This window comes from Pseudomonas siliginis, assembly GCF_024072275.1.
Classification (GTDB): Bacteria; Pseudomonadota; Gammaproteobacteria; order Pseudomonadales; family Pseudomonadaceae; genus Aquipseudomonas; species Aquipseudomonas siliginis.
Genome location: NZ_CP099598.1, coordinates 5491983 through 5605118, shown reverse-complemented (window position 1 = coordinate 5605118; position 113136 = coordinate 5491983). Strand labels below are relative to the sequence as shown.

At 61.5% G+C, this 113136-nt stretch carries 107 protein-coding genes, 1 pseudogene and 1 riboswitch (1 of these 109 cut by a window edge); of the genes and pseudogenes, 53 read left to right on the top strand and 55 right to left on the bottom strand.

Translation table 11 applies throughout. The annotated features are described in order from the left end of the window. Positions 1-3: 3 nt before the first annotated feature. Positions 4-417, top strand: a complete 414-nt coding sequence (locus NF676_RS25780) for a DUF2269 family protein (RefSeq protein ID WP_252886951.1) — start codon at positions 4-6, stop codon at positions 415-417. A gap of 120 nt (positions 418-537) precedes the next feature. Here the strand turns inward: NF676_RS25780 and NF676_RS25775 are convergent, their stop codons facing one another. Then, entirely contained in the window at positions 538-1194 is a 657-nt protein-coding gene (locus tag NF676_RS25775) for a histidinol-phosphatase (RefSeq protein WP_056786265.1), read from the bottom strand. A gap of 143 nt (positions 1195-1337) precedes the next feature. Between NF676_RS25775 and NF676_RS25770 the strand changes: the two genes are divergently transcribed. Together NF676_RS25770 and ptsP are read left to right on the top strand one after the other, a co-directional pair. Continuing rightward, complete coding sequence (locus tag NF676_RS25770; RefSeq protein WP_003229203.1) at positions 1338-1817, top strand: RNA pyrophosphohydrolase; 480 nt, start codon at positions 1338-1340, stop codon at positions 1815-1817. A gap of 22 nt (positions 1818-1839) precedes the next feature. After that, entirely contained in the window at positions 1840-4119 is a 2280-nt protein-coding gene (gene ptsP / locus NF676_RS25765) for a phosphoenolpyruvate--protein phosphotransferase (RefSeq protein ID WP_041476855.1), read from the top strand. Positions 4120-4241: 122 nt separating this feature from the next. On the opposite strand, the gene NF676_RS25760 is transcribed toward ptsP, so the two are convergent. Next, entirely contained in the window at positions 4242-4988 is a 747-nt protein-coding gene (locus NF676_RS25760) for an NRDE family protein (protein WP_252886950.1), read from the bottom strand. A gap of 130 nt (positions 4989-5118) precedes the next feature. On the opposite strand from NF676_RS25760, the gene NF676_RS25755 reads away from it, so the two are divergent. From NF676_RS25755 to NF676_RS25745, 3 genes are all read left to right on the top strand, one after another. Further along, entirely contained in the window at positions 5119-5901 is a 783-nt protein-coding gene (locus tag NF676_RS25755; protein ID WP_016772682.1) for a sulfite exporter TauE/SafE family protein, read from the top strand. Between the two features lie 79 nt (positions 5902-5980). Then, positions 5981-6796: a prolipoprotein diacylglyceryl transferase gene (gene lgt, locus NF676_RS25750; RefSeq protein ID WP_016772683.1), complete on the top strand. Its 816-nt coding sequence runs from the start codon at positions 5981-5983 to the stop codon at positions 6794-6796. Between the two features lie 50 nt (positions 6797-6846). Further along, positions 6847-7818 carry a thymidylate synthase gene (locus tag NF676_RS25745; protein WP_056786272.1) on the top strand — a complete coding sequence of 324 codons (972 nt, stop codon included), beginning with the start codon at positions 6847-6849 and terminating at the stop codon, positions 7816-7818. Between the two features lie 124 nt (positions 7819-7942). Here the strand turns inward: NF676_RS25745 and cadR are convergent, their stop codons facing one another. After that, entirely contained in the window at positions 7943-8392 is a 450-nt protein-coding gene (gene cadR, locus NF676_RS25740; protein ID WP_252886949.1) for a Cd(II)/Pb(II)-responsive transcriptional regulator, read from the bottom strand. Between the two features lie 84 nt (positions 8393-8476). Between cadR and NF676_RS25735 the strand changes: the two genes are divergently transcribed. The 7 genes from NF676_RS25735 (at position 8477) to NF676_RS25705 (ending at position 17510) form a co-directional block, all read left to right on the top strand. Beyond that, positions 8477-10732 carry a heavy metal translocating P-type ATPase gene (locus tag NF676_RS25735; protein ID WP_252886948.1) on the top strand — a complete coding sequence of 752 codons (2256 nt, stop codon included), beginning with the start codon at positions 8477-8479 and terminating at the stop codon, positions 10730-10732. Positions 10733-10745: 13 nt separating this feature from the next. Then, positions 10746-11609, top strand: a complete 864-nt coding sequence (locus tag NF676_RS25730; RefSeq protein ID WP_024014693.1) for a LysR family transcriptional regulator — start codon at positions 10746-10748, stop codon at positions 11607-11609. A 234-nt stretch (positions 11610-11843) separates the two neighbouring features. Continuing rightward, positions 11844-12920, top strand: coding sequence for a putative 2-aminoethylphosphonate ABC transporter ATP-binding protein (locus NF676_RS25725; RefSeq protein ID WP_252886947.1), 1077 nt, complete (start codon positions 11844-11846; stop codon positions 12918-12920). Further along, positions 12920-14644: a putative 2-aminoethylphosphonate ABC transporter permease subunit gene (locus tag NF676_RS25720; protein ID WP_252886946.1), complete on the top strand. Its 1725-nt coding sequence runs from the start codon at positions 12920-12922 to the stop codon at positions 14642-14644. The genes NF676_RS25725 and NF676_RS25720 overlap by 1 nt, the downstream gene beginning before the upstream one ends. A 37-nt stretch (positions 14645-14681) precedes the next feature. Continuing rightward, the gene (locus NF676_RS25715; protein ID WP_122698613.1) at positions 14682-15707 is read left to right on the top strand and encodes a putative 2-aminoethylphosphonate ABC transporter substrate-binding protein; all 1026 of its coding nucleotides are present in this window, start codon (positions 14682-14684) and stop codon (positions 15705-15707) included. A 118-nt stretch (positions 15708-15825) separates the two neighbouring features. Next, positions 15826-16959: a TIGR03364 family FAD-dependent oxidoreductase gene (locus NF676_RS25710; RefSeq protein ID WP_252886945.1), complete on the top strand. Its 1134-nt coding sequence runs from the start codon at positions 15826-15828 to the stop codon at positions 16957-16959. Continuing rightward, complete coding sequence (locus tag NF676_RS25705; protein WP_076564463.1) at positions 16956-17510, top strand: phosphonate degradation HD-domain oxygenase; 555 nt, start codon at positions 16956-16958, stop codon at positions 17508-17510. Before NF676_RS25710 ends, NF676_RS25705 begins: the two co-directional genes overlap by 4 nt. Before the next feature lie 96 nt (positions 17511-17606). On the opposite strand, the gene NF676_RS25700 is transcribed toward NF676_RS25705, so the two are convergent. Beyond that, entirely contained in the window at positions 17607-18983 is a 1377-nt protein-coding gene (locus tag NF676_RS25700) for a GTPase/DUF3482 domain-containing protein (protein ID WP_076564462.1), read from the bottom strand. Continuing rightward, positions 18976-20349, bottom strand: coding sequence for a DUF2868 domain-containing protein (locus NF676_RS25695; protein ID WP_252886944.1), 1374 nt, complete (start codon positions 20347-20349; stop codon positions 18976-18978). Before NF676_RS25695 ends, NF676_RS25700 begins: the two co-directional genes overlap by 8 nt. A gap of 85 nt (positions 20350-20434) precedes the next feature. Here NF676_RS25695 and NF676_RS25690 point away from each other — a divergent pair, with 85 nt between their 5' ends. Continuing rightward, on the top strand, positions 20435-20947 hold the full coding sequence (locus NF676_RS25690; RefSeq protein ID WP_252886943.1) for a dihydrofolate reductase: 513 nt from the start codon (positions 20435-20437) through the stop codon (positions 20945-20947). Positions 20948-21040: 93 nt separating this feature from the next. Here NF676_RS25690 and NF676_RS25685 read toward each other — a convergent pair whose 3' ends face one another. After that, complete coding sequence (locus tag NF676_RS25685) at positions 21041-22432, bottom strand: L-cystine transporter (protein ID WP_150636952.1); 1392 nt, start codon at positions 22430-22432, stop codon at positions 21041-21043. A 239-nt stretch (positions 22433-22671) separates the two neighbouring features. Between NF676_RS25685 and NF676_RS25680 the strand changes: the two genes are divergently transcribed. Further along, on the top strand, positions 22672-23727 hold the full coding sequence (locus tag NF676_RS25680) for an HAD family hydrolase (RefSeq protein ID WP_252886942.1): 1056 nt from the start codon (positions 22672-22674) through the stop codon (positions 23725-23727). Between the two features lie 200 nt (positions 23728-23927). Here the strand turns inward: NF676_RS25680 and ilvD are convergent, their stop codons facing one another. The 6 genes and pseudogenes from ilvD to NF676_RS25650 form a co-directional block, all read right to left on the bottom strand. Continuing rightward, a complete protein-coding gene (gene ilvD, locus NF676_RS25675; protein WP_024014684.1) occupies positions 23928-25769 on the bottom strand; it encodes a dihydroxy-acid dehydratase in 1842 nt (613 codons plus the stop codon). A gap of 256 nt (positions 25770-26025) precedes the next feature. Beyond that, entirely contained in the window at positions 26026-27258 is a 1233-nt protein-coding gene (locus NF676_RS25670; RefSeq protein WP_252886941.1) for an MFS transporter, read from the bottom strand. After that, positions 27251-28229 (bottom strand): annotated as a pseudogene (locus NF676_RS25665) (diiron oxygenase). The gene NF676_RS25670 and the pseudogene NF676_RS25665 overlap by 8 nt, the downstream one beginning before the upstream one ends. Continuing rightward, a complete protein-coding gene (locus NF676_RS25660) occupies positions 28226-29299 on the bottom strand; it encodes a SagB family peptide dehydrogenase (protein ID WP_056786314.1) in 1074 nt (357 codons plus the stop codon). The pseudogene NF676_RS25665 and the gene NF676_RS25660 overlap by 4 nt, the downstream one beginning before the upstream one ends. A 452-nt stretch (positions 29300-29751) precedes the next feature. Beyond that, a complete protein-coding gene (locus NF676_RS25655; RefSeq protein ID WP_016772700.1) occupies positions 29752-30948 on the bottom strand; it encodes a class I SAM-dependent rRNA methyltransferase in 1197 nt (398 codons plus the stop codon). A gap of 162 nt (positions 30949-31110) precedes the next feature. Next, entirely contained in the window at positions 31111-31650 is a 540-nt protein-coding gene (locus NF676_RS25650) for a type 1 glutamine amidotransferase domain-containing protein (protein ID WP_016772701.1), read from the bottom strand. A gap of 228 nt (positions 31651-31878) precedes the next feature. On the opposite strand from NF676_RS25650, the gene NF676_RS25645 reads away from it, so the two are divergent. Genes NF676_RS25645 through NF676_RS25635 form a run of 3 tightly spaced genes read left to right on the top strand, consistent with a single transcriptional unit; the run spans position 31879 to position 33895 of the window. Then, a complete protein-coding gene (locus tag NF676_RS25645) occupies positions 31879-32691 on the top strand; it encodes an HDOD domain-containing protein (protein WP_164558347.1) in 813 nt (270 codons plus the stop codon). A 12-nt stretch (positions 32692-32703) separates the two neighbouring features. Then, positions 32704-33516, top strand: a complete 813-nt coding sequence (gene mutM, locus NF676_RS25640) for a bifunctional DNA-formamidopyrimidine glycosylase/DNA-(apurinic or apyrimidinic site) lyase (RefSeq protein WP_150743578.1) — start codon at positions 32704-32706, stop codon at positions 33514-33516. A gap of 55 nt (positions 33517-33571) precedes the next feature. After that, entirely contained in the window at positions 33572-33895 is a 324-nt protein-coding gene (locus NF676_RS25635) for a multidrug transporter (RefSeq protein ID WP_252868429.1), read from the top strand. A 125-nt stretch (positions 33896-34020) separates the two neighbouring features. Here the strand turns inward: NF676_RS25635 and NF676_RS25630 are convergent, their stop codons facing one another. The 5 genes from NF676_RS25630 to NF676_RS25610 all read right to left on the bottom strand — a co-directional run bounded on the left by NF676_RS25630 (position 34021) and on the right by NF676_RS25610 (position 38748). Then, positions 34021-34272 (bottom strand): YfhL family 4Fe-4S dicluster ferredoxin, encoded by a 252-nt coding sequence (locus NF676_RS25630; RefSeq protein WP_003195146.1) that lies wholly within the window; start codon positions 34270-34272, stop codon positions 34021-34023. A gap of 148 nt (positions 34273-34420) precedes the next feature. After that, entirely contained in the window at positions 34421-34900 is a 480-nt protein-coding gene (gene coaD / locus NF676_RS25625; protein ID WP_003229157.1) for a pantetheine-phosphate adenylyltransferase, read from the bottom strand. A 115-nt stretch (positions 34901-35015) separates the two neighbouring features. After that, positions 35016-36611: a GMC family oxidoreductase gene (locus tag NF676_RS25620; RefSeq protein ID WP_252886940.1), complete on the bottom strand. Its 1596-nt coding sequence runs from the start codon at positions 36609-36611 to the stop codon at positions 35016-35018. 131 nt (positions 36612-36742) lie between these two features. After that, a complete protein-coding gene (locus NF676_RS25615; protein ID WP_095181324.1) occupies positions 36743-37288 on the bottom strand; it encodes a twin-arginine translocation pathway signal protein in 546 nt (181 codons plus the stop codon). A gap of 29 nt (positions 37289-37317) precedes the next feature. Continuing rightward, on the bottom strand, positions 37318-38748 hold the full coding sequence (locus tag NF676_RS25610; RefSeq protein WP_252886939.1) for a coniferyl aldehyde dehydrogenase: 1431 nt from the start codon (positions 38746-38748) through the stop codon (positions 37318-37320). Positions 38749-38895: 147 nt separating this feature from the next. Here NF676_RS25610 and NF676_RS25605 point away from each other — a divergent pair, with 147 nt between their 5' ends. Together NF676_RS25605 and NF676_RS25600 are read left to right on the top strand one after the other, a co-directional pair. Beyond that, positions 38896-39567: a TetR/AcrR family transcriptional regulator gene (locus NF676_RS25605; protein WP_016772708.1), complete on the top strand. Its 672-nt coding sequence runs from the start codon at positions 38896-38898 to the stop codon at positions 39565-39567. Between the two features lie 31 nt (positions 39568-39598). After that, complete coding sequence (locus tag NF676_RS25600; protein ID WP_252886938.1) at positions 39599-40453, top strand: sulfurtransferase; 855 nt, start codon at positions 39599-39601, stop codon at positions 40451-40453. Between the two features lie 253 nt (positions 40454-40706). Here the strand turns inward: NF676_RS25600 and NF676_RS25595 are convergent, their stop codons facing one another. From NF676_RS25595 to NF676_RS25570, 6 genes are all read right to left on the bottom strand, one after another. Then, positions 40707-41714, bottom strand: coding sequence for a hydrolase (locus tag NF676_RS25595; RefSeq protein WP_252886937.1), 1008 nt, complete (start codon positions 41712-41714; stop codon positions 40707-40709). A 71-nt stretch (positions 41715-41785) separates the two neighbouring features. Then, complete coding sequence (locus NF676_RS25590; protein WP_252886936.1) at positions 41786-43258, bottom strand: M16 family metallopeptidase; 1473 nt, start codon at positions 43256-43258, stop codon at positions 41786-41788. Then, positions 43255-44595, bottom strand: a complete 1341-nt coding sequence (locus NF676_RS25585) for a M16 family metallopeptidase (protein WP_252886935.1) — start codon at positions 44593-44595, stop codon at positions 43255-43257. Before NF676_RS25585 ends, NF676_RS25590 begins: the two co-directional genes overlap by 4 nt. Positions 44596-44703: 108 nt before the next feature. Next, a complete protein-coding gene (gene rsmD / locus NF676_RS25580) occupies positions 44704-45306 on the bottom strand; it encodes a 16S rRNA (guanine(966)-N(2))-methyltransferase RsmD (protein WP_041476826.1) in 603 nt (200 codons plus the stop codon). Then, positions 45306-46796: a M16 family metallopeptidase gene (locus tag NF676_RS25575; protein WP_252886934.1), complete on the bottom strand. Its 1491-nt coding sequence runs from the start codon at positions 46794-46796 to the stop codon at positions 45306-45308. The genes rsmD and NF676_RS25575 overlap by 1 nt, the downstream gene beginning before the upstream one ends. After that, the gene (locus tag NF676_RS25570) at positions 46789-48144 is read right to left on the bottom strand and encodes a M16 family metallopeptidase (RefSeq protein WP_041476824.1); all 1356 of its coding nucleotides are present in this window, start codon (positions 48142-48144) and stop codon (positions 46789-46791) included. The genes NF676_RS25575 and NF676_RS25570 overlap by 8 nt, the downstream gene beginning before the upstream one ends. 608 nt (positions 48145-48752) lie before the next feature. Here NF676_RS25570 and ftsY point away from each other — a divergent pair. The 4 genes from ftsY (at position 48753) to rpoH (ending at position 52891) form a co-directional block, all read left to right on the top strand. Further along, the gene (ftsY, locus tag NF676_RS25565; RefSeq protein ID WP_252886933.1) at positions 48753-50231 is read left to right on the top strand and encodes a signal recognition particle-docking protein FtsY; all 1479 of its coding nucleotides are present in this window, start codon (positions 48753-48755) and stop codon (positions 50229-50231) included. Further along, complete coding sequence (gene ftsE, locus NF676_RS25560) at positions 50228-50899, top strand: cell division ATP-binding protein FtsE (protein WP_016772715.1); 672 nt, start codon at positions 50228-50230, stop codon at positions 50897-50899. The genes ftsY and ftsE overlap by 4 nt, the downstream gene beginning before the upstream one ends. Next, positions 50896-51921 (top strand): permease-like cell division protein FtsX, encoded by a 1026-nt coding sequence (gene ftsX, locus NF676_RS25555; protein WP_016772716.1) that lies wholly within the window; start codon positions 50896-50898, stop codon positions 51919-51921. Before ftsE ends, ftsX begins: the two co-directional genes overlap by 4 nt. Positions 51922-52036: 115 nt before the next feature. After that, complete coding sequence (gene rpoH / locus NF676_RS25550) at positions 52037-52891, top strand: RNA polymerase sigma factor RpoH (RefSeq protein ID WP_016772717.1); 855 nt, start codon at positions 52037-52039, stop codon at positions 52889-52891. 179 nt (positions 52892-53070) lie between these two features. Here the strand turns inward: rpoH and mtgA are convergent, their stop codons facing one another. Next, positions 53071-53793 (bottom strand): monofunctional biosynthetic peptidoglycan transglycosylase, encoded by a 723-nt coding sequence (mtgA, locus tag NF676_RS25545; RefSeq protein ID WP_095181330.1) that lies wholly within the window; start codon positions 53791-53793, stop codon positions 53071-53073. Between the two features lie 74 nt (positions 53794-53867). On the opposite strand from mtgA, the gene NF676_RS25540 reads away from it, so the two are divergent. From NF676_RS25540 to trmB, 4 genes are all read left to right on the top strand, one after another. Then, positions 53868-54248 carry a DUF423 domain-containing protein gene (locus tag NF676_RS25540; RefSeq protein WP_252886932.1) on the top strand — a complete coding sequence of 127 codons (381 nt, stop codon included), beginning with the start codon at positions 53868-53870 and terminating at the stop codon, positions 54246-54248. A 71-nt stretch (positions 54249-54319) separates the two neighbouring features. After that, a complete protein-coding gene (gene thiS, locus NF676_RS25535; protein WP_038861193.1) occupies positions 54320-54520 on the top strand; it encodes a sulfur carrier protein ThiS in 201 nt (66 codons plus the stop codon). A gap of 61 nt (positions 54521-54581) precedes the next feature. Further along, complete coding sequence (locus NF676_RS25530; protein ID WP_041476820.1) at positions 54582-55376, top strand: thiazole synthase; 795 nt, start codon at positions 54582-54584, stop codon at positions 55374-55376. Between the two features lie 9 nt (positions 55377-55385). After that, positions 55386-56111, top strand: a complete 726-nt coding sequence (gene trmB, locus NF676_RS25525) for a tRNA (guanosine(46)-N7)-methyltransferase TrmB (RefSeq protein ID WP_024014663.1) — start codon at positions 55386-55388, stop codon at positions 56109-56111. Between the two features lie 129 nt (positions 56112-56240). Here the strand turns inward: trmB and NF676_RS25520 are convergent, their stop codons facing one another. The 10 genes from NF676_RS25520 to NF676_RS25475 all read right to left on the bottom strand — a co-directional run bounded on the left by NF676_RS25520 (position 56241) and on the right by NF676_RS25475 (position 63634). Continuing rightward, complete coding sequence (locus tag NF676_RS25520) at positions 56241-56789, bottom strand: RNA 2'-phosphotransferase (protein WP_095181331.1); 549 nt, start codon at positions 56787-56789, stop codon at positions 56241-56243. A 139-nt stretch (positions 56790-56928) separates the two neighbouring features. Next, a complete protein-coding gene (locus NF676_RS25515) occupies positions 56929-57252 on the bottom strand; it encodes a DUF3392 domain-containing protein (RefSeq protein WP_252886931.1) in 324 nt (107 codons plus the stop codon). Positions 57253-57274: 22 nt separating this feature from the next. Continuing rightward, the gene (gene hemW, locus NF676_RS25510) at positions 57275-58480 is read right to left on the bottom strand and encodes a radical SAM family heme chaperone HemW (protein WP_252882817.1); all 1206 of its coding nucleotides are present in this window, start codon (positions 58478-58480) and stop codon (positions 57275-57277) included. Further along, on the bottom strand, positions 58477-59073 hold the full coding sequence (gene rdgB, locus NF676_RS25505) for an RdgB/HAM1 family non-canonical purine NTP pyrophosphatase (RefSeq protein WP_024014661.1): 597 nt from the start codon (positions 59071-59073) through the stop codon (positions 58477-58479). The genes hemW and rdgB overlap by 4 nt, the downstream gene beginning before the upstream one ends. Next, positions 59070-59504, bottom strand: a complete 435-nt coding sequence (locus NF676_RS25500; RefSeq protein WP_252886930.1) for a DUF4426 domain-containing protein — start codon at positions 59502-59504, stop codon at positions 59070-59072. Before NF676_RS25500 ends, rdgB begins: the two co-directional genes overlap by 4 nt. Before the next feature lie 26 nt (positions 59505-59530). Then, positions 59531-60151, bottom strand: coding sequence for a methionine biosynthesis protein MetW (gene metW / locus NF676_RS25495; protein ID WP_056786380.1), 621 nt, complete (start codon positions 60149-60151; stop codon positions 59531-59533). 7 nt (positions 60152-60158) lie between these two features. Further along, complete coding sequence (metX, locus tag NF676_RS25490; RefSeq protein WP_083353760.1) at positions 60159-61298, bottom strand: homoserine O-succinyltransferase MetX; 1140 nt, start codon at positions 61296-61298, stop codon at positions 60159-60161. A gap of 205 nt (positions 61299-61503) precedes the next feature. Beyond that, positions 61504-62094: a YggT family protein gene (locus NF676_RS25485; protein ID WP_039757546.1), complete on the bottom strand. Its 591-nt coding sequence runs from the start codon at positions 62092-62094 to the stop codon at positions 61504-61506. Between the two features lie 11 nt (positions 62095-62105). Continuing rightward, entirely contained in the window at positions 62106-62924 is an 819-nt protein-coding gene (proC, locus tag NF676_RS25480; protein WP_041476815.1) for a pyrroline-5-carboxylate reductase, read from the bottom strand. Between the two features lie 23 nt (positions 62925-62947). Next, positions 62948-63634, bottom strand: a complete 687-nt coding sequence (locus NF676_RS25475) for a YggS family pyridoxal phosphate-dependent enzyme (protein ID WP_071172225.1) — start codon at positions 63632-63634, stop codon at positions 62948-62950. Positions 63635-63690: 56 nt separating this feature from the next. Here NF676_RS25475 and NF676_RS25470 point away from each other — a divergent pair, with 56 nt between their 5' ends. Then, on the top strand, positions 63691-64725 hold the full coding sequence (locus NF676_RS25470; RefSeq protein ID WP_016772732.1) for a type IV pilus twitching motility protein PilT: 1035 nt from the start codon (positions 63691-63693) through the stop codon (positions 64723-64725). Positions 64726-64875: 150 nt separating this feature from the next. Here NF676_RS25470 and NF676_RS25465 read toward each other — a convergent pair whose 3' ends face one another. Beyond that, positions 64876-65493, bottom strand: coding sequence for a C40 family peptidase (locus NF676_RS25465; RefSeq protein ID WP_024014657.1), 618 nt, complete (start codon positions 65491-65493; stop codon positions 64876-64878). A 248-nt stretch (positions 65494-65741) separates the two neighbouring features. Between NF676_RS25465 and NF676_RS25460 the strand changes: the two genes are divergently transcribed. After that, positions 65742-66176, top strand: a complete 435-nt coding sequence (locus tag NF676_RS25460; protein WP_016772734.1) for an NINE protein — start codon at positions 65742-65744, stop codon at positions 66174-66176. A 95-nt stretch (positions 66177-66271) separates the two neighbouring features. Here NF676_RS25460 and NF676_RS25455 read toward each other — a convergent pair whose 3' ends face one another. The 7 genes from NF676_RS25455 to gshB all read right to left on the bottom strand — a co-directional run bounded on the left by NF676_RS25455 (position 66272) and on the right by gshB (position 72317). Beyond that, positions 66272-67543, bottom strand: a complete 1272-nt coding sequence (locus NF676_RS25455) for a dihydroorotase (RefSeq protein ID WP_150743563.1) — start codon at positions 67541-67543, stop codon at positions 66272-66274. Beyond that, positions 67540-68544 carry an aspartate carbamoyltransferase catalytic subunit gene (locus NF676_RS25450; protein ID WP_016772736.1) on the bottom strand — a complete coding sequence of 335 codons (1005 nt, stop codon included), beginning with the start codon at positions 68542-68544 and terminating at the stop codon, positions 67540-67542. Before NF676_RS25450 ends, NF676_RS25455 begins: the two co-directional genes overlap by 4 nt. Positions 68545-68571: 27 nt before the next feature. Beyond that, the gene (gene pyrR, locus NF676_RS25445; protein ID WP_016772737.1) at positions 68572-69078 is read right to left on the bottom strand and encodes a bifunctional pyr operon transcriptional regulator/uracil phosphoribosyltransferase PyrR; all 507 of its coding nucleotides are present in this window, start codon (positions 69076-69078) and stop codon (positions 68572-68574) included. An 81-nt stretch (positions 69079-69159) separates the two neighbouring features. Then, complete coding sequence (gene ruvX / locus NF676_RS25440; RefSeq protein WP_252886929.1) at positions 69160-69597, bottom strand: Holliday junction resolvase RuvX; 438 nt, start codon at positions 69595-69597, stop codon at positions 69160-69162. Further along, positions 69597-70169: a YqgE/AlgH family protein gene (locus NF676_RS25435; protein ID WP_016772739.1), complete on the bottom strand. Its 573-nt coding sequence runs from the start codon at positions 70167-70169 to the stop codon at positions 69597-69599. The genes ruvX and NF676_RS25435 overlap by 1 nt, the downstream gene beginning before the upstream one ends. A gap of 135 nt (positions 70170-70304) precedes the next feature. Continuing rightward, entirely contained in the window at positions 70305-71204 is a 900-nt protein-coding gene (locus tag NF676_RS25430) for an energy transducer TonB (RefSeq protein WP_039757551.1), read from the bottom strand. Positions 71205-71345: 141 nt separating this feature from the next. Then, on the bottom strand, positions 71346-72317 hold the full coding sequence (gene gshB, locus NF676_RS25425; RefSeq protein ID WP_252886928.1) for a glutathione synthase: 972 nt from the start codon (positions 72315-72317) through the stop codon (positions 71346-71348). A 225-nt stretch (positions 72318-72542) separates the two neighbouring features. On the opposite strand from gshB, the gene pilG reads away from it, so the two are divergent. From pilG to madM, 15 genes are all read left to right on the top strand, one after another. After that, positions 72543-72947: a twitching motility response regulator PilG gene (pilG, locus tag NF676_RS25420; protein WP_016772743.1), complete on the top strand. Its 405-nt coding sequence runs from the start codon at positions 72543-72545 to the stop codon at positions 72945-72947. 60 nt (positions 72948-73007) lie between these two features. Further along, positions 73008-73373, top strand: a complete 366-nt coding sequence (gene pilH, locus NF676_RS25415) for a twitching motility response regulator PilH (RefSeq protein ID WP_016772744.1) — start codon at positions 73008-73010, stop codon at positions 73371-73373. Between the two features lie 10 nt (positions 73374-73383). After that, positions 73384-73923 carry a chemotaxis protein CheW gene (locus NF676_RS25410; protein ID WP_016772745.1) on the top strand — a complete coding sequence of 180 codons (540 nt, stop codon included), beginning with the start codon at positions 73384-73386 and terminating at the stop codon, positions 73921-73923. A gap of 272 nt (positions 73924-74195) precedes the next feature. Next, on the top strand, positions 74196-76244 hold the full coding sequence (locus NF676_RS25405) for a methyl-accepting chemotaxis protein (RefSeq protein ID WP_016772746.1): 2049 nt from the start codon (positions 74196-74198) through the stop codon (positions 76242-76244). 11 nt (positions 76245-76255) lie between these two features. Beyond that, on the top strand, positions 76256-82165 hold the full coding sequence (locus tag NF676_RS25400) for an Hpt domain-containing protein (RefSeq protein ID WP_252886927.1): 5910 nt from the start codon (positions 76256-76258) through the stop codon (positions 82163-82165). Further along, positions 82158-82628 carry a chemotaxis protein CheW gene (locus NF676_RS25395; protein ID WP_071172230.1) on the top strand — a complete coding sequence of 157 codons (471 nt, stop codon included), beginning with the start codon at positions 82158-82160 and terminating at the stop codon, positions 82626-82628. The genes NF676_RS25400 and NF676_RS25395 overlap by 8 nt, the downstream gene beginning before the upstream one ends. 414 nt (positions 82629-83042) lie before the next feature. Beyond that, complete coding sequence (gene mdcA / locus NF676_RS25390) at positions 83043-84713, top strand: malonate decarboxylase subunit alpha (protein WP_016772750.1); 1671 nt, start codon at positions 83043-83045, stop codon at positions 84711-84713. Further along, positions 84713-85570 (top strand): triphosphoribosyl-dephospho-CoA synthase, encoded by an 858-nt coding sequence (locus NF676_RS25385; RefSeq protein WP_252886926.1) that lies wholly within the window; start codon positions 84713-84715, stop codon positions 85568-85570. Before mdcA ends, NF676_RS25385 begins: the two co-directional genes overlap by 1 nt. After that, positions 85570-85869: a malonate decarboxylase subunit delta gene (locus tag NF676_RS25380; protein WP_056786420.1), complete on the top strand. Its 300-nt coding sequence runs from the start codon at positions 85570-85572 to the stop codon at positions 85867-85869. Before NF676_RS25385 ends, NF676_RS25380 begins: the two co-directional genes overlap by 1 nt. Next, positions 85862-86713 (top strand): biotin-independent malonate decarboxylase subunit beta, encoded by an 852-nt coding sequence (locus NF676_RS25375; protein ID WP_252886925.1) that lies wholly within the window; start codon positions 85862-85864, stop codon positions 86711-86713. Before NF676_RS25380 ends, NF676_RS25375 begins: the two co-directional genes overlap by 8 nt. Then, a complete protein-coding gene (gene mdcE, locus NF676_RS25370; RefSeq protein WP_252886924.1) occupies positions 86710-87495 on the top strand; it encodes a biotin-independent malonate decarboxylase subunit gamma in 786 nt (261 codons plus the stop codon). The genes NF676_RS25375 and mdcE overlap by 4 nt, the downstream gene beginning before the upstream one ends. Beyond that, the gene (locus NF676_RS25365) at positions 87489-88109 is read left to right on the top strand and encodes a malonate decarboxylase holo-ACP synthase (RefSeq protein ID WP_252879031.1); all 621 of its coding nucleotides are present in this window, start codon (positions 87489-87491) and stop codon (positions 88107-88109) included. Before mdcE ends, NF676_RS25365 begins: the two co-directional genes overlap by 7 nt. Continuing rightward, positions 88106-89026, top strand: coding sequence for a malonate decarboxylase subunit epsilon (mdcH, locus tag NF676_RS25360; protein ID WP_056786434.1), 921 nt, complete (start codon positions 88106-88108; stop codon positions 89024-89026). Before NF676_RS25365 ends, mdcH begins: the two co-directional genes overlap by 4 nt. Positions 89027-89093: 67 nt before the next feature. Further along, positions 89094-89486, top strand: coding sequence for a malonate transporter subunit MadL (gene madL, locus NF676_RS25355; RefSeq protein WP_016772756.1), 393 nt, complete (start codon positions 89094-89096; stop codon positions 89484-89486). A gap of 5 nt (positions 89487-89491) precedes the next feature. Next, entirely contained in the window at positions 89492-90256 is a 765-nt protein-coding gene (madM, locus tag NF676_RS25350; protein WP_041476796.1) for a malonate transporter subunit MadM, read from the top strand. A gap of 198 nt (positions 90257-90454) precedes the next feature. On the opposite strand, the gene NF676_RS25345 is transcribed toward madM, so the two are convergent. Beyond that, positions 90455-91375, bottom strand: a complete 921-nt coding sequence (locus tag NF676_RS25345; RefSeq protein ID WP_056786436.1) for a LysR family transcriptional regulator — start codon at positions 91373-91375, stop codon at positions 90455-90457. Positions 91376-91515: 140 nt separating this feature from the next. Here NF676_RS25345 and trhA point away from each other — a divergent pair, with 140 nt between their 5' ends. Beyond that, on the top strand, positions 91516-92133 hold the full coding sequence (gene trhA / locus NF676_RS25340) for a PAQR family membrane homeostasis protein TrhA (RefSeq protein WP_039757573.1): 618 nt from the start codon (positions 91516-91518) through the stop codon (positions 92131-92133). A 175-nt stretch (positions 92134-92308) separates the two neighbouring features. Here trhA and NF676_RS25330 read toward each other — a convergent pair whose 3' ends face one another. Both NF676_RS25330 and NF676_RS25325 read right to left on the bottom strand, forming a co-directional pair. Further along, positions 92309-93028 carry a 16S rRNA (uracil(1498)-N(3))-methyltransferase gene (locus NF676_RS25330; RefSeq protein ID WP_095181344.1) on the bottom strand — a complete coding sequence of 240 codons (720 nt, stop codon included), beginning with the start codon at positions 93026-93028 and terminating at the stop codon, positions 92309-92311. A gap of 144 nt (positions 93029-93172) precedes the next feature. Next, on the bottom strand, positions 93173-94579 hold the full coding sequence (locus tag NF676_RS25325; protein ID WP_056786442.1) for an adenosylmethionine--8-amino-7-oxononanoate transaminase: 1407 nt from the start codon (positions 94577-94579) through the stop codon (positions 93173-93175). A gap of 223 nt (positions 94580-94802) precedes the next feature. Here NF676_RS25325 and NF676_RS25320 point away from each other — a divergent pair, with 223 nt between their 5' ends. Then, positions 94803-96572: a flavin monoamine oxidase family protein gene (locus NF676_RS25320; RefSeq protein WP_056786445.1), complete on the top strand. Its 1770-nt coding sequence runs from the start codon at positions 94803-94805 to the stop codon at positions 96570-96572. Positions 96573-96935: 363 nt separating this feature from the next. On the opposite strand, the gene llpB is transcribed toward NF676_RS25320, so the two are convergent. Further along, positions 96936-97433 carry a lectin-like bacteriocin LlpB gene (llpB, locus tag NF676_RS25315; protein ID WP_252877040.1) on the bottom strand — a complete coding sequence of 166 codons (498 nt, stop codon included), beginning with the start codon at positions 97431-97433 and terminating at the stop codon, positions 96936-96938. Between the two features lie 300 nt (positions 97434-97733). Between llpB and NF676_RS25310 the strand changes: the two genes are divergently transcribed. Beyond that, positions 97734-98285: a cytochrome b gene (locus NF676_RS25310; protein ID WP_041476792.1), complete on the top strand. Its 552-nt coding sequence runs from the start codon at positions 97734-97736 to the stop codon at positions 98283-98285. Between the two features lie 31 nt (positions 98286-98316). Then, positions 98317-98895: a YceI family protein gene (locus NF676_RS25305; protein ID WP_039757580.1), complete on the top strand. Its 579-nt coding sequence runs from the start codon at positions 98317-98319 to the stop codon at positions 98893-98895. 249 nt (positions 98896-99144) lie between these two features. Here the strand turns inward: NF676_RS25305 and rhlE2 are convergent, their stop codons facing one another. From rhlE2 to ahcY, 5 genes are all read right to left on the bottom strand, one after another. Next, complete coding sequence (gene rhlE2, locus NF676_RS25300) at positions 99145-101013, bottom strand: RNA helicase RhlE2 (protein WP_252886923.1); 1869 nt, start codon at positions 101011-101013, stop codon at positions 99145-99147. A gap of 221 nt (positions 101014-101234) precedes the next feature. Next, positions 101235-102047: a substrate-binding periplasmic protein gene (locus NF676_RS25295; RefSeq protein ID WP_150743443.1), complete on the bottom strand. Its 813-nt coding sequence runs from the start codon at positions 102045-102047 to the stop codon at positions 101235-101237. 87 nt (positions 102048-102134) lie between these two features. Then, on the bottom strand, positions 102135-103217 hold the full coding sequence (locus NF676_RS25290) for a hypothetical protein (protein ID WP_252886922.1): 1083 nt from the start codon (positions 103215-103217) through the stop codon (positions 102135-102137). A 73-nt stretch (positions 103218-103290) separates the two neighbouring features. Further along, the gene (gene metF / locus NF676_RS25285; protein WP_056786871.1) at positions 103291-104136 is read right to left on the bottom strand and encodes a methylenetetrahydrofolate reductase [NAD(P)H]; all 846 of its coding nucleotides are present in this window, start codon (positions 104134-104136) and stop codon (positions 103291-103293) included. Between the two features lie 159 nt (positions 104137-104295). Then, positions 104296-105705, bottom strand: a complete 1410-nt coding sequence (ahcY, locus tag NF676_RS25280) for an adenosylhomocysteinase (RefSeq protein WP_016772771.1) — start codon at positions 105703-105705, stop codon at positions 104296-104298. A 23-nt stretch (positions 105706-105728) separates the two neighbouring features. Next, positions 105729-105827, bottom strand: a riboswitch (S-adenosyl-L-homocysteine riboswitch). 198 nt (positions 105828-106025) lie between these two features. On the opposite strand from ahcY, the gene NF676_RS25275 reads away from it, so the two are divergent. Continuing rightward, positions 106026-106433, top strand: coding sequence for an acyl-CoA thioesterase (locus NF676_RS25275; RefSeq protein ID WP_071173389.1), 408 nt, complete (start codon positions 106026-106028; stop codon positions 106431-106433). Positions 106434-106625: 192 nt separating this feature from the next. Beyond that, on the top strand, positions 106626-107513 hold the full coding sequence (locus NF676_RS25270; protein WP_041476959.1) for a formate/nitrite transporter family protein: 888 nt from the start codon (positions 106626-106628) through the stop codon (positions 107511-107513). Here the strand turns inward: NF676_RS25270 and NF676_RS25265 are convergent, their stop codons facing one another. Together NF676_RS25265 and NF676_RS25260 are read right to left on the bottom strand one after the other, a co-directional pair. Further along, positions 107514-108779 (bottom strand): cation:proton antiporter, encoded by a 1266-nt coding sequence (locus NF676_RS25265; RefSeq protein WP_024014630.1) that lies wholly within the window; start codon positions 108777-108779, stop codon positions 107514-107516. A 311-nt stretch (positions 108780-109090) separates the two neighbouring features. Beyond that, positions 109091-110260, bottom strand: a complete 1170-nt coding sequence (locus tag NF676_RS25260) for an MFS transporter (RefSeq protein WP_150743445.1) — start codon at positions 110258-110260, stop codon at positions 109091-109093. A gap of 331 nt (positions 110261-110591) precedes the next feature. Here NF676_RS25260 and NF676_RS25255 point away from each other — a divergent pair, with 331 nt between their 5' ends. Beyond that, positions 110592-110975: an MAPEG family protein gene (locus NF676_RS25255; protein ID WP_024014628.1), complete on the top strand. Its 384-nt coding sequence runs from the start codon at positions 110592-110594 to the stop codon at positions 110973-110975. A gap of 113 nt (positions 110976-111088) precedes the next feature. Here NF676_RS25255 and mltA read toward each other — a convergent pair whose 3' ends face one another. Further along, positions 111089-112273, bottom strand: coding sequence for a murein transglycosylase A (gene mltA / locus NF676_RS25250; RefSeq protein WP_252886921.1), 1185 nt, complete (start codon positions 112271-112273; stop codon positions 111089-111091). Positions 112274-112401: 128 nt separating this feature from the next. Here mltA and NF676_RS25245 point away from each other — a divergent pair, with 128 nt between their 5' ends. Then, on the top strand, positions 112402-112851 hold the full coding sequence (locus NF676_RS25245) for a c-type cytochrome (RefSeq protein WP_095181353.1): 450 nt from the start codon (positions 112402-112404) through the stop codon (positions 112849-112851). Positions 112852-113016: 165 nt separating this feature from the next. Here NF676_RS25245 and NF676_RS25240 read toward each other — a convergent pair whose 3' ends face one another. Beyond that, positions 113017-113136 carry the 3' portion of a DUF1090 domain-containing protein gene (locus NF676_RS25240; protein ID WP_016772779.1) on the bottom strand. The gene runs 276 nt beyond the window's last position, so 120 of the gene's 396 nt are visible here — the last part of the coding sequence; the start codon falls outside the window, past its right edge; the stop codon is at positions 113017-113019.

Below are 113136 nucleotides of genomic sequence, written 5' to 3'. Positions count from 1 at the left end.
GACATGGAAACCCTGACCACCCTGAAAGTCCTTCACGTCGCGGCGACCGTGGTGATCCTCGCGAGCGGGCTGGTGCTCGCCGCCCTGACCTGGCGAAATCGCAGTGAAGGGCCGGCCAGTACGATGCGCCGTCCCTGGCTGTTCATCTGGTGTCTGATGCTGATCGGCATGCTCAGCATGCCCTTCACCGGCTGGTGGTTGGTGCATCTGGTTGGCTGGCCGTTGGGCCAGTTTTGGATTCTGGGTTCCAGCGTGATCTACGCCGTGGCCACGTTCAGTGCGGTCTGGCTGCTGGTCCGGCTGGATCGGCTGTGGACAAGCGGGGTGGGCAATCGCAAGTTCAATCTGGCGCTGGCGATTGTCAGCGGCGTCGGATTTGTCGCCATCGCGGCGTTGATGGGGGCCAAGCCGGTTTAAGGCTTGAGGCCGAGTTGACCCCCATCGCTGGCAAGCCAGCTCCCACAGGGGTATTCAGTGAACACAGATTAAGTGGACACTGACAACCCTGTGGGAGCTGGCTTGCCAGCGATAGCAATCTCAGCCGCGCAACGAAATCACCGGCCAGCCACGCTTCTCGGCCTCGGCCCGCAGATTCGGATCCGGGTCCACCGCCACCGGATTCGCCACCTGCTCCAGCAGCGGCAGATCATTCATCGAATCGCTATAGAAATAGCTGTCCTCGAGCGAATAGCCGGTCTCTTCCAGCCAGCGATTGAGGCGCGTGACCTTGCCTTCGCGGAAGCACGGGATGTCGGTGCTGCGCCCGCTGTAGCGGCCGTCGATCATTTCGCATTCGGTGGCAATCAGGGTTTCCACGCCCAGGCGCACGGCGATCGGTGCCGTCACGAAACGGTTGGTGGCGGTGATGATCACTAGTTTGTCGCCGGCATCGCGGTGCTTCTTCAGCAGCTCCAGTGCCTTGGGCAGCACGATCGGCTCGATGCAGTCGCGCATGTAATCGCTGTGCCATTGCTCAAGCACGGCCATTTCCGTGCGGCCGAGAATTTCCAGGCAGAAGTTCAGGTAGGCGGCGTTGTCCAGCTTGCCGGCCAGGTAATCCTGATAGAACTCGTCGTTACGCGCCTTGTAGGCGATCGGGTCGAGGAAGCCGCGCTCGCACAGATAATCGCCCCAAGCGTGATCGCTGTCGCCGCCCAGAAGGGTGTTGTCCAAATCGAATAAAGCCAGGCGCATTGCAGTTACCCGCTGAAAAGTCAGTAAAAAGGCGACAAGAATACGGTCTTTTCACAAGAGTGCACATAAGGTAGGAACCTTCGTTGCCGCCTGATCAAGCTTTGTGGAACAATGCGGCGACATGCGTTTGCGAGGTTGTTGCCGTGATCGACCCCGATGGTTTCCGCCCCAATGTCGGGATCATTCTGACGAATGACGCCGGCCAGGTGCTATGGGCTCGCCGTATCAATCAGGACGCCTGGCAGTTTCCGCAAGGGGGGATCAACCCCGAGGAGACGCCGGAAGACGCCTTGTACCGCGAGCTGAACGAAGAAGTTGGCCTGGAACGTGAAGATGTTGAAATACTGGCCTGTACCCGAGGCTGGTTGCGCTATCGTTTGCCGCAACGCCTGGTGCGTACCCACAGCCAACCGCTGTGCATCGGCCAGAAACAGAAATGGTTCCTCCTGCGCCTGATCTCCAACGAGCAGCGGGTGCGGATGGATCTGACCGGTAAACCGGAGTTCGATGGCTGGCGCTGGGTCAGCTATTGGTATCCGTTGGGCCAGGTGGTGACATTCAAGCGCGAGGTGTATCGACGCGCTCTCAAAGAGCTTGCCCCGCGCCTTTTAGCGCGCGACTGACGACGGAGTTCGACCCCGAGCCATGCTCAATACGCTGCGCAAGATCGTCCAGGAAGTTAACTCCGCCAAGGATCTCAAGGCGGCGTTGGGGATTATTGTGTTGCGCGTCAAAGAGGCCATGGGCAGCCAGGTCTGCTCGGTCTACCTGCTTGATCCGGAAACCAATCGCTTCGTCCTGATGGCCACCGAGGGCTTGAACAAGCGCTCGATCGGCAAGGTCAGCATGGCCCCCAACGAGGGTCTGGTCGGTCTGGTCGGCACGCGTGAAGAACCCCTGAACCTGGAAAACGCTTCGGTTCACCCGCGCTATCGCTACTTCGCCGAAACCGGTGAAGAGCGTTACGCCTCGTTCCTCGGTGCACCGATCATCCACCACCGCCGCGTCGTCGGCGTGTTGGTCATCCAGCAGAAAGAACGCCGCCAGTTCGACGAAGGTGAAGAAGCCTTCCTCGTGACCATGAGCGCGCAGCTTGCTGGTGTAATCGCCCACGCCGAGGCCACCGGTTCGATCCGTGGTCTGGGCCGGCAGGGCAAGGGCATTCAGGAAGCCAAGTTCGTCGGCGTACCGGGTTCGCCGGGTGCTGCCGTCGGTACCGCCGTGGTGATGCTGCCGCCGGCGGACCTGGACGTGGTGCCGGACAAGACCATCACCGACATCGACGCTGAGCTGGCGCTGTTCAAGACTGCCATCGAAGGCGTGCGCGCCGACATGCGCGCCTTGTCCGCCAAACTCGCGACCCAACTGCGCCCGGAAGAGCGCGCGTTGTTCGACGTCTACCTGATGATGCTCGACGATGCCTCGCTGGGCAGCGAAATCACCACGGTGATCAAAACGGGGCAGTGGGCTCAGGGCGCGCTGCGTCAGGTGGTCACTGAGCACGTCAACCGTTTCGAACTGATGGACGACGCCTACCTGCGCGAGCGTGCTTCGGACGTCAAAGACCTTGGCCGCCGCTTGCTCGCCTATCTGCAGGAAGAGCGCCAGCAGAATCTGGTCTACCCGGAAAAAACCATTCTGGTCAGCGAAGAGCTGACGCCGGCGATGCTCGGCGAGGTGCCGGAAGGCACGCTGGTCGGTCTGGTTTCGGTACTCGGTTCGGGTAACTCTCACGTCGCGATTCTCGCCCGAGCCATGGGCATTCCGACAGTGATGGGCCTGGTCGATCTGCCGTACGCCAAGGTCGACGGCATCGAAATGATCGTCGACGGCACCCGTGGCGAGGTCTACACCAACCCGAGCGAAGTGCTGCGCAAGCAGTTCGCCGAAGTCGTCGAAGAAGAGAAACAACTGGCGCTGGGCCTCGACACCCTGCGCGACCTGCCGTGCGTGACCCTCGATGGTCACCGCATGCCGCTGTGGGTCAACACCGGCCTGCTCGCCGATGTGGCGCGGGCGCAGAAGCGTGGCGCCGAAGGGGTCGGCCTGTACCGCACCGAAGTGCCGTTCATGATCAACCAGCGCTTCCCGAGCGAGAAGGAACAGCTGGCGATCTACCGCGAACAGCTCGCCGCGTTCCACCCGCAACCGGTGACCATGCGCAGCCTCGACATCGGCGGTGACAAATCGCTGTCGTACTTCCCGATCAAGGAAGACAACCCGTTCCTCGGCTGGCGCGGTATCCGCGTCACCCTCGACCACCCGGAAATCTTCCTCGTGCAGACCCGCGCGATGCTCAAGGCCAGCGAAGGCCTGAACAACCTGCGGATTCTGCTGCCGATGATCTCCGGCACTCACGAACTCGAAGAGGCCCTGCACCTGATCCACCGCGCCTGGGGCGAAGTGCGCGACGAAGGCACCGACGTGCCGATGCCGCCGATCGGCGTGATGATCGAGATCCCGGCAGCGGTGTACCAGACCAAGGAACTGGCGCGGATGGTCGATTTCCTTTCGGTCGGCTCCAACGACCTGACCCAGTACCTGCTGGCGGTAGACCGCAACAACCCGCGCGTCGCCGACCTCTACGACTATCTGCACCCGGCGGTGCTGCAAGCCCTGCAAACCGTGGTCACTGACGCCCACGCCGAAGGCAAGCCGGTGAGCATCTGCGGCGAGATGGCCGGGGATCCAGCGGCGGCGGTGCTGTTGATGGCGATGGGTTTCGACAGCCTGTCGATGAACGCCACCAACCTGCCGAAGGTGAAGTGGATGTTGCGTCAGGTGAACCTGAGCAAGGCGCAGGAGATGCTGGCGGAACTGATGAAGATCGATAACCCGCAGGTTATCCACAGCTCGCTGCAACTGGCGCTGAAGAATCTCGGGTTGGCCAAGATGAATTCGCCGGTGGTGACCAAGGCTCTCTAAAAGGCTGATGCCCTCTTCGTCGGAACGCCGCCCGGAGCAGGCTCGCTCCCACAGGGATTCGTATCGATCACGAAACCCAGGTGGGAGCGAGCCTGCTCGCGAAGGCGCCAGTTCAGGCACCGCTAAACCACAATCTCCACCTCGCCCAAATGCCCGCCATACGGCCCAAAGCTGCGCTCCACCATCCGCCGCGTTCCGTCCGCCTGCACAACCAACGCTGTACTCGCCCGCGTCCCATAACTCTGGCTGGCAATAAACACGCTCGACAGCAACGACTCCGTCGCCATGCCCACCCCGGTATCCGGCAACTCCGCCTCGGGGGCGGTCTGTGCATCGCTGAGCAGGGTCAACAAGCGCTCAGGCTGCGGATCATCCAGTACCGCGCTCAACGCCGCCCTGGCCTTGAGCAGTTTCGGCCACGGCGTATCCAGCCCCGCGTTGGATAACCCATAAACTCCAGGCTGCAACATCACCGGCTCTGACGCCCGCGCATTGAAGTGCCACAACTCATGGGCATTGCCCAGCAGCAGATTGAACCCGGCATATTCGGCGGCACGACCCACCACATCGCTCAAATAATCATCAATCGACAGATCGCCCGCAAGAAACCGCGCCACCAGCTCGCCCCGGGATTTGGTCGCGGGCGGCTGTTGCGGATCGCGGATATTGGTCAGCGCGGCGAAGCGTCCGTTGCTGCCGATCCCCAGCCACGTGCCGCCGGCTTCAAGATCGCGCCCGGCATGCACATGCGGCGCCTCGGGCCACGGCGCCAATGGCAGGCTGGGGCGGGCGTAGAATTCGTCGCGGTTGGCCGCGACGATCAGCGGCTGGGCATGGTCCGGGCGCCAAGCGAAAACAATCAGGCACATAAGGTGGTCCTTGTGTGTTTTTTGCCCACTCTACGCATCCGGCGTCCGTGCATCCATCGCCAGTGGAGCAGAAGGCTGCGCATCCGTTAACATGCCGCTCCTGTTTTGCCGATGCGTGCTGGAGACGGTCATGGAATTTCTGCTCTACCTGGCGCTCGGTGCCTGTGCGGGCGTGCTCGCCGGGCTGTTTGGCGTTGGCGGCGGGATCATCATCGTCCCGGTGCTGGTGTTCAGCTTCACTTTGCAGGGCTTCGATCAGTCGATTCTTACGCATTTGGCGGTAGGGACGTCGCTGGCGACGATCATATTCACCTCGGTCAACGCCGTGCGTGAACATCACCGTCGCGGCGCGGTGCGCTGGGCGATTTTTCGCTGGATGACCGTGGGCATTCTGCTCGGCGCCGGTTTCGGGGCGCTGACTGCTGAAGCGATCTCCGGGCCGAACCTGCAAAAGATCATCGGCGTATTTGCTCTGGTGATCGCCGTGCAACTGGCGCTGGACGTCAAACCCAAGGCCAGCCGAACGGTACCGGGCAAACTCGGTCTGACCGCTGCCGGTACGGTGATTGGCTGGGCCTCGGCGATTTTCGGCATTGGTGGCGGCTCGCTGACCGTGCCGTTTCTGACCTGGCGCAGCGTGCCGATGCAGCAGGCCGTGGCGACCTCATCGGCCTGTGGCTTGCCGATCGCTTTGGCCAGTGCAGCAAGTTTCATGATTCTGGGGTGGCACGATCCGTTGTTGCCGGCCCATAGTCTCGGTTTTGTGTATTTGCCGGCATTGTTGGGCATCGCCCTGACCAGCATGGTCTTCGCTCGGCTCGGTGCGCGTTTGGCACACAGGTTGTCGCCGCGCTTGCTGAAAAGGCTGTTCGCCGCTTTGCTGTTCTGCGTGGGTTTGAGCTTTCTGCTCTGACCGCGTGGCAATCCTGGCTTAATCCTGAGGTGGCAGCGTCGCCCGGGAATTTCGCTTTCCACTCTAACAAGGAGTCGCAATGCTGCCTTACCCGCAGATCGACCCGGTGGCCCTGGCCATCGGTCCGCTGAAAATCCACTGGTACGGTCTGATGTACCTGATCGGCATCGGCGGCGCGTGGCTGTTGGCGTCGCGCCGGCTCAACCGCTTCGACCCGACCTGGACCAAGGAGAAACTCTCCGATCTGGTGTTCTGGCTATCGATGGGCGTGATCGTCGGCGGCCGTCTGGGTTACGTGCTGTTCTATGACCTGAGCGCGTACCTGGCCAACCCGACGCTGATTTTCGAAGTGTGGAAGGGCGGCATGTCGTTCCACGGCGGATTCATCGGCGTGATGCTCGCGGCCTTGTGGTTCGGCAAGCGCAATGGCAAGTCGTTCTTCCAGCTCATGGACTTCGTCGCGCCGATGGTGCCGATCGGTCTGGGCGCCGGGCGCATCGGCAATTTCATCAACGCCGAGTTGTGGGGCAAGGCCACCGACGTGCCGTGGGCCATGGTGTTCCCGCCGTTCAGCGATCCGGCGCAGTTGCCGCGCCACCCGTCGCAGCTGTATCAGTTCGCCCTCGAAGGCGTGGCGCTGTTCCTGATCCTGTGGATCTTCTCGCGCAAACCGCGCCCGACCATGGCGGTCTCCGGCATGTTCGCGCTGTTCTACGGCATCTTCCGTTTCATCGTCGAGTTCGTCCGCGTCCCGGATGCTCAGCTCGGCTACTTGGCGTGGAACTGGCTGACCATGGGCCAGGTGCTCTGCGTGCCGATGATTGTCGGCGGGCTGTTGCTGATCTGGCTGGCCTATCGTCGCGCCCCGGCAGCGCCGCTCGCGCCGACGGCTTAAACTACGAACCCCGGCGCGCGACGCCGGGGCTCCAAGGACACAGGTAACTCATGAAGCAATATCTCGAACTGGTCTCGCACGTCATTCAGAACGGCACCAAACAGGCCAACCGCACCGGTATCAACACCATCAGTTTCCCGGGAGCGATGCTGCGTTTCGATCTGCAGGAAGGCTTCCCGGCGATCACCACGCGCAAAATGGCCTTCAAATCGGCCATCGGCGAGATGTGCGGGTTTCTCCGTGGCGTGAACAACGCCGCTGAATTCCGCGCGCTGGGCTGCAAGGTCTGGGACCAGAACGCCAACGAAAACGCGCAGTGGCTGGCCAACCCGTTCCGTCAGGGCGACGACGACCTCGGTGAAATCTACGGCGTGCAATGGCGCAAGTGGCCGGCGTACAAGCAGATCCCGCTGAGCAATACCGCCGCCATCGAACAGACCCTGAGCAACGGCTACAAGCAGATCGCTCAGGGCGAAGAGGACGGCCAGGCCTACGTCGTGCTGTACAAGGCGATCGACCAGGTACGCCAGTGCGTCGACACGATCATCAACGATCCGGGCAGCCGCCGCATTCTGTTCCACGGCTGGAACGTCGCCCAGCTCGATGAAATGGCCCTGCCGCCATGCCACCTGCTGTACCAGTTCCACCCGAACGTCGAGACCAAGGAAATCTCCCTTACTCTCTACATCCGCTCCAACGATCTGGGCCTGGGCACGCCGTTCAACCTCACCGAGGGCGCCGCGCTGCTGAGCCTGATCGGTCGCCTGACCGGCTACACGCCGCGCTGGTTCACCTATTTCATCGGCGATGCGCACGTCTACGAAAACCACCTGGACATGCTCAACGAACAGCTCAAGCGCGAGCCGTTTGCCATGCCGAAACTGAAGATTTCCGACCGCGTGCCGGAGTTTGCCAAGACTGGTGTGTATCAGCCGGAATGGCTGGAGCTGGTCGAGCCGAGCGATTTCTCGCTGGAAGGCTATGAGCACCATCCGCCGATGACCGCGCCGATGGCGGTCTAAACCACACCGCAATATCCCTGTGGGAGCGAGCCTGCTCGCGAAGAGGGCGTGTCAGTCACAGATGTGTCGACTGATATACCGCTTTCGCGAGCAGCTCGCTCCCACATTTGTTTTTGCGGTGTGCTTAGTGGCCGTGGCTACGGCCGACGTGGGAATGCTCAACCTCCGTCGCAACAACCCCGCCACTCACTTCCAGCCGCTGCAAGATCCCGCATTGATCCGCCTCCGGCCCTTCGCCACAGCGTTGGCGCAGGTCGAGCAGTTGTGTCTGCAAGGCCAGCAAGCCATCAATCCGCGCCTTCACGTGCTGAATATGTTCGTCGATCAGCGCATTGACGCTCTCGCACTGATCCTGCGGGCTGTCGCGCAGGGCGAGCAGGCTGCGGATTTCTTCGAGGGTCATGTCGAGGGTGCGGCAGTTGCGGATGAAGGTCAGGCGCTCGGCGTGGGCCTGGGTGTAGACGCGGTAGTTGCCATCGCTGCGCGCCGGTTCCGGCAGGAGTTTTTCGCGCTCGTAGTAGCGGATGGTTTCCACCGCACAGTCGGTGAGTTTCGCCAGTTCGCCGATCTTCATGACGGCCATCTCCAAAAGGGTGCTTGACCCTATAGTGGCTACAGGGTCTTTACTTGGCAACAGGCACCTTCATGGACGCGACCAATGAGTGATTCCCTGCACACCCACAAGCCCGGCGACGGCCACGACCACAGTCATAAATTGCAGCCGGTGCATAAACATTCGCACGGCGGCGATTCCTGCTGCTCGTCAAAAACCGCCGTACCTGCGCGGGTGCAACTGAGCGATAAAACCAGCGCCGACGCGCGCCTGAGCAGCTTCCGCATCGAGGCAATGGACTGCCCGACCGAGCAGACGCTGATCCAGAACAAGCTCGGCAAACTGGCCGGTGTGCAGCAGCTGGAATTCAACCTGATCAACCGCGTGCTTGGCGTGACCCACAATCTTCCGGGAACCGAGCCGATCACCGAGGCGATCAAATCCCTCGGCATGCACGCCGAGCCGCTGCAGGCGGGCGTCGATGCGCCGGCACCGGTTGCGGTGAAAAAACACTGGTGGCCACTGGCGCTGTCCGGCCTGACCGCGCTGGGCGCCGAAGTCATTCATTTCACCAGCGCCGCGCCGGACTGGGTGGTGGCAGTCGTTGCGCTGGTGTCGATCCTCAGCGGCGGCCTCGGCACCTATAAAAAGGGCTGGATCGCCCTGAAGAACCGCAACCTCAACATCAACGCGCTGATGAGCATCGCCGTCACTGGCGCGATCCTCATCGGCCAGTGGCCGGAAGCGGCGATGGTGATGTTCCTCTTCACCGTCGCCGAGTTGATTGAGGCACGCTCGCTGGATCGTGCACGCAACGCGATCAGCGGCTTGATGCAGATGACCCCCGAGCAAGCCACGGTCTTGCAGGCCGACGGCAACTGGCGCGAACAAGAGGTAAAAAGCGTCGAACTGGGCGCCCGCGTGCGGGTGAAACCCGGCGAGCGCATCGCGCTGGACGGCGCGGTGGTCAGCGGCAGCTCGACCATCGACCAGGCGCCGATCACCGGCGAAAGCCTGCCGGTGGAAAAAACCGTCGGTGACAAAGTCTTCGCTGGCACCATCAATCAGGCCGGTTCGCTGGAATATACGGTGACCGCTGCGGCGAACAATTCGACCTTGGCGCGGATCATTCACGCCGTCGAACAGGCCCAGGGCGCGCGGGCGCCGACGCAGCGTTTCGTTGACCAATTCTCGAAAATCTACACCCCGGCGGTATTCGTCTTCGCCTTGGCCGTGGCGATCATCCCGCCGTTGTTCATGGGCGCGGCGTGGTTCGACTGGATCTACCGCGCGCTGGTGTTGCTGGTGGTTGCCTGCCCGTGCGCACTGGTGATTTCCACCCCGGTGACCATCGTCAGCGGCCTCGCGGCGGCGGCGCGCAAGGGCATTCTGGTCAAGGGCGGCGTGTATCTGGAGGGCGGCTTCAAGCTTGATTATCTGGCGCTGGACAAGACCGGCACGATCACCCACGGCAAACCGGTGCAGACCGATTACCTGTCACTCGACCCGACGGCCGATGCCAGCGCACCGGCAATCGCCGCCGCGCTGGCCGGGCGCTCCGATCACCCGGTGTCGCTGGCGATTGCCAACGCCGCTGTGGATAAAAACTTCGCCGCGCTTACTGTGGATAACTTCGCCGCGCTGGGCGGGCGGGGCGTCAAAGGCGACATCAACGGCCAGACTTATCACTTGGGCAACCATCGTCTGGTCGAAGAGCTCGGCCTGTGCTCACCGCAACTGGAAGAGAAGCTGTTCGCGCTGGAAAAGCAGGGCAAATCCGTGGTGCTGCTGCTCGACAGCTCAGGCCCACTGGCACTGTTCGCCGTGGCCGACACGGTCAAGGAAACCAGCCGCGAAGCGATTCGTCAGTTGCATGAACTCGGGGTGAAAACCCTGATGCTGACCGGCGACAACGTCCACACTGCCGAGGCGATTGCGGCCCAGGTCGGCATCGACGAGGCGCGCGGCGATTTGCTGCCGACCGACAAGCTGCAAGCCATTGAAGATCTGTACAAGCAGGGCCACCGGGTCGGCATGGTCGGCGATGGCATCAACGACGCCCCGGCACTAGCCCGCGCCGAGATCGGTTTCGCCATGGCCGCCGCCGGCACCGATACCGCGATCGAAACCGCCGATGTCGCCCTGATGGACGACGATCTGCGCAAGATCCCTGCGTTCATCAGTCTGTCGCGCAACACCGCGAGCATCCTGAAACAGAACATCGCACTGGCGCTGGTGATCAAGGCGATATTTCTTGCGGTAACCTTTGCCGGGCTTGCCACCATGTGGATGGCGGTGTTTGCCGATATGGGTGTGAGCCTGCTGGTGGTGTTCAACGGTTTGCGCCTGCTGCGCAAATAGATGAGGAAAGAGTGTGCTGAGTGCCGAGCTGAAAGCGTTTTACATGGTCGCCCGCTTGGGCAGCATTACGCTGGCGGCGAAAAAACTCGGCCTCAGCCAACCGACCGTGACCACGCAGATCCGCAATCTGGAAAGTCAGTACTCGGTGGAGTTGTTCTACCGAGGCGGCCGCCGTTTAAGCGTCAGTGACGAAGGCGCGCGGCTGCTGCCGATGGTCAAGACCCTGTTGCAGCAAGAGGCGGACATCGAGTTTTTCCTGCGCAACAGCGGGCAGGTCCAGGGCACGCTGCGCATTGCCGCGACGGCGCCGTATTACATCCTCGATCTGGTGAAGACCTTCCGCGAGCGTTTGCCGCAGGTGGAAGTGTCGGTGGAAATCGGCAACTCGCAGCAGGTCCTGGAAGCGCTGGAGGATTACCGCGTGGATGTCGCCGCATCGTCGCAGTTGCTCGACGATGCGCGGTTGATTCGCCGGGTACTCGGCACCGATCCGCTGGTGCTGGCGGTGCATCGCAATCATCCGTTGGCCTCGCTGGAGCATGTGACGTTGAATGCGCTGGCCGGGCATACGTTGTTGATGCGCGAGCCGGGTTCGACCACGCGGCGCTTGACCGAAGAGTTGCTGGCCAGCGCCGGGGTCAGTTTCGGGCCGTTGCTGGAGATCGGCAGCCGCGAGTCGATTCGCGAGGCGGTACTGCGCAATATCGGCATCAGCATCATTGCCCGGCAGGAAGTGCCGCATGATCCGCAATTGCGCGTGCTGACCATCGAGAATGCGCCGCAGATTCCGGAGTATCTGTATTGCCTCAAAGAGCGCAAGGGTGCGCGTCTGCCGGCGGCGTTCCTCGGCTTGGCACAAGAGATGTCTCCGGCATGAGACCTTCAATGTCTGAGAAGGCCTCTTCGCGAGCAGGCTCGCTCCCACATTGGATTTGGGTTGTGAACACGATCCCCTGTGGGAGCGAGCCTGCTCGCGAAGGCGTCAGCCCAGGCAAAACACAATCTGAACCAAAATCCCCGAATACCACTATCAGCCGTTTTTGCCTCGCTGCCACATGACGGACGCATTACAACTCTAGGATTGGCCTCATCCGTTTGATGAGGCCTGTCCATGAATCCTGCCATCGCAACTGCCCTGACCAACCCCGGCGCGCCAATGAAAGTGCGCGGCGTGCACAAGCGTTTCGGTGCGTTCACTGCGCTGGATAACGTCTCCCTTGATGTCGCCGCCGGCGAACTGGTGTGCCTGCTCGGTCCGTCGGGCTGTGGCAAGACCACGTTGCTGCGCTGCATTGCCGGGCTGGAGCAGCAGGACAGTGGCGAGCTGTACCTGGGCGATCGCGATGTCTCGCACCTTGCCCCGCAAGCGCGGGATTACGGGATTCTGTTCCAGTCCTACGCGCTGTTCCCCAACCTGACGGTCGAGGCGAACATTGCCTACGGCCTCGCCGGCAGCGGTCGCGATGAAGTGCGCCGGCGTGTCGGCCAGATGCTGGAACTGGTCGGCCTCACTGGCAGTGAGAAAAAATACCCCGGCCAACTGTCCGGCGGTCAGCAACAGCGGGTGGCGCTGGCTCGCGCATTGGCGCCGGCGCCGTCGCTGCTGTTGCTCGACGAACCGATGTCGGCCCTCGACGCGCGGGTGCGCGAGCACTTGTGCACCGAGCTGCGTCAGCTGCAACGCAACCTCGGCATCACCACGCTGATGGTCACGCACAATCAGGACGAAGCGATGCTGATGGCCGATCGCATCGCGGTCATGAATAACGGCCGCGTCGAGCAGTACGCCACCCCGCAGGAAATCTACAACCGCCCGGCCACGCCGTTCGTGGCCGAGTTTGTCGGCCAGGGCAACTGGCTGCCGTTTCAGCGCAGCAGCGACAGTCACGCCCGGGTCGGTGGGATGAATCTGCGCCTGGCCGAGGGCAGCGTACACGGCGCTTCGGGTCGACTGTTCTGCCGCCCGGAGGCGATCAACGTCAATCCGCTGGTGCACGAAGAGAACCTGTTCCCGGCCAAGGTCCGCGAAATCACTTTCCTCGGCAATCGCTGCCGGATGAGCTTCGAACTTGATCAATTGCCGGGCCACGCACTGCTCGCCGAAATCGCGCCAGAAGCCATGCCGCGCCTCGGCGCCCAGCAGATCATGGTCGCCTTGCCGCCGCGCAGTTTGCAGGTGTTCGCCTGATGAACAGCAACCTCGCGCTGCCGCTACCGCACAAGCAGGTGCGACAGTCCTCGAAAGCCGAGATCGGCGATCGCCTGTTCGTGGTCGGCGGCAAAGTCCTCCTGCTGGTGTTGCTCGGCCTCGCGGTGCTGCTGCCGTTGCTGGCGATCTTCTGGCGCGGCTTCAGCAACGACGCCGGGCAGGGCGGTGGATGGCTCGCGGCGAAGGAGTTGGTGACCAGTGCCAATTTCCATTGGCTGCTCGGCAACAGCCTGAAAGTGTCCCTCAGCGTGGCGGCCATTGTCGTACCGCTGGCCTACCTGTTTGCCTACGCGCTGCAACGCACGCTGATTCCGGGAAAAGGCATCTGGCGCGGGATTTCCCTGCTGCCGCTGATGGCGCCGTCGATGCTGCCGGGGATTGCGCTGGTCTATCTGTTCGGCAACCAGGGCATGCTGCGTGGGCTGCTCTCGGACAATATCTATGGCTTCTGGGGCATTGTGCTGGGTGAGGTGATCTACACCTTTCCCCATGCGTTGATGATTCTGCTTTCGGCGTTATCGCTGGCCGATGCGCGGCTGTTCGATGCCGCATCGAGCATGGGCGCCAGTCCGGCCAAGGCGTTTCGCAGCATTACCTGGCCGGCGACCCGCCAGGCGGTGTTCGCCGCGTTCTGTCTGGTGTTCACCCTGACCATTACCGATTTTGGTGTGCCGGTGGTGGTCGGTGGCGACTATCAAGTGCTGGCGCTGGAGGCCTACAAAGCCGTGGTCGGTCAGCAGCAATTCGGTCGCGGCGCGTTGATCGGCATGGTGCTGTTGCTGCCGGCGCTGTTCAGTTTCGGTGTCGATGCCTGGTTGCGTCGCCGCCATGGTGACTCCATGAGCGGGCGCGCGCAGGTGTTCAAACCGCTACCGTGCAAGCTGCGCGACGGCTGCTATCTGGCCATTGTTTTGCTGATCAGCGCGGCGTTGATGCTGGTGTTCGGCATGGCGGTGTTTTCGTCGCTGGTGAAGTTCTGGCCGTACAACCTGTCGCTGTCGCTCAACCACTATCAGTTCAACGAAACCGCTGGCGGTGGCTGGCTCGCCTACGGCAACAGTCTGAAGATGGCGCTGGGCACGGCGCTGATTGGCAGCGTGCTGATTTTTACCGGCGCCTATCTGATGGAGAAAACCCGCACTCAGCGCGGGCTGAACCTGGCTTTGCGCATGCTCAGCTTCGTGCCGATGGCGGTGCCGGGATTGGTGCTGGGTCTCGGCTATGTCTTCTTCTTCAACCTCAGCGGCAATCCGCTGCACGTGCTCTACGGGACGATGACGCTGCTGATCGTCTGCACCATTGCGCACTACCTGACCACCGCACAAATGACCGCGACCACCGCGCTGCGCCAGCTCGATGCTGAGTTCGAGGCTGCGGCGCTGTCGCTGAAGGCGCCGCTGTACCGGCATTACCTGCGCGTGACCGTGCCGATCTGCCTGCCGGCGCTGCTGGACATCGTGCGCTACCTGTTCGTCTCGGCAATGACCACGGTTTCCGCCGCGATCTTCCTCTACAGCCCCGACACCATCCTCGCGGCGGTGGCGGTGCTGAACATGGACGATGCCGGCAACGTCGGCGGCGCGGCGGCGATGTCGACCCTGATTCTGTTCACTTCGGCCGGCGTGTCCTTGCTGCTGGCGTGGGCTTCGCGCGGTTTGCTGCGCCGTTCCCAGGCCTGGCGGCAAACCGCGCCCGGTCACTGATTGCAACTCCGTTCAACTCATCTACAGGAAAACGCTCATGTTCAAGCCTATGGCCCTGGCCGCTGCTGTGCTCGCGACTTTCAGCCTGAATGCCTTCGCGGCAAAAACCGAGTTGACGGTGTACACCGCACTCGAAGCCGAGCAACTGAAGTCCTACAAGGACGCGTTCGAAAAAGCCAACCCGGACGTCGAGATCAAATGGGTGCGCGATTCCACCGGGATCATCACCGCCAAACTGCTCGCCGAAAAGGCTCGTCCGCAGGCTGACGCGGTGTGGGGCCTGGCCGCGTCGAGCCTGGCGATTCTCGATCAGCAAGGCATGCTGCAAAGCTATGCACCGAAGGATCTGGCCAAGATCGGCGCGAATTACCGCGACGCCGCCAACCCGCCAGCCTGGGTAGGCATGGATGTGTGGGCCGCGACCATTTGCTTCAACACCGTCGAAGCCGAGAAGCAGGGGCTGAGCAAACCGGTCAGTTGGCAGGACCTGACCAAGCCTGAGTACAAGGGCAAGATCGTCATGCCCAATCCGGCGTCGTCCGGCACCGGTTTCCTCGACGTCAGCGCCTGGCTGCAAACCTTCGGCGAGAAACAGGGCTGGGCCTACATGGACGGCTTGCACCAGAACATCGGCCAGTACGTTCACTCCGGTTCCAAGCCGTGCAAACTGGCGGCGGCGGGGGAGTTTCCGATCGGGATTTCCTTTGAATATCCAGCCGTACAGTTGAAACGCCAGGGCGCGCCACTGGACATCATTCTGCCGAAGGAAGGTCTGGGCTGGGAGATCGAAGCGACGGCGGTGATCAAGGGCACGCCGCATGAAGAGGCAGCGAAAAAACTCGCCGACTTCTCCGCCAGCGCCGAGGCGATGGATCTTTACAAGGAGAACTTCGCCGTGCTCGCCCAGCCGGGGATTGCCAAGCCGCAAACCGAATTGCCAGCCGACTATGAGCAGCGTCTGATCAAGAACGACTTTGCCTGGGCCTCAAAGAATCGCGACGAGATCCTGGCTGAATGGCGCAAGCGGTATGACGGCAAGTCCGAGAAAGTTGTCGCCAAGTAAGATCTTTATCGACTGACAAGGCCCCTTCGCGAGCAGGCTCGCTCCCACAGTTGCAATGCTGTCCCCTGTGGGAGCGAGCCTGCTCGCGAAAGCGGTTTCTCATTCAGAGCACCTCTTCATGACACAACCCAAAGACCTGCTCATCATCGGCGCCGGCATCCTCGGTCTGTCCCACGCCTATGCCGCCGCCAAACGCGGCCTCAAAGTCGCGGTATTCGAACGCACCGCCACGCCCCTCGGCGCTTCGGTGCGCAACTTCGGCCAGGCACTGGTCACCGGTCAGCCGCCCGGCACCATGCTCGACCTGGCCAGGGCCAGTCGCGAGATCTGGGGCGACTGGGCGCAACTCGCCGGTGTGCAGATCAAGCGCAACGGCTCATACCTGTTCGCCCGCAGCGAGGCCGAAGAACACCTGCTCGAAGCCTTCTGCGCCGACCGCGCGGTCGAGCATGGCTACAACGTCGAGCTGCTGCGCGGCGCGGCGTTGCGTGATCTCTATGGCGGCCAGTTCAGCCATCACCGCGCCGCGTTGCACGGTATCGATGATCAGCAGTTGTACTCGCGCGAAGCGATTCCGGCGCTGATCGATTATTTGCGCCGAGATCTGGGCGTCGAGTTTCACTTTTCCACACTGGTGCGCGATGTCGAGCCGGGGCATCTGCACAGCACCGCCGGCAGTTTTACCGGCAAGCAGATCATCGTCTGCTCCGGCCACGACTATCAGACCCTACTGGCCGAGCCGATTGCCGCGCTCAATCCGCAGATCTGTCGTTTGCAAATGCTCCGCGCCAGACCGCAGGCCGGTCTCAATCTGCAACACGCAGTGCTCACCGGCCTGAGCTGCGTGCACTACGGCGCCTTCGCCGATTTGCCGCAAGCCGCAGCGGTGCAGGCGCAGATCCTGTGTGAACAACCGCACCTGCACGCCAACGGCATTCACTTGCTGATCAGCCCGACACCGTATGGCGAACTGATCATCGGCGATTCGCATCATTACGGCAGCGATGCGTCACCGTTCAACGCCGAACAGGTCGACAACTGGATGCTCGAACTCGCCGAGCAGACGCTGGGCTGCCAGGTGCAAGTGGTCGAACGCTGGCAGGGCGTCTATGGTGCTCGTGGGCCGGGCCCGTTTTCATTCCTGCGTCCGGCACCGGGCCTGAGCGTGGCGCTGATGCACACCGGCGTCGGCATGAGCGTCGGCCCGGCGCTGGCCGAACGCAATATCGCGCAATTACTGGAGGAGGCATGAATCACGAACAGGTGATCGCCCGGGTGTTCGGCCTGTATGAACGCTTCGGCGCCAGCGATTACATCGGCGAACCGGTGTCGCAGCTCGAGCACATGTCCCAGGCCGCAGAACTGGCTATGGCCGAAGGTTGTGACGATGAAGTGGTGCTGGCGGCGTTCTTTCATGACATCGGCCATTTGTGTGCCGAGGGCGCGGAAAACATGGGCGGTTATGGCGTGGTCAGCCATGAGCGGCTCGGGGCCGATTATCTGCGTGAGGCAGGTTTCAGCGAACGGCTGGCGCGACTGGTGGAATATCACGTTCAGGCCAAGCGCTATCTGACCTTACGCGAGCCGGGCTATTACGCGCGGTTGAGTGAGGCGAGTCGCAGGACGCTGGAATATCAGGGCGGGGTAATGAGCGCGGCTGAGGCGGATGCGTTCGAGGCTGATCCGTTGTGTGCGCTGAGTTTGCGCATGCGGCGCTGGGATGAGTTGGCGAAGGAGGTTGCAGTGCCGCTGGTGGATTTGGCTGGATTGAAAGCGAAAGCGGCGCGACTGCTGGCGGCGTAACCCATATCACCGAGTCGCGCCATTCGCGAGCAGGCTCGCTCCCACAGGGATCCGCATTCCAATGTGGGAGCGAGCCTGCTCGCGAATGGGTCAGCGCTACAAATTTTCAGCCAACGCCTCCACCTGCTCCTGCCTTTCCGCCTGATTCAACTTCGCCTGCGGATTGAGCGACGACCACTGCGGATGCGCACGCGCCTTGTTCAGCGCTTCCGGCAACTTGCCTTCGCGCCAGGTCTTGTCCACAGGCGTGGCCACCTGAATGCTGTCCATCGCCGCATGCCCACGCTGATCCAGGGCCAGCAGCAACTGGCGCTGGCGCAGCGCCAGAAGGCGCAGCACGGCGTCATCCACTGTCAATTCCCGCTGGCCTTTGATTTTGCCGAGCAGGCGACTGCCATAACTGCGCGCGGTTTGCAGCGCACCGCCGGCGATCGCACCGGCCAACGCCGCCGCGCCAAGGGTAATCCCGCCGACCAGCAAATCCACGCCGGCCCCGGCCGCTGCACCGGCAGCAATGCCGCCGCCGACGCGCACGCCGAGTTGCTTCAGGGTTTCCGGGTTGAACAGATCATCGCCCCAGCGCCCGTCGAGCAACGGCAAGTCACTGGCCGCCGCGTCCTGCGGGCGAAACGCGTAGAGCTTGAGCAGCGCCTCAACGCACTTCTGCTCACGCTGACGTACGGCTTTGCGCAGCTCGCTGATCGCCTGTTGTTCCTGCTCGGCTTCGCTGACCACACTGCGTCGGCACGCAGCGCAGTCGATCAGCAATTCGGCAATCAAGCGCGCGGCGCTTTGCTGACGGGCGAGGCGCTGCGCCTGCTGGTCGGCGATCAACCGCTCCAGTTGCGGCCGGGCGTTTTCCAATAGAAGGGCGAGGCTCTCGTACAAGCGCCGCTCGCCATCCTCGGGCGGCGCGACGCTGTCGAAACGTACCAACGCATGCAGCCCCAACCGCGCCAGCGCTTCACGCCAATCGGGTTCGCGATGGTTGGCGCTGCTGACGAAATTCAGCACCGGCAGCAGCGGTTTGCCGCAACTGGCGAGCACTTCCAGCTCGTCGCGGTACTTGGCCAGCACCGGTTCGCGGGCGTCGATCACATACAGACCGGCATCGGAGGCCAGCAGTTGTCGCAGTACCTTGGCTTCCTGTTCGAAACGCTGGCGCGCCTCGCTGCCGTCGAGAAACCGCGCCAGTCGTGCCGGGCCGTCGAGGCGTTCGCCGGGGCGTTCCAGACGCTCGAGAAAATCCAGCAGGGCGATCGCATCTTCCAGCCCCGGCGTGTCGTACAGATCGAGCAACGGCTCGCCATCCACCGACAACCGCGCGCCTTCGACATGCCGGGTGGTGCTCGGCCTGTGCGAGACTTCGCCGAAGCCGACGTCACGGGTCAGCGTGCGCAGCAGCGAGGTCTTGCCGACGTTGGTGTGGCCAACCACTGCCAGTTTCAGCGGTGCCTTGCGTGCATCAGTCATGTCCGCTCTCCAGCCAGTTCATCGGCGCGCAATCGGCGAATGGCAGTTCCAGCTGTTGCAGCGCCGCGTGCCAGTCACCCAGACGTTGCCCGTCCAGCGCTTCGCCAGGCGGCGCTTGCAGCAGCCAGATGCGAGTGGCGCCGGCATTGCGTGCGAGTTCGGCGATCAGCGCGAGGCTGCCGCGATCCGGCGAACGTCGCGGATCACAGGCGATGGCCAGCCGCGCTGGCGGGAAGCGACTGAGTTGCTCGAGCAGTTTGTGCCGCGATTCGCGACTGTCGAGGATGCCCGCGTTGCTGACGTTTTTCGGCAGCGCGGGTGGCCACGGACGCTGTTCGTCCAACTCGATCGCCACCAGCAGCGCGCCTTCGCTGGCGCGTTCGCCGATGTTGCTTTCGACGCGATGCAGTTGCGCCGGCTCCGGGTCGTTGACACCAAGGCGCTCGCTGGTCGGCATCAACCGTTCGCGCAGTTGCGCGTAGCCGGGCAGGTTCAGATCCAGGCGCAGCGCGGCTTTGCCGCTGTTCCAGCGCCACAGGCTCAACAGCGCGAGCAGCAGGCGCGGCAGCACGCCGTAGACCACCAGCACACCGACCAGCCAGGTTGCCCAGGCTTGTCGTGCGCTTTCAATATCCAGTGCGCCGTCGCCGCTGGCGCGGATCATTTCCTCGGTCGGCACATTGAAGCCGAGCAGCGACGGCAGATAGCCAAGGGCCTGGGTGACATGGCTAAAGGTGTCGGCGCCGAGGATCGTGGTTTCCCAGACAAAGCCGTAGCGCCGCGTGGCCATCAGGGTCAGCAACAGAATCAGCGCGCTGAGCATCGCCAGCAGCCACAGGCCATTGACCAACGCGCCGAGCGCCCAGCGGTTGAGTTTCTTGCGTTGCAGCAGCAACAGCAGGGCCGGCGCCAGTTGCGCGGCTTTGGCATCGCGGGCGAATTTTTCGCTGAGCCACAGCCACAAGCGCCCGAGGGTGGCGCCGTGTTCGCCAGCGAAAATCAAGCCCAGCGCCCAGCTCAGCAGCAAAATCATATTGATCCCGAGCAGACTGCCCAGCGCCCAGAACACATTTACCGGCGTCTGCCCAAGTGCGGCGAATGCCAGACCGGCGCCGCTGAGCACGGCGAAAATCATCAACAGCACCAGCGCCAGGCGCGCGCCTTGCAGCCAGTGCTTGAGCGCGGCGGTCAGTCCGTCGCGCTCGGCCAGCCATAGCGCCCGGCGCGCAATGCGGCTCGGCAGATCGCCACCAGCGGCGCGGGCCAGACGATTGGCTTCCAGGTCATCCAGCGGCCCCGCGTGTTCTTCGCGCAGGCGGATGGTTTCGGTGAGCCAGAGGTTTTGCAGTGGAGTCAGTTCAGTCACGCGGCGTCCCGTCGCTAAATCGAGCGCTGAGCATAACCGCTGTGGCGCTTATCGGGGTAAGCGCGGCTCTGGTATCCTCGCCGGCATGACTAAATCACTGCCCCTCAGCCTGATCGCAGCCCTCGGTGAAAACCGCGTGATCGGCGTCGACAACAGCATGCCCTGGCACCTGCCGGGGGACTTCAAATACTTCAAGGAAACCACGCTCGGCAAGCCGATCATCATGGGTCGCAAGACCTGGGATTCGCTCGGTCGGCCATTGCCGGGGCGCTTGAACATCGTGGTCAGCCGCCAGACCGATCTGCAGCTCGAAGGCGCCGAGGTCTATCCGTCGCTGGAAGCCGCCGTGGCGCGCGCCGAGGAATGGGCGAAAGCCCAGGGCGTTGATGAACTGATGCTGATTGGCGGCGCGCAGTTGTATGCGCAAGGGCTGGCGCAGGCCGATCGGCTGTACCTGACCCGCGTAGCGCTGAGCCCGGAAGGGGATGCGTGGTTTCCGGAGTTTGATCTGAGCGAATGGAAGCTGGTGTCGAATGTACCGAATCCGGCAGAGGGCGATAAACCTGCATATAGCTTTGAGGTTTGGGAGAAAGCCTAACAGCTTCGCGAGCAGGCTCGCTCCCACAGGGGAACGCATTTCAGTGTGGGAGCGAGCCTGCTCGCGAAGAGGCCCGCTCAGTCGCTGAGAAGCTTAAGCCTGGGCCAACTCTGCGTGTTCATCGGCATCCAGCAGCGCTTTATCCGTCTGCTGCATGACCTGACTGGTAATCGCCCCAGCGGTAATCGAGCCACTCACGTTCAACGCGGTGCGGCCCATATCGATCAGCGGCTCGACCGAAATCAGCAACGCCACCAGTGACACCGGCAAGCCCATTGCCGGCAGCACGATCAGGGCGGCGAACGTTGCGCCGCCGCCAACTCCGGCGACACCGGCCGAACTCAACGTGACAATCGCTACCAGCGTCGCGATCCACAACGGATCCAGCGGGTTGATGCCGACAGTTGGCGCGACCATTACCGCCAACATCGCCGGGTACAGGCCTGCGCAACCGTTCTGGCCGATGGTCGCACCGAACGAGGCAGCGAAACTGGCGACTGACGACGGAATGCCCAGACGACGGGTCTGCGCTTCGATGCTCAGCGGAATGGTTGCCGCGCTGGAGCGGCTGGTGAAGGCGAAGGTCAGCACCGGCCAGATCTTGCGGAAGAAGCGCAGCGGGTTGATCCCGGCGGCCGACACCAGCACGCCGTGCACCACGAACATCAGGCCCAGGCCGATATACGAGACCACGACGAAACTGCCCAGCTTGATGATGTCCTGCAGGTTGGAACCGGCGACCACTTTGGTCATCAGCGCCAGCACACCGTACGGGGTCAGCTTCATCACCAGACGCACCAGACGCATCACCCAGGCTTGCAGGGTGTCGATGGCGTTGATCACTTTCTGACCTTTCTCGACGTCGTCCTTGAGCAGTTGCAGCGCGGCAACCCCGAGGAACGCGGCGAAGATCACCACGCTGATGATCGAGGTCGGCTTGGCCCGGGCCAGGTCGGCAAACGGGTTCTGCGGAATGAACGACAGCAGCAGTTGCGGCACATTGAGGTCGGCGACCTTGCCGGCGTAGTCGTTCTGAATGGTTTGCAGGCGCGCCATTTCCTGAGTGCCGGCGATCAGACCTTCAGCGCTGAGGCCGAACAGGTTGGTCAGGCCGATGCCGATCAGCGCCGCGATGGCAGTGGTGAACAGCAGCGTGCCGATGGTCAGGAAACTGATCTTGCCCAGCGACGAGGCATTGTGCAGGCGGGCCACGGCGCTGAGGATCGAGGCGAACACCAGCGGGATCACGATCATCTGCAGCAACTGTACGTAACCGTTGCCGACCAGATCGAACCAGCCGATCGAGGCTTTCAGCACCGGGTTGCCGGCACCGTAAATCGTGTGCAGCGCGACGCCGAACGCCACGCCGAGGACCAGTGCGAGCAGGACTTTTTTCGCCAGGCTCCAAGTGGTGTGGCGGGTTTGCGCCAGACCGAAGAGCAGGGCGAGGAACACCAGCAGGTTGAGAATCAGCGGTAGATTCATGAGAACTCCAGTAAAGACTGTGCCAACAGCCATCCGGGGCTGCTGCGAACCGGCAAGCCTAACAGCTTGATTTGCAATGATTTAATACCAAAATGGCTGGGCAACCGTCGTTTTTGGAATAAGCGCGTGTCGCTGTCGGCAATGCATCTGGCGCGCAGGGGACGCAGGCGGTCGCTGACAGGCGAGGGTTGTCACACTGATTTGTTAGCGTCGAACTCTTTGCATCGGGGAGTAGCGCTATGAGAATTGCACGCACGTTGTTGGCTGTAGCACTGGCGGCTGGCCTCGCCGGCCATGTATTCGCCACGGACCTCAAGCATTGGCCGGCGGATCAGGCCAAGGCGCTGGACGCGATGATTGCCGCCAACGCCAACAAGGGTAATTACGCGGTGTTCGACATGGACAACACCAGTTACCGCTACGACCTCGAAGAATCCTTGCTGCCGTTCATGGAAAACAAGGGCCTTATTACCCGCGAAAAGCTCGACCCCTCGCTGAAACTGATGCCCTTCAAGGACACCGCCGAGCACAAGGAAAGCCTGTTCAGTTATTACTACCGGCTCTGCGAAGTCGACGACATGGTCTGCTACCCGTGGGTGGCGCAGGTGTTCTCTGGCTTCACCCTCAAGGAACTCAAGGGCTACGTTGACGAGTTGATGGCTTCGGGCAAACCGGTGCCGGCGACGTATTACGAAGGCGATGTGGTGAAGAAGCTCGACGTCAATCCGCCGAAGATCTTCACTGGCCAGCAGGAGCTGTACAACAAGCTGATGGAGAACGGCATCGAGGTCTACGTAATGACCGCCGCTTCAGAGGAGCTGGTACGCATGGTCGCGGCGGATCCCAAGTACGGTTACAACGTCAAACCGCAGAACGTCATTGGCGTTTCACTGCTGCTCAAGGATCAGAAGACTGGCGAGCTGACCACTGCGCGCAAACAGATCACCGCCGGCAAATATGACGAGAAGGCCAACCTCGGGCTCGAACTGACGCCGTACCTGTGGACCCCGGCAACGTGGATGGCCGGCAAGCACGCAGCGATCCTGACCTATATCGATGAATGGAAAAAACCGGTACTGGTCGGTGGCGACACCCCAACCAGCGACGGTTACATGCTGTTCCATGATGTCGACGTGGCCAAGGGCGGCATTCACTTGTGGATCAACCGCAAGGACAAGTACATGACGCAAATCAACGGCATGATGGCCAGGCACGCGGCGGCGCAGGCCAAGGAAGGCTTGCCGGTGACGGCGGACAAGAACTGGGTGATCGTCAAACCGGAAGACATTCAGTAAGCCACGATCGCATGTAGGAGCTGCCGAAGGCTGCGATCTTTTGATCTTGTTTTGGATCGTTCCCACGCTCTGCGTGGGAATGCAGCCCGTGACGCTCTGCGTCACTGGACGCGGAGCGTCCCTTGAGACATTCCCACGCAGAGCGTGGGAACGATCAGCCGCGCACATGGCGGGGCATTTTTGCATCGGCGATTTGACGGTTACAGCCCGTCGAGCATCGCTTTGTTGCGCACCGCGCCCTTGTCGGCACTGGTCGCCAGCAGGGCGTAGGCCTTGAGCGCGGTGGTCACTTTGCGTGGACGCACCTCGACCGGTTTCCAGCCTTTCTTGTCCTGCTCGGCGCGGCGTGCCGCCAGTTCTTCGTCGCTGACCAACAGGTTGATCGAGCGGTTCGGAATGTCGATCAGCACCTTGTCGCCATCCTGCACCAGACCAATCGCGCCGCCGGCCGCAGCCTCTGGTGAAGCGTGACCGATTGACAGGCCGGAAGTACCGCCGGAGAAACGCCCGTCGGTGAGCAGCGCACAGGCTTTGCCCAGACCTTTGGATTTCAGGTAGGACGTCGGGTAGAGCATTTCCTGCATGCCCGGGCCGCCTTTCGGGCCTTCGTAGCGAATGATGACGATGTCGCCTTCCTTCACTTCGTCAGCGAGGATGCCGCGCACGGCGCTGTCCTGACTTTCGAAAATTTTCGCGTTGCCTTCGAAGACGTGGATCGACTCATCGACCCCGGCGGTTTTCACCACGCAACCGTCCTGCGCGATGTTGCCGTACAGCACGGCGAGGCCGCCTTCTTTCGAATAGGCGTGCTCGAAGCTGCGGATGCAGCCGTTTTCACGGTCGTCGTCGAGGGTTTCCCAGCGGGTCGACTGGCTGAACGCGGTCTGGGTCGGAATGCCCGCAGGACCTGCCTTGAAGAAGTGATGCACGGCTTCGTCGCTGGTCTGGGTAATGTCCCACTTGGCGATGGCTTCTTCCATGCTGCGGCTGTGCACGGTCGGCAGGTCGGTGTGCAGCAGGCCGCCACGGGCCAGCGAACCGAGGATGCTGAAAATGCCGCCGGCGCGGTGCACGTCTTCCATGTGGTACTTCTGGATGTTCGGCGCGACTTTGCACAGCTGCGGCACGCTGCGCGAGAGGCGGTCGATGTCGCGCAGGTCGAAATCGATCTCGGCTTCCTGGGCGGCTGCGAGCAAGTGCAGGATGGTGTTGGTCGAACCGCCCATGGCGATGTCGAGCATCATCGCGTTCTCGAACGCCTTGAAGTTGGCGATGTTGCGCGGCAGCACGGAGTCATCGTTCTCACCGTAGTAACGCTTGCACAGCTCGACGATGGTGCGACCGGCCTGCAGGAACAGCTGCTCGCGGTCGCTGTGAGTGGCCAGAGTGGAACCGTTGCCCGGCAAGGCCAGACCCAGTGCTTCGGTCAGACAGTTCATCGAGTTGGCGGTGAACATGCCGGAGCATGAACCACAGGTCGGACAGGCGCTGCGCTCGTACTCGGCGACTTTCTCGTCAGAAGCGCTGGAGTCGGCGGCGATCACCATGGCGTCGACGAGGTCGAGGCCGTGGGAGGCGAGTTTGGTCTTGCCCGCTTCCATCGGGCCACCGGAAACGAAGATCACCGGGATGTTCAGGCGCAGCGCGGCCATCAGCATGCCCGGGGTGATCTTGTCGCAGTTGGAAATGCACACGATAGCGTCGGCGCAGTGGGCATTGACCATGTACTCGACGGAGTCGGCGATGATCTCGCGACTCGGCAGCGAATACAGCATGCCGTCGTGGCCCATGGCGATGCCGTCATCGACGGCGATGGTGTTGAATTCCTTGGCCACGCCACCGGCGCGTTCGATTTCGCGGGCGACCAGTTGACCCAGGTCCTTCAGGTGCACATGCCCCGGGACGAACTGGGTGAACGAGTTGGCGATGGCAATGATCGGCTTCTTGAAGTCGTCATCTTTCATGCCGGTGGCGCGCCACAGTGCGCGGGCGCCGGCCATGTTGCGGCCGTGGGTGGATGTTTTCGAGCGGTAATCTGGCATGGAGCACTCCGGGCGGCTAATCACGTACTAAAGGGGAGTGAGCTTCTGTTGACCTCTGAAACACCCGAAAAATGGCCGTGTGTCCGGAAGCTGCCGATGACGTTGCGGGATCGCCGCTGGTCTCAGCTTGAGCTCATAAACCCGCCGGGGATGAATGGCGATGAATGAGGCGATTCTACACCGCTGGCGTCGCGAGGGAATGGCGCAAAGCGTTGTTCCCCCGCTGAAGAGGCACGCGGGATGACGACTGGCAGGATCAGTGGTCGCCTCCCGGCATCACCGGATTGCTGCGCAGGTTGCTGACGCGACGGCCAATCACGCTGTTGAGCAACAGCGATACGCCGCTCAACACCACGAAGCCGTAACCCAGCGTCGCTTGCAGGTTGGCCGGGCCGAGGCTGATCAAGGCGCTGACCAGCCCGCCACAGATAAAGATGATGGTGCTGCCGGCAGACGCCGATGCGCCAGCATTTTCGGCAAACAGGCTCATGGCGCGGGAGGTAGCCGGTGGCCGGGAAATGGTCGTGCCCACCGTGCAGATGAGCATTGGAATCAGCACCGTCGCAGCTGACAAATCATGGTTGGCGGCCAGATAGAGCATTACCAGTCCCGAGAGCAGGATCAGACTCAGCCCGGTAAAAATCTGCTGTTGCGCATTGATATGCCGGTTCAGCACGCTGGCGAGCACGCCGCCAAAGACATAGGCGGCGCCGTAGATCAGCAGGATCAAGGCGAAATCGTAAGGTGCCATCTGCAGCTGCTCCATGAAGATCAGCGGGGAAATGACGATGAAGGAAAAGTGGCAAGCGAAAGCGAATGCGGAAATCAGCCAGCAGCCGACAAATTCGAAATTGCCCAGGACGCGCTGATAGGACTGGATGAAGCCAAGGCGGGTGGGATCATGAGGAGGACGGCTGTTATCGAGCAATCGCCAGGTCTTGATCAAAACTGCTGCGGCCAGGGCGATGAAGACCCAGAAGCTGCCGCGCCAGCCGAGCGTGGCTTGCAGAAACGTGCCCGCCAATGGTGATACCGAAATGAAGATGCCCGTTGCGGTGACCATCAGGATCCGCAGGCGATCACGCTCGTTGCCTTCGAACAGATCCTGCACCAGTGCCTGGGACAGCACGAAGCAACCGCATCCCAGCGCCTGCATCACCCGGAAAATCAGGAACAGCGTGTAGTCATTGCTCAGCACGCAGCCAAGTGCGCCGAGCAGCGACACGCTCATGCCGGCAAGCAGCAGACCTTTGCGCCCGATCACATCTGACAGCGGGCCGATCAATAACTGGGCAAATGCGATGCCCACGGCAAACAGACTGATCGACAGCGCGATGTCGTTTGCCGATCGGCCAAAGTGGGCTGCCAATGCCGGAAAGGAAGGCAGCAGCACATCCAGCGGAAACACGCCAAGCAGGATCATCGCCAGCAGCAGGCTGATTGCTCCGCGCTGTTGTCGGCGGGTGGTTGCACGGCTGTGTTTATCCATCGATCAATCCTGCTTTGGCGAAGAGTGTCTGGTTATGGGGCAATGCAAAGAAGCCGGCCTTGTGCAGGGCCTCCACAGTAGGTTTGCAGCCTGCGCGTGCACGAGCGCGGTTGGCCTGCACCGTTGCCGTGCCGCCGACAATCTCCATCACGTCGATCTCGGCAATACCGGCCGAACGCAGGCTTTGTTGCATCCAGCCTTCATCTGCTTCGAAGAAGATGGAAATGATCTCCACGAGGGTCTTGCTGGCGAACAGGCGTTGACGACTGTTCATCGCAATCCAGAAGTAATGGAAGGCTTCGGCGAAATAGCGGCTGTGCCGGGCTTCGTCGGCAAGGTGATCACGCAACATGTCACTCACACTGGATACCAGCGTGTCGCGGCAGACCTCCAGCAACTCGCGGGCAATGATGGTTTCCGAGACAAATCCCAGCAGGAACCAGGCCAATGCACGGTTTTTCTCCGGCGTGCGCGCGATCAAAGCGTTCATGCGGCTGATCCGCTTCGGAATGACCGGTCGCCGGGTGATGCCGTAGAGCGCAGCGATCTGCTCGGCAATCTGGTTGGAAAACAGCGCGTGGTAGCCCTCGTCGGTATACAGCTGCAGTGCCGCATGTTTCATCGGTAGCGGTATATAAATGGGCAGTTCGCGGTGCACGATGACTTCCACCGCGCGGTTGACGATGCGGTGTTCGAGCAGGGTGGTGTAGTCGAGGAAATACACCAGATGATTGGCGGTAAGGCGGTGCAGGGTTTCGCGACCTTTGGCCTGGATGGCCGGATGCGCCAGATAGGGCACAAAGGCCGGGGGGTAACCAGTAGCGGGTTTGCAATTGCTGCTCGACATCGCCCGGTAATCGATAGTCGTGGACACTGCTGCGTACCGATGCACGGTTCTCCCAGCCTGGAAGCGTGAATTTGAGCGACCATGACACCGGGGCTTCGCTTTCGTCCATAGCCGTGGGAATCATGACTGTGCTCCGCTGAGCAGATCACGCATTTCCTGGCACATGGCCTGGCCATCGCTTTGTCCGCAGCCGACGAAGAACAACGGTTGCTCGGCGCTGTCCGCGATGCCGAGCAGGGTTTCAATCTGTGCGTCGGCAAATGCGCCGGTCAACCAGGTGTTCAACCCCAGCGTCGTCGCTACCAGTTGAAAGGTTTGCGAGAGATGACCGGCTTCGATGAAGGCCATGCGATAGGCACGCGAGTGCTCGTACTTCCACCAGAGACGATCAAACCTTGCAGTGATGAACACGCCCAGTGGCAGGTTGTTGATGAAATGCTGGCCGCCGAGCAATTGACCCAGCTCCGGATCCGGCAGCGCATTGATCCGACTCAGGGCGTGTTCGGCAGGGTGATAGGCGTAGATGCCGGGTTCCAGTCCGCTGACATTTTGCGCCAGGACAAATCCCTCACAGGCGTTCAGTCCGCCGCCGGACGGGCAGCTTCGGCGTGCCTCGAGACCCGGTGCGACCGGATCGTCGTGGGCATTGTCGCGTGGGGGAAGATAGCCGAGGGTCAAATACAGCAGCGTGCCAACCTCATCCAGTGTCACCGCTGCACCGGTGTAGGAACGACAGGTTTTGCGCCTCATCAGGGCCTGAGTCAGGCTGTCATCATCAATGGCGCCCGGTACGGGCAGGGTAATCAGGGGCTGCACTGATCGCCGCGCCCGGGTGTCTGCAGGTTCTGGCTTCGCCAGCACTTCGCTGCAGTGCGCCAGATATTGCCTGGACCACTCGTGGATATTCCGAGGCGTATGTGCGCTAGGTATGTTTTGTGTGCCGATGTGATAGATCTTCGACAATTCATCCCAGCCCCAATTCGGGCTGTCTATTTTGGAAGTTGTCAGAATTCCTGCGTCCAGAAGTTGTGTGTCTATTATGTTGTTCGGATCAAATAATTCAGGGTTGTGTATAAGTCTGGCGAGGCGATGGGAGTAATCAAGATCAAGTTCGTGTTGAGTGTGGTTCTTGTAGTTCCAGACAACTTGTCCAGGCGGGCGCGGCAATATAAAAAGAAAAGGATTGATATACATGGGCTCAGGTCACTCGGGAAAAAGTCTGATGGACGCCAGAGTGCCGGCACTCTCCGGCGTCCAGGCTTACTTAGCGGCCGGTGGCTGCAACCAGAAAGGCCAGGTTGGCGAGTTTGTCTGTTTCGAGATAAATGGTTTTCATGATGTGAACTCCTTGTTCGTTGGTAGTTGAGTCGCTTCGTTGCGACAACTTCATATTAGTTTGTAATCGAATATTGGCAAGCGGATATTAAGTAGGAATATTCCAGTAATTTTGTCGGAGTGATCTTTTGCAGGAGGCTTACTGTGTAGGTTTAATTTCCATGATTGACAGGCATGACGAAACTTCCTGCAAGGCAGCGAGAAAGAAGTTGTAGGAAGAGGGCAGTACACTCATGTCGAGTGTGAAAAAACGGGGGGAGGGCGCGCAAAAAAAACGGGGAGCTCATTGGCTCCCCGGTGTTCAAGCGCAATCAGCTGTTGGGCAGCAGACGGCAGGTGATGCTTTTGATGTAACGGGTTTCAGCGATGGCCGGATGCACCGGATGATCCGGACCCTGACCGCCACGCTCGAGCATCTGGATATTGCGGTCCAGGTGACGGGCGCTGGTCAGCAGGATGTTCTGCAGATCATCTTCCGGCAGGTGCATGGAGCACGAAGCACTGACCAGAATGCCGTCCTTGGTCAGCAGGCGCATGGCTTGCTCGTTCAGACGACGGTAGGCGCCTTCGCCGTTCTTCATGTCTTTCTTGCGTTTGATGAAGGCCGGCGGATCGGCAACGATCACGTCGAAACGCTCTTCGCTGGCTTTCAGTTCCTTCAGCGCTTCAAAGACATCGCCTTCGATGCAGGTCATCTTGTCAGCGAAACCGTTCAGCGCGGCATTGCGCTCGACGCCGTCGAGGGCGAATGCAGAGGCGTCGACGCAGAACACTTCGCTGGCGCCGAACGCAGCGGCCTGCACGCCCCAGCCACCGATGTAGCTATAGAGATCAAGTACGCGTTTGCCCTTTGCGTAAGGTGCCAGGCGCGCGCGGTTCATGCGGTGATCGTAAAACCAGCCGGTTTTCTGCCCTTGAATGACCGGCGCTTCGAACTTGACGCCGTTCTCTTCCAGCGCGACCCACTCCGGCACCAGACCGAACACGGTTTCGACATAACGGTTGAGGCCTTCGGCGTCGCGGGCTGCGGAGTCGTTCTTGAACAGGATGCCGCTTGGCTTGAGCACCTGGGTCAACGCGGCGATCACGTCGTCCTTGTGCGCTTCCATGGTCGCCGAGGCGATCTGCACCACAAGAATGTCGCCGAACCGATCGACCACCAGACCTGGCAGCAGGTCGGAGTCGCCGTAGACCAGACGATAGAACGGCTTGTCGAACAGACGCTCGCGCAACGACAGTGCGACATTCAGGCGATGCACCAGTAGCGACTTGTCGAGTGCCAGTTTGATGTCGCGTGACAGCAGACGCGCGCAGATCAGGTTGTTCGGGCTCATGGCGACGATGCCCAACGGCTTGCCGCCAGCGGCTTCGAGCACCGCCTGATCGCCGGCCTTGAAGCCGTGCAGAGGCGTGGCGGCCACGTCGATTTCGTTGCTGTAGACCCACAAGTGGCCGTTGCGCAGGCGACGGTCGGCGTTGGCTTTGAGGCGCAGGCTAGGCAGGGACATGACGTCGCTCCGGAAAAAAGAGCGGGAGTATAGCGTGTTGACGCGTGCTCCGGTCTGGCCTGCGATGAAAAGCGGATGGCCCCTTCGCGAGCAGGCTCGCTCCCACACTTGGAATGCATTCACCTGTGGGAGCGAGCCTGCTCGCGAAAGCGATTTCAGCTCTTATGCAGCCAGTGCGTCAATCAGGGCCTGACTGAACGCCGGCACATCATCCGGTTGGCGGCTGCTGATCAGGTTGCCGTCCTTGACCACTTCCTGGTCGACCCAGTTGACCCCGGCATTGACCAGATCGTCCTTGACCGTTTTGTAGCTGGTCATGGTCTTGCCATTGACCAGTCCTGCCGAGATCAGCAACCAGCTGCCGTGGCAGATCACGGCAATCGGCTTGCCCGCCGAAGCGGCAGTCTTGACCAGATGCTGGGCATCCTGATCGATACGGATGGTGTCGGAATTCTGCACACCGCCCGGCAGCAGCACGGCATCGTATTGATCGACGCTCACAGCCTGGAAAGTGTTGCTGACGGGGAAGTCGTCGGCCGGTTTGTCATGGTTCCAGCCTTTCACCGTGCCAGCCTCGGCGGAAAGGATATCGACCTGCACGCCGGCCTGCTCCAGAGCATCCTTGGGGCCTGTCATTTCGACCTGTTCGAAACCATCGGTAACCAAAATAGCGACGCGTTTGCCATTGAGGGAAGTTGCCATCGGTAAGCTCCTGAGTCTGTGGAGATTTTGCCTTCGCAGCGGACCGTTGAGGTCCGATGCGCCCTACAGATTCCGAAGCCTGGGCACAGATGAAAGTTCCGACGATGTGCCCATCGGTGTGTCGCCCTGCCGTTTCAGCGGTTAGAATCGCCGCCTGCCCCGGAGTGTGTACTTATGTCCCAAGAGCTGACCACCGAACAGATTCAACAATCGCTGCAAGGCATCAGTGTGCCGGCGCAACCGCAGATCATGGTGGATCTGCAAATGGAGCAGTACATGCCCGACCCGGACCTGGAGGTGATCGCCAAGCTGATCTCCCAGGATCCCGGCCTGTCCGGCGCGCTGCTGAAAATCGTCAACTCGCCGTATTACGGCCTGAGCAACAAGATCACCTCGATCCAGCGTGCGGTGAACCTGTTGGGCAGCCGCTCGATCATCAACCTGATCAACGCGCAGTCGATCAAGGGCGAGATGAACGACGACACCATCGTCACCCTCAACCGTTTCTGGGACACCGCGCAGGACGTGGCGATGACCTGCCTGACCCTGGCCAAGCGCATCGGCACCCAGGCCGGTGACGAAGCCTATGCGTTAGGGCTGTTCCACGATTGCGGCGTACCGTTGATGCTGCAGCGTTTCCCCAACTACATGACCGTACTGGAAGAGGCCTATGCCAGCGCCAGCCCGGAATGCCGTGTGGTCGATACGGAAAACCGTGTGTTCAACACCAATCACGCCGTGGTCGGTTACTACACTGCCAAGTCCTGGCGCCTGCCGGAGCATGTCAGCGCCGCCATCGCCAACCACCACAACGCGCTGGCGATTTTCAGCGACGAATCGTCGAAGAACAGCCAGCTGAAAAATTTGCTGGCGATTCTGAAAATGGCCGAGCACATCTGCGCCTCGTATCGGGTGCTGGGCAACCAGACCGAAGATTTCGAGTGGAACGCGGTCGGCCCGTTGGTGCTCGATTACGTCGGTCTGTCGGACTACGACTTCGAAACACTCAAACAAACGATTCGCGACCTCGGCGCGCATTGATCCGAGGACACCATGCCTGAACTGCCGGAAGTCGAAACCACCCGTCGCGGGATCGCCCCGCACCTGGAAGGCCAGCGTGTCAGCCGCGTCATCGTCCGCGACCGGCGCCTGCGCTGGCCGATCCCCGAAGACCTCGATGTGCGCCTGTCCGGGCAGCGCATCGTGCTGGTGGAGCGGCGCGCCAAGTACCTGTTGATCAACGCCGAGATCGGCACACTGATCAGCCATCTGGGCATGTCGGGCAATCTGCGTCTGGTCGAGGCCGGGTTGCCGGCGTTGAAGCACGAGCACGTCGACATCGAACTGGAATCGGGTCTGGCCCTGCGCTACACCGACCCGCGACGGTTCGGCGCGATGCTGTGGAGCAACGACCCGCTCAATCACGAACTGCTGATTCGCCTCGGACCGGAGCCGCTGACCGATCTGTTCGATGGCGAAAGATTGTTCAAGCTGTCACGCGGGCGCTCGATGGCGGTCAAGCCGTTCATCATGGACAACGCGGTGGTGGTCGGGGTGGGCAATATCTATGCGACCGAAGCGCTGTTCGCCGCCGGCATCGACCCGCGCCGCGAAGCCGGAAGCATTTCCCGCGGGCGTTACTTGAAACTGGCGATCGAGATCAAACGCATCCTCGCCGCCGCCATCGAGCGTGGCGGCACGACATTGCGCGATTTCATTGGCGGCGACGGTCAGCCCGGCTATTTCCAGCAGGAACTGTTTGTCTACGGCCGGGGAGGGCAGCACTGCAAGGTCTGCGGCACCGGATTGCGCGAAGTTAAGCTCGGCCAGCGCGCCAGCGTGTTTTGTCCGCGCTGCCAGACCTGAAAAATCCTTGGGTCTATAGTGAGAAGTCTCACTGCTCAGCCCGAAGGATCGTGCCATGAAACTCCTGCAAGTCTTCTTCGTCACGCTGCTGCTGTGTTCCAGTCTGGCTGCTCAGGCCTCGGAAAACGGCAGCGGTGACCCGCGATACACCATCCAGAATCCCCCGGCCTACGCCATGCTCGGCGACCTGCTGATTGCCCGACCTTTGCTGGTGGTGGCAACGGTGATCGGTGCGGGAGCGTTTGTGGTGTCGTTGCCGTTTACCGCGCTCGGCGGCGGTGTTGGCGATGCCGGTCAGGCGCTGGTGGTAGACCCGGCGAAAGCAGCGTTTGTGCGGTGTCTGGGGTGTACGGGGGAGGGGTTCGAGCAGCGCGAGTGAGCTGATCGGGTTTCAGGGGTGTGGCTGATGGCCCATTCGCGAGCAGGCTCGCTCCCACAGGAGAATGCATTGCAAATGTGGGAGCGAGCCTGCTCGCGAAGAGGGCCGGACGGGCACTGAAGAGATCAGGCCTTGCCGGTAATCTTGCGGTACTTCTCCATCAACTGTTCTTCAGTCTCCGGATGGGCTTCGTCCAGTGGAATGCAATCCACCGGGCAGACCTGCTGGCACTGCGGCTCGTCGTAGTGGCCGACGCACTGGGTGCACAGGTTCGGGTCGATCACGTAGATCTCTTCGCCTTGGGAAATGGCGGCGTTCGGGCACTCGGGTTCGCAGACGTCGCAGTTGATGCAATCGTCGGTGATGATCAGGGACATGCTAACTCCAGCCGGGGCGGCAGGCCCGGGCGCTATAAATCAATGCGCGCAATTGTGCCGCATTGGCGCTTGCAGTGCACGCGGGGGCGATCAAGGGCACTCTTTGGCTGCGATCCAAAAACGAAAGGATCGCAGCCTGCGGCAGTTCCTACTTCTTGAAGCGCAGGGTCAGCGCGTCGGCCACGGCCGGGTGGACGAACTTGCTGATATCGCCGCCCAGCGCGGCAATCTCCCGCACCAGCGTCGAGGAAATGAACGAATAACGCTCCGACGGCGTGAGAAACAGGCTCTCCACATCCGGCGCCAGTTGGCGGTTCATGTTGGCCAGCTGGAATTCGTATTCGAAGTCCGACACCGCACGCAGACCACGCAGGAACACATTGGCGTTCTGCTCTTTGGCGAAATGCGCGAGCAGCGTCGAGAAACCGACCACTTCCACGTTAGGCAGGTGTTTGGTGACCTCGCGAGCCAGTTCCACCCGTTGTTCCAGCGGGAACAGCGGGTTCTTTTTCGGGCTGGCGGCGACCGCAATGATCACGTGATCGAACAGGCGCGAGGCGCGTTCGACCAGATCGCCATGGCCCTTGGTAATAGGGTCGAAGGTACCTGGGTACAACACTCGGTTCATCGCGTCGTCCTGGCGGGAGTCCGTTGGGGAGTCGGATGGTATCGCAGCCTTCCCGGTCGGCCAAGTCGCCTGTTGGGTAAGAAAGCACTATAGACGATAGGAATATTCCGCTTTTTCATGGATTTTTCAGTCGGTCAGCCAAGGCTGTCGCCAGTTGCGCGGTCAGGCCATACACCGACAACTGCGGGTTGGCGCCGATGCTGGTGGGGAACAGCGAGCCATCGTGAATCGACAGATTGCTCAGTTGATGATGGCGGCCGAGGCTGTCAGCGACCGCGCTTTTCGGATCTTCACCCATCGCACAACCACCCATCACGTGGGCACTGCCCAGTCGCGTGCGGTACAGCTCCAGGCTCAGTCCATCGATCATTGAGCGCGCCTCGGCCAGTGTCTTCACATAGCGGCCGTCGGCGTGCATCGGCATCACCGATTGCGCGCCGCCGGCGAACTGAATTTCGGCCATCACGTGAAAGGCCCGGCGCAAACCGTCCCAGGCGTATTGCGAAACCTGATAGTCGAGCACCGGCGAGCCATCACCGCGCAGCTCCACCGAGCCACCGCTGCTGTCCGGATGGAAGCCATCGCGCAGCAGCGCCAGCATCGCGTGGGTGTGCGGCAGATCAGCCATGTGTTGCGCGTTCTCTTGACCAAAACCGCCGAGCAGTGTGGCGGCCAGCGCCGGGTGCAGCGGCGGCACTTCGAGTTTGAAAGCCATCGGCCCGGTGGTGCCGTCCTTCCACTGAAAATGGTCGGAGTAGATCGACTGCGGCGCGCCGTAGAACGGATTGACCACCTCGGCGAAACGCGCGGCGGACATGTTCACCGGGTGCAGAAAGGTGCGCTTGCCTATGCGCTCATGCGGATCCGGCGCGTCGGAGCGCAGCAACAGCGCCGGGCTGTTGATGCCGCCGCCGGCCAGCACATAATGCCGCGCCTTGACGGTGATGCTGCGCCCGGTCGGCTCGACGCAGCGTTCGTCCATCGCCACGCAATGCAGCCCGGTAACCTTGTCGCCGCTGATCAGCAGCTTCTCCACCCGCGCCAGATACAGCAGCTCGCCGCCCTTTTCCAGCGTCGCCGGGATGGTCGTGACCATCATCGATTGCTTGGCGTTGCTCGGGCAGCCCATGCCGCAATAGCCCAGATTCCAACAACCGCGAACGTTGCGCGGGATCACGTGCCAGCTGTAGCCGAGGTGCTCGCAGCCTTTGCGGATCACGTCGTTATTGGCGTTGGGTGGCACCATCCACGGCGCGACGCCCAGGCGCTGCTCCATTTTTTCGAACCACGGCGCCATCTCTGCCGGGCTATGGCCTGTGACGTTGTGCTCGCTGGCCCAGTGTTCGAGGGTCGGCTCGGGTGTGCGGAAGCTCGAGGTCCAGTTGATCAGCGTCGTGCCGCCGACCGCGCGGCCCTGCAGGATCGTGATCGCGCCGTCCTTGCTCATGCGCCCGATGCCTTCCTGATAGAGGCTGCTGTAGGCCTCGTCTTCGAGCAGCTTGAAATCCGAACTGGTCTTCAGCGGGCCTTCTTCGATCAGCAGGACTTTGTAGCCGGCCGCGCTGAGGATCTCTGCCGTGGTGCCGCCGCCGGCGCCACTGCCGATGATCGCCACGTCGGCTTCGAGGGTGAGGTCGTCGCTCAGTTGCGCGCCGTTGTAGGTTTTCCAGCCTCGGGCGAGGCCTTCGCGGAAGGGATCGGGTACGGGCATCGGTCAGGTTCTCTTTATTATTCTGGATGCTGAGGTGATGCAGCAGGCCCCTTCGCGAGCAGGCTCGCTCCCATAGGGGGATGCATTTCAAATGTGGGAGCGAGCCTGCTCGCGAAGGCCGCGCCCTGGTTTCAGACCTTCGGCGGACCGGGATAACCGCAGTGAGCCCAGGACTCGGCGCGGGTGTACCAGGCCATCATCACCATCTGCTGCAACGAGCTATGGCCCATGCGCAGCAAGCTCAGTGAACTGTTCTCCCAGCGTTCAAGGAAATGCCGCATCGCTTCAGGGCTGGCGTTTTCCCAACTGCCCCAGATACCGGTGAGCGGGCCACGGGTCACGGCCATGCCGAGCACATCGAAGAGTTGCCGAGTGAGCTTGAGCATTTCCAGCGACAGGTGATCGAGGCTGTAGTCCAGCGACTTCAGCGTGCCGTCTAGCGCTGCGGGCATTTCCCCGGCGGCGACGGCGCCGTCGAGCATCACCGGGATCAGCGCGCGCAGGAACAGCAGATCGCCGTCGCGCAAACTGACGAAACCGTTGGCGCTGACGCTCGACGAGCAGCCAGTGAGGCTGGCGCCAAGGCCGGCGGTGGCGAGAAACGCGCTGGCGCCGAGGCTGAATTTCAGCAGGCCACGGCGCGACAGGGCAGGTGTTTCGGTCAGGCTTGGGTGCATTGTTTTTATTACCCGGCGTCGACGAACGTTTAGCGAATGAACAGCTTCTGAATCAGTTTCTGAATCGATGTGCCGTAGGGCGGGTAGATCAGCCGGGCCGCGTTGAAGCGTTGTTTGATCAGCACGCCCTTGGCCTTGCTGAAGGTCAGGAAACCTTCGTGGCCGTGGTAATGGCCCATGCCCGAGGGGCCGATGCCACCGAAGGGCATATCGTCCTGAGCGACATGCAACAAGGTGTCGTTCAGGCATACGCCGCCGGAATGGGTCTCGTGCAGTACGCGATGCTGTTCGCGTTTGTCGTAGCCAAAGTAGTAAAGAGCCAGAGGACGAGGCCGCTGATTGATGTAAGCGAATGCCTGCTCCAGATCGCGATAAGGCACGATCGGCAGCAACGGGCCGAAAATCTCGTCCTGCATCACCGTCATCTCATCGCTGACATTGAGCAGCACGCTGTGCGGCATGCGTCGGCCCTGGCCTTGTTCGAACAACGGGATCAGCAGCGCGCCCTTGCTGGTCGCGTCGCTGACGTAACCGTTCAGTCGGGCCATCTGGCGTTCGTTGATGATCGCGGTGTAGTCGGCGTTGTCGGCCAGGGTCGGGTAGAAGCCTTTCACAGCCTGACGGTAGGCCTCGACGAAGGCGCCGACGCGGTCTTCCGGCACCAGCACATAGTCGGGCGCGACGCAGGTCTGCCCGGCGTTGAGGGTTTTGCCGAAGGCGATGCGTTCGGCGGCGTCCTTGAGCGGTACGTCTGTGGAGACGATGGCCGGCGACTTGCCGCCCAGTTCCAGGGTGACCGGCGTGAGGTTTTCCGCTGCAGCGCGCATGACGTGTTTGCCGACGCTGGTGGAACCGGTGAACAGCAAGTGATCGAACGGCAGACGCGAGAACGCCACGCCGATATCTGCCTCACCCAGCACCACGCAAACCAGGTCTTCGGGAAAGATCCGCGCGAGCAGCTCTTTGAGCAACAGGCCGGTGGCCGGGGTCGATTCGCTGAGCTTGAGCATCACCCGATTGCCCGCCGCCAGGGCGCCGACCATCGGCCCTACGGCCAGATACAGCGGGTAGTTCCACGGCACGATCACACCGACCACGCCCAGCGGCTGGTAAACCACCTTTGCCGAAGCAGGCTGGAAGGCCATGCCGACCTTGCGCCGCGACGGCTTCATCCATTTTTTCAGGTGACAGCTGGCGTAGTGAATGCCGTGCAGGCTCGGCATCAGTTCGGCGAGCAGGGTTTCGTCGGCGCTGCGGTGACTGAAATCGGCGCTGATCGCCTCGATCAATGCCTGCCGCTCAGCGCTGAGCAAATCGCGCAAAGCCTTGAGCCATTGTTGCCGCTGTGCGGCCGGCGGCATCGGGTTGGCGGCGTACGCGGCCCGTTGTGCCTGGAACTGCCGATCGAGGGTTTCAAGAGGCTGTTGCAGGGTTTGCAGGTAGGCAATGTCGGCAGTCATCGCGGGCTCCGGATTTTATTGTAATGGGCACTTTTTAGAGTCTAAGCTCTAGAAAGTCAAACGACTTCCGTGCACGGCAAGGTTTTATCCATTTCCGGTTAGGTCGTAAGATGCGCCGTCTACGCACTCTGAATTAAAGCTCAAGCCATGGCCCCACGAATAAAAACCAGCGAGCGCATCGTTCAGAACAGCCTGGAGCTGTTCAATCAGCAGGGCGAGCGCAGCGTCAGCACCAACCACATCGCCGCGCACATGGAGATTTCTCCGGGCAACCTGTACTACCACTTCCCCAACAAGCAGGCGATCATCGCCGTGTTGTTCAGTGAGTACGAAGCCCTGGTGGACAGCTTTTTGCGTCCGCCTCAGGGCCGCCCGGCGACCGTCGAAGACAAGCGTTTCTATCTCAAGGAACTGCTCTCGGCCATGTGGCGCTACCGTTTTCTGCATCGCGACCTCGAGCATCTGCTCGACAGCGATGCGGAACTGGCCGCGCGCTATCGGCGCTTTTCCCAGCGCTGCGTGATCCAGGGCGCAGCGATCTACGAAGGCTTCGTCGCCGCCGGCATCCTGAAAATGGACCGTGTGCAGATTGAATCCCTGACCCTCAATGCGTGGATCATCCTGACCTCGTGGGTGCGTTTTCTGTGCACCACCCGGGAAAACTCCAACCACCTCAGTGAACAGGCCGTGAAGCGTGGCGTGTATCAGGTGCTGGTGCTGGAAGCAGGGTTTGTTACCGATCAGGCGCGGGATGAAGTCAACGCACTGTTCGACGAGTTCTATGTGCCGCTGGCGCAGGCCCTTGAAGACGTGAAATAAACCGTTCAGCCGAATTCCACAGGAGCCCGTTATGTCGATTGCGCAGTTGATCAGCCCACAAGTTTTGGACGCTCGCAAAGAGCAGCCGGGGCTGGTGATTCTCGATTGTCGTTTCGCCCTCGAGGATCCGGATTACGGCCAGCGCAGCTACGCCGAAGGGCACATTGCCGGAGCGAGTTTCGCCGATCTGGAACGGGATCTAAGCGGCAAAGTCGAGAAGGGTGTGACCGGGCGTCATCCGTTGCCCGAGCCGGCGGCGCTGATCGAACGCCTGCAAGCCTGGGGCATCAGCAACGACAGCGATGTGGTTTTGTATGATGACGGCCCGGGTGCATACGCGGCGCGGGCGTGGTGGTTGCTGGCATGGCTGGGCAAGCGCGACGGCGTATTCATTCTCGATGGCGGGCTCAAAGCCTGGCACGCGGCCGGCCTGCCGCTGAGCCTGGATCCGCCGAGCGTGACGCCGGGTAACTTCAGTGGCCAGCCGGACATGAGCCTGCTGCTCAGCGCCGAGCAATTGCAGCAGCGCCTCGGCCAGCCAACCCTGACCCTGCTCGACGCCCGCGCCTTGCCGCGCTTCAAGGGCGAAGTGGAACCGATCGATCCGGTGGCTGGACATATTCCCGGCGCGCAGTGTGCGGCGTTCACCGACAACCTCGGCAGTGATGGACGTTTTCTGCCGGCGGAGCAGCTCAAGCAGCGCTTTGCCGCGAAACTGGGTGATCGCTCACCGTCGGAACTGGTCGCCTACTGCGGCTCCGGGGTGACGGCGTGCCATAACCTGTTCGCACTGTGCCTGGCTGGCTATCCGCTGGGTGCGCTGTATGCCGGATCGTGGAGCGAGTGGATCAACGAACCGTCGCGCGGCATTGCCACGGGCGAATAAACCCAGCGATCTCTCTGTAGGAGTGAGCCTGCTCGCGATGGCGGTGTGTCTGTGAGTTAAATGCCAACTGACTCACCGCTTTCGCGAGCAGGCTCGCTCCCACATTGAACCAGGTTGTGCCATGCATTTTCATGCCGACACAAATCCCTGTGGGAGCGAGCCTGCTCGCGAAGGCGTCCTGTCAGGCATTGAATTTCCAGACTGACCCACCGCCATCGCGAGCAGGCTCACTCCTGCAAGGGCCATGCGGCGTTTATTGACCGAGTGCGGCCAGCCATTGCGGAACACGCCGCTCCAGGTAATACCCGGGCCGGCGAAACGAGCCGTCGACGAAGCCGACATGACCGCCACGCGCCTGCAATTCGAACTGGGTGCAGGCTGACAACTCATCGGCTTGCGGCAGGCTGTGGGGAAATACGAACGGATCATCCGCTGCCTGAATAATCAGCGTCGGCGTGCGGATCTCGCCGAGGTAGTAGCGGCTCGAGGCGCGGCGGTAGTAATCCTCGGCATCGGTGAAACCATGCAGCGGCGCGGTGACCCGGCCGTCGAAATCCCAGAACGTACGCATGTTTTCCAGCGAGCCGAGCGCGGCCAGTTTCGCCAGGCCGTCTTCGCGTCCGTCATGCTGGAACTGGCGCTGCTTGTTCTTGATGTAGGCGACCATTTCGCGCATGAAATGCGCCTGATAAACCCGCGAAAATCCCTGGCCAATCCGGTCTGCGCACTGGTCGAGCCTGAACGGTACCGACACCGCCACCGCGCCGAGCACACCGCTGTTGCTGCCGGTTTCACCGAGATGCTTGAGCAGCACATTACCGCCCAGCGAATAACCGACCGCGTACAACGGCGCCAACGGTCGTTTCGCGCGCAGGTGCTGGATGGCTTCGGCAAGGTCTTCGCTGGCGCCGGAGTGGTAGCTGCGCGGCAACAGATTCGGCTCGCCGGAACAACCGCGCCAGTTCAGCGCGACGCTGGCCCAGCCCTGATCGGCCAAGGCCTTTTGGATGCCCGCCACATAGGGCGAATTGGAAGAACCGGTCAAACCGTGCAGCACCAGTACCAACGGCGCCTCGGCACTGTGCGGGCCGTGCCAGTCGAGGTCGAGGAAGTCGCCGTCCTCGAGCCACAGGCGTTCGCGTTCGCGCTCGATGTGCACGGTCTTGCGCCACAGCGGACCCCACAGGGTTTGCAGATGCGGATTGCCGAGGCCGAAGGCCGGAACGAAACGCGAGGCGGGAAGCGGGGACGGTGATTGCACGGCAAATCTCGACAGGTCTTGCGTAAAGCGACCGGCGCACAGGGCGGGCTGTCGCTTCTCAAAGAAAGCGCCTAACTTGCCACAAAGCCCGGGTCGGCGCGACACATGTCCTCTTCAGCCTGACCGATCGGCGCAACCTCCGGTCCAGGCAGTGGCTGTTGCTCGACACTGGGGCCGACCGTAACCGACACCCAGCGATCAACAGACAAGTGACGGTTCATAGCGAGTTTGATGTCGTCCACCGTCAGCCTCTGCACTTGTTGCATTGTGTAATCCAGATCGAGCGGCAAGTCGTAGCGGTTGATCTCCACGAGTCTGGCCAGAATGTGCCGGTTGCTGGCGCTGGTGAGCACATTTCTGTTGGCCAGCCTGCGCTTGAGGTGCTCGAGTTCCGGGGCGGTCGGCCCTTGCCGAAGAAAATCATTGAGCATCGAGCGCACCAAAGCGACGGTGCTGTCGCTCATGGAGCTACCGGTCTGCAAGGTGACGGTCAGCAACCCGGCGCCACCAGCCCAATTGACGCTGGCGCCATACACGTCATAAACCTGTCCGCGCTTGTGCCGCAGTTCATTCATCAACCGACTGTTGCTGCCTCCGGCGAGAATCTGACTGGCGGCGTACAAGGCGGTGTGATCGGCATGTCGTCGCGGCACGCTGATTTGGGCAAAGGCAATGTGGGTCTGCAGTTGATTCAGTTCCAGGTGACTGGACTGGACGTTTCCGGGCGTTGCCATTGCTGAAGACACCAGCGCGTCAGGAGGCTTGGGCAGGGCATTGCTGATCTGCAGGCTGATCGCTTGTGCCTGGTCCAGAGTGAGGTCGCCGACCAGGGTGATTTGTGCATGTCGGGCAGCGTAATAGCGGCGATGGAAATCCTCCACGGCGGCCCGGGTCACGGCATTGAGGCCCCATTGCGTGCCATACACCGGAAGGCTGTAGGGGCTGTCCGGCGCAAGCAGTGCCTTGATGCTCTGCGAGGCCAGACCCGCGGCATCGCCTTGCTCTGCGATGAGCGCGGCGCGCAGTTCGTCTTTCACTGGCGGCAGGCGCTGGGCGCTGAGCGATGGCTCGCTGAATATTCGCGTCAACAGATCCATCGCCGGTAGGCGCTTGGCCGGATCGCTGAGGCTGCGCAGGGAGAACACGGCGCGGTCGTGATCGATATCCATTTCCCATTGCGCGCCGAGCCCGTCGAAGGTTTCGACGATGGCGGACAAATCCTTGCCGGGGATACCCTCATTGAGCATGGAAAAGGTCGTGGCAGCCAGGCCCGGCAGGCTACCGTCGCGGGCGCTGCCTGCGGCGAAGCTGACGTGAATATCGAACATCGGCAGATCGCTCGTGCGCACGAACAGCACCTTGGTGCCGGTCAGGGTTTTCCAGCCCCTGATCTGCAATGCGCGCGGCTTGATTTCCAGCGCCTGGACTTCGCTGAGCGATTGCAGGCGCGATGTCCGCGCTTGTTCAGGCTGACCATCAGCGCAAGCCGCCGCAGCCGACAGCCACATCAGGACCAACCCCGTGCGCCTTGAGGACCTGCTCATCGGACGTCCACCTTGCGCACTTGGGCAACGCTGAGACGCTCGGGTATCAGCCACGTGGCGGCCACTTCGCGGATCTGTTGCGGCGTCACTTTCGCCAATGCAGCGGCATCTTCATCGAGTATTCGCCAAGGCAAGCCGATGGCCTGGAACCTGGCCAGCTGACGCGCCTGTTCCTGAATCGAATCGCGGGCATACACCTGCTGCGCGATCAGTTGCGTGCGTGCCCGCTCGAGCTCTTCCGGCGACGGTGGTGTGGTGCGCAACGTTTCGATCTGCTCCCACACCCGCGCTTGCGCACCTTCAAGATCGGTCAGCGGCGGATCGGCCAGCTCGGCAGTCAACAGCAGCAGGCTGTCGCCGCGCGTGCGTTCGTCGTAGTGAGTGTCGACACGATTGAGCACGCGGTCGGTGAAAATCAGTTTCTTTTGCAGGCGCGCGCCATGTGCGCCGCCGAGTATCGCGTTGATCAGGCGCAGGGCGTGCACGGTGTGCAGGTCTTTGGCCGTGGCCAGTCCGGGCAGATTGAAAGCCATCAGCAACCGCTCTGCTGGGACATTGCGCTGCAAGGTCAGTTTGCGCTCGCCCGGCACTTTCAGCTCCACGGGCCGTAACAGGCGCGGCACGGGACGATTTGCGAGCGCGCCAAAATAGCGCTCGGCCAGCGGCTGCACGTGTGCGAGCGTGACATCGCCGACGATCACCAGTACGGCGTTGCCCGGCGCGTAACGGCTTTGATACCAATGGCGAAGTTCCTCGGCGTCCACGTGCTGCAGGTCGTGCATCCAGCCGATGACTGGCGTGCGATAGCTGTTGGCGACATGCGCCTGGCTGGTGAAGTGTTCCAGCACAGCGGCGTCGACATCGTCGTCGATGCGCAGCTGGCGCTCTTCGCGAATGACTGCCAGTTCGGTTTTCAGGTCGTCGACGTGCAAATCAGCAGTCGTCATCAGGTCGGCCATCAGCTCGAAAACCACGCCCAGATAGCGCGGCGACAAGGTCTGGTAGTAGCCGGTGACGTCCTCGGCGGTGAAGGCATTTTCTTCGGCACCCAGGGATTCCAAAAGACGCGAAGCCTCACCGGCGCAGGTCTTGCGGCTGCCTTTGTAGAGCATGTGTTCAAGAACGTGCGATAGCCCGGCTTGCCCCGGCGCCTCGTCTGCCGAGCCGACCTTGAACCACAAATGCGAAGTGACCAGCGGCGCACGGTGATCCTCGCGCACCAGTACCTGCAAACCGTTTTCCAGGGTGAATTGATGAGTCGGCGGGGGCGTGGCGGCCAGCGTCATGAACGGCGCGAGGCCAAGAAAAAGCAGCATCCGGCTGCAGAGCGTATCCATACGCGAAATCCTCAGTGGTTAACGCAGATTGCGGCAACCACTGTGGCGGACTGCGAGGCACTGGGTGCGGTAACTATCTACCGCACGCTAAAGCGCAGTGCGGATGGTTCAAGCGCTGCGCTGCCACAACGCGTAATACACACGACCGGATTTCTGTTCACGATGCAGGCGCCAGTTGCCCGGCAGGCCCAGCGTCGATGGCGCTGTTTCGCTTTCCGTGTAGATCCACGAATCGGCCGCCAGCCATTGGCGCTCTTCCAGCAAAGTACAAACCGCTGGTAACAGGTTCTGGTTGAACGGCGGGTCGAGGAACACCAGATCGAACGGCGTCGCGGCCTGGGTTTCCAGGTAGCGCAGCGCGTCGGCGGTTTGCACCTGGCCGTTGCTGCAACGCAAGGTGCCGAGGTGCTCTTTCAGGCTGGAAACTGCAACGTTGCTGGCGTCCAGCGCCTGGGCCGTGGCCGCGCCTCGGGACAGCGCTTCGAGAAACAGCGCGCCGCTGCCGGCGAACGGGTCGAGCACTTTCGCCCCTTCGACATAGGGCGCGAGCCAGTTGAACAGGGTTTCACGCACGCGATCCGGGGTCGGGCGCAGGCCCGGTGCGTCGGGGAAGCTCAGCTTGCGGCTGCGCCACTGGCCGCCAATGATGCGCAGCTGGTTCACGCCGTTGTGCACGTTTTGCACAGGTTTTTTCGGTGCTCGAGTGGCCATTAATGCTCCGGAACCCCGAGCGGTTGCTCGGCAGGTTTATCAGATGGGGCCGGTAACGGCTTTTGCGGCACGGTCGGGCCAGCGGTGACGATGACCATTTTCTCCGTGCTCAGGTGTTTGTTCAGCGCATCGCGGACCTGCTCTACGGTCAGGCTCTGCGACTGCCGCATGAAATCGTCGAGATAGCTCAGTGGCAGATTATAGAAGCCCATCGCGCCGAGCTGGCCAACGATGTCGGCGTTGCTCGCGGTGGACAGCGGGAAGCTGCCGGCCAGTTCGCGCTTGGCATCGTCGAGTTCTTTCTGTGTCGGCCCGGTTTTCAGGTAGTCGGCGAGCACGTCCTGCACCAGCTTCAGGGTGCCTTCGCTCATCTCGGCGCGGGTCTGCAGGTTGATCATGAACGGGCCACGGGCCTGCATCGGGCTGAACGCCGAATACACGCCGTAGGTGAGGCCACGCTTCTCGCGCACTTCGCTCATCAGGCGCGTTCCGAAACCACCGCCGCCGAGGATCTGGTTGCCCAGCGACAGCGCGGCGTAATCCGGATCGTCGCGATCGATGCCCAGTTGCGCGAGCATCAGGTTGGTCTGTTTCGACGGAAACTCGATGTGGTTGACACTGGCCTTCGGTTCCTGAGGTGCGGCGATTTTCGCCAGTGCCGGGCCTTTCGGCAGGGCCGAGGAGACCTGATTGGCGATCGCCTCGGCTTCGGCTCGCGACAAATCACCAACCAGCGCAATCACCGCATTGCCGGCGGCGTAGGCCTTGGCATGAAACTCGCGCAATTGCGCCAGGGTGATCTTCGGCACGCTTTGGGCATTGCCATCGCTGGAATGCGCGTACGGGTGATCGCCGTACAGACGCTTCATCAGCTCCAGGCTGGCGAGTTTGCCGGGGTTCTGTTTCTGGTATTCGAAACCGGCGAGCAGCTGGTTCTTGATGCGCGCGAAGGAATCGGCGGGGAAGGTCGGTTTGCCGACCACATCGGCGAACAGCTTCAACGCCGGTTCACGCTGCTCAGGTGCGCTCAGGCTGCGCAACGAGGCCAGCGCCATGTCCTTGAACGCACCGTTGCCGAAGTCGGCCCCAAGGCCTTCAAAACCCTGGGCGATAGCGCCGACGTCTTTGCCGGCGATGCCTTCGTTGAGCATGGCGTTGGTAAGCACCGCGAGGCCGGGCGCGTTGCCGTCCTGGCTGCTGCCAGCGGCGAAGATCAGGCGCATGTCGAACATCGGCAGCTCATGCGCTTCGACGAACAGCACTTTGGCGCCTTCAGCGGTGTTCCAGGTCTGTACATCGAGCTTGCGGCTGGCCGGGGCCTTGCCGTCGAGTTCGGCCAGCGATTGCAGTTTCTGGCTGGTTTTGGCGTTATCCAGGGCTTCGCTGGCGTGGCTGTCAGCGCCGGGCGACAGATACACAGCCGCCGAGCCGATCACCGCGACAGCAATCAGGCCAAGCAGCATCAGGCGTGGGGTTTTGCGCTCACTCATGAGTCGTCTCCAAAGGCAGGACGTGGGCGACGCTGAGACGTTCGCGGGTGAAATACTTTTTCGCGGCGTTCTGGATGTCTTGCGGGGTCACGCTTTCCAGATCGGCCAGTTCGGTGTCCATCAGCTTCCACGACAGACCGACCGTTTCCAGTTGACCGATCGCGGTGGCCTGGCTGGTGATCGAGTCACGCTCGTAGACCAGGCCGGCGATGACTTGAGCGCGGACGCGTTCCAGCTCTTCGGCAGACGGCGCGGTGGTTTTCAGTTGCTCAAGCAGTTTCCACAAGCCGGCTTCGGCCTGGGCGATGGTCTTTTTCTTCTGCGTATTTGGCGTGGCCGACAGGGTGAACAGGCTGTCACCACGGGTGTAGGCGTCATAGTCCGACGAGCCGCCGGAGACCAGCTCTTCGCCACGCTCCAGTTGGGTCGGGATGCGCCCGCTGTAGCCGCCGTCGAGCAGCGCGGAGATCAGGCGCAAGGCGTTGACCGAGCGTTTGTCTTCAGCGGTTGCAATGCTCGGCACGTTGAAGCCAAGCATCAGGCTCGGCAGTTGGGTCTGCACGCGCAGGGTGATCTGGCGTTCGCCGGGCTCGGCCAGTTCCAGCGGTTTTTTCGCCGGTGGCACGTCGCGTTTGGCGACCGGGCCGAAGTAGCGCTGGGCGAGGGTTTTCACTTCGTCCGGAGTGACGTCACCGACCACCACCAGCGTGGCGTTGTTCGGCGCGTACCAGGATTGGTACCAGTGGCGCAGTTCCTCGACTTTCATACGGTCGAGGTCAGCCATCCAGCCGATGGTCGGCGTGTGATAACCGCTGGCCGGGTAGGCCATGGCCTTGTAGCGCTCGTAGGCCTTGGACATCGGCTTGTCATCGGTGCGCAGGCGGCGCTCTTCCTTGATGACTTCGATTTCCTTGGCGAACTCGTCGGCCGGCAGGCGCAGATTGGCCATGCGGTCGGCTTCCAGCTCAAAGGCCACGCCGAGGCGATCGCGGGCCAGCACCTGGTAATAAGCAGTGAAGTCGTCGCTGGTGAACGCGTTCTCTTCGGCGCCGAGGTCGCGCAGGATCAGCGAAGCTTCGCCGGGACCGACTTTTTCGCTGCCCTTGAACATCATGTGCTCGAGCGCGTGGGACAGACCGGTCTGCCCCGGAGTCTCGTAGCTGGAGCCGACCTTGTACCAGATCTGCGAAACGACCACCGGCGCACGATGGTCTTCGCGCACGACGACCTTGAGGCCGTTGTCGAGGGTGAATTCATGGGTCGGTTGCGGGTCGGCCGCCAAGGCCGAAAGGGGCAGGCAGACTGCGCTGAGCAGCAGGCCAGCAGCGCGGCGGGCTAGAGCATTCATTCGTTTTTCAACCTGTTGGGCTGCCCGCTTGGTCTTAGCGTCGGCGGGCGAGAGGTAGGGCGTGTCATTGATCATTACCAGTACCGCGCCGGCGCCTGATAGTGTGCAGGGCAAGGCGCGAGGAGTGTGGTTTGGTTGTTCCAAATAAACTCCGAGCAACGCAGCCCTGCACACTATCAGGCCCGGCCCTCCGGGTGGCGCCTGAAAACGGGCCATACTGCGTTGCAGTCCTTGGCAAGGAAAGCACATTCCCTGCGGCCTGCGCCTTGTCTGGCCCGTTTTCAGGCGGCCACGCGGTACTGGTAATGATCAATGACACGCCCTAGGATACTGATCCGTTTTACTGGCGGCCACGCCTATCAGGCTTCAGGGTTTGATAAGGCTGTATAGGTTCGCGGCGAAAAGCTGTGTTTTTCCCACTAAACTCCGCGTTTTCGCCGATCTTTGCCGGTTTAGATCAACGTTAATACGATCCTTGAGGTGCCTTCGGTGCCTCGACAAAATGTTGCGCGTGAACAAGCTGGGTGAAACACAGTCTGTTCTGCATCGAATATTTATTTGCCGGGGCGCCCTGTTGGCGCGTCGCTACCGTGAGATAGCCGTCCTCCATGTTTGGTTCCAACGACGACAAGAAGAGCCCAGCTGCGGCTGGCGAGAAGAAAAGCCTGTTCGGATGGCTGCGGAAGAAACCGCAGGAACCCGTCGTCGAACAGCCGCCCGCGATTCCTGAGCCGGCCCCTGCGCCTGCACCTGTAATAGAAGAAGAGCCGGCGCCGATTGTGCTGCCGATCGCCGAGCCGGTGCTGCAACCGGAGGTTGAGGCCGAGCCCGAAACGCCGGCCGCTGCCGAGTTGCCGCTGACGCCCGCCGCCGAGCCGTGGCTGACCTTGCCGGTGGCAGAAGAGCCGGTCGCGCTGGTTGAAGAAGCAGCGCCGCATGTGACGCCAGTGATTCCTGCGCCGGTTGCCGAGGTTGCGGCGCAGCCTGTGCCTGAACCGGTTGTCGAGCCTGCGCCGGTCATTTCTGAACCCGCCGCCCCGGTTGTCCCGCCGTCGGAGCCTGCACCGATTGCCGCTGCGCCGGTTGTCGCTCCGGTCGTGCCGGTCGAAGTCCCTGTAGAAGCGCCAGTCGAAACCCCGCGCACCGAAGAAACCAAAGCCGGTTTCTTCGCCCGCCTCAAGCAAGGCCTGTCGAAGACCAGCGCCAGCATCGGCGAGGGCATGGCCAGCCTGTTCCTCGGGCGCAAGACCATCGACGATGACCTGCTCGACGACCTCGAAACCCGTCTGCTCACCGCCGACGTCGGTGTCGAGGCTACGACGCAGATCATCCAGCGCCTGACCCAGAAGGTTGCACGCAAGGAACTGGCAGACGCCGACGCCCTGTACAAATCCCTGCAGGCCGAACTGGCCGCAATGCTCAAACCGGTCGAACAACCGCTGAAAATCGCCTCGCAGAACAAGCCGTTCGTGATTCTGGTGGTCGGCGTCAACGGCGCCGGCAAAACCACCACCATCGGCAAACTGGCGAAGAAGCTGCAACTGGAAGGCAAGAAAGTCATGCTCGCCGCTGGTGACACCTTCCGTGCTGCGGCGGTAGAGCAATTGCAGGTCTGGGGCGAGCGCAACAAGATTCCGGTGATCGCTCAGCACACCGGCGCCGATTCCGCTTCGGTGATCTTCGACGCCGTGCAAGCGGCCAAGGCGCGTGGCATCGATGTGCTGATCGCTGACACCGCCGGTCGCCTGCACACCAAAGACAACCTGATGGAAGAGCTGAAAAAGGTTCGCCGGGTGATCGGCAAGCTCGATGCCGACGCGCCGCATGAAGTGCTGTTGGTGCTCGACGCCGGCACTGGCCAGAACGCGATCAACCAGGCCAAGCAGTTCAACCAGACCGTCGAACTGACCGGCCTGGCGCTGACCAAGCTCGACGGCACCGCCAAGGGCGGGGTGATTTTCGCCCTGGCCAAGCAGTTCGGCCTGCCGATCCGCTACATCGGCGTCGGTGAAGGCATCGACGATTTGCGTACCTTTGAAGCCGAACCCTTTGTCCAGGCACTGTTTGCCGAGCGGGAGCGTTCATGATTCGTTTCGAACAGGTCGGTAAACGCTACCCGAACGGTCACGTCGGCTTGCATGAGCTGAGCTTTCGAGTCCGTCGTGGCGAGTTCTTGTTTGTCACCGGCCACTCCGGTGCCGGTAAATCCACGCTGTTGCGCCTGTTGCTGGCAATGGAACGGCCGACCAGCGGCAAATTGCTGCTCGCCGGGCAAGACCTGAGCACTATCAGCAATGCGCAGATTCCATTTCTGCGTCGGCAGATCGGCGTGGTGTTCCAGAATCACCAGTTGCTGTTCGATCGCACGGTGTTCAACAACGTCGCCTTGCCGTTGCAGATCCTCGGCCTGTCCAAGGTCGAGATCGCCAAGCGCGTCGATTCGGCGCTGGAGCGCGTGGCGCTGTCGGACAAATCCGATCTGTACCCGGGCGATCTGTCCACCGGTCAGCAACAGCGCGTCGGCATTGCCCGCGCCATCGTCCATCGCCCGGCCTTGCTGCTGGCGGACGAACCGACCGGTAACCTCGACCCGCGTCTGGCCGCCGAAATCATGGGCGTGTTCGAAGACATCAACCGTCTGGGCACCAGCGTGCTGATCGCCAGTCACGACCTGGCACTGATCGCGCGCATGCGGCATCGCATGCTGACCCTGCAACGCGGCCGCCTGATCGGCGACGGGGAGGCCGGGGTATGAGTGCGACACGCAGTCCTAAGGTTTCCGAGCGCGTGGCCCCGAAGGCCGCCGATCCGCAACCGCAGAAAAAGAAAAAGCACGACGATGATGACGGCCCGGACTTCGCCACGCTGTTTCGCGCCTGGATCGAAAGCCATCGCGCCAGCCTGCTCGACAGCCTGCGCCGTCTCGGCAAACAGCCGATCGGCAGCTTCTTCACCTGCATGGTGATGGCCGTGGCGTTGAGTCTGCCGATGGGGCTTTCGCTGTTGCTCAATAACGTCGAACGTCTCGGCGGTTCCTGGCAGCGCGCGGCGCAGATTTCCCTGTACCTGCAACTCGACGCCAGCCCGGAGCAAGGCGAAGCGCTGCGTGAGCAGATCAAAGGCATGCCGGGCGTCGCTGATGCCGAATATGTCGGCCGCGATCAGGCGCTGGAAGAGTTCCAGCAGCAATCCGGCCTGGGCGAAGCCCTGCGTGAGCTGCCTGACAACCCTTTGCCGGGTGTGGTGCTGGTGACACCGAACGAAGTCGACAAGCCGACACTCGAAGCATTAAGACAAAAACTTTCCGAGCTGCCGAAGGTACAACAGGCGCAACTTGATCTAGTCTGGGTCGAGCGTCTGGCCGCCATCCTCAAGCTTGGCGACCGCTTTGTCTTCGGTCTGACGGTGCTTTTGGTGTCTGCATTACTTTTGGTGATAGGCAATACCATTCGTCTTCATATTGAAAACCGCCGCACCGAGATAGAAGTGATTAAACTCGTCGGCGGCACTGACAGTTATGTGCGCCGCCCTTTCCTGTATATGGGCGCGTTGTATGGCTTCGGTGCAGGGCTGTTGTCCTGGGGCGTATTGGCGTTCGGCCTGAACTGGCTTAACGATGCGGTGGTCGGACTGGCCGGCTTGTACGGCAGTGATTTCGCCCTGGCCGGTGTGCCAGTGGCCGACGGTCTGTCGCTCTTGCTTGGCGCGGTGCTGTTGGGTTATATCGGTGCATGGATTGCAGTCGCACGTCATCTCAGGGAGCTGGCGCCGAAGTAGAATCTTTTTTGCGCGTGATTGACCTTGCGGTTTTTATGGGAACTTGTACCTGAGTTCCCGGTCAATTTTTCGCAGTGCCGAGAGGCACGAGTATGTGAGTGGGAGGTTTTTTCGTATGACCAATTCTTTGCAACCTGCGTATGCGCTGGTTCCGGGTGCGAACCTGGAAGCCTATGTGCACACCGTCAACAGCATTCCATTGCTGACGCCGGAGCAGGAGCGTGAACTGGCCGAGAGTCTCTACTATGAGCAGGATTTGGGGGCGGCTCGGCAGATGGTGCTCGCCCACCTGCGTTTTGTCGTACACATTGCCCGTAGCTATTCCGGCTACGGTCTGGCTCAGGCTGACCTGATCCAGGAAGGTAACGTCGGCCTGATGAAGGCCGTCAAGCGCTTCAACCCGGAAATGGGCGTGCGTCTGGTGTCGTTCGCCGTGCACTGGATCAAGGCGGAAATTCACGAGTTCATCCTGCGCAACTGGCGCATTGTGAAAGTCGCGACCACCAAGGCCCAGCGCAAGCTGTTCTTCAACCTGCGCAGCCAGAAGAAGCGCCTGGCGTGGCTGAATAACGAGGAAGTCCACCGTGTGGCGGAAAGCCTTGGCGTCGAACCACGTGAAGTGCGCGAGATGGAAAGTCGTCTGACCGGTCACGACATGGCCTTCGACCCGGCTGCCGAAGCCGACGACGACAGTGCTTTCCAGTCTCCGGCCAACTACCTGGAAGACCACCGGTACGACCCGGCGCGTCAACTGGAAGATGCCGACTGGAGCGACAACTCCAACACCAACCTGCACGAAGCACTGGAAGTGCTGGACGAGCGCAGCCGTGACATCCTCTACCAGCGCTGGCTGGCGGAAGAGAAAGCCACGCTGCACGATCTGGCGCAGAAGTACAACGTGTCGGCCGAGCGAATCCGTCAGCTCGAAAAGAGCGCGATGAACAAGCTCAAGTTGTCGATCGCCGCTTAACTGGCGAATCCGCAATAAAAAACGCCCCGATCAGCGATGATCGGGGCGTTTTCATTTCTGTTTCAACACAAATCCCTGTGGGAGCGAGCCCGCTCGCGAAAGCGGTTTATCAGTGCCATCAATGCAAGCTGACACACCGCTTTCGCGAGCAGGCTCGCTCCCACATTGGAATTTCGGTGTTATTCAGCCCAAGGCGCCCGCCGCGAATCGTTCAGCCCGAGCAAGTAACTGTCCCCGCCCAACTGACTCATCTGCTGCCGAATCCACCCAGCCCGGCGCGATACATAACCAGTCGGATGGCTGGCGCTCCACACCCGTGGATTGGGCAGTACGGCAGCCAGATAACTCGCCTGCTGGCGCGACAACGACTTCGCGCTCACACCAAAGTGATGGCGAGCCGCCGCTTCAGCGCCAAACACGCCGTCATCCCACTCGACGCTGTTCAGGTACACCTCGAGAATTCGCTGCTTGGGCCAGAACACCTCGATCAGCGCGGTAAACCACGCTTCCAGGCCTTTGCGCAGATAACTGCGGCCCGACCACAGAAAGAGGTTTTTCGACACCTGTTGGCTCAAGGTGCTGGCACCGCGAATCGAACCGCCCAGTTCGTTGTGGGCCAGAGCAGCCTGAATCGCGCGCAGATCGAAGCCCCAGTGCTCGGGGAATTTCTGGTCTTCGCCAGCAATTACCGCCACTTTCAGGTCATCGGAGATCTCGTTCCACGGTTTCCAGGTGCGCTGCAGGTCAATCGGCTCGCCGTCGACCCAGGATTCGACCTTGCGCTCGACCATCAGCGCCGTGCCCGGCGGTGGCACGAAGCGAAACACCAGCACCAGCAAGACACTGCCGCCGGCGAACCAGAGCAGAGCCTTCGTGAGACGACGGAAAATTGAACGCAGCATAGAGATGGCTTGGCCGAACCCGTGGAGCGGGCCATTATACAGACCCTGCCGATGGCGTCTGACTGGAGTTCCCCATGCTGCGTGGCTTTTTGATGCTGGCTGCTTTTTTCGGATTCACCGGTGTTGCGCTGGGCGCGTTTGCCGCCCACGGCCTGAAAAACCGTCTGACGCCGGAATACCTGACGATCTTCCACACTGGCGTCACCTACCAACTGGTGCACACGCTCGCACTGTTCGGCGTTGCGCTGCTGGCCACGCAGATTCCAGGGCGGCTGGTCACTTGGGCCGGCGTGTCCTTCACCGTCGGCATTGTGTTGTTCTCCGGCAGCCTGTATCTGCTGACCACCACCGGCATCAGCAAGCTCGGTATCATCACGCCGTTCGGAGGCCTGGCGTTTCTCATAGGTTGGTTATGTCTGGGGCTAGCCGCTTGGCGCTTGCAGCTAACCGCTTGACGCTTGGTACTGACCTTTAGGTCATGATCGGGCTAGAATGCCAGCCCCTAAAAATGATGGCGGCGTTGTGCATGCGCATTCAGTTGAACGGTGAGTCCTTTGAACTGCCCGACGGTGAAACCGTTGCGGGCCTGATCACCCGTCTGGATCTGGCCGGACGTCGGGTGGCGGTCGAGCTCAATCTGGACATCGTCCCGCGCAGCCAGCATGCCGACACCACGTTGAACGACGGCGACAACGTCGAAGTGGTCCACGCCATCGGCGGCGGCTGATTGTCCCGGCCCGCAAGGGCACAGAATTCTGCAAGACCCTCACCCTTAAAGAGGATTCCCCATGAGCATCGTTCGTAGCGACAAGCCTTTTGTGCTGGCCGGTCGTACTTACCAGTCGCGTTTGCTGGTCGGTACCGGCAAGTACCGTGACATGGAAGAAACCCGCCAGGCCATCGAAGCCTCGGGTGCCGAAATCGTCACCTTCGCCGTGCGCCGCACCAACCTGGGCCAGATCGAAGGCGAGCCGAACCTGCTCGAAGTGCTGTCGCCGGATCGCTACACCTTCCTGCCGAACACCGCCGGTTGCTACGACGCCATCGAAGCCGTGCGCACCTGCCGCCTGGCGCGTGAACTGCTCGACGGCCACAATCTGGTGAAGCTGGAAGTGCTGGCCGACCAGAAAACCCTGTTCCCCAACGTGATCGAAACCCTCAAGGCCGCCGAAACCCTGGTCAAGGAAGGCTTCGACGTGATGGTCTACACCAGCGATGACCCGATTATCGCTCGCCAGTTGGCGGAAATCGGCTGCATCGCGGTGATGCCGCTGGCCGGTCTGATCGGCTCCGGTCTGGGTATCTGCAATCCGTACAACCTGCAGATCATCCTCGAAGAAGCCAGGATCCCGGTGCTGGTGGATGCTGGCGTCGGTACCGCTTCCGACGCGACCATCGCCATGGAACTGGGTTGCGACGCTGTACTGATGAACTCGGCCATCGCCCACGCCCAGCAACCGGTCATGATGGCGCAAGCCATGCAGCACGCCATCGTCGCCGGTCGCCTGGCGTACCTCGCCGGCCGCATGCCGAAAAAACTCTATGCCAGCGCCTCTTCGCCGCTGGATGGTCTGATCAAGTAAGAGCCATTGATGACTGAATCGAACGACACGCCTGTCCAGCCGGACGAAGGCGACGAGCGCCAACACCGCCGCATCAAGAGCTTCGTGATGCGCGCCGGGCGCATGACCGAAGGCCAGCAACGCGGCCTGGACCAGGGCGCGCCGCTGTACGTGCTGCCGCTGGCCGATGCGCCGGTCGATTACGACCAGGTGTTCGGCCGCTCGGCGCCGCGCTCGCTGGAAATCGGTTTCGGCATGGGCCACTCGCTGCTGGAAATGGCCGCTGCTGCTCCAGAGCAGGATTTCATCGGTGTTGAAGTACACCGTCCGGGTGTCGGCGCGCTGCTCAATGGCGTGCTGACCCAAGGGCTGACCAACCTGCGGGTCTACGATTGCGACGCGATCGAAGTGCTCAACCGCTGCATCGCCGACAACAGTCTCGATCGCCTGATGCTGTTTTTCCCGGATCCGTGGCACAAGAGCCGCCACCACAAGCGCCGCATCGTCCAGGCCTCGTTCGCCGAACTGGTGCGCAGCAAGTTGAAGGTTGGCGGCATTCTGCACATGGCCACCGACTGGGAGCCGTACGCTGAGTACATGCTGGAAGTGATGAACGTCGCCCCGGGCTACCGCAACCTTGCCGAAGACGGCAAATGCGTCCCACGCCCGGCCGAACGCCCGATCACCAAGTTCGAACGCCGTGGCGAACGACTTGGCCATGGCGTGTGGGATCTGAAGTTCGAAAAGATCGCTTAAGCATCACGCAATAAAAACTGTGGGAGCGAGCCTGCTCGCGAAAGCGGTCTGACAATCAACGATGATGTTGGATGTCAAGACGCCTTCGCGAGCAGGCTCGCTCCCACAATTGTTTTGTGTATGAGGAGATTACAGGGGGGCAAGAAATCGAGCGGGCACCTGCTCTGTCAACCAGACGCCATTTTCGGCCTGATAGAACTTGAAGCCCTGTTCTTCCATCTGCTTCGCGGCAACCTTCAGAACGACTGGCGTTCCGTAGCGTTGACCCACGGCCGACGCGGTGGCGATCTCGTCGGACAGATGCACCTGATGGCGTTGTCCTGGAATCAAGCCTTGTTCGTGGATCGAGTCGAGAAAACGCGTCGCTGTTCCGTGGTAAAGCGTTTGCGGTGGCTGTTTCTGTTCGAATTGCAGATCAACGCTTTTCGTCGAGTGGCCTTGAACAGCGCGTATACAGTGGCCATCAGCGGAAATCGTAAAACGCTTCTTGTCACTGCTGGTCACGACGTTTTCAATCAGCTCACGACTTAAATGCCTGCCATCACGCGCCGCGCCGCTGATCAGTGCTTCGATATTTGCCCAGCCTTCCGAATTCAGATTCAGTCCGATCGCCTGAGGCTCGTGACGCAACACGAAGCTAAGAAATTTGCTCGTCTCATCCAGTAGTTTTTTACTCATGAACTTCCCTTTCATTGCGATCAACTGTGGGAGCGAGCCTGCTCGCGAAAGCGGTCTGACGATCAACGATGATGTTGGATGTCAAGACGCCTTCGCGAGCAGGCTCGCTCCCACATTTTGTTTTGGGGTGTTTGCGGGGTCAGCGGCGGTCGGCGACGACGCCGATCAACACCAGTACCACCAGCAGCACCGGCGCCAGGCTGTAGTTGTTGAACTGGCTCAGGCCTTTGATCACCCACGGCGTGGCGTAGATCAGCGCGGCGCCGCTGCCGATCAGGCAGAGCAGGGCTATCAGGGGCACGCGCAGGGCGCCGGCGATGCTGCCCAGGCGTTGCTCGACCCAGCCTTTGAAGTCAGCGCCAAACAGCACCAGCAGGCAACCGACCAGCGCCAAAGCGATTTCCGAGAGATTGCTGCGGCTCCAGCGGGAGACGGTGGCCAGCAGGTCGAGTATCAAATCCATGCGTTTTCCCTTTGAGCTGAAGTCAGTTCAGAAATTGTTGCAGCAAATCGTTGAGGAACAGTTGGCCGCGTTCGGTCGCCGCCAGGCGTGACGGTTCGACCTGCAACAGGCCGCTTTGTTCGGCTTCGCGCCGGCCTTCGGCGAGGGTGTCCAGCGACAGGCCGGTGCGCTCCGGATACAGGCGCGATTCGACCCCGGCAGTCAGGCGCAGGGCGTTCATCAGGAACTCGAACGGCATCTCGTCATTGCTCAGCGATTTCTCGCCGGCCTGAAAGCTTTTCGCCGGGTTCAGATAATCCTTCGGCAGGCGGGTTTTCCATGTGCGCACGATGCGCCCGTCCGGGTGGCTCAACTTGCCATGGGCACCGGCGCCGATGCCGATGAAGTCGCCGAAGCTCCAGTAATTAAGGTTATGCCGCGCCGGTCGACCGGCCTGGGCATACGCCGACACTTCGTATTGCGCGTAACCGTGCTCGGCCAGCAGCGCCTGACCGGCTTCCTGAATGTCCCACAGCGTGTCGTCTTCCGGCAGCACTGGCGGCTGATTCCAGAACACCGTGTTCGGCTCTAGCGTCAGCTGATACCAGGAAATGTGCGTCGGCTGCAGCGCAATGGCCTGACGCAGATCGCTCAAGGCATCGTCCAGCGACTGATCGGGCAAACCGTGCATCAAGTCCAGGTTGAAGTTATCGAACCCGGCCTGCCGCGCCATGCCCGCCGCACGCACGGCTTCGTCACCGTTGTGGATGCGGCCGAGGGCCTCAAGCTTTTCCTGCTGAAAGCTCTGGATACCGATCGACAGCCGATTGATCCCCAGCTTGCGATAGGCGACAAACTTCTCTTGCTCGAAGGTGCCCGGATTGGCCTCAAGGGTGATTTCGATGTCGGCAGCGAACGGGATGCGTTGTTCGACGCCCTTCAACAAACGCCCGAGGGCTTCGGCGCTGAACAGGCTGGGCGTCCCGCCACCGAAGAAAATCGAAGTCAGCTCACGGCCATACACCGCATGCAGATCCTGATCGAGATCGGCCAGCAGCGCGTCGACGTATTCCTGCTCCGGCAGCACCGGGCTGGCGGTGTGCGAGTTGAAATCGCAATACGGGCATTTGCGCACACACCACGGAATGTGGATGTACAGCGCCAGGGGCGGCAGAGTTGGCAGCGGCGCCCGAGGCGAGGACGCGGCGCCGCCGATAATCAGCGACGACGCGGAAGAATCAGTGGTCATTTCAAGCCCAGACGCTGGCGCAGCAGATCCATTGCACGGGCGCGGTGGCTGATCTGGTTCTTGTCGGCCGGGCTCAGTTCGGCGCTGGAGCAGTCGCGCTCCGGCACCCAGAACAGTGGGTCATAACCGAAGCCGTGTTCGCCGCTGGCAGCGGTCAGAATGCGCCCGTGCCACAGGCCTTCGCAGAGAATCGGCAGCGGATCATCGGCGTGGCGCACCAGTGCCAATACGCAGACGAACTGCGCGCCGCGCTCGGCTTGCGGTACGTCCTTCAGCGCATCGAGCAGTTTGGCGTTGTTTGCCGCATCGCCCTGACCGTCGGCATAACGCGCCGAGTAGATGCCCGGTGCGCCGCCGAGGAAGTCCACTGCCAGCCCGGAATCGTCGGCCAGCGCCGGCAGCCCGGAAATACGCGCGGCGTTGCGGGCCTTGAGGATCGCGTTCTCGACGAACGACAGGCCGGTTTCTTCCGGCTCGACCTTGCTCCACTCGCCAATCGAGCGCAGTTGCACCGAGTCGCCGAGCATGGCCTGAAGTTCTTTGAGTTTGCCGGCGTTATGGCTGGCCAGTACGAGCTGCTTGATGTTCATCATTCGCCGGGAAAGAGTTCTTGGTTGAAGTTGATGGTGTTGATCTTGTCGCCGTTCTGCACCTTGATTTCAAAGGTGCGGGTTTCCTGCTGCGGCACCGGGTACTGGGCGATGTAGTAGATCGCGCCCTGTTCGGTGACCTGGCGAAAGTTCAGCGGCACGCTGTTGCTGGTCAGGTCCTTGACCGTGCCGGTGACGCTGGCGATCACCGGTTTGCCGTCCTTGACCACCGAAACATTGATCACGCCCTGGTTCTTGCTGCGGATCAGCTCGGCGGCCTTGGCGATGTCCGGTTGCAGGAACGTCGAGTTGAAGGTGTTGTAGTGCACCGTAATGTCGCCGAAGGTTTCCTTGCGCTCACCTTTGATGACGTCCGCCGCCATGGTGCTGGCGCTCAGGCAGGCGGTGAATAACAGCAACGCTAGACGGCTCATGTTCGTGCTCCTTCAAATGCCCTGGCTCAGACCGCGACTCGGGCGTCCGCCAACTGCGGACTGCTGACGCGGTAGATACCGATTTCACCTAACAGATTAGGCCATAGCTTACTGGCCCACCCGTGGCGGTGCTGTTGATCCACGGCAAGCCGATCAATGACCTTGGCGTCACGTTCGCGGCACAACTCTTCGAAGTCCTCGAAGGTGCAGAAGTGAATGTTCGGCGTGTTGTACCAGGTGTAAGGCAGAAATTCCGAGACCGGCATGCGGCCCTTGCTCGCCAGATACCAGCGGCAGCGCCAGTGGCCGAAGTTGGGGAAGGTAATGATGCACTGGCGACCGACCCGGAGCATTTCGTCGAGGATCTTGTCCGGGTAATGCACCGCTTGCAGGGCCTGGGTCATGACGACGATGTCGAAACTGTTGCTGGCAAAATTGCCCAGGCCTTTGTCCAGATCCTGCTCGATGACGTTGATGCCCTTGGCCACGCACTCGGCGATGTTGTCGGCGTCGTTTTCCAGGCCATAACCGGTGACGTTCTTGTTGTCGCGCAGCCAGGTCAGCAGCTCGCCGTCACCGCAACCCAGGTCGAGGACGCGGCTTCCGGCGGGGATCCATTCCTGGATGATTTCCAGATCAGCTCTCATGGCTTTCTCACAACGAAATGCGGTTCATGTAATTGCCGAACGCCTGCAAATAACGCGGGATCGGAATCAGGAAGGCGTCGTGGCCCTGGGGCGCGTCGATTTCCAGATAACTGACGTCCTTGCGCGCGGCCATCAACGCATCCACGAGCTCGCGCGAGCGTGCAGGGGAGAAGCGCCAGTCGGTGGTGAATGACATCACGCAGAACTTGGCCGTTGCGTTTTCGAAGGTTTTCGCCAGATCATCGTCGAAGTTCGCCGCCGGATCGAAGTAATCCAGCGCTTTGGTCATCAACAGATAGGTGTTGGCATCAAAGCGCCCGGAGAATTCTTCGCCCTGGTAACGCAGGTAGCTTTCGACCTGGAACTCGACGCTGTGGAAGTCGTAGTTGAGCTTTTCGCTCTTCAGGCCACGGCCGAATTTCTCGCCCATGGAGTCGTCGGACAGATAGGTAATGTGGCCGACCATGCGCGCGAGCATCAGCCCGCGCTTGGGGATCACGCCGGCTTCCTGGAACGAGCCGCCGTGGAATTCCGGATCGGTGAGGATCGCCTGGCGCGCGACTTCGTTGAAGGCGATGTTCTGCGCCGACAGTTTTGGTGCCGAGGCGATGGCCAGGCAGTGCCGCACGCGATCGGGGTAGGTGATGGTCCACTGCAACGCCTGCATGCCGCCGAGGCTGCCGCCGATCACCGCCGCCCACTGGCCGATGCCGAGCAGGTCAGCAAGGCGCGCCTGGCTGTGCACCCAGTCTTCCACGGTGAGCACCGGGAAGTCGGCGCCGAACGGCTTGCCGGTCTCCGGGTTGATACTGCTCGGGCCGGTGGAGCCGTTGCAGCCGCCGAGGTTGTTCAGGCTGACCACAAAGAACTTGTTGGTGTCGATCGGCTTGCCGGGGCCGATGCAGCTGTCCCACCAACCGGGCTTGCGGTCGTCGACGCTGTGATAACCAGCGGCGTGATGATGACCGGACAGCGCGTGGCAGATCAGCACGGCGTTGCTCGCCTGGGCGTTCAGCGTGCCGTAGGTTTCATAAATCAGGTCATAAGCGGCCAGCGAACGGCCACAAGCCAGCGCCAGCGGTTCGCTGAAATGCGCGGTTTGCGGCGTTACCAGACCAACAGAATCGGCGGGAAAGGCAGTTGGCATCGACCCTGCTCTCGTTGAAATGAGGCGTAAGTCTAAAGACCGTGGGGGTTAGCGGCAAGCAACGATCAGGTCCGGCGTTTTCGCTTCGGATCGAGGTGCAGCCATTCGCGAGCAGGCTCGCTCCCACAGTTGAAATGCATTCCAATGTGGGAGCGAGCCTGCTCGCGAAAAAGGCGACTCGGTCAGTCAGACCGAACGCACTGGCTTACATCAGCAAACGCAGAATCTCCGGCATCATCGTCATCGCCGCCAGATTGTTGATCACCAGCATGTCGATCAATTTCAGCGCAAGGAAAGCGAAGATCGGCGACAGGTCCAGGCCACCAAGGTTCGGCAAGAAGCGGCGGAACGGTGCCAGCGCCGGCTCGCAGATCTGGTTGACCAGTTCAGCACCCGGATTGTGGCTGCCCGGTGCGACCCACGACAGAATCACGCTGATGATCAGAGCGAAGAAGAAGATCTTCAGGAACAGTGCAGTGACGCCGATCAGCGACCAGATCAACAGTTGCAGCGGATTGCCAGTGGTGCCGTAGGTCAGCAGCAGGGTCAGCGCCATCAGCAGCAGTTGCACCAGAATCGCCAGCACCAGCGACGACATGTCGAGGCCGAACAGGCTCGGGATGATCCGGCGCAAAGGCTTGAGCAGCGGCTGAGTGGCCTTGACCACGAACTGGCACAGCGGGTTGTAGAAGTTCGCCCGCACCAGTTGCAGGACGAAGCGCAGCAGCACGATCAGCAGGTACAGGCTGCCGAGGGTTTGCAGCACGTAAACCGCTGCGGTGTTCAATCCGATCATGTAAGGCTCCTTTATTTGCCCAGTTGTTCGGCCATTTCGGCCGAGCGGTGCGCGGCGGCGCCGAGTGCGGTTTCAACCAGCGCTTCGAAGCCGCCAGCCTGGAATGATTTGATCGCAGCTTCCGTGGTGCCATTCGGCGAGGTCACGCGGCGACGCAGTTCGGCGGCGTCGACATCGCTGGATACCGCCATGTGCGCGGCGCCCAGAGCAGTCTGCACGGTCAGTTGCTCAGCGATCTCTTTTGGCAGGCCAAGTTTGACGCCGGCGGCGGTCATCGCTTCGATCAGCAGGAAGAAGTACGCCGGGCCGGAGCCGGACACTGCGGTGACTGCGTCCAGTTGCTGTTCTTCTTCCAGCCACAGGGCGATGCCGACGGCGGACAGCAGCTCTTCGGCTTGCTGACGCTGCTCGGCGGTTACTTCGCTGGTCGCGTACAAACCGCTGACACCCTGACGCAGCAGCGCCGGGGTGTTCGGCATGCAGCGCACGATCGGCTGTTCGCCGAGCCACGCGGTCATGCTCGCGCAGGTAATGCCGGCGGCGATCGACACCACCAGTTGATTCGGTTTCAGGCTTGGGCGAATCGCCTCGCACACGGCTTTCATCGCCTGTGGCTTGACCGCCAGCACGATGACATCGACGCCGTCGATGGCCTGGGCGTTGTCAGCGAAGGTTTCGATGCCGTGTTCGGCGCTGACCTTGGCACGGGTGTCTTCGCCCGGATCGCTGGCGCGGATCTGCGCCGCTTCCAGACCTTTGGCGCGCAAGCCGCCAATCAGACTGGCCGCCATGTTGCCCGCACCGATAAACGCAATACGTGTGTTGCTCATGTGTGGTCCTTATCTGGAAACGTTCAAGACTGGGAGTAATCTCTGGCGCCAAACAGCGCGGTACCGATCCGCACCCAAGTGGCGCCTTGGGCAATGGCCGACTCGAGGTCGTGGCTCATGCCCATGGACAATGTGTCGAGCGGCAGAGCGAGGCTCGCCTGCAATGTCTGCACGGCGGCGAAGGCAGCGTCCTGTTCAGCGCGCTCTTCGGTCGGCTCGGGAATCGCCATCAGTCCGCGCAATTTCAGCCGGGGCAGGGCGCTGATGGCCTCGGCCAGCGCCGGCAGATCGGCCGGGGTGCAACCGGATTTGCTCGCCTCGCCGCTGACATTGACCTGAATGCAGATGTTCAGGGGCGGCAGTTCGGCCGGGCGCTGCTCGGACAGGCGTTGGGCAATTTTCAGACGATCCACGGAGTGCACCCAGTCGAAATGCTCGGCAATCGCGCGAGTCTTGTTCGATTGAATGGGGCCTATGAAGTGCCAGATCAAGGGCAGGTCGGCCAGCTCCAGCTGTTTGCCCAAGGCTTCCTGCAAGTAGTTCTCGCCGAAGTCGCGCAGGCCGGCGGCATAGGCTTCACGCAGGGCCTGGGCGGGTTTGGTCTTGCTCACGGCGAGCAAATGGATACTGTTTTCGTCGCGGTGCGCAGCTTTCGCCGCTGCCTGGATGCGCGAACTAACCTGAAGGATGTTGTCTGCTATCGTGGACATCAAGAGGCGCCGGCGGTCTGTAGGTTCGCGGCATTCTACTGGAATTGAGGGACGCTATGGATATCACTGAACTGCTGGCCTTCAGCGCCAAACAGGGCGCTTCCGACCTGCACCTGTCGGCCGGCCTGCCGCCGATGATCCGTGTCGATGGCGACGTGCGACGGATCAATCTGCCGGCGCTGGATCACAAGCAAGTGCACGATCTGATCTACGACATCATGAACGACACCCAGCGCATCGAATTCGAGAAAAATCTGGAAACGGATTTTTCCTTCGATGTACCCGGCGTGGCGCGCTTTCGGGTCAACGCATTCAACCAGAACCGTGGCGCCGGCGCCGTGTTCCGCACTATTCCGTCGAAAGTGCTGAGCATGGAAGACCTCGCCATGGGCGATGTTTTCCGCAAGATCACGGACGCGCCGCGCGGGCTGGTGCTGGTCACCGGGCCGACCGGCTCCGGCAAATCGACCACGCTGGCGGCGATGATCGATTACCTCAACACCCATCGCCATCACCACATCCTCACCATTGAGGACCCCATCGAGTTCGTCCATGAATCGCGCAAATGCCTGATCAATCAGCGCGAAGTCCATCGCGATACGCGCAGCTTCGCCACCGCACTGCGTTCGGCCTTGCGTGAAGACCCGGACGTGATTCTGGTCGGCGAAATGCGTGATCTGGAAACCATTCGCCTGGCGCTGACCGCCGCCGAGACCGGGCATCTGGTGTTCGGCACCCTGCACACGACCTCGGCGGCGAAGACCATCGACCGCGTGGTCGACGTGTTCCCCGGCGACGAGAAGTCGATGGTCCGTTCGATGCTGTCGGAGTCGTTGCTGGCGGTGGTGTCGCAGACTTTGATCAAGAAGATCGGCGGCGGGCGGGTGGCGGCGCATGAAATCATGCTCGGGACATCGGCGATTCGTAACCTGATCCGCGAGGACAAGGTGGCGCAGATGTATTCGGCGATTCAGACCGGTGGGTCGTTGGGGATGCAGACACTCGATATGTGCCTGAAGGATCTGGTGACCAAGGGCCTGATCAGCCGCGAGCATGCGCGGGAGAAGGCGCGTACGCCTGATAATTTCTGAGGGTCGCTGGTGCGGCTGCCGGCCCCTTCGCGAGCAGGCTCGCTCCCACATCAAACCGCATTCCTTCAGCTGGAATGCATTCTTCTGTGGGAGCGAGCCTGCTCGCGAAAAGGCTGGTACTGCTGAAGCTGATTCAGGAGATCAAACAGCTCAGCGCTGGACTACGCGCAGTTGCTGTTGTTCTTTCGGCAACACGCGCTTGGCGACGACGTAATGCTTTTCCCAGTACGGCTTGTTCAGCGTGTCGATGCTCACCGCTTTGCCACGGCGCGGGGCGTGGATGAAGCGGTCGTTGCCCAGGTAAATGGCAACGTGGTTGACCCGACGGCTCTTGATGTTGAAGAAAATCAGATCGCCCGGCTTCAGATCCTTGCGCTCGACTTTCTCGCCGTGACCGCTGGCCATGGCATTGGAGGTGCGTGGCAGGTCGAAAGTAGCGTCGTTGAACGCGTATTTCACCAGACCGCTGCAATCGAAGCCTTTACTTGGGCTGCTGCCGCCCCAACGATAAGGTGTACCGAGGACGTTTACCGCACGGCTCAGCACATTGCTGCTTTCCTTGCTCGCCATCGGTGGCACCAGCTTGCTGCGGCTCTTGCTGCTCAGCGTGGTGGTCTTGCTCTTGCTGCTTTTGCTCGATGGAGCCGAAGCATGGGATTTAGGGGTGAAGCCGTTGACGTTGGGAAGACGTTGCTCACGATTGGTGGCGTGGGCGGCCAGTGGCATTAATAGGCAAATAGTCAGCCATGTCTTGAAAAATGGTCGCATTAGGCGTGGCTCATAAGTGATAGCGCGCAACTTTATAACAGCTTTTTTTGCCGTTCCGAGGCCGTTCATCGATTCATTCGGCTGGCTACGGAACCAAAAACGCTCAAAAAGTACGCAATTGTCCGACAGAAGTCAGGTTCTACAAGGGTTTCGCGCTAGCAACGGTAACATTTGCCATACGTCGGCCACCTGTAAAAAAGTCACAAAGAAATGAAGAATATTTATCTATCGAGTGCAATGAGGTCTTAATGAACAGCTATCAGCTACCCCGCGTGAAAGAAAAAGACACTCACAGCAAAGTCATCGGCTACCTGCTGTGGATTTTCGGATTCACGGGAGCGCACCGCTTTTATTACGGCAAACCGGTGACCGGGACGATCTGGTTTTTCACCTTCGGTTTGCTGGGGATTGGCTGGCTGATCGACCTGTTTCTGATCCCGGCGATGGATCGCGAAGCGGATTTGCGCTTTGCTGCCGGGCCGATCGAGTACAACGTCGCGTGGATCCTGCTGACCTTCCTCGGTGTGTTCGGCGTGCACCGGATGTATCAGGGCAAATGGATCAGCGGCTTGCTGTATCTGCTGACCGGCGGGTTGTTCTTTATTGGCGTGCTGTATGACTTCTGGACGCTGAACGATCAGGTGTCGGTGCGCAACGCGCAGAATCGCGGCGCCTTCCAGTAAGTTTTTGCCAGATCAAAAGATCGCAGCCTGCGGCAGCTCCTACAGGGAAATGCATTCCAAAGTAGGAGCTGCCGCAGGCTGCGATCTTTTGCTTTTTAGGCCTGGTGAGTAATCCGCCCATCCACCAGCGTATAGCGAACGACCCCCGGCAGACTGTGCCCGATGAACGGGCAGTTCTCGCCCTTCGACAGCCAGTGTTCACCGGCCACCGTCGATGACTTCGGATCGAACAGCACGATATCCGCCGCACCGCCCACCGCCAGTTTGCCCGCCGGCAGGCGCAGGGCTTCGGCCGGGCCTGCGCTCAACCGAGCCAATAGCGTCGGCAAGTCGAGCAAACCATCCTCAACCAGCGTCATCGCCAGCGGCAGCAGCAACTCAACACTGCTGATGCCCGGCTCGGTGGCGCCGAACGGGGCCAGTTTGGCGTCGCGCTCGTGGGGCTGGTGATGGCTGGAAATGGCCGAGACCACCCCGGACTTCACTGCCTCACGCAGGCCATCGCGATCGGCGCGGGTGCGCAGCGGCGGTTGCACGTGGTAGAGGCTGTTGAAGTCGATCAGCGCTTCGTCAGTCAGGATCAGCTGATACAGCGCAACATCCGCCGTTACCTTCAAGCCACGGGCCTGGGCCTGGGCAATCAGCGCCACACCGCGCGCACTGGTCAACTGGCTGAAATGCGCACGCACGCCGGTCTGCTCGACCAGCAGCAGATCGCGAGCCAGCGCCACGGTTTCGGCGGTTTCCGGGATGCCCGGCAGGCCAAGGAAACTGGCGACCGCGCCTTCGTGGGCCAGACCGCCCTCGGCCAGATCGTGATCCTGCGAGTTGAAGATCACCGTCAGGTCGAAAGTCGCCGCATATTCCAGCGCCCGGCACAGGGTGCGGCTGTTGCGAAAGCTTTCCAGACCGTTGCCGAACGCCACGCAACCGGCGTCGCGCAGGGCGACCAGTTCGGCCAATTGCTCGCCGTCGAGGCCTTTGCTCAGGGCGCCGATCGGAAACACCTTGGTGTTGCCGGCCTCGCGGGCGCGGTCGAGGATCAGTTCGGCGACGGCCGAGGTGTCGAGCACCGGTCTGGTCTTCGGTGGGCAGCACAGGCTGGTCACGCCACCGGCAGCGGCGGCGCGGGTTTCGCTGACGATCGAGCCTTTGCGGCTGTAGCCCGGCTCGCGCAGGGCGACATTGAGGTCGACCAGGCCAGGCGCGGCGACCAGTCCTTGGGCATCGATGGTTTCTACTGCGCTGAAACCGGCCGGTGCGGCGCCGAGGGCGACGATCTTGCAGGCTTCAACGTGGATGTCGGTGATTTGATCCAGGCCGCTGCTGGGATCGATGACGCGTGCGCCGAGGATGCTGAGCTTCACTGGGCGTTCTCCTGCTCGAATTGACGTTGCGCAGTCTGCCCGCTCATGGCCATGGACAGCACAGCCATACGAATCGCGATGCCGTAGGTCACTTGATTGAGGATCACCGAGTGCGGGCCGTCGGCCACCGCCGACTCGATCTCCACGCCACGGTTGATCGGCCCCGGGTGCATGACGATGCAATCGGGTTTGGCCCCGGCCAGACGTGCGGTGGTCAGGCCGAACAGGCGGTAGAATTCGCCTTCGCTGGGCAGCAGGCCGCCGGTCATGCGCTCACGTTGCAGGCGCAGCATGATCACCACGTCGACGTCCTTGAGGCCTTCAGCCATGTCGGTGTAGACCTTGACGCCGTATTGCTCGATGCCGATCGGCAGCAGGGTTTTCGGCGCGATCACGCGGATGTCCGGGCAGCCAAGGGTTTTCAGCGCGAGCATGTTCGAGCGCGCCACCCGCGAATGCAGGATGTCGCCGACGATCGCCACCGAGAGGTTTTCGAAACCGCCCTTGTGCCGACGGATGGTGAGCATGTCGAGCATGCCTTGGGTCGGGTGCGCATGCCGGCCGTCGCCGCCGTTGATGATCGCCACTTGTGGGCAGACATGCTCGGCGATGAAGTGCGCTGCACCGGAGTCGCCGTGGCGCACGACAAACATGTCGGCGGCCATGGCCTCAAGGTTGCGCAGGGTATCGAGTAACGTTTCGCCCTTGCTCGCCGACGATGTCGACACGTTCAGGGTGATCACGTCCGCCGACAGTCGTTGGGCCGCCAGTTCGAAAGTAGTGCGGGTGCGCGTGGAGTTCTCGAAGAACACATTGCACACGGTCTTGCCGCGCAGCAACGGGACTTTCTTCACCGCCCGGGCACCGACTTCAAGGAACGAGTCGGCAGTGTCGAGGATTTCCGTCAGCAACTCGCGGCGCAGGCCGTCGAGCGAGAGGAAGTGGCGCAGCTGGCCCTGATCATTGAGCTGCAGCGGGCGCTTGGTATCTAGAGGCGTCATCGCGAGGGGGACTCTCAATAGGGCGGATTAAAGGGTGACGTCTTGCAGTTCGAGCGTCAGCGGCTCGGGGCCGGACAACTTGACCCGCTGGTTGCCGGCCAGGGTCAGGGTGGCGCCGACCACGTTCGGGCGGATCGGCAGCTCGCCGGCGTCCAGGTCCAGCAGGCAGACCAGGGTGACGCTGGCCGGGCGGCCGTAATCGAACAATTCATTCATGGCGGCGCGGATAGTCCGACCGCTCATCAGCACGTCGTCGATCAGCACCAGATGCTGGCCTTCGATCTCGAAGGGCAGGGCGGACGGGCGCACTTGCGGGTGCAGGCCATTCTGGCTGAAGTCATCGCGATAGAAGGACACATCCAGCGTGCCCAGTGGCGCATCGCTGTTCAGTTCCTTGAGCAGCGCCTGCGCGACCCAGATGCCGCCGGTGCGGATACCGATGTAACGCGGTTCGCTGATGTCACGCTGGGCAAGGTGCGCCTTGAGGCGGGTCGCCATCTGGCTGATCAGATCGGCGGGATTGGGCAGGCTCATGGTTGCTCCTTCGTGATTCCGCGCTGCGTCCTGCTGGACGAAGCTCGGTTTATAACCAAAAGAAAAGCGCCGAAGCGCTTGTCAGGATTCAAACAATGCAGTGTTTTCATCGAGCCAGCCCTGCAGCAGCAGGGCAGCGGCGATGGCGTCCACCGGGTTGTCGCGGTAACTGCCTTTCTGCCCGCCACGCACCAGTCGCTCGCCCTTGGCTTCGAAAGTGGTCAGGCGTTCGTCGTGGGTATAGAAGGGCAGGTTGTAGCGGCCGTTGAGGCGGCGGGCGAATTTCTCGGCGCGTACGCACATGTCGCTCGGCGTGCCGTCCATGTTCAGCGGCAGGCCGACCACCACGGCGTCGGGTTTCCATTCTTTTATCAGCGCTTCGACCTGATCCCAGTTCGGCACGCCATTCTGTGCTTTGAGGGTGCACAGCTCGCGGGCTTGGCCGGTGACGACCTGGCCGACCGCGACGCCGATCTGTTTGGTGCCGTAGTCGAAGCCGAGAATCAGGCGCAGGGCCATCAGGCGTGACCTGCCTGGCTGGTGAGCAGATTGAGATCGATGCCCAGATGCCGCGCTGCCGCTTCCAGGCGCAATTCGCTGCGAGTGTTGAACAGGATGTCGGCGTTGAACGGGCAGGTCAGCCAGGCGTTGTCGGCCAGTTCGGCTTCCAGTTGCCCGGCTTCCCAGCCGGCGTAACCCAAGGTAATCAGGCTCTGCGCGGGGCCGACGCCGTCAGCGATGGCGAACAGCACGTCCTGCGAAGTCGACAGGGCCAGGTCGCCATCCAGTTGCGCCGTGGCCTGGAACGTTTGGCCCGCCGGGTGCAGGACAAAACCGCGATCGGTCTGCACCGGCCCGCCGATGAAGATCGGCACATCCTGGCAGCGTGCCGGCGGCTCGATGTCCGGGCGCAGCTGTTCGAGGATGTCGGCCAGGTTCAAGTCTTGCGGCCTGTTGACCACCAGCCCCATCGCGCCATTGGCCGTGTGCTCGACGATGTAGGTCAAGGTGTGGGCAAAGTTCGGGTCGGCCATGTGTGGCATGGCGATCAGGAAGTGATGCTTGAGGTAGCTGGGGCTGACGTTTTTCATGAGCGCTAGTGTGGCGTCGAAGGGGCAAACTGACAAGCTGAGGCTTTAAAAGATCGCAGCCTTCGGCAGCTCCTGCAGGGTGTACGCAGGCCCACTGTAGGAGCTGCCGAAGGCTGCGATCTTTTGATTTTGCTCTTAATTGCTTGAGAGCTTGTCGCCCCGGGCAAATTTCCAGGTGCGGATGATTTCCAGGCGGTCGATGTCCGACAGATCGCCGGTAAACGGTGCAAAAGGCGCGGCCAGGCGGACGATGCGCTGCGCGGCCTGATCGAGCAGCGGCTGGCCGGAGGATTCGAGCACCAGCACCTCATACAGCGAACCGTCGCGGTTGATCGAGACCATCAGGCGCAAATTGCCGTAGATCTGCTTGCGCCGTGCTTCTTCGGGGTAGTTGAGGTTGCCGATGCGCTCGACCTTCTTGCGCCAGTCGTCCTTGTACCAGGCGCCCTTGTCGCGCATGGTCGAGGCGGCGCTCAAGCGGTGGATGCGCGGGCGCTTCGCGTACAGCTGTTGTTCCTTGGCCAGCTCTGCTTCAAGGCTGGCGATGTCGCTGGACAACTGCGAGCTGTCGAACACCGGCGCGTCGACGGTCGGTTTGACTTCGGTTTTGCTTTCTTCTTTCTTGGTCGGCGCCTTTTTCGGTTTCGGCGCAACGGTGGTCACCGCTGCCTTCGGGGCGGCTTCCTGCACCACTGGCTTGGCGGCGGGCGGCGGGGTGACCTTTTTGACCTGATTGTCCTGGAAAGGCGCGACTTCAGTGGTCTTGGGCAGGGCCTTCTTATCGAGCGTGCCGCTGCCTTCCTGGTTTTCCTGGGCGAGAAAATCTGCCTTTTCCGGCTTCTTCTCGGCCTTGAAGGTGGCCAGGGTGATTTCCAGGGTTTTGCTGATCTGCTGCGGCTCGACCATGGTGAAGCCGACGCCGAGCAGCAGCGCCAGGTGAATCAGCGCCGCGAGAAACAGGGTAAAACCGAGGCGATCGGCCGGGCGCACGCCACGATGGGCGAGTTCAGCGGGCAGATCGGACGGCAGAGTCATCGTAGAAAAACCAACATCGCGTTTTTTTGGGCTCGGCATGATAACGCAATGTTGGTTTTTAGCTGCAAGCGACGAGCTTCAAGCGACAAGCTGCATAGGGTCAGCTTCAAGCTTCAAGCTTCAAGCTGGCGCGGGCCGGCTTCAAGCTTGTGGCTTGCGGCTCGAAGCTTGCAGCTTCTTCTCAATAGCATCCATCAGCATGCCGCCAATGTCAGTACCGAACGCATTGTCGATTTCGCGGATGCAGGTCGGGCTGGTGACGTTGATTTCGGTCAGGTGCTCGCCGATCACGTCGAGGCCGACAAACAGCAGGCCTTTCTCGCGCAAGGTCGGGCCGACCTGGGCGGCGATCCAGCGATCCTTCTCGGTCAGCGGACGCGCTTCGCCACGGCCACCGGCGGCGAGGTTGCCACGGGTTTCGCCCAGCGCCGGAATCCGCGCCAGGCAGTAATCCACCGGCTCGCCATCGATCATCAGGATGCGCTTGTCGCCATCGACGATCGCCGGCAGGTAACCCTGAATCATGATCTGCTGCTTGCCGTGCAGGGTCAGGGTTTCGAGGATCACCGAGAGGTTCGGGTGGCCGGCGGTGTGGCGGAAGATCGACGAACCGCCCATGCCGTCCAGCGGCTTGAGGATCACGTCACCGTGATGGTCGGCGAACTCACGCAATACGTCCGGGCGGCGGCTGACGATGGTCGGCGGCGTGCACTGCGGAAACAGCGTGGCGAACAGCTTTTCATTGCAGTCGCGCAGGCTCTGCGGCTTGTTCACCACCAGCACGCCGGCGGCTTCGGCCTGTTCCAGCAAGTAAGTGGAGTAGACGAACTCCATGTCGAACGGCGGATCCTTGCGCATCAGGATCACGTCCAGGTCGCTCAGCAGCTTGTCCTGTTCGGCGTCCAGCTCGAACCATTTGTCCGGGTTGGCGAAGACTTTCAGCGGGCTCATCCGCGCCCGCGCCTGGCCTTCGGCCTGATAAAGGTCTTTCTGTTCCATGTAGAACAGTTCCCAGCCACGCTTCTGCGCGGCCAGCAGCATGGCCAGCGAGCTATCCTTTTTATAGGAAATGCTGGCGATAGGGTCCATGACAATCCCGACGCGAACGCTCATTGGGTTTTCCTCGAAATTTGGCTACCGGATCGGTATTGAAAAAGTGCCGCCAGAGTGGCGCCGGGCGGGTTTCGGGTCAAGGAAAAACCCGTCGATAGATTGCATCTGGAGACTGTGCTAAAAAGGCTGGCAGATCGCGCCGCCCCATGGGTTTCAAGGGTTTCAGGCCATTATTCACAGCAAAACGGACAATTTGATTCGCAAAGGCGACGGTAGAACCCTCTTATGGAACAGCAGTCCAGCGCCTTGAAGGTCATGGTGATCGACGACTCGAAAACGATTCGCCGCACCGCCGAAACATTGTTGAAGAATGTCGGTTGCGAAGTGATCACCGCCATCGACGGTTTCGATGCGCTGGCGAAGATTGCCGACCACCATCCCGGGATCATCTTTGTCGACATCATGATGCCGCGTCTGGACGGTTATCAGACCTGCGCCCTGATCAAGAACAACAGCGCCTTCAAGGCGACGCCGGTGATCATGCTGTCGTCCAGGGATGGTCTGTTCGACAAGGCCAAGGGGCGGATTGTCGGTTCTGATCAATTTCTGACCAAGCCGTTCAGCAAAGAAGAACTGCTCAACGCGATCCAGGCCCATGTTCCGGGCTTCGCCGCCGTTTTGCCGCAGTAAGACACGCACAGTGACGCTCGGCCAGCGGGCCGGCAGTCGACCAGAAAAATGGGGAAGACCATGGCACGTATCCTGATCGTCGATGATTCGCCGACTGAAATGTACAAACTCACCGGCATGCTCGAAAAGCACGGCCATGAAGTGCTCAAGGCCGAGAACGGCGCCGACGGCGTGGCCCTGGCCCGTCAGGAAAAACCCGACGCGGTGCTGATGGACATCGTCATGCCGGGCCTCAACGGTTTTCAGGCGACCCGGCAGTTGACCAAGGATGCCGACACGGCGCACATCCCGGTGATCATCATCACCACCAAGGATCAGGAAACCGACAAGGTCTGGGGCACCCGCCAGGGCGCCAAGGATTACCTGACCAAACCGGTCGACGAAGACACCCTGATCAAGACCCTGAACAACGTCCTCAACGGCTGATCGCGCGATCATGAACGAATCGCTGACCGCGTTCGAACTGCTCTGGCAGATCGACCAGCGCTGCCGCCTGCTGGCAGCCGACCTGCCGTCGCAAGCGGCGCGCCCGGATCGCTGGAGCGGCATCGGCTTTCGCCTCGGCGAGCATTGGTATGTGGCGCCGATGGGCGAAGTCAGCGAAGTCCTGCATGAACCGCGCTTCACCCAGTTGCCCGGGGTCAAGCCGTGGGTCAAGGGTGTCGCCAATCTGCGCGGGCGGCTGCTGCCGATCATGGACCTGTGCGGCTTCTTCGGCCATGAGCTGTCGCCGCTGCGCAAACAACGGCGGGTATTGGTGGTGGAACATGAAGACGTGTTCGCCGGGGTAATGGTCGACGAAGTCATCGGCTTGCAGCATTTCGAACAGGGCAGTTTCGAGCCGCTGTCGATCAGCAAGCGCCAGGGCTCCAAGGCTGAATTCGTCAAAGGCTATTTCCGCCGTGAACAGAACTGGCGGGTGTTCAGCCTGTTTGCACTGGCCAGGTCTCCGGTGTTCATGGGTGTGGCTCTATAGCAGGAACAACACAGAACCCATTGGACGGAATGGGCCATGTGATCAGGAAAATTGTGGGTCAGACAGACCTGTGGCGAGGGGATTTATCCCCGATGGTTGGCGAAGCCGACCCAAGACCTGTATTTGAGATGTAGCCGATACGACTCAGGTTTTTGGGGCCGCTGCGCGACCCATCGGGGATAAATCCCCTCGCCACAAAATTTCTTCATCATGAGGTTGCCTCCCACAGGGATTGCAGCAGGCCTCAAAGGTGCGGGTTAAGGCGAGGACCGATGACAAAAGCAAAAACAGGCAAGTCGGCAGAAGCATCGCGCAGTCGCGCACAGATCATCGTGCTGTTTATCGCACTGATCGTGTTCATCATGCTGCTGTTCGCCAACTTCGCGTACCTCAACACCCAGGCGAACTACGACAAGCAGTACATCGGCCATGCCGGCGAACTGCGTGTGCTCTCGCAACGCATTGCCAAGAACGCCACCGAAGCGGCGGCGGGCAAGGCTGCGGCGTTCAAGCTGCTCAGTGATGCGCGCAACGATTTTGCCCAGCGCTGGGGCTACCTGAAGAAGGGTGACCCGAACACCGGCCTGCCGCCGGCACCCGTCGCGGTGCGCCCGGAAATGCGCGCGGTGCAGATGGACTGGGAGCGTTTGTTGAAAAACACCGATGCGATCCTCACCAGCGAACAGACCGTGCTGTCGCTGCATCAGGTCGCCGCAACGCTGGCCGAAACCGTACCGCAGTTGCAGATCGAATACGAAAAAGTCGTGGAAATCCTGCTCCAGCGCGGCGCCCCGGCGGCGCAGGTGGCAATGGCGCAACGGCAATCGTTGCTTGCCGAACGCATCCTCGGTGCCGTCAACACGGTGCTTGCCGGTGACGAAAACTCGCAGCAGGCCGCCGACGCCTTTGGCCGCGATGCCGCGCGTTTCGGTCTGGTGCTCAACGGCATGTTGCAGGGCAACCCGGCGCTGAAAATCAGCCAGGTCGAAGACCGCGACGCCCGTGCGCGTTTGAGCGAAATCTCCGAACTGTTCCAGTTCGTTTCCGGCTCCGTGGATGAAATCCTCGAAACCTCGCCAGAGCTGTTCAAGGTGCGCGAATCGGCGAGCAACATCTTCACCCTGTCGCAAACCCTGCTCGACGAAGCCTCGCACTTGGCCACCGGGTTCGAGCATCTGGCCGGCGGGCGCAACACCGACACCATTGGCGGCTATGTGCTGGGCTTGCTGGCGCTGGCCTCGATCATCCTCATCGGTCTGGTGATGGTCCGCGAAACCAATCGCCAATTGCGTGAAACCGCCGAGAAGAACGAGCGCAACCAGAACGCGATCATGCGCCTGCTCGACGAAATCGAAGACCTCGCCGATGGCGACCTGACCGTGACCGCTTCGGTGACCGAAGACTTCACCGGCACCATCGCCGACTCGATCAACTATTCCGTCGACCAATTGCGTGATCTGGTCGCCACCATCAACCTCACCGCCGGCCAGGTTGCCGCCGCTGTGCAGGAAACCCAGGCCACCGCCATGCATCTGGCCCAAGCGTCTGAGCAACAGGCCCAGCAGATTTCCGAAGCTTCGACGGCGATCAGCGACATGGCCGAGTCCATCGATCAGGTCTCGGCCAATGCTGCCGAATCGTCGGCGGTGGCCGAGCGTTCTGTGGAAATCGCCAACAAGGGCAACGAGGTGGTGCACAACACCATCCACGGCATGGACAACATCCGCGAACAGATTCAGGACACCGCCAAGCGCATCAAACGCCTCGGCGAGTCGTCCCAAGAAATCGGCGACATCGTCAGCCTGATCGATGACATCGCCGACCAGACCAACATCCTCGCCCTCAACGCGGCGATCCAGGCGTCGATGGCCGGTGATGCCGGGCGCGGTTTTGCCGTGGTTGCCGACGAAGTGCAACGGCTGGCCGAACGTTCGTCCGCCGCGACCCGGCAGATCGAAACCCTGGTGCGGGCGATTCAGGCCGACACCAACGAAGCGGTGATTTCCATGGAACAGACCACCACCGAAGTGGTGCGCGGCGCGCGACTGGCGCAGGATGCCGGTGTGGCCCTGGAAGAAATCGAAGGCGTATCCAAGACCCTCGCGGCGCTGATCCAGAGCATTTCCAACGCGGCGCAGCAGCAGACCTCCTCGGCCGGGCAGATCTCGCTGACGATGAACGTGATCCAGCAGATCACCTCGCAGACTTCGTCGGGGTCCACGGCCACCGCCGAGAGCATCGGCAACCTGGCGAAAATGGCCAGTCAGTTGCGCCGTTCGGTGTCCGGTTTCACCTTGCCGGCGGCGACAGATAAAGCGTGAGTGGAGTGGTTATGGGTGATCGGCACGACTACGTGGCCCTGGAATGGGTCAAGGGCGAAATTGCCGAAACGCTGAAGCTGGCGCATCAGGCGATCGAGGCCGTGCTCGACGATCCGCAGGCCTTCCCCGGGCTGGACGAATGTCTGGCGTACATTCATCAGGTCCACGGCAGTCTGCAAATGGTCGAGTTCTACGGCGCAGCGTTACTGGCCGAAGAAATGGAGCACTTGGTCGAAGCCCTGCAACATGATCGTGTACCGCACCGCGACGAAGCCCTGCACCTGCTGCTGCAAGCTCTGGGGCAACTGCCGCTTTACCTTGACCGCGTGCAGAGCGCCCGCCGCGACCTGCCGCTGGTGGTGTTGCCGCTGATCAACGATCTGCGCAGCGCTCGCGGTGAAAGCCTGCTGGCGGAAACCAGCCTGTTCAGCCCGCCACTGCCCGAGCTGGCGCCGCTCGGCGACGAGGCACTCGCCGCGCTGGAACCGCCCGATCTGCCGAACGTGCTGCGCAAACTGCGGCAGATGCTGCAAATGGCTCTGGTCGGTCTGCTGCGCGAACAGGACGACCAGACGCACCTTGGCTATCTGGCCAAAGTCTTCAGCCGTCTCGAAGCGCTGAGCGGCGACGCGCCGTTGAGCCCTTTGTGGCAAATCGCCTCGGCATTGGTCGAGGGCATGCGCGAGGGCGTCATCGCCAACAGTCCGGCGCTGCGCAGCCTGTTCAAGGACGCCGACCAAGAGCTCAAGCGCCTGCTCGAGCAGGGCATCGTCGGGCTCAATCAGCCGGCGCCGGCCGAGCTGCTGAAAAGCCTGTTGTTCTATATTGCCAAAGCCGAACATCCCACCGGGCAGATGCTGACCATGAAAGATCACTACTCCCTGGACGACGCGTTGCCCGACAGCGCGATGGTCGATGAAGAACGCGCACGCCTCGCCGGCCCCGACCGCGATGCCATGCGCTCGGTGCTGGCGGCGCTGTGCGAAGAGCTGGTGCGGGTCAAGGAGCGCCTCGATCTGTTCGTGCGCAGCGACCGCCAGCACGCCTCGGATCTGGACAGCCTGCTCGCGCCGCTGCGGCAGATTGCCGACACCCTCGCGGTGCTTGGTTTCGGCCAGCCGCGCAAAGTCATCATCGACCAACTGGCAGTGGTGCTCAGCCTCGCCCAAGGCCAGCGCGAACCGAACGACGCGATCCTCATGGACGTCGCCGGGGCCTTGCTCTACGTCGAAGCGACGCTGGCCGGCATGGTCGGCACGGTGGAGACGCAAAGCGCCGAAGACGCGCGCCTGCCGACCACCGACCTGACGCAGATCCATCAGATCGTGATCAAGGAAGCGCGCATCTGCCTGCAACAGGCCAAGGACATGATCGTCGACTACATCGACGCCGATTGGGACCGCCAGCATCTGCAACCGCTGCCCGAACTGCTGACGCAGGTGCGCGGAGCGCTGGCGATGATTCCGCTGGCCCGCGCGGCGAGTCTGGTCGAGGCCTGCAACGGTTTCATTCGCGAGCATTTGATGCTCGATGCCCACGAACCGGGCTGGGAACAACTCGATCATCTGGCCGATGTGATCAGCAGCCTCGAGTATTACCTCGAACGCCTGAGCGACGACCCGCAGGCGCCCGCCGAGCATCTGCTCGATGTCGCGCAAAACAGCCTTGCCAGCCTCGGCTTCTTTGCCAACGAGCAGCCCGGCGAAGCGCAAGTGCCGGTGCTCGATGAGGTGCTCAGCCCCAGCGAAGCGCAGCTCATGCAGGATCTGCAAACCCTTGACGACCCTGACGTCGTGCAGTCGCTCGCCGAGGTGCTGGCCAGCCCGGTGTCGGCGCTCAACCCGCCGGCGCGCAACACCCCTGACAGCCTGATGCCGCCGCCGACCGATGAAGAACCGGTCGACGATGAACTGCGCGAAGTATTCCTCGAAGAGACCGACGAAGTCCTCGCGGTCCTCCACGAATACCTGCCGCGCTGGAGCGCCAATCCCCAGGACCGCGCCGCCCTGATTGAGCTGCGTCGGGCCTTCCATACCTTGAAGGGCAGCGGGCGCATGGTCCGTGCCTTGGTCCTTGGCGAACTGGCCTGGGCGGTGGAAAACCTGCTCAACCGCGTGCTCGAACAAAGCGTCGAGCCCGGCGCAGTGCTGCGCCAATTGCTCGGCGACACGCTGTTGCTGCTGCCCGAGCTGATCAACGAATTCGCCACCCAGCGTCAGCGCCAGCGCAACGATGTCGACCAACTCGCCGCCCGCGCCCACGCGTTGGCCAAAGGCGATGAGCCGCTGGCAGCCGAAGATACCGATGATGTCGCCGCGCTTGATCCGCTGCTGCTGGAGATCTTCCGCAAGGAAGCTGAAACCCACCTCGCCAGCCTCAACCGTTTCCTCGATCAGGCCGCCGAACAGGTGCCGTTACCGGCCAGCGACGAGCTGCAACGGGCGCTGCACACGCTCAAGGGCAGTGCCTCGATGGCCGGCGTATTGCCGATGGCCGAACTGGCGGCTTCACTGGATCAACTGGCCCGCGAGTTCAAGGCGCATCAGTTGCCGCTGGATCTGGACGAGGTCGAATTGCTGCTCGAAGCCGAGGGCTTGTTCCGCGTCGGCCTGCGTCAGCTCAAACACGATCCGCTGGCGCCGATTGTCGGTGCGCAGTCGCTGATCAAACGCACCGAGGCGCTGCTCGCCGAGCGCCTGCAAGCCAGCTCCGATGGCGCTGACAGCGGCCTGCGCCTCAAGCGCGATCCGCAACTGATCAACAACTTCCTCGCCCAGGGCATGGACATCCTCCTCGACGCCGAAAACCTCTTGCAGCGCTGGCAGCAACACCCCGGCGAGCGCCAGGAACTCAGCGCCCTGCTCGATGAACTGACCACCCTCGGCGAAGGCGCGCACCTTGCCGATCTGCTGGCGGTCGATGGCCTCTGCGAAGCCTTGCTCGACCTGTATGGCGCGGTGGAAGAAAGCAGCCTGGCGGTCAGCGAGCGGTTTTTCCACGAAGCGCAACTGGCCCACGAAGCGCTGATCAACATGCTCGACGAGCTCGCTGCCGGCCAGGAAATCACCGCGCAACCGGAGCGGATTCGTGCCTTGCAGGAACTGCTCGACGAAGGCCTCGACCCGGCGGCGATGGGCCTGATCCGCAGCGACGGCAGTCGCACCCTGGATATTCGCGAACTGGGCAGCGCCACCGCGCAATTGCAGCAATCGGTTGCCGCCCTCGAGCCTGACGACGAGATCGTCGAAATCTTCCTCGAAGAGGCGGTGGACATTCTCGACAGCGCCGGGCAAGCCTTGCAGCGCTGGCGCAAGGATCCGGACAACGCCGCGCCGCTGTCGTCATTGCAGCGCGACTTGCACACGCTGAAGGGCGGCGCGCGCATGGCCGAGGTCGAGGTCATCGGCGACCTCGCCCAGGAACTGGAAAACCTCTACGAAGGGCTGGTCGATCGACGCTACAACCACAGCACCGCGCTCGAAGGTCTGTTGCAGCACAGTCATGAGCGTTTGGCGCTGATGCTGGAGCAACTGCAAGCGCATCAAGCGCTGACCCCGGCGCAAGATCTGATCGACGCGATCCGTCAGTTGCGTCAGGGCCAGGCCGCCAGCGAATCTGCCCACGCAGCGGTCGAACATGACAACGCCGGGCATGATCCAGAGTTGCTGGAGATCTTCCTCGAAGAAGGTTTCGACATCATCGAAAGCTCCGGCGCCGCGCTGTTGCGCTGGCAGGCCGAGCCGGGCAACCGTCAGGAGATTGAAACCCTGCTGCGCGATCTGCACACCCTCAAGGGTGGTGCGCGGATGGTCGAAATCGGCCCGATCGGCGACCTCGCCCATGAGCTGGAATTTCTCTACGAAAGTCTCTCTAGCGGTGTGCTGCAACCGTCCGCCGAACTGTTCGCGCTGGTGCAGCGCGGCCATGACCGACTGGCGCAAATGCTCGATGGTGTGCGCGCCGGGCAGCCGTGCCCACCGGCCGATCGGCTGATCAATGCGATCCAGAATTTCAGTCACCCGGTGCAGGTTGAAGCGCCGCCAGCGCCGGCTCCAGTCATCAAGCCCGAGGCCGCGCCGCCGAGCGCCGATGCTGGCGCGGACATGGTCAAGGTCTCGTCCGAACTGCTCGATGAGCTGGTCAATCTGGCCGGGGAAACCTCGATCTTTCGTGGACGGATCGAGCAGCAGGTCAACGATGCGCAGATTGCCCTCAACGAGATGGAAACCACCATCGAGCGTATGCGCGATCAGTTGCGCCGCCTCGACACCGAAACCCAGGGGCGCATTCTCAGCCGCCAGCAAGTCGATGGCGAACGCCTCGGTTATGAAGACTTCGATCCGCTGGAAATGGATCGCCATTCGCAGTTGCAGCAATTGTCGCGGGCGCTGTTCGAATCCGCCTCGGACCTGCTCGACCTCAAGGAAACCCTCGACCGCCGCAATCACGATGCGGAGAACCTGTTGCAGCAACAGGGGCGGATCAACACCGAATTGCAGGAAGGCCTGATGCGCACGCGCATGGTGCCGTTCGAACGCATGGTGCCGCGTCTGAAACGCATCGTTCGTCAGGTCGCCGAAGAGCTGGGCAAGGATGTCGCTTTTGTCGTCGGCAATGCCGATGGCGAGATGGATCGCAATGTGCTGGAACGCATGGCCGCGCCGCTGGAACACATGCTGCGCAACGCCGTCGACCATGGCCTCGAACCCGCCGATGTGCGGCTGGCGGCAGGCAAACCGGCGCAAGGGCAGATCACCCTTGATCTGTCCCGCGAAGGCGGTGACATGGTTTTCGACATCCGCGACGACGGCGCCGGGGTGCCGCTGGAAGCCGTGCGGCGCAAGGCGATCAAACGCGGCTTGCTGGCGCCCGACGCCGAGATCAGCGACCGCGACGTGTTGCAGTTCATCCTCCAGCCGGGTTTCTCCACGGCGGAAAAGATCACCCAGATTTCCGGGCGTGGCGTCGGCATGGACGTAGTCCACGAAGAGGTGCGTCAGCTCGGCGGCAGCATGAGTATCGATTCGGTGCCGGGGCAGGGCGTGCATTTCCGCATTCGCCTGCCGTTCACCGTGTCGGTCAACCGCGCGCTGATGGTGCAGTGCGGCGAGGATCAGTACGCGATTCCGCTGAACACCATCGAAGGCATCGTGCGTGTGTTGCCGAATGATCTGGAAGGGCATTTCCGTCACGATCCACCGAGTTATCAATACGGCGGCCAGCGGTATGAGCTGTGCTATCTCGGCGAGCTGTTGAAGACTGCGCCACGGCCAAAACTGCTCGGGCAGAACCTGCCGTTGCCGGTGCTGCTGGTGCATTGCAACGACCGCCACATTGCCGTGCTGGTCGACGCCATGGCCGGCACTCGCGAGATCGTGGTCAAGAGCCTCGGCCCGCAGTTCGCGGCGGTGCAGGGCGTGTCGGGGGCGACGATTCTCGGCGATGGCCGGGTGGTGCTGATTCTGGATCTGCTCGCACCGATCCGCGCGATGCAGGCGCGCCTGGCGCAAGAGCCGGCGCGCACGGAGATCGACAGCGAACCGCACAAGCCGTTGCTGATCATGGTCGTCGATGACTCGGTGACGGTGCGCAAGGTCACCAGCCGTTTGCTCGAGCGCCACGGCATGAACGTGCTGACCGCCAAGGACGGCGTCGATGCGATGCTGCTCCTCGAAGAACACACGCCCGACCTGATGCTGCTCGACATCGAAATGCCGCGCATGGACGGCTTCGAAGTCGCCACCCAGGTACGCGCCGACGAACGCCTGTGCCACTTGCCGATCATCATGATCACCTCGCGCACCGGGCAGAAACACCGCGACCGCGCCATGGCCATCGGCGTCAACGACTACCTCGGCAAGCCGTATCAGGAATCGGTGTTGCTGGAGAGCATCGCCCAGTGGAGCAAGAAACATGCATGAACACCGGCACAACCCGCGCACCAGCCAGCTCACCGGGCTGTTGCTGCCGCTGGCCGATCGCAACCTGATCCTGCCCAATGTCGCCATCGCCGAGCTGATCGACTACCAGGCCAGCGCCTTCGATCTCGACACGCCGCCGTGGTACCTGGGCCGGGTAACGTGGCGCGAGCGGCAGATTCCGCTGATCAGTTTCGAATCGGCCTGCGGGCAGAAAATCGTCATCGGCGAACGGGCGCGTATCGTGATTCTGAATGCGCTGGGCGGCTTGCCCGAGCTGAGATTCATCGCCCTGTTGGTGCAGGGGATTCCTCGGTCGTACAAGCTCGACAGTCAGTTGAGTTACGTGGATGTGCCGTTGTGTGCGCTGGAGCAGGCGGCGGTGCAGGTCGGCGAGCAGGTGGCGAAGGTGCCGGATTTGTTGGGGCTGGAGCAGTTACTGGTGGATGCGGGATTGGCCCGCTGATCCAAGGCCTTCGCTTGATCGTTCCCACGCTCCGCGTGGAAATGCAGCCCGGGACGCTCCGCGTCCCATCAAGAGCCGAACGCGGAGCGTCCGTAGAGGCATTCCCACGCAGAGCGTGGGAACGATCAACGCCAATCCGTATCGGTGTTTAAAGACAGAGGGAGCCGACCGAGGTGTCTCGCGTCCTACGTCGACCTGAATGACCGAGTCGATTATGGATTCACTACAACGGGTTCAGGTCAGCGTCATTCCCAAGCATCCCTCAATCAGTCCCCTCTCCCTCCGGGAGAGGGCTAGGGTGAGGGTAGCTTTTGAACGTTACGCTCAGCGTAATGATTCACCACCCAGCTTGATTGATGCCCTCACCACACACGCCTAACTTGGCTCCACGACAGCGAACCCCGTGGAGTGAGCATGACAACAACAATTTCCCCCGACTCGCGCTGGACGCGGCGGCGTGACGAGAAGCAGCGCCGGCTCGACAAGGTGCGCGGGCTCGCCGATGGCGCGGTGTTGCCTAGCGACAAGATCGTCGCCGCGCTCGAAGCGCTGATCCATCCCGGCGACCGCGTGGTGCTGGAGGGCAACAACCAGAAGCAGGCGGATTTCCTCTCGCGTTCGCTGGCCAAGGCCGACCCGGCCAAGCTCCACGATCTGCACATGATCATGCCCAGCGTCGGCCGCTCCGAACACCTTGATCTGTTCGAACGTGGCATTGCCCGCAAGCTCGATTTCTCCTTCGCCGGCACCCAGAGCCTGCGCATCAGCCAGTTGCTCGAAGATGGCTTGCTCGAAGTCGGCGCCATTCACACGTACATCGAACTCTACGCCCGCCTCGTCGTGGACCTGATCCCCAACGTTGTGCTCTCGGCCGGTTTCATGGCCGACCGCGCCGGCAACATCTACACCGGCCCGAGCACTGAAGACACCCCGGCGCTGATCGAACCGGCGGCGTTCAGCGACGGTATCGTTATCGTTCAGGTCAACCAATTGGTCGATGACGTCAGCGAACTGCCCCGCGTAGACATTCCCGCTTCATGGGTCGATTTCGTTGTGGTTGCCGACAAGCCGTTCTACATCGAACCGCTGTTCACCCGCGACCCACGGCACATCAAGCCTGTGCACGTGCTGATGGCGATGATGGCGATTCGCGGGATCTACGAAAAACACAACGTGCAGTCGCTCAACCACGGCATCGGTTTCAACACCGCCGCCATCGAACTGATCCTGCCGACCTACGGCGAATCCCTCGGTTTGAAAGGCAAGATCTGCCGCAACTGGACGCTCAACCCGCACCCGACGCTGATCCCGGCGATTGAAAGCGGCTGGGTCGAGAGCGTGCATTGCTTCGGCACCGAACTGGGCATGGAAAACTACATTGCCGCTCGGCCGGATGTGTTCTTCACTGGCCGCGACGGCTCGCTGCGCTCCAACCGTATGGTCTGCCAACTGGCCGGGCAATACGCGGTGGATCTGTTTATCGGCGCGACGTTGCAAGTCGATGGCGACGGCCATTCCTCGACGGTGACTCGGGGCCGTCTCGCCGGTTTCGGTGGTGCGCCAAACATGGGTCACGACCCGCGCGGCCGCCGTCACGGCACCCCGGCGTGGCTGGACATGCGCCACGCCGATGGGCCGCAACCGATGCTCGAACGCGGCAAGAAACTCGTGGTGCAAATGGTCGAGACCTTCCAGGAGGGCGGCAAACCGACCTTCGTCGAAACCCTCGACGCGGTGGAAGTGGCGAAGAAAAGCGGCATGCCGCTGGCGCCGATCATGATCTACGGCGACGACGTCACCCACCTGCTCACCGAAGAAGGCATCGCCTACCTGTACAAGGCGCGCTCGCTGGAAGAGCGCCAGGCGATGATCGCAGCGGTTGCCGGGGTTACCGCCATCGGCCTGCGGCACAACCCGAAAGACACCGAACGCATGCGCCGCGAAGGCCTGATCGCCTTGCCCGAAGACCTCGGCATCCGCCGCACCGACGCCACGCGCGAATTGCTCGCGGCGAAAAGCGTCGCCGATCTGGTCGAGTGGTCCGGCGGCCTGTACAACCCGCCCGCCAAATTCAGGAGCTGGTAATGCACGCATTCAACCTGCAAGCGAAACCGCTTTCTCTGGCTGACCGCTTGGCCGATCTGGCGGTGGACGCACTGATCGACGAAGCCGATCTGTCGCCGAAACCGGCGCTGGTCGATCGTCGCGGCAATGGCGCACACACCGATCTGCACCTGGGCCTGATGCACGCGTCGGCGCTGGCATTGTGGCCGGCATTCATGGAAATGGCCGAGGCCGCGCTGGAGATCGGTGAAGTCGGTGTGCCGTTGCGCGAAGCGATTGGCCGCATCGGCCGCGAGGGCGAACAAGCGATGCTCGTGACCACCAACGGCGTCAACACCCATCGCGGTGCGATCTGGGCATTGGGACTGTTGGTGACGGCCGCCGCGCTGCAACCGAAATCCATCGCCCTGTGCGCCGCCCGCCTGGCACTGCTCGACGACCGCTACGCACCGACGCCGCTCAGCCATGGCGCACAGGTCGCCCAGCGTTACGGCGCACGCGGTGCTCGCGAAGAAGCGCAACTGGGCTTCCCGTCCGTGCTGCAACGCGGCCTGCCGCAACTGCATAAAAGCCGCGCCAACGGCCACGGCGAACAGAACGCCCGGCTCGATGCATTGCTGGCGATCATGACCGAGCTGGCCGACACCTGCGTGCTCTACCGCGCTGGCGAACCGGGCTTGCACGCCATGCAGGCCGGCGCGCAAGCGGTGCTCGATGCCGGCGGCAGCGCCAGCCTCAGCGGTCGTCGTCGCCTGCACGAACTCGATCAACAACTCATCGCATTGAATGCCTCGCCCGGTGGCGCCGCTGACTTGCTCGCGGCCACGCTGCTGCTCGATCGCATCGAGCGCGACGGCATTGTTCAGGGAGCGTTTTGATGGAAAGCCTATCGTTTGAATTCCCCGCCGGGCAGCCGCCACGCGGGCGGGCGCTGGTCGGTTGTGTCGGCTCGGGTGATCTGGAAGTGCTGATCGAACCGGGTCTGGCCGGCAAGCTGACGATCAACGTGCAGACCTCGGTCAACGGCGCGCAGCAGCGCTGGCAGCACCTGTTTGCGCGGATGTTCGACGGCACCACGCCACCGGCGATGGCCATCGATATCCACGATTTCGGCGCGACGCCGGGGGTGGTGCGCTTGCGTCTGGAACAGGGTTTCGAGGAGATCGGCCATGACTGACAGCGCAGTGTTGCTCAACAAACACAGCTTCGTCGAACTTGGCGCACGGCAGCGGGCGCAAGCCTTGCTCGACGCCGGGACCTTTCGCGAACTGCTCGATCCGTTTCAACGGGTCATGTCGCCGTGGCTCGAGCGCCAGGGTGTAGTGCCGCAAGCCGACGACGGCGTGATCATCGCCAAGGGCAGTCTCGACGGTTTGCCGGTGGTCATTGCGGCGATTGAAGGTGCGTTTCAGGGCGGCAGCCTTGGCGAAGTCGGCGGGGCGAAGATTGCCGGTGCGCTGGAACTGGCCGCTGAAGACAACCGCAACGGCATCCCCACCCGCGCGGTATTGCTGCTGGAAACCGGTGGCGTGCGCTTGCAGGAAGCCAATCTAGGGCTGGCGGCGATTGCCGATATCCATGCGGCGATTGTCGATTTGCAGCAATACCAACCGGTGGTCGGTGTAGTCGCTGGCAGCGTCGGTTGCTTCGGCGGCATGTCGATTGCTGCTGCGCTGTGCAGTTATTTGCTGGTGACCCAGGAAGCACGTCTCGGCCTGAACGGCCCGCAGGTGATCGAGCAGGAAGCCGGGATCGAGGAATACGACTCCCGCGACCGGCCCTTCATCTGGAGCCTGACCGGCGGCGAGCAGCGTTTCAACACGGGGCTGGTGGACCGTTATGTCGGCGATGACGTGGCGCAAATTCGTCAGCAGGTCGGTGAATTGCTCCAGCAAGGCCTGCCGGCACAGCCGCGCAGTCAGCGCGCCGAGTGGTTCCTGCAACGCTTGACGAGCCTGGACACGAACGAGCAAATCGAGCCTTCGGTGGTTCGCGATCTGTATCAAGGAGGGCGCTCATGAGCGGTTATTCATTGCGCGGTTTGCACTGGTTCAATGCGCTCAGCGCTGGCGCCAGTGTCGTCGAAGGTTTGCCGCCGTCGTTGAAGGTCGCCGACGCTGAGCTCGGCAGGTTTATCGCGGTGGTCGGCGACCCGGACAATTGTTTTCCCCGCGCCCGCAATGGCGAGGTCGGTCTGCTCGAAGGCTGGGGGCTGGCCAAGGCTGTGGATGACGCGATCAGTGCCGACCGCGACAGCGCACAGAAGCGCCCGATCATCGCCATCGTCGATGTGCCGAGCCAGGCGTATGGCCGCCGCGAAGAAGCCCTCGGCATTCATCAGGCCCTGGCCGGCGGGGCGGACAGTTATGCTCGTGCGCGTCTGGCCGGGCATCCGGTGATTGCGCTACTGGTGGGCAAGGCCATGTCGGGTGCGTTTCTCGCTCACGGTTATCAGGCCAATCGCCTGATCGCGCTGCGCGACCCCGGCGTGATGGTCCACGCGATGGGCAAAGCCTCGGCGGCGCGGGTGACCTTGCGCAGTGTTGAAGAACTGGAAGCGCTGGCCGCCAGCGTGCCGCCCATGGCCTACGACATCGACAGCTACGCCAGCCTCGGCCTGCTTTGGGAAACCCTCTCGGTGCAGCAGATTGAACAGCCGACAGAGGAAGATCTGACGCGGGTGAGCGAGTGCCTGAAGCAAGCGATCAGCGATGTGACCAGCACTGATTTGAAAGGGCGCCTTGGTGCGAGTAATCGTGCCGCCTCCAGCCGCGTCCGCGAACTGCTGAGGGCGCAGTGGTGAACCTGCCCCTGGCCCACGATCTGCTCTGGGGCATGACCCCGGCGCAGTTGCCGGCGGATGCACCGCAGTGGGCGATCGCGGCGCTGGCGGCCGGGCAACCGGTGGTGGTGCGCCGGGCCTTGAGCGAGGAAGGTCAGGTCGCGGTCGGTGTGCGCGGTGTGTTGCGCGAGCAGCGGCTGGCGGCGTTTATGGCGCTGGATTCGATTGCCTGTCGGGTCAGTCCCGAAGCCCTTTGTCATATTGAGTGCGAGCGAGATCTGCCGGTGATGCAGGCGCTCAAACAACTGCGGCCGATGCTCGATGACTGCCGTTGGGTCTGGGGTGTCAGCGGCAGTGTCGGGTTTGAATTGGCCAGTGGTTTTGCAGCGATGCATGCGGCCAGTGATCTCGATCTGATTCTGCGTGCGCCGCAGATGATCGGCCGTGATCAGGCGCGCGAACTGGTCGCGCTATTTGATCAAACTGTGTGCCGAGTCGACATGCAATTGCAGACGCCATTCGGCGCGGTGGCGCTGCGTGAATGGGCCAGCGGTTCGTCCCGAGTGCTGCTGAAAAATGCTTATCAGGCCTGTCTGGTGACGGATCCGTGGAACCCGCAGGAGCAGGCAGCGTGAGCAGCCTGTTGGTGTTTCCCGGCCAAGGCGCGCAGCAAGCGGGCATGCTCCAGCGTTTGCCAAGGGAAACGCTGGTCGAGGCCAGTGATGTGCTCGGCGAGGATGTCTTGCTGCTGGATTGTGCCGAGGCATTGCGCACGACACGAGCGGTTCAGTTGTGCCTGCTGATCGCCGGTGTCGCTGCTTCGCGGCAGTTATTGCAGGATGAACTGACTGCGGATTACGTCGCCGGCCTGTCCATCGGCGCCTACCCGGCGGCAGTGGTGGCGGGGGCATTGAGCTTCAGCGATGCGCTGCATCTGGTCAGCCTGCGCGGTGAGCTGATGCAACAAGCCTATCCACAGGGCTACGGCATGACCGCGATCATCGGCTTGCAGTTATCCACCGTCGAAACGCTGCTGGCGCAAGTGCACAGCGAAGATGCGCCGGTGTATCTGGCCAACATCAACGCCGATAACCAAGTGGTGATTGCCGGCAGCGACAAGGCCATGCACGCGGTGGCCGAACTGGCGCGCAGTCGCGGCGCCGGAGTGGCGAAGCGGCTGGCGGTGAGCGTGCCGTCGCATTGCCCATTGCTGGAAAAACCGGCGCAGGCGCTTGCCGAAGCCTTCGCCAGGGTCGAACTTAAAACGCCACGGATCGGCTATCTCAGCGGCAGCCGCGCCCGCCCTGTGAGCAAAGTCGAAGCGCTGCGTGACGACCTCGCTTTCAACATGTGCCGCGTGGTGGACTGGCGCGGCACCGTGCAAAGCGCCTACGAGCGCGGCGTACGTCTACAGATCGAACTGCCGCCCGGTGCGGTGCTGACCGGGCTGGCGCGCCGGGTGTTCGAGCAAGGCACCGTCACTGCCTTCGACAGTGCCCGCCTAGACACCCTGCAAGCGCTGTTGCGCGAGGAGGGTGGCCGCCAACTCTAAAACCGCCGCGACTCAAGCTTCGAACAACAAAAACAACATTCGACGATGCACTTTGAGGACTACAACAATGATTATTTACGGTGTGGCATTTCTCGCCTTTTGCACGCTGGTCGGTATCTGGGTCGGTGAACTGCTCGGCAAGCTGATCGGCGTGCCGGCCAACGTCGGCGGTGTCGGTATTGCGATGCTGCTGTTGATCGGCCTGGGCAGCTATCTCTACAAGAGCGGCTGGCTCAAGGGCAAGACCGAGCAGGGCGTGGAGTTCTGGAGTGCGATCTACATTCCCATCGTGGTCGCCATGGCCGCACAGCAGAATGTCTACGGTGCGCTGAAGGGCGGGCCGATGGCGATTCTTGCCGGCACCCTCGCCGTAGTGATCGCTTTTGCCTTGGTGCCGGTGCTGACGCGCATGGGCAACAAGCAAGAGACGCCGATTGCTCCTGCCAAGACTGCGGGGTAATCGCCATGTACGAATCAATGATGAAAGTGATCACCGGCTACGGTCTGATCAGCGGCTTTTTGATTGTCGGCCTGACCATGTGGGTGTCCTACTGGATGTCCAACACCTTCACCAAGGGCCGTCTGCACGGTTCGGCGATCGCCATTCTGCTCGGGCTGGTGCTGTCGTATATCGGCGGCGCACTGACCGGTGGGCAAAAAGGCGTGGTGGATATTCCGCTGCTGTCCGGCATCGGCCTGCTCGGCGGTGCGATGCTGCGGGATTTCGCGATTGTGGCGACGGCGTTTGGCGTGAGTGTCGATGAGCTCAAACGCGCCGGATTCGTCGGTGTGCTGGCGCTGTTTGTCGGCGTTGGCACCTCGTTCGTCGCCGGCGTCGGCGTGGCGATGGCGTTCGGCTACACCGATGCGGTGAGCCTGACCACCATTGGCGCGGGTGCCGTGACTTATATTGTCGGCCCGGTGACCGGCGCGGCGATTGGTGCCAGCTCCGAGGTGATGGCGCTGTCGATTGCGGCGGGGCTGATCAAGGCGATTCTGGTGATGGTGATGACACCGTTCGTGGCACCGATGATCGGCCTGAACAATCCGCGCAGCGCGGTGATTTTCGGTGGTTTGATGGGCACCTCCAGCGGCGTTGCCGGAGGCCTGGCGGCCACCGATCCGAAGCTGGTGCCGTACGGTTGCCTGACGGCGGCGTTCTACACCGCGCTCGGGTGTCTGCTTGGGCCTTCGCTGTTGTTTCTGGCGATGCGCGGGTTGATGGGTTAGTCAATTTAAGCTGCCCTCACCCTAACCCTCTCCCGTAGGGAGAGGGGACTGACCGAGTTGTTTTGGCGTTATACATCGACCTGAAATTTCTAAGTCGAACTCAGATTCTGAAAAAGCCCCCGATCTGCTCCCTTTCCCCCTCTACCCCTTGGGGGAGAGGGCTGGGGTGAGGGGGTAGCTCTTGATTTTGATCTTGATCTAAACCCCAGCCTGCCGATTGGCATACATCCGACACTCTGCCAGCAACGCCAGCAAATTCGGGTCACGCTCCTTGGCCTTCAGAAACACCACGCCAATGTGCTGCTGCAAGCGGTACTTCTCCTGCAACGGGATGAGCTTCACCCGATTTTCGTACACCGCCGCAATCCTTCCCGGCAGCAACGCATAACCCACCCCCGAGCTGACCATGCTCAGCAGGGTGAAGATGTCATTGACCTGCATCGCCACCTTCGGCTCGAACCCCGCTTGCTTGAATACCCGCACACCGTCCTGATGCGTGGCGAAGCCTTGGGTCAGGGTGATGAAGGTTTCATCACGCACTTCCGCCAGATCGACTTCACTGCGCTGAGCGAATTTTGAATCGGCCGGGGTGGCGAGGAAGATGTCGTCGGAGAACAGCGCAATCTGTTCGCAATCGGGGTCGTTGATGCTGTCGTCCAGCGACACCAGAATCGCGTCGACTTCCATGTTTTTCAGCTTGTAGAGCAGGTCGATGTTCGAGCCGAGGATCAGGTCGATGTTGAGTTCGCTGCGGCGGATCTTCAGGCCCATGATCAGCTGCGGCACGGTCTTCACCGTCAGCGAATACAGCGAGCCGAGCTTGAAACGCTCGGCGGAGAACCCGGCGGCTTCGCGGGTCAGGCGCACGCTGTCGACGACGTCGTTGATCAGCTTCTGCGCACGTTCTTCCAGCACATAAGCGCTTTCCAGCGGCGTCAGATTGCGCCCTTCGTGTTTGAACAGCGGGCAGCGCAGGGCGTTTTCCAAAGAGTGAATGGCGCGGTGCACGCTGACGTTGCTGGTCTGCAATTCGGCGGCGGCGCGGGCGAGGTTGCCGGTGCGCATGAAGGCGAGGAACACCTCGAGTTTTTTCAGGGTCAATTCTTCGTCGATCAGCATGGCGCGGACTCTTTTTGGTATCGGCCGATTGTGCCCAATTCCTGCGGGCCGCGCAGGCGAGGTTGAACAGAAACATTGCGCTTTTACGCTCAAGGCCCGAGCCTTGCGCGCTGCGGTAACGAATGTGAGGTGAGCAATACATGTATCACGGGGAAAAACTCAACGCCTGGACCCATCTGGTCGGAGCCATCGCCGCGTTTATCGGCGGCGTATGGATGCTGGTGATTGCCAGCCTCGACGGCAGCCCTTGGAAGATCGTCAGCGTGGCGATCTACGCCTTCACCTTGCTGGTGCTCTACAGCGCCTCGACCGTTTACCACAGCGTGCGCGGGCGCAAGAAAGCGATCATGAAGAAGGTCGATCATTTCTCGATCTACCTGCTGATCGCCGGCAGCTACACGCCGTTCTGCCTGGTGACGTTACGCGGGCCGTGGGGCTGGACGCTGTTCGGGATTGTCTGGGGGCTGGCGCTGATCGGCATCCTGCAAGAGATCAAACCGCGTTCCGAGGCGCGGATTCTGTCGATCGTGATTTACGCAGTGATGGGCTGGATCGTGCTGGTCGCAGTCAAACCGCTGATTGCCGCACTGGGCACGGCCGGGTTTGCCTGGCTGGCGTCGGGCGGGGTTTTGTATACGGTGGGGATTATCTTCTTTGCCCTGGATCACCGCCTGCGGCATGCCCATGGCATCTGGCATCTGTTTGTGATCGCGGGAAGTCTGCTGCACTTTGTGGCGATTCTGTTTTATGTCCTGTAAATGCAATCCCTGTGGGAGCGAGCCTGCTCGCGAAGGCGTCAGGTCAGCCAACACCTTCGTTGAATGAAACACCGCTTTCGCGAGCAGGCTCGCTCCCACAATAAATCTTCAGTGAACTCTGGTTTTGTGAACACCCTAGATCCAATGTGGGAGCGAGCCTGCTCGCGAAGGGGCCTTAGAAGTCACCCCACAGTTGCTGGGCCACCGCCAACGCCACCACCGGCGCGGTCTCGGTGCGCAACACGCGCGGGCCGAGGCGGGCGGCGTGGAAGCCATTGCCTTTGGCCTGCTCGACTTCGCCGTCCGTCAAGCCACCTTCCGGTCCGATCAGGAACGCCAGCGTCGCCGGTTTGGCATGGCTGACCAGCGGTTCTGCGACCGGATGCAGCACCAGTTTCAATTCGGCTTCGGTCTGCTTGAGCCAGTCCGCCAGCAATACTGGTGGATGAATCACCGGCACCCGTGAACGCCCGCACTGTTCGCAGGCACTGATTGCCACTTGGCGCCAATGCAGCAAGCGCTTGTCGGCGCGTTCGTCCTTGAGCCGCACTTCGCAGCGTTCGCTGAAGATCGGCGTGATTTGCGTCACGCCCAGCTCAGTGGCTTTCTGAATCGCCCAGTCCATGCGCTCGCCCCGGGACAGGCCCTGGCCGAGGTGGATCTGCAGCGGCGATTCGATTTGCCCGGCGAACTGCTCGTCGATCTGCACGACCACGCGCTTCTTGCCGACGTCCACCAAGGACCCGCGAAATTCATGGCCGGAACCGTCGAACAACTGCACCGCATCGCCCTCGACCATGCGCAACACGCGGCTGATGTAATGCGCCTGGGCCTCCGGCAGTTCGTGTTCGCCAGTGCTCAGCGGGGCGTCGATAAAGAAGCGGGACAGTCTCATGCGGGGTCTCTGTAAAAAGTGTAAAAGTCTGGCGGCCCTATCGCTGGCAAGCCAGCTCCCACAAGGACTTGCGCAGGACCTGTGGGAGCTGGCTTGCCAGCGATGACGGTAGTCCGTTCACCGCTGAAGCTTAAGTGAAATAGATCAGCCCGGATCGCGGAAGCCGGGATGGAAGTCTTTCGGCACCGCAACACTGACGCTGTCACGCGTAGCAATATCAATACCTTCACTGGCCACTTCGGCCAGAAAGTCGATCTGCTCCGGGGTGATCACATACGGCGGCAGGAAATACACCACGCTGCCCAGTGGCCGCAACAACGCGCCACGTTCAAGCGCATGTTGGAAGACCTTCAAACCGCGACGCTCCTGCCAAGGGTAGGCCTCTTTGGTGGCTTTATCCTTGACCATCTCGATGGCCAGGACCATGCCGGTCTGGCGCACTTCCGACACATTCGGATGATCCACCAGATGCGCGGTCGCCGAGGCCATGCGTTGAGCGAGGGCCTGGTTGTTCTCTATGACGTTGTCCTGCTCGAAGATATCCAGGGTCGCCAATGCCGCCGCGCAGGCCAGCGGGTTGCCGGTGTAGCTGTGCGAGTGGAGGAAGGCGCGCAGGGTCGGGTAGTCGTCGTAGAAGGCGCTGTAGACCTCGTCGGTGGTCAGGCACGCGGCCAGCGGCAGGTAGCCGCCGGTGAGGGCTTTCGACAGGCAGAGGAAGTCCGGGCGGATGCCGGCCTGTTCGCAGGCGAACATCGTTCCGGTGCGGCCGAAGCCGACGGCGATTTCGTCGTGGATCAGGTGCACGCCGTAACGGTCGCAGGCCTCGCGCAACAGCTTGAGGTAGACCGGGTGATACATGCGCATGCCGCCCGCGCCCTGAATCAACGGCTCGACGATCACTGCCGCGACGCTGTCATGATTCTCTGCCAGCGTCTGTTCCATGGCCGCGAACATATTGCGTGAGTGTTCTTCCCAGCTCATGCCGTCGGGCCGGCCGTAGCAATCCGGGCTCGGCACTTTGATGGTGTCCATCAGCAGCGCTTTGTAGGTCTCGGTGAACAGCGGCACATCGCCGACCGCCATCGCCGCCATGGTCTCGCCGTGGTAGCTGTTGGTCAGGGTGACGAAGCGCTTCTTGTTCGGCTGGCCGCGATTGAGCCAGTAGTGAAAGCTCATCTTCAGCGCGACTTCGATGCAGGACGAGCCGTTATCGGCGTAGAACACCCGGTTCAGGCCTTGCGGGGTCATCTTCACCAGGCGCTCGGACAGCTCGATCACCGGCTGGTGGCTGAAACCGGCAAGGATCACGTGTTCGAGTTGATCGACCTGATCCTTGATGCGCTGGTTGATGCGCGGGTTGGCGTGGCCGAACACGTTGACCCACCAGGAACTGACTGCGTCGAGGTAGCGCTTGCCTTCGAAGTCTTCGAGCCAGACGCCTTCGCCGCGCTTGATCGGGATCAGCGGCAGCTGTTCGTGGTCTTTCATCTGGGTGCAGGGATGCCACAACACCGCGAGATCGCGTTGCATCCACTGGTTATTCAGGCCCATTTACAGTCTCCTCGAGGCGGCTCGCGTCAGGCGCGGGCGAACAATCGCGCAAGCCTATGCAATGCATCGCGCGGGAACAACCCATTGTGTCGATTGAGCTACTTTGTCTGAGCCGATAGACGTCGCTGGCGGCGTTTTGATGGCTAACGTATTCTTCGCGGTTCTTTGAGTCGTCTGACTCGCAAAACTGCTTTTTCCCACATGTTTTTCCGGAGTTCGCTGAATGTCTGTCGGTTGGCTGCGCGCCTGTGCGCTGGTGATGTTGGGGCTGTTCAGCGTTACGGCGCTGGCCAAGGATAAAACCGCGATCGTGATCGGCGGCGGCCTGTCGGGTCTGACCGCTGCTTACGAACTGCAGAACAAAGGCTGGCAGGTCACCCTGCTGGAAGCCAAACCGAGCCTGGGCGGCCGCTCGGGCATGGCCACCAGCGAGTGGATCGGCAACGACAAGACTCAGCCGGTGCTGAACAAATACGTGTCGACCTTCAAGCTCGGCACCACGCCGGCGCCGGAATTCGTCCGTACCCCAGGCTATCTGATCGACGGCGATTATTTCTCCGCCGCTGATCTGGCCACCAAGCAGCCAGCCACCGCCGATGCGCTCAAGCGCTACCAGAAAACCCTCGACGATCTGGCGCGCTCGATCGACGACCCGCAGAACCCGGCAGCGACCGCCACCCTGCATGCACTGGACCAGATCACCGTATCGAGCTGGCTCGACAAGCAGAACCTGCCGGCCACCGCGCGTCAGTTGATCAACCAGGACATCCGCACCCACTACGACGAACCTTCGCGTCTGTCGCTGCTGTATTTCGCTCAGCAGAACCGCGTCTATCGCGGCGTTTCCGACCGCGACCTGCGCGCCTCGCGTCTGGTCGGCGGCAGCCAGGTCCTGGCCCAGGCCTTCGTCAAACAGATCAAGACCATCAAGACCAGCTCGCCGGTCTCGGCCATCATCCAGGACAAGGACGGTGTGACCGTCAAAGTCGGCAGCGTCGGCTATCAGGCCGACTACGTTGTGCTGGCGGTACCGCTGCGCGCGCTGAACAAGATCGCCCTGACCCCTGCGCTGGATGCCCAGCATCTGGCGGCGATCAAAGGCACCAACTACGGCTGGCGCGACCAGATCATGCTGAAGTTCAAGACGCCAGTGTGGGAAAGCAAATCGCGCATGTCCGGCGAGATCTACAGCAATACCGGTCTGGGCATGCTCTGGATCGAACCGGCACTGAAGGGCGGCGCCAACGTGGTGATCAACCTGTCCGGCGATAACGCCCGTGTGATGCAGGCGTTCGGCGACAAGCAGATGGTCGATCAGGTGCTGATCCGTCTGCACGCGTTTTACCCACAGGCCCGTGGCTCGTTCACCGGTTATGAAATCCGTCGCTACAGCACCGATCCGTCGATGGGCGGCGCCTACCTGGCTTACGGCCCGGGGCAGATCAGCAAGTTCTGGCGCCTGTGGGAACGTCCGCTGCAACGCGTAGCGTTCGCCGGCGAACACACCGACACCTTGTACCCGGGCACCTTGGAAGGCGCACTGCGCACCGGCCAGCGCGCGGCTAGCCAGGTTGAAGATCTGGCGGCAGGCAAGTCGTTCGAACCGGCCAAAGTGGTTCCGGCTGCAGCTGCGGCAGGCGCGGCGGGTGCGGTAGCGGCGAAGAAGGGCAACTTCTTCAGCAACCTGTTCGGCGGTTCGGATGACGAGAAGAAGCCAGAGCCTGTGAAGGCGCCAGAGCCTGCGCCAGCACCTGTTGCTCCAGCGCCTGCGCCGACCCCGGCACCTGCACCTGCGCCGGTGGAAGCACCGAAGCCAGCGGCCCCGGTAAAAGCCGAGCCGGCGAAAAAAGCAGCGGCCAAGCCAGCGGCGAAGAAACCGGCGGCAAAAACCGAAACGAAAAAGCCGGCGGCCAAACCGGCGGCGAAGAAGGCTGAACCGGCGAAGAAGCCAGCGGCCAAGCCTGCTGCAACGACCGAGACCAAGGCGCAGTAAGGCTTTGTTCACATGAAAACGCGGCCCTCGGGTCGCGTTTTTTTTTGCCCTGCGTTTCAGTCCTTCGTCATCCGGTTACGGGACTTACCGGCGTACCGGAGCCTTCCCACAAGATGCTCGGAATGAGGTGATAGCCGCTGCCAGCGCGCCAATTTTATGCTGGAAAAAATTGGAGGCATGCTATGAAAACGCTTATCGCGATACTGGTTTTGATTGCACTTTCCGGATGTAGCAACGGGCAATTTTTCCCCGGCGGCTATGGTTCTGAACTGGCGCACAAGTGCCACATAGACCCCTACAGTGCCGAATGCCTGCAACCGCCGGCAGTACTCCATAACTGATCGGCCATGAATGGCTGGTCAGTCAAAACTCCCACTTGAAGAATTCTGTCCCGTTCGGCAGTTTCCTCAGCCACTTTTGCTTGGGTTTGCGCAGGCGCCCGGGAATGAAACCGAAACGCGCCCAGCGCAGACTGCCCGTGCGCTGGTCGTAAATCACCAGGTTTCCATCGTCCTGCACAGTCATGTATGTGTTGTACCAAAGCGACTTGTCGGTGCTGTGCGTGCTTTCCGCGATCCATAATCGTCGCCTGGAGGGGTCATAAAGAAAGCCGCTGTTGCTGATCACAAACTGCAGCGGCTCGCGCATCTTCTTCGGGTGCAAAGTTGCGCTGTAAGGTTGATTGGCGTCGGCGATCCAGATGATCGCCTCACCGTCCTTGAGCACGAGGTTCCCGTCGCTTTGCAGCATCAGACGAAATCGACCGTTCTCGGATTGCAGGAATTGGCCCGCAGACATCGTTTGATTGGGCGGCAGTACAGACGAACCACTTGCTTGAAAGGGCGTATATCGCAGAGCCATGTTTTCGTGCCTGTTTGAATAATGAAAAGAAGCATCATTCGAGCAGGTTTGAATTGCGCATCAGCGGTACATAGTTATCAGGGTCGAGTTTCGCCGTCTGCGTGTGCAGAGATGACGATGGTCAATGCAGCCCCCGTCATTTGTACAAGCGCTCTACGCAGGAATCGCCTTTAATCCTTCCTTAACACCCCGCTCGCAGACTCTTGATCGTATTTATCGATATTTCAAAGCAAAATTTTCCGCTTTAATTCGATAGATAACTCGCTAGTCTTGGTTCGCAGTTCTCACAGGATTTGGGCAATGCAGCTACGTAACTCTTCTTCGCGCTATGGTTGGGTCAGCATCTTCATGCACTGGGGCGTGGCGCTGGCGGTCTTCGGGCTGTTTGCACTGGGTCTGTGGATGGTTGGGCTGGATTACTACAGCACTTGGCGCAAAGACGCGCCGGATCTGCACAAGAGCATCGGTCTGGTGCTGCTTGGTGTGATGGTGTTGCGGGTGCTGTGGCGCTTCATCAGCCCACCGCCGCCAACGCTGCAAAGCTACAGCCGCATGACCCGTATCGGCGCTAAGTTCGGCCACGGGTTTCTGTATCTGGCGCTGTTCGCTGTGATGATTGCCGGTTACCTGATTTCCACCGCAGACGGTGTCGGGATCCCGGTGTTTGGCCTGTTTGAAGTCCCTGCTCTGCTCTCCGGACTACCGGATCAGGCAGATACCGCTGGGGTGATTCATCTGTGGCTGGCGTGGGCACTGGTAATTTTTTCCGGTCTCCATGCGTTGGCAGCATTGAAGCACCACTTTATCGATCGTGATGCGACCCTCACTCGAATGCTCGGTCGCAAAGCCTGAAATTCAACCTCGACTCAAAGGAAAAGAAAGCATGTTGAAAAAGACTCTGGCCGCTCTGGCAATCGGTTCGGCCGTGCTGTCCGCCAACGTAATGGCTGCTGACTATGTAGTAGACAAGGAAGGCCAGCACGCCTTCGTCGACTTCAAGATCAGCCACCTGGGCTACAGCTACATCACCGGTACCTTCAAGGACATCGACGGCAAGTTCAGCTTCGACGCTGCCAAGCCTGAAGACAGCAAGATCGAGTTCAACGTCAACACTGCCAGCGTGTTCACCAACCACGCCGAGCGCGACAAGCACATCGCCAGCGCTGACTTCCTCAACGCCAGCAAGTTCGGCAAGGCTACTTTCGTATCCACCAGCGTCAAGTCCACCGGTGCCAACACCGCTGACGTGACCGGCGACCTGACCCTGCTGGGCGTGACCAAGCCAGTTGTCGTCAAGGCCACCTTCCTGGGCGAAGGCAAGGATCCATGGGGCGGCTACCGTGCCGGCTTCGAAGGCACCACCACCATCAAGCGTTCCGATTTCGGCAAGCAGAAAGACCTCGGTCCGAAGTCCGATGCGGTCGAGCTGTATGTTTCGTTTGAAGGTGTGAAAGCGAAATAACTTTCGCCGCCACATGAAAACGCCCCCGGTCGAAAGGCCGGGGGCGTTTTTTTTGCCACAACACGCTATTCCTTGTGGGAGCGAGCCTGCTCGCGAAAGCGGTGTGTCAATCGGCATAGATGCAGCTGACCCGCCGCCTTCGCGAGCAGGCTCGCTCCCAAAGGGGTATTGCGGTGTGGCAGAGATAATCGAGGTAAAAAAATGCCCCGGCTCTTTCGAGTCGGGGCATTTTTCATGACGGTATGAAACTCAGCGATTGCGGGTCAGCAGTGCTGGTTTCTCGCCACGCGGGCGGCTTGGCAGTTGATCGAGTTGCTCAGGCGTCGGGAAGCGGTCGGCTTTCGATTCCTTGTGCATGATCTTCGGCCCGTTGCTGCGCGGGTTCTGCACGGCCGGTTCGCTGCGAGGCTGATCGTCACGGGCCGGGCGGCGATTGCGCGGCGCGGATTCGTCGCGACGACCCTGACCGTCACGCGGTGCGCCATTGCGCGGGCCGCTGCGTTTGGCTGGTGGCGTGCCGGTGCTCGAGCCGTTGCTGTTGCGCGGACCGTTCTGGCGACCCTGAGGCTGGCCACCGCGTGGTGCGGGTGCGCCAGCGCCTTGCGCCGGTGCGCCCGGACGACGGCCACGGCCGCCGGCAGGGGCGGCTTTCGGCACGTAGTCGACGCGGTTACCGAAGTTATCGATATCGTCGTCGAGGAATTCGTCCGGGGCACGGTCAGCCGCTGCACGCGGTGGCTGGCTCGGGCGCTGGTCGCGGCTCGGGGTGCCTTCGCGCGGTTTCTGCTGACGGGCAGGGCGCTCGCCACGTTCACCGGCCGGTTTTTCCTTGCCCTTGTCTTTGCCTTTGTCCTTGCGACCACCACCACCGCCGCCGCCATTCGGACCGTCGCCACGCGGGCCACGGGAATTGCGCGGGTTGCGGATGTCCGGACGCTCGCGGGCTTCCGGCTTCTCGGCTTCGATGGTGCTGGAGTCGAAGCCCATCAGATCGCCGTCGGCAATCTTCTGCTTGGTCATGCGCTCGATGCTTTTCAGCAGTTTTTCTTCGTCCGGCGCGACCAGCGAGATCGCCTCGCCCGAACGACCGGCGCGGCCGGTACGGCCGATACGGTGCACATAGTCTTCATCGACGTTCGGCAGCTCGAAGTTGACCACATGCGGCAACTGATCGATGTCCAGGCCACGGGCAGCGATGTCGGTGGCAACCAGAATGCGTACTTCGCCGGCCTTGAAGTCGGCCAGGGCTTTGGTGCGCGCGTTCTGGCTCTTGTTACCGTGGATTGCCACAGCCGGCAGGCCGTGTTTGTCCAGGTATTCAGCGAGACGGTTGGCGCCGTGCTTGGTGCGGGTAAAAACCAGCACCTGTTCCCACGCGCCGGCGGTGATCAGGTGCGCCAGCAGCGCACGCTTGTGGCTGGCCGGCAGGCGGAAAACGCGTTGTTCGATGCGCTCGACCGTGGTGTTTGGCGGCGTGACTTCGATGCGTTCCGGGTTGTGCAGCAGCTTGCCGGCGAGGTCGGTGATGTCTTTGGAGAAGGTCGCCGAGAACAACAGGTTCTGGCGCTTGGCCGGCAGACGCGCGAGGACTTTCTTCACGTCGTGGACAAAACCCATGTCGAGCATGCGGTCGGCTTCGTCGAGAACGAGAATTTCCACGTGGGACAGATCGACGCTGCCCTGGCCGGCGAGGTCGAGCAAGCGACCCGGGCAGGCGACGAGAACGTCGACGCCACGGGACATGGCCTGGACCTGCGGGTTCATGCCGACGCCGCCGAAGATGCAGGCGCTGACGAATTTCAGGTCACGGGCGTAGATCTTGAAGCTCTCGTGCACCTGGGCCGCGAGTTCGCGGGTCGGGGTCAGGACCAGCACGCGCGGTTGGCGCGGGCCGTGACGCTGGGATTTGTCCGGGTGACCGTTGGGGAACAACCGCTCCAGAATCGGGAGGGCGAAGCCGCCGGTTTTACCGGTACCTGTCTGAGCCGCCACCATCAGGTCGCGACCTTGCAACACGGCGGGAATGGCCCGCTGTTGCACCGGAGTAGGCTCGGTATAGCCCGCATCTTCGATGGCACGGACTAAAGCCTCGGAGAGACCGAGGGAAGCAAAGGACATGAGTAATCCTGTTTTAGTTAGGGCTTGGCCCAATGGGAGTCTTGCCTGGCGCGAATCACGTTTAAGAGGACGCAATCCCGTCCGGTCCAGCGGCGGTTCCGAAGGCACGTCAGGAGCGCTCGCGCGGGCTGAAAGCTGCGCTGTAGCGGGTCGAGAGGCCTGTTACGGTTCCGGGCGTCCGGGCGTGAGCCTGGCGGGAACGCCGGAGTATAACAGAGCAATCACTGCGCGCTGCTTTCCTGCTGCTCAACGGTTTCGCCGCTGGCCGTGGCCGAGCGCAGTGATGCCCTATCGACAGGCGCGGCACCGTAGCGCGCGCTGAGCTCCGCGTAGGCCGGTTCGCGCTTGAAACGCTTGAGCTCGGCACCGAAACGCTGCACCAGCAAATCCATGCCGGCATTGCGCCGAACTGCAAGAAACTGGCTCTGGCGACTGATAACCGTCGGGTTTTCCGTGATCAGATCGCGAATATCAAGTTCATCGAGCAAATGCTGACCGACGCGGCGATCGGTAATCAACAGGTCGATGCGTCCGCGCACCAGTTTGCCGAAATTGGCTTCATGGGTTGGCGCCGGCTCACGGGTAAACAGGTCCGACTGGCTGAAGTCAGGGCTGTACAGATAACCCGGCGAGGTGCCGATGGTCAGGCCTTTGAGTTGTTCGAGGGTGTTGAATGGATGCGGCCGCTCGTTGGCGTAGAACATCACGAATTCGACGTCGGACAGCGGTTCGCTGGGGTAGAGCAGAGTGGCGTCGCGTTCGGCGCTGTGAAAGATGTCCAGCGCACCGTCGGCTTGACCGGTCTCGAGCATCGACAGGCAGCGCTTCCACGGCAGGAACTGCCATTCCACTTCAATGCCCAGGCGCTGGAACACGATGGCGGTGGTTTCGTAGTCAAGACCGAGGTTTTTACCACCCTGTTCGTAGACGTAAGGCGCCCACGGCTCGGTGACAATACGCAACTTCTCCCCCCGAGCGGCGACGCTCAGGCAAGTCAGAAGAATAACGCTCAGCAGTTGGGCAATAAGGGGCATGGCCTGAGGTTAGTACGCGAAACGCCTGATGAGAAGCTCTGGCATGCATGTTTCGCGCAGACCCCGGGCGCAATGGCCGCGATGGCCTTATTTGCTTGCGGTTTTCAGGAGGTGTTGGTGGACCTTCGCGTGACGCGCACCAAGGATCCGCTTGACCAGGCCGCGACTGAACCAGTCCCTGAGCAAATGCTGACAAACCGGCTTGCCAATGCGTTGCTGCTGGTTTTCCAGCGCCTTGTCCCACCAGACCGCTGCACACGCCTGATCAAACTCGTTGGGATGTTCATAGCAGCCGTAAAGAATTTCGCGAATGAACTGACGCAGATGTGCCGGCAGCAGCAGTGTGACGAGCTTGTAGAACATCCGCTGCAGTCGCGGTGGTCGAGGCAGTTGCGGTGATACACGTCGGGTGTCGTCCAGTGCAGCCTCGCCGGTCGGGTTGTCGCCATGTTTGGCGACCCAGGCCTGAACCTTGGCCCTGAACAGGTGCTTGCGGCTCCAGTAATGGTGAATCAAATCAGGGCACTTGTTGACGTCCAGCGTGCGATAGGCAGCCACTGACAGGCAGAACTCTTCGAGGGTGTAGGCGCCCTGTGCCGACGGGAACAGCTCATCGATCAAAGCGATGGAGCGGTCGAGCACGTGAGCGTCCTGGCGGTGCAAGCCGATGACGCCGGAGTTGAGCAGGCGCATGTGATCGTCAGTCAGACCTTTGTCCAGCAGTGTGGCCGACAGCGTGCGGTAGAGCAGGCTCATCTTGTTGTCGCCATAGCGGGCGTAGTAGTCATTGCACAGCAGGGTGCCGGGCTGTACCCGCTCGAACAGTTTGAGCGGCGAGCAGTGGAAGAACGTGTCGGTGTCGATCAACAGCGCCGTTTCATGCTCTTCAAGTACCGAGCGCAAAGCGACATGTTTGATGCGGAAATGATAACCGTGGGGCTCGCTCCATTTCTGGCGCGTTTCGGCGTCCAGCGGGCGAACGCGTACGGGGAGATGTGCATAGGGTTGCGGATTGTCGCTGAAGACCTGGATATCGATCGGGGCATCCGGTGTCTCGCGCAACCACGCCAGAGCACTGGCGATGCTGAAAACAGCTTCCTGATGGTAAGTCTCGGCACCGAAAACCAGATAGACCAGTTGAGGGCGTGTTTTTGTTTGCGCGCAGATCATCGACGACAATATTCCATTTGTGCTTTTCAGTGAAAAGGCCCGGTGAGGGCCTTTTTTATCGCATGGAAAACCTTCAGCGCGGCAGCTTGAGGTTGTTCCAGATGGCCAGGCTAGGTTCGGCCTGGTTCATCGAGTAGAAGTGCAGCCCCGGTGCGCCGCCCTGCAGCAGGCGTTCGCACATTTCGCTGACGACTTGTTCGCCAAAGCTTTGAATGCTTCGCGTGTCATCGCCGTAGGCTTCCAGCTGCTTGCGGATCCAGCGCGGGATTTCCGCACCGCAGGCATCGGAGAAGCGCGCGAGTTTGCTGTAGTTGGTGATCGGCATGATCCCCGGCACGATCGGCAGATCCACGCCCAGCGCCTGCAAACGGTCGACGAAGTAGAAGTAGCTGTCGGCGTTGAAGAAGTACTGGGTGATCGCGCTGTCGGCACCGGCCTTTGCCTTGCGCACGAAGTTGGCGAGATCGTCTTCGTAGTTGCGTGCTTGCGGATGCATCTCCGGGTAAGCCGCGACTTCGATATGGAAATGATCGGCGGTTTCTTCACGAATGAATTCCACCAGTTCATTGGCGTGACGCAGCTCACCGCTGGTCATGCCCATGCCGGACGGCAGGTCGCCACGCAGGGCAACGATGCGCTTGATGCCGGCAGCCTTGTATTCGTTCAGCAGGCCGCGCAGGTCGTCCTTGCTGTCACCGACGCACGACAGGTGCGGTGCGGCGGGTACTTTGACTTCGCTTTCCAGCTGCAACACGGTGTTGAGCGTGCGATCACGGGTCGAACCGCCAGCGCCGTAGGTGCAGGAAAAGAAATCAGGGTTGTAGGTGGCCAACTGGCGGGCAGTGGCGAGCAGCTTTTCTTGCCCGGCATCGGTCTTGGTCGGGAAAAACTCGAAGCTGTAGCGACGGTCTTGGGACATGGTCATACCCTTGGAAACAAGTACCTTCGAGGCGCTGCAATCCGGTGTGGTAGCGAGCCTGCTCGCGGAAGAGCTGGGTCAGACAACACGGATGTTGAATGATAAGCCGCCTTCGCGCGCAAGCTCGCTCCCACAGGGAGAGCGAGCATTCAGCGCCTGTTAGTAGCGGTAGGCGTGCGGCTTGAACGGGCCTTCGACGGTGACGCCGATGTAGTCAGCCTGTTGCTTGGTCAGTTGGGTGACCACGCCGCCGAAGCCGCGAACCATTTCCAGGGCCACTTCTTCGTCGAGTTTCTTCGGCAGCACTTCAACGGTCAGACGCTCGGCTTTCTGCGCTGGCGACAGGTCGGCGTACTTCTGGCCGAACAGGAAGATCTGTGCCAGAACCTGGTTGGCGAACGAACCGTCCATGATGCGGCTCGGGTGACCGGTGGCGTTGCCCAGGTTCACCAGACGGCCTTCGGCCAGCAGGATCAGGTAATCGTCGTTCTGTGGATCGAAGCTGCCAGCGCCGGTGCGGTGAACCTTGTGCACCTGTGGCTTCACTTCTTCCCATGCCCAGTTCTTGCGCATGAAAGCGGTGTCGATTTCGTTGTCGAAGTGACCGATGTTGCAGACCACGGCGCGCTTCTTCAGGGCTTTGAGCATGTTCGCGTCGCAAACATTGACGTTACCGGTGGTGGTCACGATCAGGTCGATCTTGCCCAGCAGCGCTTTGTCGATGCTCGCTTCGGAACCGTCGTTGATACCGTCGATGAACGGCGACACCAGTTCGAAGCCGTCCATGCAGGCTTGCATGGCGCAGATCGGGTCAACTTCGGAGACTTTAACGATCATGCCTTCCTGACGCAGCGACTGGGCCGAGCCCTTGCCCACGTCACCGTAACCGATGACCAGCGCTTGCTTGCCGGACAGCAGGTGGTCGGTGCCGCGCTTGATCGCATCGTTCAGGCTGTGACGGCAGCCGTACTTGTTGTCGTTCTTGGACTTGGTCACCGAGTCGTTGACGTTGATCGCCGGGATCTTCAGCTCGCCCTTGGCCAGCATGTCCAGCAGACGGTGTACACCAGTGGTGGTTTCTTCGGTCACGCCGTGAACGCGATCGAGCACTTGCGGGTATTTCTTGTGCAGCAGCTCGGTCAGGTCGCCGCCGTCGTCGAGGATCATGTTGGCGTCCCATGGCTGGCCATCCTTGAGGATGGTCTGCTCCAGGCACCACTCGTACTCTTCTTCAGTCTCGCCTTTCCAGGCGAACACCGGGATACCGGCGGCAGCGATAGCGGCAGCGGCCTGATCCTGAGTGGAGAAAATGTTGCAGGACGACCAGCGTACTTCGGCACCCAGGGCAACCAGGGTTTCGATCAGCACGGCGGTCTGAATGGTCATGTGGATGCAGCCGAGGATTTTTGCGCCTTTGAGCGGCTGCTCGGCAGCGTATTTGCGGCGCAGACCCATCAGGGCAGGCATTTCCGATTCGGCGATGATGGTTTCGCGACGGCCCCAGGCAGCCAGGGACATGTCGGCAACTTTGTAATCGGTAAAATCGGCAGGCGTGTTGACAGCGCTCATGAAGAGCCTCCATTCGTAATGTATGCGAATGGGCGCCGTTGTGCGTTTAGTGTCCGGCGTGAGCCGGTCAACGCCCCATCCGAGCCTGACAGGTCGAACCTGCTGCAGCGCCCCTCGGACAGGTGGCGGGAAAACGGTAGCCAATGAACGTTACCGTTTTTTGAAACGGGGGCGATTATAGCCGCCCGGGCTGATCTTCCAAAGGGTTTCTGTCGGCCAGATGAAGATCGCCAATGGCGACCATAGTCGCAGCTGCCTGGAGCCTGACTGAGCAGTCTGCCAAGATGGGCGCATCTTTCGGCAAGCGCTCAGGAGTGAACATGAATTTCCACACCCGCAAATGGGTTAAACCCGAAGACCTCAACCCCAACGGCACCCTGTTCGGCGGCAGCCTGCTGCGCTGGATCGATGAAGAAGCGGCGATTTACGCCATCGTGCAATTGGGCAACCAGCGCGTGGTGACCAAGTACATCTCGGAAATCAACTTCGTCAGCGCCTCGCGCCAGGGCGACATCATCGAACTGGGCATCACCGCCACCGAATTCGGCCGCACCTCGATCACCCTGACCTGCGAAGTGCGCAACAAGATCACCCGCAAGAGCATCCTGACCGTCGAGAAAATGGTGTTCGTCAACCTCGGCGAAGACGGCCTGCCGGCGCCGCACGGGCGGACCGAGATCAAATACGTGAAAGACCAGTTCAAGGATGACGAAGCCGTCAGCGAGTAATGCGAGCCCTGTAGGAGCTGCCGAAGGCTGCGATCTTTTGATCTTGTTTCTGAAAATCAAAATCAAAAGATCGCAGCCTTCGGCAGCTCCTACCCTGGATTGGCGTGCATCCAGAGATTTGCGCCGCGCCTACAGAACGTATTCCCAAGCGCAACGGTCGTAGCTACATCGCCCCCCACCGGTTGCCACGCCATGACCACCCCCACCAGCGAAAAGACCCCCGACCTCTCGGCCAAGGAGCAGCACGAAGTCGAGAAGAGCCAGCCGCCGCGCGCGGCCGTTCTGCATGAAATCATCCGCACCCAGGGCGACCAGGAACTGGAGCGCAGCATTGCCGCGCTGTGGTGGTCGGCGCTGGCGGCAGGATTGACCATGGGCCTGTCCCTGATGGGCATGGGCCTGCTCAATTCGCGTCTGCCCGATGGCGATGAATTCAAGGTGATCGCCAGCTTCGGCTACTGCGCCGGTTTCCTCGCGGTGATCCTTGCCCGCCAGCAGCTGTTCACCGAAAACACCTTGACCGCCGTGCTGCCGGTGATGACCAAGCCGACGCTGAAGAACTTCCTGCGACTGATCCGTCTGTGGACAGTGGTACTGGTCGGCAACCTCTGCGGGACGATTCTGGTCGCCTACGTGATGCTGGAACTGCCGATTTTCGACAGCAAGACCGACGTCGCCTTCCTCGAGATCGGCCGCAAGGTCATGGAGCACAGCGCCAGTCAGATGTTCGCCAAGGGCATCGTCTCCGGCTGGATGATCGCCACCATGGTCTGGATGATCCCCTCCATGGAGAGCGCGAAGATGTGGATCATCATCCTCATCACCTACTTCATGGCGCTGGGCGACTTCACCCATATCGTCGTCGGATCGGCGGAAGTGTCCTATCTGGTGTTTGCCGGCGAGTTGCCGTGGAGTGATTTCTGGGCGGTGTTCGCCGGGCCGACGCTGGCAGGAAATATCATCGGCGGCAGCTTTATCTTCGCGCTGATCAGCCATGCGCAGATTCGCAGCGAAAGCGGTGCGCCGAAGGAATCTGCGGATCAGGCTGTTAAGCCCGATCCGCAGTCGATCAAGAAATGATCAGTGGTGGGCTGGCTCAGCCACGCTCGCGGGCTCGTTGCGCGTCGCGTGCTTGACCAGTTTGCCGATGGTCAGGCCCTGCAGCAGGATCGACGACAGCACGACGATGTAGGTGATGCTCAGCAGCAGATCGCGCTCCGGGCCCAGCGGCAGCGCCAGCGCCAGTGCCACCGAAACACCGCCGCGCAAACCGCCCCAAGTGAGGATGCGGATGGTGCCGGCCGGCACTGAGCGCCAGCGCCGCAGCAGCAGGATCGCCGGCGCCACGGTAAGCAGGCGCGACAACAGAATCGCCACCGCCAGCAGACCTGCGGCGGCCATGTGCAGCCAGTTGAACGGCAGCAGCAACAACTCCATGCCGATCAGCGCAAACAGCAGCGCGTTGAGCATGTCATCGAGCAATTCCCAGAAACCGTCCAGATAGCGCCTGGTCATGTCGTTCATCGCCAGATTGCGCCCGAGGTTCCCGATGATCAGACCGGCCACCACCATCGCAATCGGCGCCGAGACGTGCAACTCGGTGGACATCGCCGAGCCACCGATCACCAGGGCCAGGGTCAGCATCACGGTGATCTGATGCTGCTCGACGCTTTTGATCATCCGATAGACCAGATAACCGATCAGCCCGCCGAACAACACACCGCCAATGGCCTCATGGACGAAGAGCATGGCCGTGGCGCTGACGGTCGGGGTTTCGCCCAGTTGCGCGATGCCCAGCAGCACGGTGAAGACCACCACCGCCGTGCCGTCGTTGAACAGTGATTCGCCGACGATGGTGGTTTTCAGTGGCTTCGAAGCGTTGGCGGTACGCAACACGCCGAGTACCGCAATTGGGTCGGTCGGTGAGATCAGCGCGCCGAACAACAGGCAGTAGAGGAAACTCACGTGCCAGCCGAACAGGGCAAAAATGTAGAAGGCCAGGCTGCCGATCACCACGGTGGCGATCAACACGCCGAAGGTCGCCAGCAGGCCGATCGGCCAGCGGTAGCTACGCAAATCATTGAGGTTGACGTGCAGGGCGCCGGCGAACAGCAGGAACGAGAGCATCCAGTTCATCAGCAGATCGCCGAAATCGATCTGGCCGATCAGTTGCTGCACGCGGTCTTCGAGGCCGGGAAAGCCGAGGACGCTGAGGCCTTGCAGGAGCAGTGAGAACAGCAGGGCGGTAACCATCACGCCGATGGTCGGCGGCAGGCCGATAAAGCGGAAATTGACGAAGGTCAGGAGGGTGGTGAGGCAGATGAAAGCGGCGACAAGTTCAAGCATCCGGGGTCCTTTGGATGAAGGGTGAATGGAGCGCGACCGGAGGTTGGACGCAGGGGTTTGATGGGGCGGGGTTGGCTGAGGGCACATTCGAATGGCGCGTCATGCTCAACAACAACCCCCTCACCCCAGCCCTCTCCCGAGAGAGAGGGAGCTGACCGAGGTGTCTGGCGAGGTGCATCGACCTGGACGATCGGGTCGATTATGGATTCAGCAATGCACGTTCAAGTCGGCGTGGGTATCGAGCATCCCCCGATCAGTCCCCTCTCCCTTCGGGAGAGGGCTAGGGTAGGGCTCTATCTGACACACCACGATCAGCCAGTCACATTGACCGCACTCGCCTGCCGACGTTGCAGGTAAATGAACAACAGCGCCGTCAGCACCGTCAGCACGCCAACCAGCGCCCCGGTCCACGGCAGATCCGCCAGATCCGCGCCGCTGGCAACCACCAGTCCGCCAATCCAGGCACCTGCTGCGTTGCCCAGATTGAACGCGCTCTGGTTCAGCGTCGAACCCAGATTCGGCGCTTCATGCGCTTGATCGATGATCAGCAGCTGCAGAATCGGGCACAGCGCAAAAGCGAAAATTCCCCACAGCACCAGAGTGATCGCCGCCGGAATCACCGCACGGCTGGTCTGGCTGAACGCCGCCAGAATCACCACAACTGCCAGTGCCACGCCGACCAGTGACGGCAGCAAGCGGCTATCGGCCAGACGCCCGCCGAGCATGCTGCCCGCTGTCAGGCCGACGCCGAACAACAGCAGCATCACCGTCACGCCGTGGGGGCTGACGCCAGTGATGTCTTGCAGGATCGGTGCGATATACGTGAACACGCTGAACAGGCTGGTCGAGGCCAGCACGCTCATGCCCAGCGCCAACAAGACGTTGGCCTTGCCCAGCACTTTGAATTCGCTGGCGAGATTGGCCTTGTCCATCGCGATGTGTTTGGGCAACCACAACCATTGCGCCAACGCCGCCACAATGCCGATCACCGACACCGCCCAGAAGGTCGAGCGCCAGCCAGCGTATTGGCCCAGCGCTGTGCCGAGTGGCACGCCGAGCACGTTGGCCAGGGTCAGGCCGGTGAACATCATGGCAATGGCTTGCGCGCGTTTGTTCGGCGCAACCAGGCCGGCGGCAACCACCGAGCCAATGCCGAAAAACGCGCCATGACACAGCGCCGTGACCACGCGCGCCGCCATCAGCGTCGCGTAGTTCGGCGCGAGCGCGCAGAGCACGTTGCCGAGGATGAACATCAGCGTCATGCCCAGCAGTGTCGCTTTGCGCGGCATATTGGCGGTGCCGATCGCCAGGATCGGTGCGCCGAACACCACGCCCAGGGCGTAACCGGTGATCAGCAGCCCGGCATGAGGAATGCTCACCGCCAGATCGCGGGCAACGTCGGGCAGCAGGCCCATGATGACGAATTCGGTGGTGCCGATGCCGAATGCGGCAACGGCGAGTGCAAGTAAAGCGAGGGGCATGCGCAAGGTCTCTGTCGGTAGTCTTGACGCTTTGATCAGGCATACGCGTGCCAGCGACCGTTTTCGAAGAAAGCGGAGCAGGCAGCTTTTATTGGAGTTTTTGGTGTGCAGCTGAGTACGGCGTGGTGGGTTGCAGTATAAACAGCTGCTGACACATGGCGAATCAATAATCTGACTAATCGACGGCTCACTGGAATTGCCGTGTTATATCCAGCTGAAAGAACCTTTCGGCCGGGCGCTGCTCTTAGCCTGTGGGCAGGTGCTGATCGGCATGCTGGTGATGAAGTTCTGACCGCTCGCCAATTTCTCCAATCGAAAAAAGGACGACGTTATGACAGTGGCTCTGTGGTGTGTGTTGATCGCGATTTTCCTGCCGTACGTGTGCACGATCGTGGCGAAGGCCACCGGCGGTTTCCGCCTCAAGGACAATTACGATCCACGGGACTTTCTCGACAGCGTCGATGGCGTCGCCCGTCGCGCCCACGCCGCGCAACTGAACAGCTTTGAAGTAACGCCCGCGTTTGCCGCTGCGGTGATCGTTGCGCATCTGGTCGGCACTGCGGAGCTGGTGACGGTCAATGTGCTGGCCGTGCTGTTTATCACCAGTCGCCTGCTGTACATCATTTGCTACCTGGCTGACTGGGCTGCACTGCGTTCGGTGGTGTGGTTTATCGGGATGGGGCTGATTGCTTCGTTCTTCTTTGTGTCGATCTGACTATCGGCTGTTGCTGCCGGCCTCTTCGCGAGCAGGCTCGCTCCCACATGGAATGCATTCCAGATGTGGGAGCGAGCCTGCTCGCGAAAGCGATGGATCAGACCACGAAGAACCTAAGACTTTTGCTTCGGTGTATCCGCCACCTGCGGCACTTGCGGCAACTCTTTTCCTTTAGGCCAGAGCATCCAGATCTGCCCCTGCTGTTTCATGTCCCCGGCCAGTTGCCCGGCCGCATCGCCGGTGCCCCAGAACAGATCCGCGCGCACCTCGCCGGCAATCGCGCCGCCGGTGTCCTGCGCCGCGACCGGGCGCACCAGTGGGGTGCCATCCGGTTTGGTGGTCGACAGCCATAACAGACTGCCCAACGGAATTACTTTGCGATCCACTGCCGCGCTGTAGCCGGCGGTCAACGGCACGTTCAGCGAGCCGCGCGGGCCTTCGTTGCTGTCCGGGTTGCGGGTGAAGAACACGTAGCTCGGGTTGCTGGCCAGCAGTTGCGGAATGCGCGTGGGGTTGGCCTTGGCCCAGTTGCTGATCGCGGTCATGGTCACGTCTTCTTTCTTCAGCTCGCCTTGCTCGACCAGCCAGCGACCGATCGGTCGGTACGGGTGGCCGTTCTGATCGGCGTAGGCAATGCGCAGCTGTTTGCCGTCCTCGGTCTGAATCCGGCCCGAGCCCTGGATCTGCAGAAATTGCAGGTTCATCGGATCAGTCAGATAGGCGACCACTGGCGCTTTCACGCCATTGGATTCAATGGTCGCCGCGTCGTCGTAAGGCTTGAGCACGCGTCCTTCGAGGCGGCCGCGCAGGCGCTTGCCTTTCAATTCCGGGTAGATGCTGTCGAGCGAGACGATGATCATGTCTTCCGGCACGCCATACACCGGCACGTTCGCCGTTGCGGTTGGCGTCAGGCTGCCGGGGTACACCGGTTCGTAGTAGCCAGTGATCAGGCCGTTGGGGTTGTCGTTCTCGGCGCGCAGGCCGTAGACATCGAGATTCTGCTTGAGGAATGCACGAATCTCGGCGGCGCTTTGCGGCACATTCGCCGCCGCAGCGCAGGTCGGCCCCCAGACTGCGTCGGCTTTGAGTCGGGTGCACGCGCTGCGCCAGGAACCGAAACCGGCGACCAGATCGCTGTCGGAGACCGCGGGCAAGGCTTCCCAGGTCGCGCTGGAATAGGTGGCCAGCGCATGGGTTTTTGGTTTGGCGCTGTCGCCGCCTGTGCAACCGGCGAGGATGGCGAGCAGTGGAAGGGTGACGATAAGCGGGTGACGCCAGGCCGTGAAGCGGCTGTTCATGGAGTGATTCCTGTGCCGATTGGCCGAGAGCTCCATGCGCTCGACCAACCCGTATTTTTAATAGGGCTATTGGTGTTTGGCGGTGAGCCTAGGATACTGGCCGCCGATTTCCGCGACCTGAAGCCATCATGACTCTGAAACCAATTGCTGTTGTATTGCTGGCCTGTCTGACCTTGTCCGCCTGTGGCGGCGTCGACCCGAATTCGCCGCTGGGCCAGCGCAAGGCCATCTTCAAGCAGATGCTCAAGACCAGCGAAGACCTCGGCGGCATGTTGCGTGGGCGCATTGCCTTCGACGGACCGAAATTTGCCGAGGGCGCGGTCAGACTTGATGCGTTGGCCCATGAACCGTGGAAGCATTTTCCGCAGGTGCGCGAGGAAGATCACACCAGCGCCAAGGATGATGTCTGGCAGAAACAGGCGCGTTTTCAGCAACTGGCCCGCGCCCTCGAAGCGGCAACCGGTGAACTGGTGGTCGCCAGTCAGGTTCAGCCGTACAAGGCCAGCAATCTCGGACCGGCAGTGCAGAAAGTCGAGGATGCCTGCAGTGCTTGCCATAAAGAGTTTCGCGATCATTGATTCCTGAGGCTGCTGAGTACCTTGTGGCGAGGGGATTTATCCCCGATGGGCTGCGAAGCAGCCCAAAAACCATATAACCGAGTTTTTTCAGTCGGACCCGACCAGTCGAATTTGCGACGGCTTCGCCGCCGGACGGGGATAAATCCCCTCACCACAGGGCTTGGGTTACTTATCGATCTCGTCCAGCGCTTCCTGCAGTTCCTTGCGCGACTCGGCGAGCTTTTCCTTGCGCTTGTTGATCTTCTCCGGATCGCCCTTCTTCATGGCCTTGTCGAGGTCCGCCTG

Excerpts from the sequence above, each read along its gene's own strand:
- NF676_RS25780 (WP_252886951.1), top strand. The coding sequence starts at position 4 with ATGGAAACCCTGACCACCCTGAAAGTCCTTCACGTCGCGGCGACCGTG.
- NF676_RS25775 (WP_056786265.1), bottom strand. The coding sequence starts at position 1,194 with ATGCGCCTGGCTTTATTCGATTTGGACAACACCCTTCTGGGCGGCGAC.
- ptsP (WP_041476855.1), top strand. The coding sequence starts at position 1,840 with ATGCTCAATACGCTGCGCAAGATCGTCCAGGAAGTTAACTCCGCCAAG.
- NF676_RS25760 (WP_252886950.1), bottom strand. The coding sequence starts at position 4,988 with ATGTGCCTGATTGTTTTCGCTTGGCGCCCGGACCATGCCCAGCCGCTG.
- NF676_RS25755 (WP_016772682.1), top strand. The coding sequence starts at position 5,119 with ATGGAATTTCTGCTCTACCTGGCGCTCGGTGCCTGTGCGGGCGTGCTC.
- lgt (WP_016772683.1), top strand. The coding sequence starts at position 5,981 with ATGCTGCCTTACCCGCAGATCGACCCGGTGGCCCTGGCCATCGGTCCG.
- NF676_RS25745 (WP_056786272.1), top strand. The coding sequence starts at position 6,847 with ATGAAGCAATATCTCGAACTGGTCTCGCACGTCATTCAGAACGGCACC.
- cadR (WP_252886949.1), bottom strand. The coding sequence starts at position 8,392 with ATGAAGATCGGCGAACTGGCGAAACTCACCGACTGTGCGGTGGAAACC.
- NF676_RS25735 (WP_252886948.1), top strand. The coding sequence starts at position 8,477 with ATGAGTGATTCCCTGCACACCCACAAGCCCGGCGACGGCCACGACCAC.
- NF676_RS25725 (WP_252886947.1), top strand. The coding sequence starts at position 11,844 with ATGAATCCTGCCATCGCAACTGCCCTGACCAACCCCGGCGCGCCAATG.
- NF676_RS25720 (WP_252886946.1), top strand. The coding sequence starts at position 12,920 with ATGAACAGCAACCTCGCGCTGCCGCTACCGCACAAGCAGGTGCGACAG.
- NF676_RS25715 (WP_122698613.1), top strand. The coding sequence starts at position 14,682 with ATGTTCAAGCCTATGGCCCTGGCCGCTGCTGTGCTCGCGACTTTCAGC.
- NF676_RS25710 (WP_252886945.1), top strand. The coding sequence starts at position 15,826 with ATGACACAACCCAAAGACCTGCTCATCATCGGCGCCGGCATCCTCGGT.
- NF676_RS25705 (WP_076564463.1), top strand. The coding sequence starts at position 16,956 with ATGAATCACGAACAGGTGATCGCCCGGGTGTTCGGCCTGTATGAACGC.
- NF676_RS25700 (WP_076564462.1), bottom strand. The coding sequence starts at position 18,983 with ATGACTGATGCACGCAAGGCACCGCTGAAACTGGCAGTGGTTGGCCAC.
- NF676_RS25690 (WP_252886943.1), top strand. The coding sequence starts at position 20,435 with ATGACTAAATCACTGCCCCTCAGCCTGATCGCAGCCCTCGGTGAAAAC.
- NF676_RS25685 (WP_150636952.1), bottom strand. The coding sequence starts at position 22,432 with ATGAATCTACCGCTGATTCTCAACCTGCTGGTGTTCCTCGCCCTGCTC.
- NF676_RS25680 (WP_252886942.1), top strand. The coding sequence starts at position 22,672 with ATGAGAATTGCACGCACGTTGTTGGCTGTAGCACTGGCGGCTGGCCTC.
- ilvD (WP_024014684.1), bottom strand. The coding sequence starts at position 25,769 with ATGCCAGATTACCGCTCGAAAACATCCACCCACGGCCGCAACATGGCC.
- NF676_RS25670 (WP_252886941.1), bottom strand. The coding sequence starts at position 27,258 with ATGGATAAACACAGCCGTGCAACCACCCGCCGACAACAGCGCGGAGCA.
- NF676_RS25660 (WP_056786314.1), bottom strand. The coding sequence starts at position 29,299 with ATGTATATCAATCCTTTTCTTTTTATATTGCCGCGCCCGCCTGGACAA.
- NF676_RS25655 (WP_016772700.1), bottom strand. The coding sequence starts at position 30,948 with ATGTCCCTGCCTAGCCTGCGCCTCAAAGCCAACGCCGACCGTCGCCTG.
- NF676_RS25650 (WP_016772701.1), bottom strand. The coding sequence starts at position 31,650 with ATGGCAACTTCCCTCAATGGCAAACGCGTCGCTATTTTGGTTACCGAT.
- mutM (WP_150743578.1), top strand. The coding sequence starts at position 32,704 with ATGCCTGAACTGCCGGAAGTCGAAACCACCCGTCGCGGGATCGCCCCG.
- NF676_RS25635 (WP_252868429.1), top strand. The coding sequence starts at position 33,572 with ATGAAACTCCTGCAAGTCTTCTTCGTCACGCTGCTGCTGTGTTCCAGT.
- NF676_RS25630 (WP_003195146.1), bottom strand. The coding sequence starts at position 34,272 with ATGTCCCTGATCATCACCGACGATTGCATCAACTGCGACGTCTGCGAA.
- coaD (WP_003229157.1), bottom strand. The coding sequence starts at position 34,900 with ATGAACCGAGTGTTGTACCCAGGTACCTTCGACCCTATTACCAAGGGC.
- NF676_RS25620 (WP_252886940.1), bottom strand. The coding sequence starts at position 36,611 with ATGCCCGTACCCGATCCCTTCCGCGAAGGCCTCGCCCGAGGCTGGAAA.
- NF676_RS25615 (WP_095181324.1), bottom strand. The coding sequence starts at position 37,288 with ATGCACCCAAGCCTGACCGAAACACCTGCCCTGTCGCGCCGTGGCCTG.
- NF676_RS25610 (WP_252886939.1), bottom strand. The coding sequence starts at position 38,748 with ATGACTGCCGACATTGCCTACCTGCAAACCCTGCAACAGCCTCTTGAA.
- NF676_RS25605 (WP_016772708.1), top strand. The coding sequence starts at position 38,896 with ATGGCCCCACGAATAAAAACCAGCGAGCGCATCGTTCAGAACAGCCTG.
- NF676_RS25600 (WP_252886938.1), top strand. The coding sequence starts at position 39,599 with ATGTCGATTGCGCAGTTGATCAGCCCACAAGTTTTGGACGCTCGCAAA.
- NF676_RS25590 (WP_252886936.1), bottom strand. The coding sequence starts at position 43,258 with ATGAGCAGGTCCTCAAGGCGCACGGGGTTGGTCCTGATGTGGCTGTCG.
- NF676_RS25585 (WP_252886935.1), bottom strand. The coding sequence starts at position 44,595 with ATGGATACGCTCTGCAGCCGGATGCTGCTTTTTCTTGGCCTCGCGCCG.
- rsmD (WP_041476826.1), bottom strand. The coding sequence starts at position 45,306 with ATGGCCACTCGAGCACCGAAAAAACCTGTGCAAAACGTGCACAACGGC.
- NF676_RS25575 (WP_252886934.1), bottom strand. The coding sequence starts at position 46,796 with ATGAGTGAGCGCAAAACCCCACGCCTGATGCTGCTTGGCCTGATTGCT.
- NF676_RS25570 (WP_041476824.1), bottom strand. The coding sequence starts at position 48,144 with ATGAATGCTCTAGCCCGCCGCGCTGCTGGCCTGCTGCTCAGCGCAGTC.
- ftsY (WP_252886933.1), top strand. The coding sequence starts at position 48,753 with ATGTTTGGTTCCAACGACGACAAGAAGAGCCCAGCTGCGGCTGGCGAG.
- ftsE (WP_016772715.1), top strand. The coding sequence starts at position 50,228 with ATGATTCGTTTCGAACAGGTCGGTAAACGCTACCCGAACGGTCACGTC.
- ftsX (WP_016772716.1), top strand. The coding sequence starts at position 50,896 with ATGAGTGCGACACGCAGTCCTAAGGTTTCCGAGCGCGTGGCCCCGAAG.
- rpoH (WP_016772717.1), top strand. The coding sequence starts at position 52,037 with ATGACCAATTCTTTGCAACCTGCGTATGCGCTGGTTCCGGGTGCGAAC.
- mtgA (WP_095181330.1), bottom strand. The coding sequence starts at position 53,793 with ATGCTGCGTTCAATTTTCCGTCGTCTCACGAAGGCTCTGCTCTGGTTC.
- NF676_RS25540 (WP_252886932.1), top strand. The coding sequence starts at position 53,868 with ATGCTGCGTGGCTTTTTGATGCTGGCTGCTTTTTTCGGATTCACCGGT.
- thiS (WP_038861193.1), top strand. The coding sequence starts at position 54,320 with ATGCGCATTCAGTTGAACGGTGAGTCCTTTGAACTGCCCGACGGTGAA.
- NF676_RS25530 (WP_041476820.1), top strand. The coding sequence starts at position 54,582 with ATGAGCATCGTTCGTAGCGACAAGCCTTTTGTGCTGGCCGGTCGTACT.
- trmB (WP_024014663.1), top strand. The coding sequence starts at position 55,386 with ATGACTGAATCGAACGACACGCCTGTCCAGCCGGACGAAGGCGACGAG.
- NF676_RS25520 (WP_095181331.1), bottom strand. The coding sequence starts at position 56,789 with ATGAGTAAAAAACTACTGGATGAGACGAGCAAATTTCTTAGCTTCGTG.
- NF676_RS25515 (WP_252886931.1), bottom strand. The coding sequence starts at position 57,252 with ATGGATTTGATACTCGACCTGCTGGCCACCGTCTCCCGCTGGAGCCGC.
- hemW (WP_252882817.1), bottom strand. The coding sequence starts at position 58,480 with ATGACCACTGATTCTTCCGCGTCGTCGCTGATTATCGGCGGCGCCGCG.
- rdgB (WP_024014661.1), bottom strand. The coding sequence starts at position 59,073 with ATGATGAACATCAAGCAGCTCGTACTGGCCAGCCATAACGCCGGCAAA.
- NF676_RS25500 (WP_252886930.1), bottom strand. The coding sequence starts at position 59,504 with ATGAGCCGTCTAGCGTTGCTGTTATTCACCGCCTGCCTGAGCGCCAGC.
- metW (WP_056786380.1), bottom strand. The coding sequence starts at position 60,151 with ATGAGAGCTGATCTGGAAATCATCCAGGAATGGATCCCCGCCGGAAGC.
- metX (WP_083353760.1), bottom strand. The coding sequence starts at position 61,298 with ATGCCAACTGCCTTTCCCGCCGATTCTGTTGGTCTGGTAACGCCGCAA.
- NF676_RS25485 (WP_039757546.1), bottom strand. The coding sequence starts at position 62,094 with ATGATCGGATTGAACACCGCAGCGGTTTACGTGCTGCAAACCCTCGGC.
- proC (WP_041476815.1), bottom strand. The coding sequence starts at position 62,924 with ATGAGCAACACACGTATTGCGTTTATCGGTGCGGGCAACATGGCGGCC.
- NF676_RS25475 (WP_071172225.1), bottom strand. The coding sequence starts at position 63,634 with ATGTCCACGATAGCAGACAACATCCTTCAGGTTAGTTCGCGCATCCAG.
- NF676_RS25470 (WP_016772732.1), top strand. The coding sequence starts at position 63,691 with ATGGATATCACTGAACTGCTGGCCTTCAGCGCCAAACAGGGCGCTTCC.
- NF676_RS25465 (WP_024014657.1), bottom strand. The coding sequence starts at position 65,493 with ATGCGACCATTTTTCAAGACATGGCTGACTATTTGCCTATTAATGCCA.
- NF676_RS25460 (WP_016772734.1), top strand. The coding sequence starts at position 65,742 with ATGAACAGCTATCAGCTACCCCGCGTGAAAGAAAAAGACACTCACAGC.
- NF676_RS25450 (WP_016772736.1), bottom strand. The coding sequence starts at position 68,544 with ATGACGCCTCTAGATACCAAGCGCCCGCTGCAGCTCAATGATCAGGGC.
- pyrR (WP_016772737.1), bottom strand. The coding sequence starts at position 69,078 with ATGAGCCTGCCCAATCCCGCCGATCTGATCAGCCAGATGGCGACCCGC.
- ruvX (WP_252886929.1), bottom strand. The coding sequence starts at position 69,597 with ATGGCCCTGCGCCTGATTCTCGGCTTCGACTACGGCACCAAACAGATC.
- NF676_RS25435 (WP_016772739.1), bottom strand. The coding sequence starts at position 70,169 with ATGAAAAACGTCAGCCCCAGCTACCTCAAGCATCACTTCCTGATCGCC.
- NF676_RS25430 (WP_039757551.1), bottom strand. The coding sequence starts at position 71,204 with ATGACTCTGCCGTCCGATCTGCCCGCTGAACTCGCCCATCGTGGCGTG.
- gshB (WP_252886928.1), bottom strand. The coding sequence starts at position 72,317 with ATGAGCGTTCGCGTCGGGATTGTCATGGACCCTATCGCCAGCATTTCC.
- pilG (WP_016772743.1), top strand. The coding sequence starts at position 72,543 with ATGGAACAGCAGTCCAGCGCCTTGAAGGTCATGGTGATCGACGACTCG.
- pilH (WP_016772744.1), top strand. The coding sequence starts at position 73,008 with ATGGCACGTATCCTGATCGTCGATGATTCGCCGACTGAAATGTACAAA.
- NF676_RS25410 (WP_016772745.1), top strand. The coding sequence starts at position 73,384 with ATGAACGAATCGCTGACCGCGTTCGAACTGCTCTGGCAGATCGACCAG.
- NF676_RS25405 (WP_016772746.1), top strand. The coding sequence starts at position 74,196 with ATGACAAAAGCAAAAACAGGCAAGTCGGCAGAAGCATCGCGCAGTCGC.
- NF676_RS25400 (WP_252886927.1), top strand. The coding sequence starts at position 76,256 with ATGGGTGATCGGCACGACTACGTGGCCCTGGAATGGGTCAAGGGCGAA.
- NF676_RS25395 (WP_071172230.1), top strand. The coding sequence starts at position 82,158 with ATGCATGAACACCGGCACAACCCGCGCACCAGCCAGCTCACCGGGCTG.
- mdcA (WP_016772750.1), top strand. The coding sequence starts at position 83,043 with ATGACAACAACAATTTCCCCCGACTCGCGCTGGACGCGGCGGCGTGAC.
- NF676_RS25385 (WP_252886926.1), top strand. The coding sequence starts at position 84,713 with ATGCACGCATTCAACCTGCAAGCGAAACCGCTTTCTCTGGCTGACCGC.
- NF676_RS25380 (WP_056786420.1), top strand. The coding sequence starts at position 85,570 with ATGGAAAGCCTATCGTTTGAATTCCCCGCCGGGCAGCCGCCACGCGGG.
- NF676_RS25375 (WP_252886925.1), top strand. The coding sequence starts at position 85,862 with ATGACTGACAGCGCAGTGTTGCTCAACAAACACAGCTTCGTCGAACTT.
- mdcE (WP_252886924.1), top strand. The coding sequence starts at position 86,710 with ATGAGCGGTTATTCATTGCGCGGTTTGCACTGGTTCAATGCGCTCAGC.
- madL (WP_016772756.1), top strand. The coding sequence starts at position 89,094 with ATGATTATTTACGGTGTGGCATTTCTCGCCTTTTGCACGCTGGTCGGT.
- madM (WP_041476796.1), top strand. The coding sequence starts at position 89,492 with ATGTACGAATCAATGATGAAAGTGATCACCGGCTACGGTCTGATCAGC.
- NF676_RS25345 (WP_056786436.1), bottom strand. The coding sequence starts at position 91,375 with ATGCTGATCGACGAAGAATTGACCCTGAAAAAACTCGAGGTGTTCCTC.
- trhA (WP_039757573.1), top strand. The coding sequence starts at position 91,516 with ATGTATCACGGGGAAAAACTCAACGCCTGGACCCATCTGGTCGGAGCC.
- NF676_RS25330 (WP_095181344.1), bottom strand. The coding sequence starts at position 93,028 with ATGAGACTGTCCCGCTTCTTTATCGACGCCCCGCTGAGCACTGGCGAA.
- NF676_RS25325 (WP_056786442.1), bottom strand. The coding sequence starts at position 94,579 with ATGGGCCTGAATAACCAGTGGATGCAACGCGATCTCGCGGTGTTGTGG.
- NF676_RS25320 (WP_056786445.1), top strand. The coding sequence starts at position 94,803 with ATGTCTGTCGGTTGGCTGCGCGCCTGTGCGCTGGTGATGTTGGGGCTG.
- llpB (WP_252877040.1), bottom strand. The coding sequence starts at position 97,433 with ATGGCTCTGCGATATACGCCCTTTCAAGCAAGTGGTTCGTCTGTACTG.
- NF676_RS25310 (WP_041476792.1), top strand. The coding sequence starts at position 97,734 with ATGCAGCTACGTAACTCTTCTTCGCGCTATGGTTGGGTCAGCATCTTC.
- NF676_RS25305 (WP_039757580.1), top strand. The coding sequence starts at position 98,317 with ATGTTGAAAAAGACTCTGGCCGCTCTGGCAATCGGTTCGGCCGTGCTG.
- rhlE2 (WP_252886923.1), bottom strand. The coding sequence starts at position 101,013 with ATGTCCTTTGCTTCCCTCGGTCTCTCCGAGGCTTTAGTCCGTGCCATC.
- NF676_RS25295 (WP_150743443.1), bottom strand. The coding sequence starts at position 102,047 with ATGCCCCTTATTGCCCAACTGCTGAGCGTTATTCTTCTGACTTGCCTG.
- NF676_RS25290 (WP_252886922.1), bottom strand. The coding sequence starts at position 103,217 with ATGATCTGCGCGCAAACAAAAACACGCCCTCAACTGGTCTATCTGGTT.
- metF (WP_056786871.1), bottom strand. The coding sequence starts at position 104,136 with ATGTCCCAAGACCGTCGCTACAGCTTCGAGTTTTTCCCGACCAAGACC.
- ahcY (WP_016772771.1), bottom strand. The coding sequence starts at position 105,705 with ATGAGCGCTGTCAACACGCCTGCCGATTTTACCGATTACAAAGTTGCC.
- NF676_RS25275 (WP_071173389.1), top strand. The coding sequence starts at position 106,026 with ATGAATTTCCACACCCGCAAATGGGTTAAACCCGAAGACCTCAACCCC.
- NF676_RS25270 (WP_041476959.1), top strand. The coding sequence starts at position 106,626 with ATGACCACCCCCACCAGCGAAAAGACCCCCGACCTCTCGGCCAAGGAG.
- NF676_RS25265 (WP_024014630.1), bottom strand. The coding sequence starts at position 108,779 with ATGCTTGAACTTGTCGCCGCTTTCATCTGCCTCACCACCCTCCTGACC.
- NF676_RS25260 (WP_150743445.1), bottom strand. The coding sequence starts at position 110,260 with ATGCCCCTCGCTTTACTTGCACTCGCCGTTGCCGCATTCGGCATCGGC.
- NF676_RS25255 (WP_024014628.1), top strand. The coding sequence starts at position 110,592 with ATGACAGTGGCTCTGTGGTGTGTGTTGATCGCGATTTTCCTGCCGTAC.
- mltA (WP_252886921.1), bottom strand. The coding sequence starts at position 112,273 with ATGAACAGCCGCTTCACGGCCTGGCGTCACCCGCTTATCGTCACCCTT.
- NF676_RS25245 (WP_095181353.1), top strand. The coding sequence starts at position 112,402 with ATGACTCTGAAACCAATTGCTGTTGTATTGCTGGCCTGTCTGACCTTG.